General features: G+C 69.9%; 95 protein-coding genes and 7 pseudogenes (2 of these 102 only partly in view). 48 read left to right on the top strand and 54 right to left on the bottom strand.

Annotation, left to right across the window (positions count from 1 at the left end; all coding sequences use genetic code 11):
* Positions 1 to 1889, top strand: partial view of a tyrosine-type recombinase/integrase gene (locus OG247_RS42220; RefSeq protein ID WP_327257260.1) — the 3' portion only. It extends 163 nt beyond the left edge of the window; 1889 of the gene's 2052 nt are visible here — the last part of the coding sequence; the start codon falls outside the window, past its left edge; it ends in the stop codon at positions 1887 to 1889.
* A 41-nt stretch (positions 1890 to 1930) separates the two neighbouring features.
* Here OG247_RS42220 and OG247_RS42215 read toward each other — a convergent pair whose 3' ends face one another.
* Entirely contained in the window at positions 1931 to 3040 is a 1110-nt protein-coding gene (locus OG247_RS42215) for an FAD-dependent monooxygenase (RefSeq protein WP_327257259.1), read from the bottom strand.
* A 167-nt stretch (positions 3041 to 3207) separates the two neighbouring features.
* On the opposite strand from OG247_RS42215, the gene OG247_RS42210 reads away from it, so the two are divergent.
* Positions 3208 to 4215, top strand: coding sequence for a TetR/AcrR family transcriptional regulator C-terminal domain-containing protein (locus OG247_RS42210; RefSeq protein ID WP_327257258.1), 1008 nt, complete (start codon positions 3208 to 3210; stop codon positions 4213 to 4215).
* Here OG247_RS42210 and OG247_RS42205 read toward each other — a convergent pair.
* The 7 genes and pseudogenes from OG247_RS42205 to OG247_RS42175 all read right to left on the bottom strand — a co-directional run bounded on the left by OG247_RS42205 (position 4167) and on the right by OG247_RS42175 (position 11915).
* Positions 4167 to 5141, bottom strand: a complete 975-nt coding sequence (locus OG247_RS42205; RefSeq protein WP_327257257.1) for a DinB/UmuC family translesion DNA polymerase — start codon at positions 5139 to 5141, stop codon at positions 4167 to 4169. The genes OG247_RS42210 and OG247_RS42205 overlap by 49 nt on opposite strands.
* Positions 5138 to 5539 carry a Y-family DNA polymerase gene (locus OG247_RS42200; protein ID WP_327257256.1) on the bottom strand — a complete coding sequence of 134 codons (402 nt, stop codon included), beginning with the start codon at positions 5537 to 5539 and terminating at the stop codon, positions 5138 to 5140. Before OG247_RS42200 ends, OG247_RS42205 begins: the two co-directional genes overlap by 4 nt.
* 12 nt (positions 5540 to 5551) lie before the next feature.
* Positions 5552 to 5917: pseudogene (locus OG247_RS42195) on the bottom strand (DNA polymerase III subunit alpha); the annotation flags it as partial.
* 117 nt (positions 5918 to 6034) lie between these two features.
* On the bottom strand, positions 6035 to 7657 hold the full coding sequence (locus OG247_RS42190) for a penicillin-binding transpeptidase domain-containing protein (RefSeq protein ID WP_327257255.1): 1623 nt from the start codon (positions 7655 to 7657) through the stop codon (positions 6035 to 6037).
* Entirely contained in the window at positions 7642 to 9303 is a 1662-nt protein-coding gene (locus OG247_RS42185; RefSeq protein WP_327257254.1) for a hypothetical protein, read from the bottom strand. The genes OG247_RS42190 and OG247_RS42185 overlap by 16 nt, the downstream gene beginning before the upstream one ends.
* Before the next feature lie 1095 nt (positions 9304 to 10398).
* Positions 10399 to 11055: a hypothetical protein gene (locus tag OG247_RS42180; protein WP_327257253.1), complete on the bottom strand. Its 657-nt coding sequence runs from the start codon at positions 11053 to 11055 to the stop codon at positions 10399 to 10401.
* 629 nt (positions 11056 to 11684) lie between these two features.
* On the bottom strand, positions 11685 to 11915 hold the full coding sequence (locus OG247_RS42175; protein WP_327257252.1) for a hypothetical protein: 231 nt from the start codon (positions 11913 to 11915) through the stop codon (positions 11685 to 11687).
* Positions 11916 to 12477: 562 nt separating this feature from the next.
* Between OG247_RS42175 and OG247_RS42170 the strand changes: the two genes are divergently transcribed.
* Complete coding sequence (locus OG247_RS42170; RefSeq protein ID WP_327257251.1) at positions 12478 to 13215, top strand: SDR family NAD(P)-dependent oxidoreductase; 738 nt, start codon at positions 12478 to 12480, stop codon at positions 13213 to 13215.
* A 29-nt stretch (positions 13216 to 13244) separates the two neighbouring features.
* Positions 13245 to 13682 carry an NUDIX hydrolase gene (locus OG247_RS42165; RefSeq protein ID WP_327257250.1) on the top strand — a complete coding sequence of 146 codons (438 nt, stop codon included), beginning with the start codon at positions 13245 to 13247 and terminating at the stop codon, positions 13680 to 13682.
* 436 nt (positions 13683 to 14118) lie between these two features.
* Here the strand turns inward: OG247_RS42165 and OG247_RS42160 are convergent, their stop codons facing one another.
* From OG247_RS42160 to OG247_RS42135, 5 genes are all read right to left on the bottom strand, one after another.
* Positions 14119 to 14667 carry a hypothetical protein gene (locus OG247_RS42160; RefSeq protein ID WP_327257249.1) on the bottom strand — a complete coding sequence of 183 codons (549 nt, stop codon included), beginning with the start codon at positions 14665 to 14667 and terminating at the stop codon, positions 14119 to 14121.
* Between the two features lie 285 nt (positions 14668 to 14952).
* Complete coding sequence (locus OG247_RS42155) at positions 14953 to 15207, bottom strand: hypothetical protein (protein WP_327257248.1); 255 nt, start codon at positions 15205 to 15207, stop codon at positions 14953 to 14955.
* Positions 15208 to 15221: 14 nt separating this feature from the next.
* Positions 15222 to 15950 carry a hypothetical protein gene (locus OG247_RS42150; protein ID WP_327257247.1) on the bottom strand — a complete coding sequence of 243 codons (729 nt, stop codon included), beginning with the start codon at positions 15948 to 15950 and terminating at the stop codon, positions 15222 to 15224.
* Between the two features lie 588 nt (positions 15951 to 16538).
* Positions 16539 to 17183: a hypothetical protein gene (locus OG247_RS42140; protein WP_327257246.1), complete on the bottom strand. Its 645-nt coding sequence runs from the start codon at positions 17181 to 17183 to the stop codon at positions 16539 to 16541.
* A 283-nt stretch (positions 17184 to 17466) separates the two neighbouring features.
* Complete coding sequence (locus OG247_RS42135; protein ID WP_327257245.1) at positions 17467 to 17685, bottom strand: hypothetical protein; 219 nt, start codon at positions 17683 to 17685, stop codon at positions 17467 to 17469.
* 156 nt (positions 17686 to 17841) lie between these two features.
* Between OG247_RS42135 and OG247_RS42130 the strand changes: the two genes are divergently transcribed.
* Positions 17842 to 18516: a HalD/BesD family halogenase gene (locus OG247_RS42130; protein ID WP_327257244.1), complete on the top strand. Its 675-nt coding sequence runs from the start codon at positions 17842 to 17844 to the stop codon at positions 18514 to 18516.
* 287 nt (positions 18517 to 18803) lie between these two features.
* The gene (locus OG247_RS42125; RefSeq protein ID WP_442813554.1) at positions 18804 to 18986 is read left to right on the top strand and encodes a hypothetical protein; all 183 of its coding nucleotides are present in this window, start codon (positions 18804 to 18806) and stop codon (positions 18984 to 18986) included.
* A gap of 119 nt (positions 18987 to 19105) precedes the next feature.
* Here OG247_RS42125 and OG247_RS42120 read toward each other — a convergent pair whose 3' ends face one another.
* Both OG247_RS42120 and OG247_RS42115 read right to left on the bottom strand, forming a co-directional pair.
* Positions 19106 to 19765, bottom strand: a complete 660-nt coding sequence (locus tag OG247_RS42120; protein WP_327257243.1) for an HAD family hydrolase — start codon at positions 19763 to 19765, stop codon at positions 19106 to 19108.
* Positions 19762 to 21255 carry a prenyltransferase/squalene oxidase repeat-containing protein gene (locus tag OG247_RS42115; protein ID WP_327257242.1) on the bottom strand — a complete coding sequence of 498 codons (1494 nt, stop codon included), beginning with the start codon at positions 21253 to 21255 and terminating at the stop codon, positions 19762 to 19764. The genes OG247_RS42120 and OG247_RS42115 overlap by 4 nt, the downstream gene beginning before the upstream one ends.
* Before the next feature lie 362 nt (positions 21256 to 21617).
* On the opposite strand from OG247_RS42115, the gene OG247_RS42110 reads away from it, so the two are divergent.
* Positions 21618 to 22418: a bestrophin-like domain gene (locus OG247_RS42110; RefSeq protein ID WP_327257241.1), complete on the top strand. Its 801-nt coding sequence runs from the start codon at positions 21618 to 21620 to the stop codon at positions 22416 to 22418.
* A gap of 317 nt (positions 22419 to 22735) precedes the next feature.
* On the opposite strand, the gene OG247_RS42105 is transcribed toward OG247_RS42110, so the two are convergent.
* Positions 22736 to 23491, bottom strand: a complete 756-nt coding sequence (locus tag OG247_RS42105) for a class I SAM-dependent methyltransferase (protein WP_327257240.1) — start codon at positions 23489 to 23491, stop codon at positions 22736 to 22738.
* Between the two features lie 274 nt (positions 23492 to 23765).
* Between OG247_RS42105 and OG247_RS42100 the strand changes: the two genes are divergently transcribed.
* Complete coding sequence (locus tag OG247_RS42100; RefSeq protein WP_327257239.1) at positions 23766 to 24539, top strand: GDSL-type esterase/lipase family protein; 774 nt, start codon at positions 23766 to 23768, stop codon at positions 24537 to 24539.
* Between the two features lie 135 nt (positions 24540 to 24674).
* On the opposite strand, the pseudogene OG247_RS42095 reads toward OG247_RS42100, so the two are convergent.
* Positions 24675 to 25022 (bottom strand): annotated as a pseudogene (locus tag OG247_RS42095) (transposase); the annotation flags it as partial.
* Between OG247_RS42095 and OG247_RS45025 the strand changes: the two are divergent.
* Positions 24964 to 25407, top strand: coding sequence for a bestrophin-like domain (locus OG247_RS45025; RefSeq protein ID WP_442813694.1), 444 nt, complete (start codon positions 24964 to 24966; stop codon positions 25405 to 25407). The pseudogene OG247_RS42095 and the gene OG247_RS45025 sit on opposite strands and share 59 nt — an antisense overlap.
* A 410-nt stretch (positions 25408 to 25817) precedes the next feature.
* Here the strand turns inward: OG247_RS45025 and OG247_RS42085 are convergent, their stop codons facing one another.
* Entirely contained in the window at positions 25818 to 26627 is an 810-nt protein-coding gene (locus tag OG247_RS42085; RefSeq protein ID WP_327257237.1) for a bestrophin-like domain, read from the bottom strand.
* Positions 26628 to 27163: 536 nt separating this feature from the next.
* On the opposite strand from OG247_RS42085, the gene OG247_RS42080 reads away from it, so the two are divergent.
* The 8 genes from OG247_RS42080 (at position 27164) to OG247_RS42045 (ending at position 40109) form a co-directional block, all read left to right on the top strand.
* The gene (locus OG247_RS42080) at positions 27164 to 28336 is read left to right on the top strand and encodes a DegT/DnrJ/EryC1/StrS family aminotransferase (protein WP_327257236.1); all 1173 of its coding nucleotides are present in this window, start codon (positions 27164 to 27166) and stop codon (positions 28334 to 28336) included.
* 32 nt (positions 28337 to 28368) lie between these two features.
* Positions 28369 to 29733 carry a glutamine synthetase family protein gene (locus OG247_RS42075; protein ID WP_327257235.1) on the top strand — a complete coding sequence of 455 codons (1365 nt, stop codon included), beginning with the start codon at positions 28369 to 28371 and terminating at the stop codon, positions 29731 to 29733.
* A gap of 84 nt (positions 29734 to 29817) precedes the next feature.
* Complete coding sequence (locus tag OG247_RS42070) at positions 29818 to 30693, top strand: class II glutamine amidotransferase (RefSeq protein ID WP_327257234.1); 876 nt, start codon at positions 29818 to 29820, stop codon at positions 30691 to 30693.
* 63 nt (positions 30694 to 30756) lie between these two features.
* Complete coding sequence (locus OG247_RS42065) at positions 30757 to 31920, top strand: cytochrome P450 (protein ID WP_327257233.1); 1164 nt, start codon at positions 30757 to 30759, stop codon at positions 31918 to 31920.
* 5 nt (positions 31921 to 31925) lie between these two features.
* On the top strand, positions 31926 to 32126 hold the full coding sequence (locus OG247_RS42060; RefSeq protein ID WP_327257818.1) for a ferredoxin: 201 nt from the start codon (positions 31926 to 31928) through the stop codon (positions 32124 to 32126).
* On the top strand, positions 32123 to 32980 hold the full coding sequence (locus OG247_RS42055; protein ID WP_327257232.1) for a bestrophin-like domain: 858 nt from the start codon (positions 32123 to 32125) through the stop codon (positions 32978 to 32980). The genes OG247_RS42060 and OG247_RS42055 overlap by 4 nt, the downstream gene beginning before the upstream one ends.
* 458 nt (positions 32981 to 33438) lie before the next feature.
* Positions 33439 to 39633, top strand: a complete 6195-nt coding sequence (locus tag OG247_RS42050; RefSeq protein ID WP_327257231.1) for a DNRLRE domain-containing protein — start codon at positions 33439 to 33441, stop codon at positions 39631 to 39633.
* Positions 39630 to 40109 carry a hypothetical protein gene (locus OG247_RS42045; protein ID WP_327257230.1) on the top strand — a complete coding sequence of 160 codons (480 nt, stop codon included), beginning with the start codon at positions 39630 to 39632 and terminating at the stop codon, positions 40107 to 40109. Before OG247_RS42050 ends, OG247_RS42045 begins: the two co-directional genes overlap by 4 nt.
* Before the next feature lie 222 nt (positions 40110 to 40331).
* Here OG247_RS42045 and OG247_RS42040 read toward each other — a convergent pair.
* From OG247_RS42040 to OG247_RS42025, 4 genes and pseudogenes are all read right to left on the bottom strand, one after another.
* Positions 40332 to 40524 (bottom strand): annotated as a pseudogene (locus OG247_RS42040) (transposase); the annotation flags it as partial.
* 97 nt (positions 40525 to 40621) lie between these two features.
* Positions 40622 to 41852 (bottom strand): annotated as a pseudogene (locus OG247_RS42035) (IS30 family transposase).
* Positions 41853 to 41997: 145 nt separating this feature from the next.
* On the bottom strand, positions 41998 to 42435 hold the full coding sequence (locus OG247_RS42030) for a hypothetical protein (protein ID WP_327257229.1): 438 nt from the start codon (positions 42433 to 42435) through the stop codon (positions 41998 to 42000).
* A gap of 47 nt (positions 42436 to 42482) precedes the next feature.
* Positions 42483 to 46382: a polymorphic toxin-type HINT domain-containing protein gene (locus OG247_RS42025; protein WP_327257228.1), complete on the bottom strand. Its 3900-nt coding sequence runs from the start codon at positions 46380 to 46382 to the stop codon at positions 42483 to 42485.
* A 465-nt stretch (positions 46383 to 46847) separates the two neighbouring features.
* Between OG247_RS42025 and OG247_RS42020 the strand changes: the two genes are divergently transcribed.
* The 3 genes from OG247_RS42020 (at position 46848) to OG247_RS42010 (ending at position 50459) form a co-directional block, all read left to right on the top strand.
* On the top strand, positions 46848 to 47363 hold the full coding sequence (locus tag OG247_RS42020; RefSeq protein ID WP_327257227.1) for a hypothetical protein: 516 nt from the start codon (positions 46848 to 46850) through the stop codon (positions 47361 to 47363).
* A 115-nt stretch (positions 47364 to 47478) separates the two neighbouring features.
* Positions 47479 to 48987 (top strand): trypsin-like serine protease, encoded by a 1509-nt coding sequence (locus OG247_RS42015; RefSeq protein ID WP_327257226.1) that lies wholly within the window; start codon positions 47479 to 47481, stop codon positions 48985 to 48987.
* Between the two features lie 1244 nt (positions 48988 to 50231).
* The gene (locus OG247_RS42010; RefSeq protein ID WP_327257225.1) at positions 50232 to 50459 is read left to right on the top strand and encodes a hypothetical protein; all 228 of its coding nucleotides are present in this window, start codon (positions 50232 to 50234) and stop codon (positions 50457 to 50459) included.
* 540 nt (positions 50460 to 50999) lie between these two features.
* On the opposite strand, the gene OG247_RS42005 is transcribed toward OG247_RS42010, so the two are convergent.
* Both OG247_RS42005 and OG247_RS42000 read right to left on the bottom strand, forming a co-directional pair.
* Positions 51000 to 51200, bottom strand: a complete 201-nt coding sequence (locus OG247_RS42005) for a hypothetical protein (protein ID WP_327257224.1) — start codon at positions 51198 to 51200, stop codon at positions 51000 to 51002.
* 40 nt (positions 51201 to 51240) lie between these two features.
* Positions 51241 to 51822 carry a YdeI/OmpD-associated family protein gene (locus OG247_RS42000; protein ID WP_327257223.1) on the bottom strand — a complete coding sequence of 194 codons (582 nt, stop codon included), beginning with the start codon at positions 51820 to 51822 and terminating at the stop codon, positions 51241 to 51243.
* A gap of 663 nt (positions 51823 to 52485) precedes the next feature.
* Here OG247_RS42000 and OG247_RS41995 point away from each other — a divergent pair.
* The 5 genes from OG247_RS41995 to OG247_RS41975 all read left to right on the top strand — a co-directional run bounded on the left by OG247_RS41995 (position 52486) and on the right by OG247_RS41975 (position 59748).
* A complete protein-coding gene (locus OG247_RS41995) occupies positions 52486 to 53970 on the top strand; it encodes an aldehyde dehydrogenase family protein (RefSeq protein ID WP_327257222.1) in 1485 nt (494 codons plus the stop codon).
* A 14-nt stretch (positions 53971 to 53984) separates the two neighbouring features.
* Entirely contained in the window at positions 53985 to 55550 is a 1566-nt protein-coding gene (locus OG247_RS41990; protein ID WP_327257221.1) for a GMC family oxidoreductase, read from the top strand.
* On the top strand, positions 55547 to 56641 hold the full coding sequence (locus tag OG247_RS41985; protein WP_327257220.1) for a quaternary amine ABC transporter ATP-binding protein: 1095 nt from the start codon (positions 55547 to 55549) through the stop codon (positions 56639 to 56641). Before OG247_RS41990 ends, OG247_RS41985 begins: the two co-directional genes overlap by 4 nt.
* A 229-nt stretch (positions 56642 to 56870) precedes the next feature.
* Positions 56871 to 58757 (top strand): ABC transporter permease subunit, encoded by a 1887-nt coding sequence (locus OG247_RS41980; RefSeq protein ID WP_442813693.1) that lies wholly within the window; start codon positions 56871 to 56873, stop codon positions 58755 to 58757.
* 109 nt (positions 58758 to 58866) lie between these two features.
* Complete coding sequence (locus OG247_RS41975) at positions 58867 to 59748, top strand: ABC transporter substrate-binding protein (RefSeq protein WP_327257817.1); 882 nt, start codon at positions 58867 to 58869, stop codon at positions 59746 to 59748.
* A 142-nt stretch (positions 59749 to 59890) separates the two neighbouring features.
* Here OG247_RS41975 and istB read toward each other — a convergent pair whose 3' ends face one another.
* Entirely contained in the window at positions 59891 to 60679 is a 789-nt protein-coding gene (gene istB / locus OG247_RS41970) for an IS21-like element helper ATPase IstB (protein ID WP_327251085.1), read from the bottom strand.
* A complete protein-coding gene (istA, locus tag OG247_RS41965; RefSeq protein ID WP_327251084.1) occupies positions 60679 to 62184 on the bottom strand; it encodes an IS21 family transposase in 1506 nt (501 codons plus the stop codon). Before istA ends, istB begins: the two co-directional genes overlap by 1 nt.
* 337 nt (positions 62185 to 62521) lie before the next feature.
* Here istA and OG247_RS41960 point away from each other — a divergent pair, with 337 nt between their 5' ends.
* The gene (locus tag OG247_RS41960; RefSeq protein WP_327257218.1) at positions 62522 to 62731 is read left to right on the top strand and encodes a hypothetical protein; all 210 of its coding nucleotides are present in this window, start codon (positions 62522 to 62524) and stop codon (positions 62729 to 62731) included.
* Between the two features lie 178 nt (positions 62732 to 62909).
* Here the strand turns inward: OG247_RS41960 and OG247_RS41955 are convergent, their stop codons facing one another.
* Positions 62910 to 63359: a peptidoglycan-binding domain-containing protein gene (locus OG247_RS41955; RefSeq protein WP_327257217.1), complete on the bottom strand. Its 450-nt coding sequence runs from the start codon at positions 63357 to 63359 to the stop codon at positions 62910 to 62912.
* Positions 63360 to 63614: 255 nt separating this feature from the next.
* A pseudogene (locus OG247_RS41950) lies at positions 63615 to 64811 on the bottom strand (RNA-guided endonuclease InsQ/TnpB family protein).
* 82 nt (positions 64812 to 64893) lie between these two features.
* Here OG247_RS41950 and tnpA point away from each other — a divergent pair.
* From tnpA to OG247_RS41925, 5 genes are all read left to right on the top strand, one after another.
* A complete protein-coding gene (tnpA, locus tag OG247_RS41945) occupies positions 64894 to 65322 on the top strand; it encodes an IS200/IS605 family transposase (RefSeq protein ID WP_327257216.1) in 429 nt (142 codons plus the stop codon).
* 97 nt (positions 65323 to 65419) lie between these two features.
* On the top strand, positions 65420 to 66412 hold the full coding sequence (locus tag OG247_RS41940; RefSeq protein ID WP_327257215.1) for a helix-turn-helix domain-containing protein: 993 nt from the start codon (positions 65420 to 65422) through the stop codon (positions 66410 to 66412).
* 623 nt (positions 66413 to 67035) lie between these two features.
* On the top strand, positions 67036 to 68049 hold the full coding sequence (locus OG247_RS41935) for an SPFH domain-containing protein (protein ID WP_327257214.1): 1014 nt from the start codon (positions 67036 to 67038) through the stop codon (positions 68047 to 68049).
* On the top strand, positions 68046 to 68945 hold the full coding sequence (locus OG247_RS41930) for a hypothetical protein (RefSeq protein ID WP_327257213.1): 900 nt from the start codon (positions 68046 to 68048) through the stop codon (positions 68943 to 68945). The genes OG247_RS41935 and OG247_RS41930 overlap by 4 nt, the downstream gene beginning before the upstream one ends.
* A gap of 71 nt (positions 68946 to 69016) precedes the next feature.
* Complete coding sequence (locus OG247_RS41925; RefSeq protein WP_327257212.1) at positions 69017 to 69694, top strand: hypothetical protein; 678 nt, start codon at positions 69017 to 69019, stop codon at positions 69692 to 69694.
* Between the two features lie 259 nt (positions 69695 to 69953).
* Here OG247_RS41925 and OG247_RS41920 read toward each other — a convergent pair whose 3' ends face one another.
* The 3 genes from OG247_RS41920 to OG247_RS41910 all read right to left on the bottom strand — a co-directional run bounded on the left by OG247_RS41920 (position 69954) and on the right by OG247_RS41910 (position 72543).
* Entirely contained in the window at positions 69954 to 70481 is a 528-nt protein-coding gene (locus OG247_RS41920; protein ID WP_327257211.1) for a DUF3515 family protein, read from the bottom strand.
* A gap of 631 nt (positions 70482 to 71112) precedes the next feature.
* The gene (locus OG247_RS41915) at positions 71113 to 71376 is read right to left on the bottom strand and encodes a hypothetical protein (RefSeq protein ID WP_327257210.1); all 264 of its coding nucleotides are present in this window, start codon (positions 71374 to 71376) and stop codon (positions 71113 to 71115) included.
* Positions 71377 to 71466: 90 nt separating this feature from the next.
* On the bottom strand, positions 71467 to 72543 hold the full coding sequence (locus OG247_RS41910; protein ID WP_327257209.1) for a hypothetical protein: 1077 nt from the start codon (positions 72541 to 72543) through the stop codon (positions 71467 to 71469).
* A gap of 102 nt (positions 72544 to 72645) precedes the next feature.
* On the opposite strand from OG247_RS41910, the gene OG247_RS41905 reads away from it, so the two are divergent.
* Positions 72646 to 73230, top strand: a complete 585-nt coding sequence (locus OG247_RS41905) for a hypothetical protein (RefSeq protein WP_327257208.1) — start codon at positions 72646 to 72648, stop codon at positions 73228 to 73230.
* 307 nt (positions 73231 to 73537) lie between these two features.
* Complete coding sequence (locus OG247_RS41900) at positions 73538 to 74044, top strand: hypothetical protein (RefSeq protein WP_327257207.1); 507 nt, start codon at positions 73538 to 73540, stop codon at positions 74042 to 74044.
* Between the two features lie 191 nt (positions 74045 to 74235).
* Here the strand turns inward: OG247_RS41900 and OG247_RS41895 are convergent, their stop codons facing one another.
* The 3 genes from OG247_RS41895 to OG247_RS41885 form a co-directional block, all read right to left on the bottom strand.
* Positions 74236 to 76440 carry an FG-GAP repeat domain-containing protein gene (locus OG247_RS41895; RefSeq protein ID WP_327257206.1) on the bottom strand — a complete coding sequence of 735 codons (2205 nt, stop codon included), beginning with the start codon at positions 76438 to 76440 and terminating at the stop codon, positions 74236 to 74238.
* Between the two features lie 143 nt (positions 76441 to 76583).
* Positions 76584 to 77651 carry a tetratricopeptide repeat protein gene (locus OG247_RS41890; RefSeq protein ID WP_327257205.1) on the bottom strand — a complete coding sequence of 356 codons (1068 nt, stop codon included), beginning with the start codon at positions 77649 to 77651 and terminating at the stop codon, positions 76584 to 76586.
* Positions 77652 to 77914: 263 nt separating this feature from the next.
* Positions 77915 to 78574 (bottom strand): helix-turn-helix transcriptional regulator, encoded by a 660-nt coding sequence (locus OG247_RS41885; RefSeq protein ID WP_327257204.1) that lies wholly within the window; start codon positions 78572 to 78574, stop codon positions 77915 to 77917.
* Between the two features lie 299 nt (positions 78575 to 78873).
* On the opposite strand from OG247_RS41885, the gene OG247_RS41880 reads away from it, so the two are divergent.
* Positions 78874 to 80343, top strand: a complete 1470-nt coding sequence (locus OG247_RS41880) for a phosphatidylinositol-specific phospholipase C domain-containing protein (RefSeq protein ID WP_327257203.1) — start codon at positions 78874 to 78876, stop codon at positions 80341 to 80343.
* 550 nt (positions 80344 to 80893) lie between these two features.
* Here OG247_RS41880 and OG247_RS41870 read toward each other — a convergent pair.
* The 5 genes from OG247_RS41870 to OG247_RS41850 all read right to left on the bottom strand — a co-directional run bounded on the left by OG247_RS41870 (position 80894) and on the right by OG247_RS41850 (position 85322).
* Positions 80894 to 81355: a GNAT family N-acetyltransferase gene (locus tag OG247_RS41870; RefSeq protein ID WP_327257202.1), complete on the bottom strand. Its 462-nt coding sequence runs from the start codon at positions 81353 to 81355 to the stop codon at positions 80894 to 80896.
* Positions 81356 to 81454: 99 nt separating this feature from the next.
* Complete coding sequence (locus tag OG247_RS41865; protein ID WP_327257201.1) at positions 81455 to 81865, bottom strand: RidA family protein; 411 nt, start codon at positions 81863 to 81865, stop codon at positions 81455 to 81457.
* 322 nt (positions 81866 to 82187) lie between these two features.
* Positions 82188 to 82808 (bottom strand): hypothetical protein, encoded by a 621-nt coding sequence (locus OG247_RS41860; RefSeq protein ID WP_327257200.1) that lies wholly within the window; start codon positions 82806 to 82808, stop codon positions 82188 to 82190.
* The gene (locus tag OG247_RS41855; protein ID WP_327257199.1) at positions 82795 to 83367 is read right to left on the bottom strand and encodes a CchlQ; all 573 of its coding nucleotides are present in this window, start codon (positions 83365 to 83367) and stop codon (positions 82795 to 82797) included. The genes OG247_RS41860 and OG247_RS41855 overlap by 14 nt, the downstream gene beginning before the upstream one ends.
* 557 nt (positions 83368 to 83924) lie before the next feature.
* Positions 83925 to 85322 (bottom strand): MFS transporter, encoded by a 1398-nt coding sequence (locus OG247_RS41850; protein WP_327257198.1) that lies wholly within the window; start codon positions 85320 to 85322, stop codon positions 83925 to 83927.
* Between the two features lie 101 nt (positions 85323 to 85423).
* On the opposite strand from OG247_RS41850, the gene OG247_RS41845 reads away from it, so the two are divergent.
* Positions 85424 to 85951: a winged helix-turn-helix transcriptional regulator gene (locus tag OG247_RS41845; protein ID WP_327257197.1), complete on the top strand. Its 528-nt coding sequence runs from the start codon at positions 85424 to 85426 to the stop codon at positions 85949 to 85951.
* Between the two features lie 92 nt (positions 85952 to 86043).
* Here the strand turns inward: OG247_RS41845 and OG247_RS41840 are convergent, their stop codons facing one another.
* Complete coding sequence (locus OG247_RS41840) at positions 86044 to 86628, bottom strand: pentapeptide repeat-containing protein (RefSeq protein WP_327257196.1); 585 nt, start codon at positions 86626 to 86628, stop codon at positions 86044 to 86046.
* A gap of 463 nt (positions 86629 to 87091) precedes the next feature.
* Between OG247_RS41840 and OG247_RS41835 the strand changes: the two genes are divergently transcribed.
* Complete coding sequence (locus OG247_RS41835; RefSeq protein ID WP_327257195.1) at positions 87092 to 87919, top strand: barstar family protein; 828 nt, start codon at positions 87092 to 87094, stop codon at positions 87917 to 87919.
* A gap of 45 nt (positions 87920 to 87964) precedes the next feature.
* The gene (locus tag OG247_RS41830) at positions 87965 to 88777 is read left to right on the top strand and encodes a DUF4253 domain-containing protein (protein WP_327257194.1); all 813 of its coding nucleotides are present in this window, start codon (positions 87965 to 87967) and stop codon (positions 88775 to 88777) included.
* Between the two features lie 132 nt (positions 88778 to 88909).
* Here OG247_RS41830 and OG247_RS41825 read toward each other — a convergent pair whose 3' ends face one another.
* On the bottom strand, positions 88910 to 89860 hold the full coding sequence (locus OG247_RS41825; RefSeq protein WP_327257193.1) for an SDR family NAD(P)-dependent oxidoreductase: 951 nt from the start codon (positions 89858 to 89860) through the stop codon (positions 88910 to 88912).
* A gap of 427 nt (positions 89861 to 90287) precedes the next feature.
* Here OG247_RS41825 and OG247_RS41820 point away from each other — a divergent pair, with 427 nt between their 5' ends.
* The 5 genes and pseudogenes from OG247_RS41820 to OG247_RS41805 all read left to right on the top strand — a co-directional run bounded on the left by OG247_RS41820 (position 90288) and on the right by OG247_RS41805 (position 95098).
* A complete protein-coding gene (locus tag OG247_RS41820; RefSeq protein ID WP_327257192.1) occupies positions 90288 to 90461 on the top strand; it encodes a hypothetical protein in 174 nt (57 codons plus the stop codon).
* Positions 90431 to 90991, top strand: a complete 561-nt coding sequence (locus OG247_RS41815) for a Kelch repeat-containing protein (RefSeq protein ID WP_327257191.1) — start codon at positions 90431 to 90433, stop codon at positions 90989 to 90991. The genes OG247_RS41820 and OG247_RS41815 overlap by 31 nt, the downstream gene beginning before the upstream one ends.
* A 389-nt stretch (positions 90992 to 91380) precedes the next feature.
* Entirely contained in the window at positions 91381 to 92004 is a 624-nt protein-coding gene (locus tag OG247_RS41810) for a nucleoside/nucleotide kinase family protein (RefSeq protein ID WP_327257190.1), read from the top strand.
* Between the two features lie 1055 nt (positions 92005 to 93059).
* Positions 93060 to 93323: pseudogene (locus OG247_RS45020) on the top strand (SDR family NAD(P)-dependent oxidoreductase); the annotation flags it as partial.
* 143 nt (positions 93324 to 93466) lie between these two features.
* Complete coding sequence (locus OG247_RS41805) at positions 93467 to 95098, top strand: phosphodiester glycosidase family protein (protein WP_327257189.1); 1632 nt, start codon at positions 93467 to 93469, stop codon at positions 95096 to 95098.
* Between the two features lie 237 nt (positions 95099 to 95335).
* Here OG247_RS41805 and OG247_RS41800 read toward each other — a convergent pair whose 3' ends face one another.
* The 3 genes and pseudogenes from OG247_RS41800 to OG247_RS41790 all read right to left on the bottom strand — a co-directional run.
* Positions 95336 to 96097: an isocitrate lyase/PEP mutase family protein gene (locus OG247_RS41800; protein WP_327257188.1), complete on the bottom strand. Its 762-nt coding sequence runs from the start codon at positions 96095 to 96097 to the stop codon at positions 95336 to 95338.
* Between the two features lie 10 nt (positions 96098 to 96107).
* Entirely contained in the window at positions 96108 to 96584 is a 477-nt protein-coding gene (locus OG247_RS41795) for an aldo/keto reductase (RefSeq protein ID WP_327257187.1), read from the bottom strand.
* Between the two features lie 7 nt (positions 96585 to 96591).
* A pseudogene (locus tag OG247_RS41790) lies at positions 96592 to 96729 on the bottom strand (aldo/keto reductase); the annotation flags it as partial.
* A 335-nt stretch (positions 96730 to 97064) separates the two neighbouring features.
* Here OG247_RS41790 and OG247_RS41785 point away from each other — a divergent pair.
* From OG247_RS41785 to OG247_RS41775, 3 genes are all read left to right on the top strand, one after another.
* On the top strand, positions 97065 to 99059 hold the full coding sequence (locus OG247_RS41785; protein ID WP_327257186.1) for a discoidin domain-containing protein: 1995 nt from the start codon (positions 97065 to 97067) through the stop codon (positions 99057 to 99059).
* 133 nt (positions 99060 to 99192) lie between these two features.
* Entirely contained in the window at positions 99193 to 99822 is a 630-nt protein-coding gene (locus OG247_RS41780; protein WP_327257185.1) for a class I SAM-dependent methyltransferase, read from the top strand.
* A gap of 243 nt (positions 99823 to 100065) precedes the next feature.
* Positions 100066 to 100824, top strand: coding sequence for a histidine kinase (locus OG247_RS41775; protein ID WP_327257184.1), 759 nt, complete (start codon positions 100066 to 100068; stop codon positions 100822 to 100824).
* Here OG247_RS41775 and OG247_RS41770 read toward each other — a convergent pair.
* Positions 100786 to 102090 carry an MFS transporter gene (locus OG247_RS41770; protein ID WP_327257183.1) on the bottom strand — a complete coding sequence of 435 codons (1305 nt, stop codon included), beginning with the start codon at positions 102088 to 102090 and terminating at the stop codon, positions 100786 to 100788. The genes OG247_RS41775 and OG247_RS41770 overlap by 39 nt on opposite strands.
* A 99-nt stretch (positions 102091 to 102189) precedes the next feature.
* On the opposite strand from OG247_RS41770, the gene OG247_RS41765 reads away from it, so the two are divergent.
* The gene (locus OG247_RS41765) at positions 102190 to 103275 is read left to right on the top strand and encodes a helix-turn-helix domain-containing protein (RefSeq protein WP_327257182.1); all 1086 of its coding nucleotides are present in this window, start codon (positions 102190 to 102192) and stop codon (positions 103273 to 103275) included.
* Positions 103276 to 103344: 69 nt separating this feature from the next.
* On the opposite strand, the gene OG247_RS41760 is transcribed toward OG247_RS41765, so the two are convergent.
* A complete protein-coding gene (locus OG247_RS41760; protein ID WP_327257181.1) occupies positions 103345 to 104463 on the bottom strand; it encodes a fatty acid desaturase family protein in 1119 nt (372 codons plus the stop codon).
* 7 nt (positions 104464 to 104470) lie between these two features.
* Positions 104471 to 105526 carry a ferredoxin reductase gene (locus OG247_RS41755; protein ID WP_327257180.1) on the bottom strand — a complete coding sequence of 352 codons (1056 nt, stop codon included), beginning with the start codon at positions 105524 to 105526 and terminating at the stop codon, positions 104471 to 104473.
* Between the two features lie 87 nt (positions 105527 to 105613).
* Here OG247_RS41755 and OG247_RS41750 point away from each other — a divergent pair, with 87 nt between their 5' ends.
* The gene (locus OG247_RS41750) at positions 105614 to 106753 is read left to right on the top strand and encodes a PucR family transcriptional regulator (RefSeq protein WP_327257179.1); all 1140 of its coding nucleotides are present in this window, start codon (positions 105614 to 105616) and stop codon (positions 106751 to 106753) included.
* A 261-nt stretch (positions 106754 to 107014) separates the two neighbouring features.
* Here OG247_RS41750 and OG247_RS41745 read toward each other — a convergent pair whose 3' ends face one another.
* From OG247_RS41745 to OG247_RS41735, 3 genes are all read right to left on the bottom strand, one after another.
* Positions 107015 to 107332 carry a hypothetical protein gene (locus OG247_RS41745; protein WP_327257178.1) on the bottom strand — a complete coding sequence of 106 codons (318 nt, stop codon included), beginning with the start codon at positions 107330 to 107332 and terminating at the stop codon, positions 107015 to 107017.
* A 210-nt stretch (positions 107333 to 107542) separates the two neighbouring features.
* Positions 107543 to 107719, bottom strand: coding sequence for a hypothetical protein (locus OG247_RS41740; RefSeq protein WP_327257177.1), 177 nt, complete (start codon positions 107717 to 107719; stop codon positions 107543 to 107545).
* Between the two features lie 375 nt (positions 107720 to 108094).
* On the bottom strand, positions 108095 to 109054 hold the full coding sequence (locus tag OG247_RS41735; protein ID WP_327257176.1) for an alpha/beta hydrolase family protein: 960 nt from the start codon (positions 109052 to 109054) through the stop codon (positions 108095 to 108097).
* A gap of 172 nt (positions 109055 to 109226) precedes the next feature.
* On the opposite strand from OG247_RS41735, the gene OG247_RS41730 reads away from it, so the two are divergent.
* Complete coding sequence (locus OG247_RS41730) at positions 109227 to 109823, top strand: TetR/AcrR family transcriptional regulator (RefSeq protein WP_327257816.1); 597 nt, start codon at positions 109227 to 109229, stop codon at positions 109821 to 109823.
* Positions 109824 to 109984: 161 nt separating this feature from the next.
* On the opposite strand, the gene fxsT is transcribed toward OG247_RS41730, so the two are convergent.
* From fxsT to OG247_RS41710, 4 genes are all read right to left on the bottom strand, one after another.
* Positions 109985 to 113119, bottom strand: a complete 3135-nt coding sequence (fxsT, locus tag OG247_RS41725) for an FxSxx-COOH system tetratricopeptide repeat protein (protein ID WP_327257815.1) — start codon at positions 113117 to 113119, stop codon at positions 109985 to 109987.
* A 239-nt stretch (positions 113120 to 113358) separates the two neighbouring features.
* The gene (locus OG247_RS41720; protein ID WP_327257175.1) at positions 113359 to 113838 is read right to left on the bottom strand and encodes a hypothetical protein; all 480 of its coding nucleotides are present in this window, start codon (positions 113836 to 113838) and stop codon (positions 113359 to 113361) included.
* A 385-nt stretch (positions 113839 to 114223) separates the two neighbouring features.
* Positions 114224 to 114505: a hypothetical protein gene (locus OG247_RS41715; protein WP_327257174.1), complete on the bottom strand. Its 282-nt coding sequence runs from the start codon at positions 114503 to 114505 to the stop codon at positions 114224 to 114226.
* A 17-nt stretch (positions 114506 to 114522) separates the two neighbouring features.
* Positions 114523 to 115343, bottom strand: the 3' portion of a protein-coding gene (locus tag OG247_RS41710; RefSeq protein ID WP_327257173.1) for a sensor histidine kinase. 394 nt of this gene lie beyond the right edge of the window; the window shows 821 of its 1215 coding nt (coding positions 395-1215); its start codon lies off the right edge, out of view — the gene reads right to left on this strand; its stop codon occupies positions 114523 to 114525.

Raw genomic sequence — 115343 nt, 5'->3', positions numbered from 1 at the left:
GAGCCTTCACCCGGGACCACGGACGACGGATCGGCGGCCGCGACATCCCCGGCCTCGGCCTCGTCCTCACCGCCCTCACCGCGATGGCCGCCGAGCGCGGCGTCAGCCCGACGTGGCTGTTCCACACCGGAGACGGCGCCCGCCTCGCGCTCGCCTCCCGCCCTCCCACCGACCACCTCGTCGCTCCCGAAACGCTCGCCGACCTCCCGCAGATGCGCCCCACCCTTCACGAAGCCCTGAAGCGAGCCGGGCTCCTGGACCGTGCCAGGCCGCGTCTTGTTCCGGCCTGGTGGTCCAAGGGCCAGGGCAGCTGCCACGACTGCCTGGCCTGGACGAACGAGAACGTCCAGCGGTGCACGGAATGCGAGATGTGGCGTTACCGGCACCCGACCGGCTGCTGCCACCGCTGCGAGCGTGAGCTGCCGCTACACGACGGCTACTGCCGACGCTGTGTGCGCTTCCTCGCCGAGACCGCGTACGACATCGACGGGATTGCCCTGGAAGGCGCCGACCAGCTGTGGTTCGGCGGCCCCTACGCGCCGCGTCAGCGGACAACCGTGAACCGGGCCGGCGAACAGACCGGCCTCTACGGGCACCGCCGCCTACAGAGCAAGCGACGCAGCGTGGTCGGTGGCTCCCGCACGGCTGCCCGCCCGGTCTCCGAGCACCTGGGCCTGCCCGGCCAGCTCATGATGTTTCACCTGCCCAGAGACTGGACCCGCCTCGACGGCCGTCCCCGGCCTCCGCTCACCCCGGCCGCACAACGGCTCGTGGAAGGGTTCTCCACCTACATCCGGGCACGTGGCTGGAGCGTGATCAGCGGCCAGCCGAGCCTGAACGCCCTACGGCTCCTCCTTTCACACCTCGGTGTGGACGCCCCGATCCACGAAGCTGACATCCGCCTCCTCGCCCGCCGCGAGGGCTGCTGTGCTCCAAGAGTGATCAACTACCTCCGCTCGGTTGGCCTCCTGGTCCCCGACGCGAAGTCCGACGCCTTCCTCGCCTCCGCCCGCCGCCACGCCGACGACGTGCCGGCTCCCTTCCGTGACGGGGTCCACCGCTGGATCGACGTTCTGTGCAATACCGGGTCACAGCCCAGCCTGCCCCTGGCACCCTCCACCGTCTGCGGCTACGTGCGCCGCGTCCGTTCCTGCCTACAGTCCTGGCACGAGGCTGGCATCGACGACCTCCGCGCCATCACCCGCGACCACGTCCAGAACGCGCTCGCGGGACTCACCGGCGAGCCAAGGAAGGGCACCGGCGTCGCCATCCACTCGTTCTTCCGCGCACTGAAACGCGAAAAGTTGATCTTCCGGGACCCGGCCCGCAACATCAGCCTCACCACCGCCCGGCCGCTGCCCCGACCCATGCCGGATCAACAGCTCGCCGGAGCCCTGGACCGGCTGCCCCAGGTCCGCAACAAGCTCAGCCTTGCCCTGGCCGCAGTCCACGCCCTGAGCGTCCACGACCAGCGCGGTCTCCTCCTTGACGATCTCCACCGCAGCCGCGGACAGCTGACCGTACGCAGGACCGGGCGCCTCGATCACATCGTCTACCTCGACGAACTCACCCACCAGCTCATCACCGCCTGGCTCGCCGAGCGGCACCGGCGCTGGCCCGCCGGCACCAACCCCCACCTCCTGGTCACCGCACAAACCTGCGACGACGACACCCACCCACGCATCAGCAGCAGCGCCATCAACACACCGCTGCGGCGTATCGGTCTCCAGACCGGCCGTCTGCGCGCCGACCGCATCCTCGACGAGGCCCGGCACACCGAAGACCCCGTCCACCTCATCCGCCTCTTCGGACTCGCTCCCATCACCGCGATGCGCTACCTGAACGCCGCCCACCCCGAACGCTCCCGTCCTCTGCCTATCGCCCCGTAGCGCTGCTCCTGCGTGCTTTGGTGTCCGTTCGGGACAGGACATCAGCTGTCCAGGGAGAGTGCGTTCTTGGCGTGCCCGAGGGATGCCTCGGAGGCGGGTCCGCCGGGATTCTCGGTGGCCAGGGCCTGGTTGAGGGTGCCGAAGGGGCGCATCCGCTGCTCGTAGCGGGCATACGCGGTGCGGTGGTCGCCCATGCCCTGGGCCAGGCAGTCGGCCAGCACGTGGGCGCCCACGAGGGCGAGGCTGGTGCCCTGCCCGGAGAGGGGGGAAGGGCAGTAGCCGGCGTCTCCCAGCAGAGTCACCCGGCCCCGCGACCACTGGTCCATGCGGATCTGGGCCATGGCGTCGCAGTAGAAGTCGGGCGCCTGCCGGGCGGCCTCGGCCAGGCGGGTCCCTTCCCACCGCATCGACGCGAGCTTGTCGACGACGAGTTGCCGGAGGGCGGCGCCGTCGCGGAGGTCGTGGGCTAGAGGGGCGGACTCGAAGCCGAAGGCGATCCTGAGTTCGGTGTTGCCGCGTACAGGCATGATGCCGAAGCCCGCGTCGCCGTCCCGCAGCCACACCTGCCAGTGGTCCAGGGCGAGGAAGTTGTCCGCGCTGAACACCGAGAGGTAGCTGCCCAGGTGATGGGCGTAACGCTCCTCCGGACCGAAGGCCAGGCGCCGTACGGTGGAGTGGAGGCCGTCGGCCCCGACCACGAGGTCGAAGACTCGGGACGGCCCGTGCGCGAAGTCGACGCGTACCCCGGTCTCGTCTTCGTCGAGCGCGGTGATGCTGTCGCCGAAGAGGTACTCGACGCCTGCGCTCGCGTGCTCGTGCACCATCCGGACCAGGTCCTCGCGCAGCACCTCGATGTCTTCGCTGTCGAGCCGGCCGCTGCTGAAGGTCGCCTCGGTGGAGCGGTCGACCTCGTGGCCGTCGGGGTCGAGGATCGACATGCCGCGCATGCGGGTCCGTACCCTGCTCGCCTGCTCCAGCAGGTCCATCCGCTCCACGACTTGGAGCGCGACGCCGCGGATGTCCACGGCCTGGCCGCCGGGGCGTCGGCCCGGAGCGCGTTCGACGACGGTGGGCGCGAAGCCGTGGCGGCGCAGCCAGTAGGCGAGGACGGGCCCGGCGATGCCGCCACCGGAGATGAGTACGGTCTGCATGAGAAGCCCCTCTAGTGGCTTGTACGGTGTACGCGCTCTGAACGTACGTCGTACGCACAGCCCCGCTCAACTGGCCAGATGCAAGGCCTGTACTAGAGCAGGCGCCTTCCACTCGATGTTGCCGCTGCTACCCTCTGCACTAGTACAAGAGAGGAAGGTGGCAGGACGTGACGAAGACCACAGGCCCAGCCAGTGATCCGCCCTATCTGCGCATCGTCGCCGGGATCCGGCAGCGCATCGCGGACGGTGAACTCGCCCCCGGGGACCGAGTTCCCTCGACCCGGCAGATCGCCCGGGAATGGGGCGTCGCACTCGCCACCGCCACCAAGGCCCTGACCACCCTGCGTCTGGAGGGACTCGTCGAGGCCCGGCCCCGGATCGGCACGGTCGTCGCCGGAACCGCCGTCGCCGCGCCGGCCCGCAGGCGCCCGTCACCCGCCCCGGACACCGAGCAGGAGCTGAGCCTCGACCGGATCGTCCGTACCGCCATCGAGATCGCCGACGCCGAAGGGCTCTCGGCGCTCTCCATGCGCGGCGTCGCGGCCCGGCTCGGCGTCGCGGCGATGTCCACCTACCGGTACGTCCCGAGCAAGGAAGACCTCGTCCTGCACATGGCCGACGCCGCGTTCGGCGAGGAGTCCTACGGCGCGGACGCCCCCGAGGGCTGGCGTACCCGCATCGAGCTGGGAGCCCGGACTCTGTGGAGCCTGTACCGGAAGCACCCCTGGCTGGCCCAGCTCGGCTCCCTCACGCGCCCGTTGCTCGTGCCCAATCTGATGGTCCACGGCGAGTGGATGCTGGGCGCCCTCGACGGCCACGGTCTCGACCCCACGACGCTGTTCGACATCCACGTCCTGCTCTACAGCCATGTCCAGGGCCTGGCGGTGCACCTGGAGATGGAAGCGCACGCCGAAGCCGCCACGGGTCAGTCGGAGGACCAGTGGATGGACAGCCGTGCCCCCGCCCTCCGGGACCTGGTGGAATCCGGCCGCTTCCCGACCTTCACCAAGGTGGTCGGAGCCTTCGGGGACGGCTATGACCTGCGTCTCGACGCGCTCTTCGAATTCGGTCTCAAGGCACTTCTCGACGGCTTGACTTCCATCGTCGAAGGTCACAAAGCTGATCCTCAGGCCGCCGTGATGGCGGCCGCCGGGCCGACCGTACCCGGCCCGTAGCGGCGGTTGAGGGCGTCGATGACCGGCTCAGCACGCACACGCGCTTCACGGACGGGATCAAAGGTCAACTGCGTCGGCGCCTGCGCGCCGTCGACGGTCTGGGCCGTCAGGGCGATCCGGCGGATCCGGGCACGCTGCAGCCCGAAACCGTCCAGCACCTCGTACACCACCCGGCGCACGTCATCGGTGTGAGCGGAGGCCATCGGCAGGGTCCGGGTCTTCGCCAGTTCACTCCGGTCGGCCATGCGGACGGTCACGGTGACGGTACGCGCGGCCTGTCCGCGTGAGCGCAGGAGTGCCCCGAGCTCCGTGGTGAGCCGAAGCGCGGTGGCGCGTACCTGCGGCCCGTCGAGGACGTCGCCGGGGAAGTCTGCCCGGAGGCTGACCGACAGCGGCCCCCGCCCGGGGGCGACGGCACGGCGGTCGATTCCCCGCGCCTGCTCCAGCAGAGCCGGCCCGGGCCTGCCGAGAACCCGCGCTGCCGTGACGGCGGGCAGATCCGCGAGCTGCCCGATGGTGTTGACCCCGAGCGTCCGGATTTGCGCCGCCGCGGTGCGCTGGATCCCGTAGAGGTCCTCGATGGGCAGCGGCCTGAGGAACGAGCTGGTCTCGGACGGCATGACCAGCAGCAGCCCCCTCTCCCCGGCACGGGCGGACGCCATGGCCGCCACCGACCACGACGGGCCGACCCCCACCGACATGCCGAGCCCGTACAGCGCGAGAACCTGAAGACGGAGCCGGTTCGCGAGGCCCACGGGGTCCACGGCGAACAGACGAAGAGCGCCGGACATCTGCGCGATCGCGGCCGAAGGCGGCAACGCTTGAGCGACCGGGGTGAACCGGCGGAGGACCTCCATAAGCTCGGGCAGCCCGCGGCCGCCGTCACTACGGAGGAGCCGGATGTGGAAGAACACCGGCTGCTTCATGTCCACCACCCCCTCTGACTGATCGCCCGGCAGAAACTGCCTCCGCCGAACCTGCCGCCCTCCAAGGGCCGCAACGCACATCGAGCGACGGGTTCCCTGGTGGAGCCATCCGGGAATCGTCGAACCCACTGGGTTCGGTTGGGGCCGGTTCCGATCGTGGTGTGGAGTCCCGTGTGCGCGGTGATGCGGAGGCGGACGAGGTGGGCGAGGCCTTCGGTGCTCTGGTCGAAGTAGCGGCGGGCGCCGGTGATGTCGATGACGACGGCATCGGGCGGCAGCGCCTGTACGGCCGGGGTGATGTCGCGCAGCAGGGCGAGGACCTGCTCGTACCGGTCGGTGTCGGCGGGGGTGCGGCCGTGCAGGTGGATGTGGAGGATGCTCCGGGCCGTGGTGGTCATCGCGATCACCTCCGCCGATCCCGGGCTCCGGTGCCCGAGACGCCGCAGATCTGCCGACCTGGTCCCCGCGGGCTGGAGATCAGCGAACGCGTGGGTGCGAGCCCCCGCGGTTCCGTCGAGCAGGGTTCGGCCGGGGCGCGGGCTGGGATTCTGGGCTGGGGTGGGTGCGGGTGTGGTGCGGCCGAGGAGGTCGAGGGCGGCCTGGGGACCGTGGTCACGGCGTGCGAGCGCGACGTCTTCCAGGTTCCAGGCCCTCTCACCGACGACGGTGCGCCTGCTGCCGCGGCGCTCGATAATCCCGCGGACCAGGAGCAGTCCGGACTGGAGGATCGTGCGAGCGCAGGCGTCGTGCGAGTCCTCGAAAAAGGCGACGTCGACCGAAGATCACAATCAACCAACCTGCGCAGTCACACCACGGCGTCGACAGCCTCCCGCCGTATCGTGCGCCTCGGCCCGTCCGGCCGTCTCCGTGCTGTCGGCCGGACCGTCTCCGCCCTACCGTGCGTTCAGCACGGTCGCGACGACGTCGCCCGCCGGCCCGCTGCCGTAGCCGCCGGACTGGACGACCGAGCCGGCGGCCAGGTCGTCCGCGTAGCCGGTGAACCAGCTGTTGGAGTCGCTCTGCCCATCGACCTCGGCCGACCCGGTCTTGGCTCCCTTGTCGCCGCTGACCGCGGACATCGCCTTGGCGGCGGTACCGTCGGTCGCGGCGGCGCCCATCACGCTGCGCAGGGTGGCGGCCATGTTCCCGGGCAGCGGCTGGGCGGTGGTCAACTTGCCCTTGATCATCTCCCTGGGCACGATCACCGGCTGGCGGAACGCACCGTTTTTCACGGTCGCCGAGAGGGAGGCGACGCTGAGGGCGTTCATGGTGACCTTGCCCTGGCCGATGTAGGAGGCGGCCGTCTCGGGGCCCTTCGAGACCGGGATGCGCGCGTCGGTGGAGACGATCCCGATGGACCACACCCCGCCCAGGCCGAAATACTTGCGGGCCGTCTGGCTCAGGGCGGTGTCCTCCACGCCCTTGGCGTTCAGCGGGCCCAGCGCCTTCATGAAGAAGGTGTTGCAGGAGCGGCGGAAGCTGTCCCGGAAGGTGCCGTTCTCGATGAAGAAGTTCTTGTTGTTGTGGAAGGTCGTGCCCGACCAGGTCACCTCCTTCGGACACTCGACCGGGGAGGTCGGTCCGCCGACCAGTCCGTGCTCCAGCATCATCGCCGCGGTCACGACCTTCATCGTGGAGCCGGGGGCCTGCGCCCCCTCCATCGCCACATTGAACCCGCCGACCGGGCTGTTGGCGACCGCGCTGATCTCGCCGGTGCTGGGCCGGACGGCGACCACCGAGGCCCGGTCGTACTTCTTCACCGCCCGCTCGGCGGCCGCCTGTACGTCGGCGTCCAGCGTCGTCTGGACCTTCTTCGTCTTTCCCTTGACCAGGGTGAGCAGCGTCTGGTTCGGCGCGTCGGCGTCGGCAGGCTCGATCCAGGTCTCGACGCCGGGCTCGCCCGCGGCCCCGTCCGCGTACCGGGTGCGCAGGGTGTCCAGCACGGGGGCCAGCGACGGGTACTTCTCGGCGGTCAGCTCCCGGCCCTCGCGGTCCATCGCCTGGATCGAGTCCCTCTTCGCCTTACCGGTCCGCAGGGTCGCGCCCTCGATCAGCTTCGGGTGCAGCACCGCAGGCCGCCAGTCCACCAGCGCCCGCCCACTGCTCTTGCCCCGCACCACGGTCAGCTCCGAGGCGTACGCCAGCTCCTTCTCGTGCCCCTCGAAATTGATGGTCGCCTTCACCGTGTACGGCACCGTGGCGCCGCTCGCCGCGCCCGGCGTGACCACGGCGTTCTCCACGTGCCCGGTCTCCCGGAAGCCGCGCAGCGCCTCCGCGGCCGCCGCAGGGTGGTCGGTCAGCGTCCCCGCCGCGTCCGCGTCCCCGCGGGCCCACGCCGCCAGGAAGTCCCGCGATGTCCGCTCGACCTCCTCGGCCGTAATCTCCCCGGACCCGGACGCGTTCAGCTGCGCGGCGTCCGAGTCCCCGCCCAGCATCTCGTAACCCGCGAACCCCACCCCGCCCGCCACCAGGACGAACACGCCGCCGAGGAAGGCGGTCTTCACTTTGCTGCGCATGGTGCAGTCCCTCCCCTGACGTCCAGGTAGACCGTGTGGCTGGTGGAAGCGAAGTGCTGGGCGTCGGTGTCGATGTGGCGTACGCGCCAGGTCCCGTCGCTCACGGCCTTGAACTTCGCGCCGAACGTTCCGTCGGCCCGGGTGATGGAGCTGCCCATTTCTTTCCAGACCGTCCCAACGGTGGGCTTGAAGTAGTAGCGGACCTTTCGCCCCGGATAGTTGTGGGAATAGCCGCTGGGTCCATAGGCCTTCAGGGTCCCTGCGACGAACATGGTCTCCCCCATGCACACCGGCTTGGGACCCACCCGTACGAGCTCGAAGCGGGTTTGCAGGCGTCCGGGCTGGAGATCGGCGCCGGTGCTCGGGCCGATGTTCTGCGTCCCGGGGTTGTAGATCCGCCAAGGGCTCGAGGGAAACTCCGCAAAGACCTCCACGGTGGTGGTGAAGGTCTTGTTGTAGTCAACGGTCAGAGTTTTCTGAGTGACCCACCGGCCGTCCCCGGCCTTGGCCTGGATCTCGACGGGCGCCTTCTGTGTGGTCACGCCGTCAACGACGATCTTCCCCGAGATGGTCATCTTCCGGTACCGGTCGGTGGAGAGGACCTTCTCCTCGACGACATCGGTGGTGTGGGTGACCTTGACGACGGTCGCGGTGTGCGCGGGAGTCTTAATCAGCCACGGGTCCTGACCGGACACCTTCCAGGACCCGGCGGCGGTGACCCTGGGGCCGACGGCGAACGTACCGTCGGCTCCGGATACCGAACTCGCCGACAGCCCTCCGGGCTTCAGGGGTTCGGCGATCGCGGTTCGGCCTGCCGCCGCCACGGTCCGGCCGTCGTCCGTCACGCGGGTGATGGCGCCTCGGAAGGAGGCCTCGGCCCCGTACCGCACGATCAGTCCCTTCGACGGCCCGCTCAGTGTCAACGCCGCTTGCTGGGGCCGGATCCGCACGGGCTGTGCGGCCGAGGGAGTCTGGACGCCCTCTTCCAGGCGTGCGCTGAGGCTCAGCGAGGACTCCTTGCCCTGCGCGGCGACCAGCGTCGTGAACTTGCCTTCGCTGTCGGAGACCACGTCCGATCGGCCCCACCCGAGCTGGACGCTGACGAGGGCGCCGGCCAGCGGACCGCGTTCTCCGGTCCGCGGGTGCACGGCGGTCACCGATCCGGTGGCGGTCGCGTCGAGGTCGTCGAGGGAGAACTGCTTCTGATCGGAAGCCACGTCGAGCTTCGGATCGAGGGCGTAGGTGAACCGGCCCGCACCCTTGCGGCCGGCAACGCCGCCGCCGTCCGAGGGCACGTACACGTCCAGCTCGTAGTCGCCCATCCCGTCGAGCCGAAGCTCGTCGTGGGCCTCGTACCAGCCGATGTCCGGCTCCTCGGAGCCGACCGTGTCGGATTCGTACCAGAACTTGTCCAGCGTGGCGACGACCACGTCACTGCCCACGGGCCGCACGTCCACCCGCGTCGGCGCGACGTTGTGGTCGCCCACCATCACCCGGAAATGGGTGCCGTTGGACACCTCCACCCAGGCATCCGGCACCGCGCCCGCGACGACAGCCGCCCGCGCGGCCGGCGCGGCGATGGCAGCTTCCGGAGCCACGGCGGTCCCCACGATCCCGAGTGCGACCGCCGCACCGATGACGGTCATCGCCGTTCTGAACCCCTTCACACATCCCCCTGTACAACCTGCTCGACTGCTGCCTGCTGGAACCTTCGGGGACTCTGACCTGCGAGGCATGCCGAAGGTTGTACGCCGGATTCGCAAGAAGGCCGGCATCCACCTCGTCAGAGGAGCAGCAGCCGCCATCGGCGGCACCCTCGTGATCTACGCCAGCACCTGGCTGTCACTCCGCTGACGCAATAGACCGGGGCGATGATCACGGCCGAACCTCGCCCCGGCCGAGCAGGCATGGACCGGCCAACCTCTCTACCGCATCTCGGCATCCCGAGCGGATAGATCAGGATTCCGGGCGTCTGGCTCTCCGGCACGTGAGAGCCCTGCTGCAACGACTGGGTCGGCGGGCGGAGGGTCAGGTTGATCGGGGCGGAGCTGGAGAAGCTGCTGTACACACGGCCGGTACCAGACACCCTTGAGGAGCAGCTCGCTGCGCTGCTCAAGTGGGCGAAGGGTTCCGAGCAGCTGGTGGGTGTACTTCAACCTGGCCCTGGGCGAGGTGGGCGACATGGCGCTAAGCACTCGCGGATCTGAGGCCCCCTAGGATCACGCCCCTGAATTTGACCCTCGCAAGGTCTGGATAGTCGCAATGTTAAGGATCAAGGTCAGCAGGGCGTGTCAAGGGGAGACACGGCGCCCACGCCCGCGTGGGCGGGGCTGGTCAAGGGGGCACAGCCGCGGCCGCCATCGAGCGGGCCCCCGGTCAAGGGGGCCCGGCAAGCCCCCTTGAGGAGCCGGTTGTGACGTTGAGGGGTAGGCGGCCACCCTTGTCCGCGAAACGCAGCAGGTCACGGTCCTTCGTTGATGCCAACCTGGCCAGAGTGTTGATCGATAGTTGGCCTTGAGTTGCTGGGGCGGAATGGTCGAACCCTTCGTTCGGAGCCGTGGAACACGCCCGAACGCCAGCAGAGGGGGATCTTGTGGCAATTGCGATAATCGCCGTGCCGGGCACCCTGGTCGGTGCTCTGACGGCGGGCGCTCTGCAGCACCTCATCACGCTCTCCGCCCGCCGTGACCGTGATCGGCAAGCGCTCACCGACTCCCCTTCGCCGGGGGAAGCCCCCGACGTCACGCGGCCGGCTGCGGGCTCCCGTGAGACAGGCCCGAGCGCCGCAGGGCGCGCAGCATGGCCGGCAGGTCAGCGGGCTCGCCGCCCGTATCGCGGACGAGGGTCTCCAGCAGCTCCGGCGTCAGCTCGTACCGCTCGGCGCGGCGCACCAGCTCCGCGAGGCCCTCCCCGAGGACCGCCCCGCCGTCGAGTTCCCGTAGCAGCTCGTCCTCGTTGACGAAACGGCTCAACCCGCAGTCGAGACCGTCGTCATCGAGGTCCGCCGGGTACGGAGCCCGTGCCCAGGACCCGTTCTCGGACCAGTACACGCACCCCAGCTCGTTCCCCGCGATCAGCTCACGGAGCTCGTCGTGGGGGAGCCAGTGCGGAGACCCGGCCAGCATGTCGACCGGCGGCTCGTGCCACTTGACCCCGCTGGACTCGTCCTCACCGAAGAGCACGAACCGGTCCCCGCCCAGCGGCTTCAGCGTCCACCAGGTGCAGCCGCAGTCGTCGAGGTGCAGCCCACGGTCGTCGATCCAGCAGCCCGTGCGGTGGACCGGCGGCTTCTGCTCCGCCTCGGTCGTCGCCTCCAGCACGGCGACCGCGCTCCACCGGGCCCACAGGACCCCCGGCGCGGGCAGGTCCTGCGGCAGTCCGGGCCGGTGCACTGTCATTCCATCCCCCACGGGTGCGCGATCACGTTCCCGACGCACCCTAACCGTTCCCGGTGGCACCCCTGCCGCGGTGCGATGGCGTCCGCGGGGAACCCGGCGGGCACTCGCGTCGACCTCTGACGAGACGAGTCACCAGCTCAGCGCACATCCCCACAGTGCCCGCCCATCAAAGCCCGACCCCAGACCTCGTTCAAGCAACCGCCAGCCCCACCAGCGAGCCGTGTCACCGCCCAAGAGCCCGCCCACCCCAAAACCCCGACCGCCCAGACGATTAACCCCCCACCCACACATACGCCGAAAGCCACATACAGCCAGCTCGCCGCCCAGGCCTGCACCCCCGCAGACCCAGCCACCCACTCCCGAACCAACCCTCACACCCACACACCCACACAAGAGAGTCCGGACACTCACCAGCCGGAAAACAGGCCCTCAGCAGGCAAAATGCACACCCGCCGCCCGTACACCTTCCCCCCATACCTCCCCGGCCCCTTCCCCCCACCCCTCCCCCGATACTTCCCCCCACCCTTCCCCCCATATTTCCGGCTACAGGACGGTGCCGTGCAGAGCGCGGCAGTCTCCCGTGAAGGCATAGCGGTGAACGGCGAGGCCCATGCCGAGGCCCTCGCCGATCACGTCGCAAGCGGCCCCAGGACGTCGGCGGCGGCGGTGTCGGAGAGGTAGGCCGGGGCGACTTCGAGGAACAGCTCACCCGTCATGAGTGCGTTGGCCGTCAGATCGTCGACAACCCGGCGCAGCTCGGCGGATCCCGGGTCCGCCGGCGAAGGATCCGGCGGTTCCAGTGGAGTTTCGCGGACGGCCCGGTGGACCACGCAGCGCACCGTCGAGGACCTGGGCGCCATCGCGGGTGAGCGCGGCGCGGCGGCCGGTGATCAGTCCCGTGATGTCACCGCTTCGGGCGACGACGCAGATCAGGTCCCGCTGGGAGAGCCCGCAGTCCAGCGCGCCGCCGGCAGCGCCCGGGGCGGTTGTCTCGCGTGCGGGAACCAAGGTGCCGGCGGTGACCGCGGCCTGGATTGCGCCCAGACCGCGGGCGACTTCGAGGAACCGGTGGCCTGCGCGCGGCTGATCCCGAACTCACCCGCCCCGTACGTTTGCCACGAAGGGTGCGAGAGAGCGAGCCAGACGGGGCGGCGTGCGCGCCACCGACCCGGTGGGCGAGCACCCCGACCGTGCGCCGGACGTCGCCCATCGCCTCGCGGAGCCCAACCGGGACCGCGCGGGCCTGCGCGCCGGTCAGCAATGGCACTCTGGTGCGGCGACGTCGTTGTCGGCTTGGTCGTGCTCGCCCCGACGACCACCGTCGACGCGCCGACGTGACCCGACCAGGGCGCACGCAAACACTGACCGACGGCCCAGTGGGGCCCGCGTCCAGAACGGAGGACAGGCGGCGGACGGCCGGGTGTGGCGGGAGTCACCGGCAGGTCCACCGGCATCGGCGCCGAGATCGGACGGGCCCTCGCGGCCGCCGGAGCCACCGTCGCCGTCAACCACCTCGGCCAGGACCCCGACGCCCGCGCCCTCCTCGCCGCCCTCGAGCGCGACGGCAGCCCCGGCATCGCAGTGAACGCCGACCTGACCGACCCCACCGCCGTGCAAACCAGGGCCGACCTCGTCCGCGCCGAGATCGGCCCCGTCGACATCCTCGTCAACAACGCCGGCTCCTACCCCCGCGTCCCCTGGCAGGACACCGACGAAGCCGCCTGGAACTACTCCCTCGACGTGAACCTCACCGCCCACTACCGCACCTGCTACGCCCTGACCCCCGGCATGATCGAACGCCGCTGGGGCCGGATCGTGAACATCGGCAGCGTCAACGCCCGCGCCCGCCGCACCAACCTCGTCGCCTACAGCACGGCCAAGGCAGGCCTCCTGGGCCTGTCCCGTTCCCTTGCTCGCGAACTCGGCCCGCACGGCATCTGCGTGAACACGGTCCTGCCCGCCGCCATCCAGGTCGACGCCGAGACCGTCATACCCGCCCAGCACCGGGCCCGTCCGGAGGACCAGATCAACCGCCAGTGCGTCCCGCGACGCGGACGCCCCGAAGACGTCGCGGCCCTGGTCGCATTCCTCGTCGGCCCCTCCGCGTCGTTCATCACTGGGCAATCCGTCCACGTCGACGGCGGCAGGCTGCTGCACTAAGACGTCAACAAGCAAGGAGACAAAGCGAAATGATCGAACGAGTCCGAGCCGTCCTCGTCACCGCGGACGACACGATGCTGGTCATCCGCCGCACCAAGCCGGACGTCCCCGAGTACTGGGTGCTGCCCGGCGGCGGGGTCGAGGCCAGCGACGAGTCCCGGGAGGCCGCCCTCCACCGCGAGATCCACGAGGAGATCGCAGGGAAGGCCGACATCATCCGCCTCCTCCACACCATGGAGTCCGACAAGGAGCGTCACCTCTTCTACCTCGCCCGCATCGCGACATGGTCCTTCGAAGACCGCACCGGACCCGAGTTCAGCGCCGAGGGACGCGGCGAATACACACTGGAAGAGATCCCGCTGACCGTGGAGGGGCTCGACAGCATCGACCTCAAGCCCGAGGAGATCGTCCACGTCCTGCGGGGCGCCATCGGCGCCGGCGGACTCGGGGCTGGGGTCGTGGTCTAGGACACGCCTACATGCCGCCGGGGCCAACGCTGAAATGCGTTGGCCCCGGCGGTGTCTATGTGGTCAGGCCGCTGCTGCTCAGACGGGTAGCGGTCGTCCGTGCTGTCGGGGTGGGACTGCCGAGTACCTCGTGGCCGTAGGGGGTGTTCAGGCGGGTTGTGAGTTCTTCCAGTGGCTTGGTTCACTTCTAGGGGCAGCGTTTGTCCGCCGGTTTGGGCAGCAGTTGCGGATCTTGATGCCCGTGAATGTTCATGCGAAGTAGCAGCACCCGCGAGGCGTCACTGACTGGCGCGTGGCCGGGTGAGTCCAGCTCCGACCTTGGCCAGCATCTGGCCGAGGAGCTGTTCAGGCATGTTCGCGACCTCTGGCCAATAGCAACCGACCCCACCCGCGGTGCGCGTCCCCGGGCACAGGCGCGCCCTGGGACGCGGTTCGGTCACATGAGGCGGTACTGGCTCCGCGTGGAGAGCTCGCCGTTCTTCATCCTGAACTTCGCCTGGCCGGAGCTGCTGCTCTGAGTGCAGATGTAGGTGTCTTCCTTGTAGCTCTTGATCTCGAACCCGCTGACGAGAACGCACACGCCCTTGCCCGTGACAGCGGTCAGCTGGGCGAGGGTCTGGCGCTTCTTGGTCTTGTCGAACTTGGCTTTGGTCATCTTGCCGTTGGACGTGAGGCCATCCAGGCCCCGGTACGACTTCATCCCGAGCCTGCCGTCGGTGAAGTTGAAGGAGCCCATGCTGTCGGGCTTGTCGCCCTTGCAGTCGTAGGACTTGGAGACGTGCCCGTCCTCGCGGTGGGTAAAGACCAGCTTGCAGGCGCCCTTGCCCGCGGCGGTGTGCAGGGCGGTGATACTGCCGCCGAGCTTGACCTTGGCGTACTCCGCCTTGGTAATGGCCGCGGCCGGGGCGGCCGCGACGGGCTGAATCATGAGCGTGCCCAGCGCGGCGGTCAGGACGGGGACGGCGAGCAGGCGTATGCGGGACATGCGGAATCCTTTGTACAGGCGGACACGGGTGCCGAACCGATGCCGCCACGGGGCCTTCCGGCTTCCGAACGGCAGGCCCCGTAACTCAGCCGTCGGCACAGATCAGGACGATACGCGACCCGCAACAACGACTCCGCTCAGCCGCAGAGCTGGCGAGCGCACCTGCTCGGCGCACCGTTCCCGCATCGCTGGCAGGAGTTGCGGCAGCAACGCGAGCGCACCGCCCAAGCCTGGCGCAAGAAGCACCGCCAAGTGGCGGTTGACCAGGACCGGCCCGCCGAGCCCCTACAGCTCAGCCCGTACTTCGCATACAACGGCACCACTCTCGACCGCTGTCCCCGCTGTCAGCAGCCCGTCGCCCCCGTCACCTGGGACATCATCCAGTTCCGCCACCGAGTAGCGCAGGTTCTCGGTCTCGCAGGCCGGCAGCTGCAGCCCGAACATGTCCAGCACCTCCTGCCGGGAGGCGCCGCACCCGGCCAGCAGGACTCCCGCCATGGCGACGGCCACCGCGGGACGGATCACCGTGCGTATGCGCATCGAGCCACCTTCCACTAGCTACCGGGCAGGCCGGCCGCGAGGTTCTTCTCCGCCAGTGCCTCGATGGCTGCCGAACGGACGGTCTGCAAGGCGGCCGGCGGTTCCACGGTGACCGCCTCGCCGTAGGCGCCGAGCCAGAACTCGACCGGCGTGGGGGCGAACGTCGCTACGTCCACGACGAGCTTGCGCGGGTAGGGCTTCTCGCCGGCGTCGACGTACGCGGTCACCGAATTGCCGTCCTCACCCCGGCGCAAGGGGACGAGGCGCTCGCCGTCCTCGGTGGTCTCGGGCTCACGGGTGGCGCTCTGGCGGGGTTCTGCCAGTTGGTCCGTGGCACTGCGCAGGGCGGTCAGGGCGCACAGGTCTACCATGCTCTTGCGGATCCGGCCATCCTGGCCGAGCTCCAGCCATTTGCCGCGCAGTTCCTTGTCCAGCCGCTCACCGTCCGGGCTGGTTGCCGCCCTCTGGAGGTAGTCGTCGCTCCAGCTCATCCAGGTGCGGCCGCCGCGTTCGACGGCGACGTGGAAGAACCCGCCCTGTGCGTCGACGCGGCAGTTCTTGTCACGGTCGACGGATATCTCGACTCCGCTCCCCATGGCGACCGCGGCCTTGGCCGTGACCCGTACCGACGGTGTGTCCCTGAACAGCTGGATGGACTGGGCCAACAGCTCACCGTCGGTGCCCTGCTTGGTGCTGCCCGAGCTGCTCGCCCCGCCCTCGCACGCAGTCAGCGCCAGTGCCATACCCGCCGCGCCCAATACCGCCAGACGTCTTGCCCCGCTCGTCACCACAACCCCGCCCTTCGCACTAAACATGATCACTGCAACTGTAAAGGTCGGGAACTTCGGGGGCTTCCCGGGCACCAGATACGGCTTCACCATCGCCGGCACCGATGCCTTCAACCCCTCCGCCCTACAGCGCCCCTGGGACCGCCTGCTCCCCTTCCTCGACCGCACCCCGGGCCGACAGATGACGCTTCGGCCCGGACCAGACCCGAAGTGCACGGCTCCCCGCAGCCCGCAGCCCAGCCGCACGGCGCCGACTGCACCCTCCGCGCCCAGAGCGGCTGGTCAGGACTCAGGCGGGGGACCTTCCGGCGGGGTCAACCGGGGGAACGGGCCGTGTCAGAGCAAGCCGGCGCACCCGATGCGGGGTGCATGGGAGGTGTCTTCAAGACGACGGTCGGGGCGCCGACAGCGTAGGTCCCCCGGGCGAAGAGACGCCCGCTGATTCGCTGATTCCCCACCGCTTCGCGTACGGACGATGCAGGTCTCGTCCGGTCGAAAGGCCGGGTGGGAGGTTCGTGCCTTCCGGGACGCTGTCCCCGGCGCTCAGGCTCCGTACCAGCCGAAGGCGCCTGCTTCCTCGGGCCAGTCGAAGGACTGATGCAGTGCCACGAGCGCGGTGATCAGGCGGGGGTCCAGGTCGCCGGTCCAGACCCGGTAGTCCTCGGCCATGCCGCGGAATACGAGCGCGGCCCGGCCCGAGCCGTCGCGCCAGGTCACCCGGCGGGGCGGGCGGAAGCCGCCGTCGTCGGCGGCGAGGAGGGCCATGACGATGCAGATCCACCTGAGCAGCATCCCCGTGGGCCACCACACGGCCCACCACACCGGGCGGCCCGCGAAGCCGCGCAGGGCCGGGCCGGCCGCCGGCTCCAGGGTCCACCTGGTCCGGCAGATCCGGAACGCGGGGCGGCGCCTGTACGTTATCCGCCCCAAGGACGCTCCGGAGTGGTCCAGGACGCGGTAGGCGGTCGGCTGGCCGCTCGTGCGCGAGCCGTACTGCTCGGCGCGTACGAACGCGAGCGGGATCCCGCCGTCCGCCAGGACGGTGAAGGAGCGCGTCTCCGCGTGCTGGTCGTGCTCGGGCCCGTAGGCGTCGCGCCGGAGCCAACCCATCCCGCTCTCCCCGCCGTTCCCGACCTTGCGCATGACGAGCGGCGTCGCGGACCCGCTGTACTCGACGTCGTAAGTCATCGGCCCCCGACTCATGTACTCCCCTTCCGAGCTGTGACGATCAAGCCGTCATGCTCTCATCCGGCCACGCGCGGCCCGGGGCCCGCCCCCTCCCCCAGTCCCCAGTCCGGCTGCTCCCGCGTCAGCTCGTGGTACCGCCGTGGTTCTGCAGGACGCTCACGGCCCTGTCGAAGGCCGAGGCCCTCTTCTTGTCGAACTCCTCCTTGCTGAGAGGGCGATTCGCGGGTTGAGGTCCATTCCCGGGAGAGGCTGGGGCAGGGCGCTGGTCGTGGCGGTCGGTCGACTACTGCTTCCTGGTGAAGCTGCCGGCGTCAACCTTGGTGAGGACATCGAGCTTGACCAAGCGTTTCAGCTTGGCGCCCTCCGCCGCGTTCAGGACTTGTTGCTGTTGACATGGTCGATCCTCGCGGGCCGCCTGGCGGTCGAGGACGTCGCGGTGGATGTACGGGGCGACGGCGGCGAGGAGCGGGCGCTGGAGCTCGTCCGGTTCCAGTGGCTCCACCTCCCACTGGACGGGGCGGGCGGGGTCGAAGCTGTTGCGGGCGGCGAAAGCCTGCCACCTCGGGTCACCGCTCCTCTTGGCCTCCGTGTCCGAAAGGGGAGGTCCAGATGGTCGAGGCCGGGTTTGTCCTGCGGGGGTCTGAGGGATGCATCGGCCGTGATCTCGTTGCCCGCGCCCTCGAGCTGGGAGCATCTGCGCCGGCGGTTCGCCGCCGATGGCTACGTCGCCCTGCCCGGGCTGATCAGCCCCGCCGGGCTCGCCGACCTCTCATGGGAGGCGCGGAGGCTGGAGGCCGACGCGGTGCGGCGCGACTTCCGCATGCCGTGCATGGACGACAGCCCCCGGCACATGACCACCCTCGGCGGAGACCGGATCGCCCGTACATCTCCAGTGATCACGCGCCTCTACGCGGACCAGGACATGTTGCAGCTGCTCTCCTCGCTCCTGGGCGAGGCCGTCGTCGCCGTCCACGACCCCGTCGAACGCCACGTCCTGAACGTCCTGCACCGCCCCGGCGACACCCATGGCGCGCACACCGACGACTACCCGCTCGCCCTGGTCCTCTTCCTCGAGGCCCCGCCACACCACACCGACGGCGGACTCCTGGAATTCCACCCCGGCCGTAGCGACCTCGCGGCCCTCGACGCGCCCGGCGCCCGCCGTATCCATCACCGGCCGGCCGACGGCTACCTCCTGCGGAGCGACCTCACCGCCCACCGCGTCACCCCGCTCCGGCGTCCGGGGCTGCGGCGCACCGTGCTCAACTTCGCGTACACCACGCCCGGCCGCCAAGAGGCGACAACCTCCTCTGCTTCTCTCCTCTACGACTGAGCGCCATCCGGTCAGGGCGGCCCCACCTCAGCAGAGAGCCAGCCGAATGCCCGGAAGATGTCCCGGCAAGGCCGGGCTCGCTGCGGCTTGGACGTGCCTGCGTACGTCTCTCAAGAAGGGCGCCGAGCAGCCGTGTCCAGGGCCCGGGCCGGGTGCGCCTGTGTTCACGCCACGAGACCGCGTGTTGCCGCATCCTTCCAGGGTCTTGATCGTTCCCCAGGCCATGAAGAAGATCATGCTCGCGGTACTGCCCGTGCTCGCCCTGTCCCCTGTCCCTCGCCGCCCCCGTGGCCCACGCCGACAACGACTCCGACTTCGGCGGCGGCCTCAACGCCGCGAACAACTGGAACTTCACCGCCCCCGCCGTCTGCCTCCAGGAAGCCGCCGTCGTGCCCGTCCTTGGCGACTGGGTCGGCGACCACGCCAACAACTGCTCCAACGGCAACGTCATCGACCACTCCGGCCGCTGACAGATCCCCCCTTCAGCACGCCCACCGGGCCCTCCGTCCGCGAGAGCCCCGACCAGAGACGTGTGGTCGGGGCTCCGCCAGCGCTGATGCCAGGCACTGACCGGCACGATGGGCGCGGGTCAGGGGAGGCGGATGGTCCAGCTCGCGCGGCGGACGTCGATCACGGGCATGCCGGCGGTGAGAGCGGCGGCGATTCCTTCGTCGGTGTTCTCGAAGGCGAGGCACCGGCCGGGTGGGAGGTCGAGCTGCGCGGTGGCCTGGAGGTAGGCGTCGGGGGCGGGTTTGAGGCGGGTGACGTGCTCGCGGGCGACGATGACGCCGAAGAGGTCGGCGAGTCCGACGGCGGTGAGGCCGGCGCGGACGACCTGCCCGTCATTGGCCGAGGCCACCGCCACGGGAATGGTCGTGGCCAGGTGTCGGGCGAGGGCCGCCACCCGGGGCACCGGCTGTGCGAGGTGGGTGCGGGTGAGCCAGTGGGACCGGGTCCGGTCGACGAACTCCCGGTCGGTGCAGGGCAGTGACAGGCCCAGGTCGATGCGGAGCCGGTCGCGCAGGGCGGTGAGGTCGGCCAGGGGCGCCTCGCGCAGCCACGGCTCGGGGACGGTCAGTCCGAGAGCGGTGAGGGTCGCGCGGATGGCGTCGATGTTGATCGTGCTGGTGTCGACGAGCGTGCCGTCGAAGTCGAAGACGCACGCTGCCGGCTGATGAGCTGTATGGAAATCGCGCACCTCGGTCGGAGTGGCGTCCTCGTCGGGCGCTGCGGCGGGGAGTGAGGTCACGGGCGGGCTCCGTCACGGTGTGGGGCGGCGGTCAGCGCGTCACGGAGTCCGCGGGCGGCCAGGGCGTGGACCTGAGTGGTGGTGACGGTGAGGAAGGGCCTGGGGCCGTACATGACCGGGCGGTCGGTCCAGCTACCTTCGGGGTTCTGGGAGTCGATGAGGAAGCGCAGCCCGCGCGCGACGGCGGTGTCCTGCGGGCCGAGTCCGCCGGAGGTGAGGGCGGTGAGGGCAAGGCCGGTGGCCGTCGGGCTGGAGTAGGGCTCGCCCGGGATCCGGGACCAGCCGCCGTCGGCCCGCTGGGAGGCCAGGAGCCCCGGCGTGGCGGTGCGGCTGACGGGGTGCGGGGCGAGCGCCGGCCCGATTTCGGCGGCGCCGTAGGCCGGCGGGAGGTACCAGTCCGAGGTCCAGCCTTCGACGGTGGCGTGTGAGGCCAGCCAGCGGCGGGCGGGGGCGAGGTCGACTCCGGGCAGCGCGGCCGCGCGGATGCCGGCGGCCATGTGGGCGACCACGTCGGGGGCCGGGGTGTCGTCGCTGGAATGCCAGGTGGTCCACAGGCCTTCGGGTGTCTGGTGCCTGCGCGCGTAGCGGGCGGCGGCATTGAGGGTTTGGTCCGCCCGGTCGGTTCCGGCCAGTGCGAGCAGGGTGTTGCCGGTGGTGTCGTTGTCGGAGTCGAGCGCAGCCGCGCAGGCCCAGCCGCCGTCCTGCTTCTGCGCCGAGGCGAGGAAGTCCAGAGCGGCGGGGAGGGCGACCGCGCCAAAGCGGGCGTGCCCACGCAGCGCGCGGACCATCAGGCCGGTGTCCCACACGTCACTGACGAGGAACCGCCATGTGCCGTCGGGTTGTTGGGCCGCGAGCAAGCCCTCTCTGCACCGCCTGGTCATGTGGTGGTCCGGGGCCGTCCGGGTCAGGGCGAGGTGCAGCATCCCCGTCACCAGCGGCATCCCGTAGAACGAGCCGTCCGGTGACTGCGCCCGCTCCCACTCCTGAAGGGTGTGGTGGGGCAGCGGCATGCCCAGAGCGACACCCGCGATGGCCTCGAAGGCGAGGAGCATGGCCCGCTGCCACGGTTTGATCCGCCGCCCGCGATCGGGCCCGAGCGCGGCTCTGGCCTGGCGGAGCAATCGGTGCGGATCGGCCCCGGGGGCGCCGACCGCACAGCCCAGGGTGTCGAGGTACAGCGCCCGCCGGGCATGTGGCCCTCCCGGTGAAACCCCCGGGCTGAACGCCGTGAGGTCATGCGTGCGGTGCAGGGCGGCGAGCCACTGGTCGGCGGCGGCCGCGAACGGGTCGTGCTGCTGCGGGCAGGCGCCTTCGAGCCACCGCAGCGCCCTCTCCCGCGCGGGCCGCGCCCGCTCCAGCCCGGCCAGGGAGCCGGCCACGACGGCGTTCTCCAGGATGCGTGGCTCGGAGGGGACAGACCAGGCGCCGTCACCGGCCTGGATCCCGAGGGCGAACTCCACCGCCCTGCCCAGACAACGTCCGGCCTCCACCATCACCGCGGTAGCGGCCGGAGCGGGCCGGGTACCCGGTACCCGGTACCCGCTCGTCGGCCAGCACTCCGGCGGATCTCATGCCCGCTGTGTCACCGTGGTTCGCGAAGATCTTTTTCTGCACCGGGCGATGCTGCCCCCGGGCCCGCCGTACGAAACGACACGTTCCCCGACGGCGTACACGATCCGGTCTCTCCGTACCGCCGTAGCGCCGATGCGGCTGCTCCTGCTGGCGCAAGGGTGTCCCCCGTGCGGGGGCGACGAGACGTTTCCGCTGTTCCGGTCGCCTCACCCGGCCAGCCATGATCGCGACGCCTGCCCGTACCCGGAATCCCCAAGCCGCCCCTCGGAGGCATCCGCCCGTGACCCTCGTCATCGTCGTCGCCGCACTGGCCCTGCTCGCCGGCCTTGCCGCCAACCGCTACCTGCGCCCCCGGCTCCTGACCGAGGACGACGACACCGGCATGGCGGTGAAAGACCTGGTCGGGCCCTTGCTGACGCTGACCGTGCTCCTGCTCGCCTTCGTCCTGGTCACCGCCAACGGCTCCTACGGCAAGGCCGAGACCGCATCCCGCGGTGAGGCCCGCGCGCTCGACCAGCTCGTCGAGTCCGCCGAATACGCACCCGCCGCGCAGCGGACCGAGGTTCAGGCGGACGCCGTCTGCTACGCGCGCGCCGTCCGCGTCCAGGAATGGCCCGCCATGGCCGATGGCAACGGCTCGCCGGCGCCCAGCGTCTGGTCCACCGACTTCCGCCGGGTCTTCCGTGAGCTGGAAGGCAAGCCGGTCTTCGGCATGATGGTGACCGCGGACAACAAACGCTCGGAAGAACGCGAGGAGCGCCTCACCCAGGCCACCGCCAGCATCCCCAGCGCGATCCTCTGGTTCCTGCTCGCCACCCTGGTCATCACCGTCATCGCGCTCGGCATCTGCCTGCCCCGCCGCAACAACCGCGGCCAACTGATCACCCTCGTCGTGATCACCGCGCTGCTGACCACAGCACTGTGCATCATCCGGGACGTCGACCGCCCCTACGGCGGCATCATCGACGTGCAACCGACGGCGATCAGCGAGGCCGAACGGCAGGCAACCCGCGACTTCACCACCAACCACCCAGCCGCCGAACTGCCCTGCGACGACCACGGAAACCGCCGCACCACCTAACACACGAACAAGCCCCCACCCCATGCAACAGCCCCTTCAGCCTTCTGCCGCAGCACCAACCCCGGACTCCTACCGTCAGAGGTCCACAGGGTGCCTGCATGTGAAAGGCATTCCCTGCCGCGCCGGGGCCACCCGAACGGGGAGGGCCGACTCCACCATGAGCGAGCGGGAGCGGCCAGTCCCCCGGGAGACGCCAACGCTGGGCGGCGGCGGGCCACGGGCGGCGCCGGGCCGGCACCGGGCCGGCACCGGGCTCAGCCGGTCTTCTGGTGCGTGTGCGGACGATGCATCGTGGCGAGCCGGCAGGCCCGCTGTCGTTACCGGATGCCGGTGTACCGGCTGGTCGTCACCATGATCCCGCTGGACAGGCCCTCGGCGTCCGGGGAGTGACGGTCATGGAGTTCCAGAAGTTCGAAGCCCGCCGCTCCCAGCAGGCGCCCGGCCTCCTCGGGCGAGAACATCCTGAAGCGGGCGAAGTCCTCCGCCGCAGGCTCCCCCGCCTCGTCGCGCCAAACACGTCGGCGGTGCAGGAGGCGGCTGACGGGATCGACCTCGTAGTCGGCCTCCGCCGTCGCGTGCAGGGCGGCCGTCTCGATGGTGAACCGTGTCGGGAGCGCGACCGGCATCTCGGGCTGGAAGGTGAGCGCCTCCAGGAGCAGCAGTGTTCCCGGACGGGCGTGCCGGGCCAGGGAGTCCAGGGCGGCGGTGACGTCACGGTCGCTGTGGAGGTTGGAGACCGCGTACCCGAAGCTGACGATCGCCTCAAAACAGCGGTCCAGCTGCAGGTGGCGCATGTCCGCCTCGATGAACACGGCGTGAGGAAACTTCCGGGCCGCGTGTTCCAGCATCCGCGGCTGCAGATCCACGCCCACCGCATCCACACCCCGGGCCGTGAAGTAGGCGACGTCCTCACCCGTACCGCAGCCGACATCCAGCAGCGAAGCCGGCATGCCGCCCAGATGGCGGTCGACGGCACGCTCACACAGCAGGACATCCTGGTGGTGACTGCCACCGTAGACCTGGTCGTAGAGCTCCGGATTCCGGTACAGCAGATTCTGTAAACGCTCTTCCACCACACGCCCCCCTCGCGCATCACTCCGGCCGCCACCGGCCACACGCGTCCCCACCCTGCCCAGGATCCGCCACCGGCCACAGGCGCACCCGGCGGCGCACGAATGCACCGGCTGCGCGAAGCCGGCCAGGCGGCCCGAGCTGCCAAAGGGTCCCATGTCCCGTGAGGCTGGGAGAGATTCCTCTTCCGGTGGACAGCCCGTGCCGCCCGGTGACCGCAGGAGTTGTACAGGCGACACACCCTTGTCCAACATCACGCGAAGAGGTGCCACCCCGATGTCCGAACTCTCACCGACAGACGCTCCGAGCTCCGGCCGCGAAATCCCGATCATGATCGTCGGCGACTCCATCAGCCACGGCAGCAGCGGCGACTGGACCTGGCGCTACCGCCTCTGGAAGCACCTGCGCGCCCAGCACGTCGAGCTCGACCTGGTCGGCCCGAAGAACACCCTCGACAACATCCGTACCCAGGAAGTCGGGGACGGGGACCACACCTACGCCGATCCCGAGTTCGACACCGACCACGACGCCCAGTGGGGCCGCCCCTACGTGAGTGAGAAGGAGGAGATCGAGGCCAAGGTCGCCGAACACAAGCCCGACTACCTGCTGGTCCTCCTCGGCATCAACGACCTCGTCTGGTACGACGCCGACCCGCCCAAGTTCGAGACGAACCTGCGCGAGTTCATCACCAACGCCCGCCGCGGCAACGCTCGCCTCGCCGCCGCCTTCGGCACCGTCCTGGAGACCACCCGCGCCGTCCAGGAACCCGAGTTCGCACTGAAGGTGGCCGGGGCCAACGAACGGCTGCGCACCGTGGTCAAGGAACTCTCCACCGAACAGTCCCCGCTGTACATCGCGGAGACGGCCGCCGAGTTCGTTGCCGCCAAGCACACCTGGGACGGCACCCACCCCAACCCCAACGGCGAGATCCGCATCGCCGCTGCCTTCGCCGACGTCATGGCATCCGGCTTCGGCATCGGCACGCCCTACCCGCGGCCCTACCCCGACATCGCCCAGGTGACGGCGGAAGCCAAGGAAACCATCGACTGACACAGAGCGACACCCGGGCAGGGCCTCCGGCCCCGGCCCGGCGCCCCTGGGAACAGGCACGCCCATGGCCGCCAGCCATGCGCGTGCTGGGCGCGGGTCTGTAAAGTTTTGGGTTTAACTGGGTTGGTTTGTAGGTCAGTTGATGAGGCGTCCGTCGAAGGCGATGTCGAAGGCTTGGAGGGATCGCTTCCAGCGGGTGGTCCAGCGTTTGCGGCCGGCTCCGGTCGGGTCGAGGGACATCACTGCGAGGTAGACGCACTTCAGGGCGGCGTGCTCGGAGGGGAAGTGGCCGCGGGCGCGGACCGCCCGGCGGATCCTCGCGTTGACGGACTCGATCGCGTTCGTCGTGCAGACGATCCGGCGGTCGGCGTCGAACCGCAGGAACGGGACGAACTCGGCCCAGGCGTTCTCCCACAACCGCACGATTGCCGGGTACTTCTGGCCCCATTCCTCGCAGAACTCGGTCTCCTTACTGCGGCCTGCACCGGCCCGGTGCCACGTTCACGGCGATGGCCTGGGTCACTCCCACCGCCATGTCCTCCGGCGCCTCACCCAGGCCAGCGCCAGCATTCCCTCCGCGATCCTGTGGTTCCTGCTCGCCACCCTGGCCATCACCGTGGTGGCCCTCGGTATCAGTCTGCCCCGCCGCGACAACCGCGGCCAGCTCATCACGCTCATCGTGATCACCGCACTGCTCACCACGGCCCTATGCATCATCCGGGACGTCGACCGCCCCTTCGGCGGCATCATCAACGTCGAGCCCACAGCGATCACCGAAGCCGAACGCCAGGCCATCCGCGACTTCACCACCAACCACCCCGTCTCAGAGCTGCCCTGCGATGAGCAGGGCAAGCGCAAGACCGCCTGAGCACACCCATGCCCGCCGCGGGCCCGGTCCCGCTGACACGGACGGGCCGGGGTCGCATCTGCGTCGACGGGGTGGGCCTCGGACGCGCCCGCGATCTGCACGACGTCTTGGAGTTCCTGCGCAGGGCCGGACTCGACCCCTACGACGGCACCCCTTTCACGTGGGACGCGGCGGGCTCGGCTGGATCCAGCCGTAGGACGGGCAGGCCAGGTTTGGCCAGCTCGCCCATCCGGAAGCCGTGCTCGGCAAGCAACAGTCCGCGGCCCCATTTCCAAAATTGTGGCCGCTTCGAACGTGCACAGGTCCAGTTGGGCGCCGTGCTCGGTGACAGCGCCACGACCGCGGCCGGTGGCGGGGACGGGCGGAGGCGAGGTCGTCCGGGGCTGGTCGGGGGACCGGTGACCGCGGCGTCACGGTGGGCCGGCCCGGTCCTGTGGCCAGAACGGGGACAAGGACGACTCCTTGAACGGCTCGGGGCTCACGGTGAGATCGCCTACGAAGGGCCGGTCGAGGACCAGGACCAGGAGCAGGCTGAAGCCGATCAGTCCGGCGACGCTCGCCACGAAGAGGAATTGCATCTTCAGGCTTCGCAGGCCGTAGAGGGAGGTCAGCAGGATGATGACCAGCGCGCCGCCGTAGACCAGGACCTGGAGCAGCACCGGCAGCTCGATCGTGGCGATGTTGATCCGTTCCCGCCGCATGGCGGCCGCGTCGTTGAGCCGCGTGACGGCTTGCTCGTAGAAGGCCTGGTCGCGCGCCGTCTTCGGATCGTAGGCCTGCAGTGCGTCGTACATCTCTCCGACCTGTTGGGAGGTGATGTCGAAACTCGGCCGGCCGGCACGCATCTTCGGCCACTGCACCTCGACCACGGCGTGAACGTAGTCGCTCACCGCCCTGTCGATCCGCGCCCGCTCCGCGGGCGGGAAGGACCGGGTGTCGCGGACGACCGGGGAGATGTCGGTGGCTTCCTGCGAGACCACGGCCCGGGTGTGGTCCAGCTGGGTCCACAGGGTGACGACCACGAAAGCGAGGATGATCCCGTAGATCGCGCCGAACATGCCCAGCACGACGCCGACCATCTCGTTGTGCTCGCCCTCGGCCAGGCGGGGAGACCGGCGGCGGGCGAGCGCGCTGCCCGCCACGGCAACGAGCACGATCGCACCGACCATGAGCAGCGCCAGCGCGAACGTGCTCAGGTGGTCGAGCAGCCACAGCGCCACAAGTGGCCTCCTGGAGATGAGTTACCGAACGCTGCCCGATGTGCTGGGTGGCAGCTCCGAACAGGCCGGGCCTGTTCGGAGGAGCGTGGTTCCGCTGATCGGGCAAGCATGGGTCCTGGCCGTGCTTCCCGTTCATCGTGGACGCGGTCCGGTGATCGGGCCACCCAGGGGGCTTCCATCACCCCTGGCCACGTTCTCCGTTCATCGTCGGCACGGCCTGATGGTGGGAGCCGTACGGCTGCTGACGCCCCCTCTCCCGCCCTTCTGCTGTCTGCCAGCGCGGAACGGAGCGCCGAGGCGTCAGGGGGAACCGGTTCACCCGAACGCGCCGCACCCGCGGGTGACCGTGTGTCCGGCCCGGGCCGGACATCGCCCGGGCCGGACATCGCCCAGCACGTTCGGTCGAACGCTCCCGGTTGCGCACGCTTTCAGGCCAGTTGATGCTGGCTGAGGCCGACGAAGAACGTAGCCGCGGCCTGTGTTTGCTCGGGGAACCCGATCTGTTCGCAACGACCCGACGCTATGAGGAGTCACCAATGGCGCTCCTTCAACCCACCCTTGCCGCACCCGCGGTGCCGTCCCGGAGCTGGAGCATCCCGGCCGAGGGCCATGCCCGCCGGGTACGCGCCCTCCGGCGGGAGGTGCATCGAATAGCCGACGAGGTGATCGACGCCGGGACATTCCACTTCGGGCCGCAGACCGCGCGCCTGGAGCAGCGGATCGCCGCGCACTGGGGCGGGGCGGCCGTGGCCACCACCTCCTGCACGCAGGCTTTGACGCTCGCCCTGCGCGTGGCCGGGGTGCGGCCCGGGGACGAAGTCGTGCTGCCTGCCGCCACGTTCGCCGCGACGGCGTTCGCGGTCTGTGAAGCCGGGGCCGTGCCCGTGGTCGTGGATGTGGCCGAACCTTCGCTCACCCTGTGCCCGCAGGCGCTGCGCGCTGCGATCACCCCTCGGACCCGGGCGGTGATCGCCGTCCATCTGCACGGCCACATGGCCGACATGCCCCAAATCCTGGCCGTCGGCCGCGAACACGGCCTGGCCGTGGTGGAGGACTGCGCCCAGGCCGCCGGTGCGGCCCTCGACGGTCGAGCGGCCGGTACCTGGGGCGACTTCGGCTGCTTCTCGTTCTGGGTCGGCAAGTGCGTCGGCGGCCTCGCCGACGGCGGCGCCGTCGTCACGGACTCCGCCGAGCGCGCCACCCGGCTGCGCCGGCTCACCGACATGGGACGCGAAAGGGGTCAGCGGCACGTCCACCGCGACCGGGGCGCCCGGGCCCGGCTCGGGGAGCTCGACGCCGGCTTGATCGCCCTGGAGCTGGAGCGCCAACCGGCGTGGCTGGCACGCCGCTCCGCCATCGCCTCGCACTACTCCGAGGCCTTCGCCGACCTGCCGGTGGCGGCGCCGCAGGTGCTGCCCGGGTACCAACACGCCTACTACAAGTTCGCGGTGGCCTGCCCGGACCCGGTCGGGCTCGGCGAATTTCTGGCGGGTCGTGGCATCGAGACCGAGCAGGTCTACCCCTATCTGCTCCCGGACCAGCCTGCCTTCCAGCACATGGAGTACCGCAGCAGGGTCACCAGCCGGTCGGCGGGCGCCGCTCGCCGACTGTGCCTGCCGGCCTACGCGGAACTCAGCGACGGCGAGGTGGAGAGAGTCGCTCTCGCGGTCCGGGACTTCGCGACTGGAGCGATGGGAAGGAAGGCGTGATGATCATGAACGCGAGGGAAGAAGACGCTGCGGTGACGGAGACTTCCGTGCCGCGGGGCGACAGCAGCAGGGCCCGGCGCGAGGCCGCCCGGCTCACCGCTCAGGACGTCCGTGGTGTCGCGCTGACCTGGGTCGACAACAGCGGCATCACCCGGGTCAAGGCCGTGCCCGCCGGCCGCCTCGGGCAGGCCGCGGAGCAGGGCGTCGGCATGTCCCCCGTTTTCGACGTGTTCCTGCTGGACGACTCGGTCACCACCAGCACGCACATCGGCGGACCTGTCGGAGACCTCCGGCTCTTCCCCGACCTGGACCGGTTGACCGTGCTGGCCGCACAGCCGGGCTGGGCCTGGGCCCCGGCGGACCGGTACGACCAGCAGGGCCTGCCGCACCCCGCCTGCCAGCGCCAGTTCACCCGCCGGATGACGGGCCGGGCCGCAGAGGCGGGCCTGGAACTACTGATGGGGTTCGAGACGGAGTGGGTGGTGCTGCGCGACAGCCAACCGGCCGACCCGGATCCGGCGTACGCGACCCTTGGCCCCGCCTACGGGATGAGCCGGCTGATCGACCTGTCCGAATATCTGGCCGAGCTGCTCGCGGCCTTCTCCGCACAGGATGTGGAGGTGCTGCAGCTGCATCCGGAGTACGCCCCCGGCCAGTTCGAGGTGTCGGTCGCCCCGAGCGACCCGATCGGCGCCGCCGATCTGTCCGTGCTGGTACGCGAGACCATTCGAGGGGTCTCCCTGCGCAACGGACTCACTCCCGTCTTCGCCCCGGTGGTCACGGCCGACGGGGTCGGAAACGGCGGCCATCTCCATCTGAGCCTGTGGGAGAGGGGCCGGAACCTGTGCCAGGGCGGCGATGCCGCCGCCGGGATGACCAGGCAGAGCTCCGCCTTCCTGGCCGGCGTCCTGCGCGAGCTGCCCGCGCTGCTGGCCGTCGGAGCACCGTCGGTGGCCAGCTACCTCCGGCTGCAGCCGGGCCACTGGGCCGGAGCGTTCCAGTGCTGGGGGGTGGAGAACCGGGAGGCGGCGCTGCGCTTCGTCCCGGGTCCGCCGAACGAGCCCCACAGTGCGAACGCCGAGCTCAAGTGCTTCGACCCGGCGGCCAATCCCTATCTTGTGACCGGCGCGGTGATCGCCGCCGGGCTGGCCGGGATCCGCGACCGCCTGGAGCTTCCGGCCCCTGTGTCAGGCGATCCCGCTCTCGGCGGCGGTCAGCCGCGGCTGCCGCAGTCGCTCCAGGAGTCCGTCAAGCACTTCCAGGACTCGGCCGTGCTCCGCGAAGCCATGGGCGACCCGTTGTTCGAGGCGATCGCAGCCGTTCGCCGGGCAGAGGTCGAACTCTTCGAGGGCGCCGGCCCGGACGCCGTCGTGGCTGCCGTCCGCGACCGCTACTGACCGGCCGGCGGCATCCCGGCAACCCCACCGCTCCACCGACCACTCCACCGCTCGCTCCACTGTTCCGTTCAAGGAGGACCTCTCATGTGCAGACTCTTCGCCCTGACCACCGGCGGCCCGCGCGTCCAGGGATCCCACTGGCTGCTCGACTCGCTGTTCAGCTTCAGTGAGCAGAGCCGGAAGCAGCCGGACGGAACCGGCTTCGGCTGGTTCTCGCTCGGTGACGAGCCCGTCCGGGACCGTTCTCCGATCGGCGCCTTCAAGAACGAGGACTTCGCCGAAGCCGCCGGCCAGGTCGTGTCGCACACCATCGTCAGCCATGTCCGTTACGGCACGACCGGCGAGGTGGACGTGCACAACTGCCACCCGTTCGACATCCACGACCGGCTCTTTGCGCACAACGGGTGCATCCGAGGTGTGGACACCATCGACTCCTGGCTGACGGACGTGGACCGTGCACACGTCGAGGGTGCGACCGACTCCGAGACGGCGTTCGCCTTCATCTCCGCGGAGATCCTGCGGGTGGGCGACACCACCGAGGGCATCATCTCGGCGGTGCGGCGGATGGCGGCCGAGATCCCGATCTTCTCGCTCAACTTCGTGCTCGCCGAGCCGCGCCGCCTGTGGGCGCTGCGCTACCCGGCCAACTGCGAGCTCTGGGTGCTCAGCCCCGACGGCGGGGGCTTCGGCAGCCGCCGACGGGGCGCCCGCCCGCTCGACCAGCGCGCGGATGCCAGCTGGGTCGCCGACGGGGATGAGGAGATCCCTGCCTGGGTCGTCGCGAGCGAGCGGCTGGACGCCGACCCCGACTGGCGGCTGCTCGACCCCGGGGAACTGCTGGTCATCGCCGATGGCAAGGCCGTCTCCCAGTACCCCTTCGGCCCGCCCGCCCACCACCTCACCCTGGACGACCTGCGAGGCGTCGAGGTCAGCGCCGACTTCCGCGACGAGGACCTCTGACGGACGCGGCGGCGGCCTCCTGCAGGCCGCCGCCGCCCGCTGACCATCCGGAAGGACCCTTCCATGCCAGAACACCGGACCACCGAGCAGGACTTCGACTTCCACGGTCCCGCGCTGGACACCGTGTTCGACACCTACAGGGACCTGCGCGAACAGTGCCCCGTGGGACGCAGTGACCGGCACGGGGGGTTCTGGTTCCTCACACGGGCCGAGGACATCTCTACCGTCGAGCACGACCCGCAGACCTTCTCCGTCGCACCGTCGATGCTGCTCCCCCCGTTCGGCACCGATGTGCCGCTCATCCCGGTCGACATCGATCCCCCGGACCACGCCGGCTATCGCAAGATCCTCCTGCCCCTGTTCACGCCGAAGGCCGTCGAGCGCCTGGACGAGGACATGCGCCGAAGTGCGCGGCACCTTGCGACGGAGGTTGCCGCCCAGGAGGTGGCGGACGTCTCGCACGAGTTCGCCAGGCCGATGTCGACGATGGTCTTCAGTCGTCTGGCCGGGTTCCCCGAGAAGGACTGGCCCCTGTTCGACCGATGGATCGACGACATCGTCTACGAGCGCTCGGCCGACCCGCAGCGCGCCCGCGCCGCGGGCCGCGAGGTGATGGACTACTTCGACGCATTGCTCGGCTCCCGGGGTGAGGACCCTGGCGGAGACGACCTGATCCATCGCCTTTCGATCGCCGAGATCGACGGCCGCAAGCTGACGCACGACGAGCTGCTCTCCTTCTGCTACCTGCTGTTCCTCGCCGGCCTGGACACGACGGCCTGGGCCATTCGGTCCAGCTTGTGGTTTCTCGCACAGCACCCGAAGGCCCAGGCGCGGTTGCGGGAGCATCCCGATGAGATACCGGCGGCGGCGGAGGAGTTCCTGCGCACGCTGTCTCCCGTACAGGCGATGGCACGCACCTGCGTGCAGGACACCGAAGTGGCCGGCCAGAAGATCAAGGCCGGTGACCGGGTCGTGCTCGTCTTCGGCGCCGGCAACCGCGATCCGAAGGCCTACGGCAACCCCGACGACATCGTCCTGGATCGCCGGGACAACCGGCACCTCGCGTTCGGCGTCGGCCTCCACCGGTGTGCCGCTTCCAACCTCGGGCGGCGGGAACTGGTCGTCGCCCTACAGGAGTTCCTGGCCGTCGTGCCGGACTTCTCCCGCACCGACCCGACCGATCCCTGGCACGGTCTGGGCCCGCTCACCCTGCGGATCGGACGGTGAGTGCGATGTACCGGATCCGGATCGACTCCCATCACTGTCAGGGGCACGCCCGCTGTCTCTCCTTCCTCCCGGAGACCGTCGACTTCGACGACGAGGGCTACGCGCAGGTCCCCGAGGCGAAGAGCCGCCATGCCGAGATGACCGACGCTCTGCGGCAGGCGGTGGCGAACTGCCCCGAGCGGGCCTTCCAGGTGGTGGAGGAATGAACAGAACCACCACCGCCGCCGCGGGGCCGCCCATGTCGACAGCCATCACCATCGCACTGATCGCAGTCGCCCTCGTCTGCGGCCTGCTGGCGAACCATGTCCGGCGCCGTCATCATGCCGTGGAGCCGGGCGGGGACGCCGATGAAGCGTCCGTCAGCGATCTGGTCAGCCCGCTCGAAACGCTGGCCGTGCTGCTGGTCGCGTTCGTGATCGTCGTCGCGGCCGAGTCGTACGGCGAGGCCGGCAACGCCGTGGGCGCGGAGGCGCACCGGGTGGACCAGCTGTACGAGGTGGCGGACTACGCACCCGAACCCCAACGCGAGCGGATGCAGGGAGCCGCGGTCTGCTACTCACGCGCGATCATGACGTACGAGTGGCCGTTGATGGAGACGACGGGGGCCAAGGCCCCCCAAGTGTCCGTCTGGTCCACCGACTTCCGCAGGCACTTCAAGGAACTGGCCCACAAGGACGACAGCAGCTTCGCGCTGCTGGTGGAGGCGGACGACCAGCGCTCCGTGGCCCGCCAGGCCCGACTGTCCGAGGCGAGTCCGGCGATCCCTGCGGTCGTGTACTGGTTCATGGTCCTGTCCCTCGCCGCGACCATCGGCGCCTTCGCCTTCGGGCTGCCACGCAAGCGCGGGCCGGCGCACTTCGTACTGCTGTTGGTGTTGGCGGGGCTGTTCACAGGGTCGCTGCTGCTGATCGAGGACATCGACAGGCCGTTCTCCGGACCGATCAAGATCACCAGTGAGGCGATGGCGGCCACGGCCGAGGACATCGCCGAGGACTTCTCGGACGACCACCCGGGCCGCACCCTGCCCTGCGACGAAACCGGCATCCGAACCCGCAGCTAGAGGCCTTTGAGGGTGCGGGTCGCCTGCTCCGGCCGTGTCTCCATCGACGGCGCAGCACCGGCCGGTCCTGCCGGATCGGCTCGGCCCAAGAGCCGGGCCAGGCCCTTGTCTGAGTCCATGCCGCTACCCATGCCGACGGCCTGCATGTCAGGACCCGCTGCCGGTGGCTGACGTACATACCTGGTCGGCAGCTGCCCGGCTGCCGGGCCGGTCGGCGCGTGGCCTACCGGCTCGGGTGAGGTGGCACATGCGGCCGTTGTCAGTGGTGCCGGCGGCCATCAGCCCCCAACCAGCTGGGGGGCCCAAGGAGGCACACCGAACCCTGCGCACACCGGACCCTCACAGTTTGATCACAGCCTGACCTAATCAACCCGCTCTGTCCGAACCATCACGGTTGGGCGTGCTGACAAGACATTAGGTTCTCCTGGTTCGCTTTATTACCGAGGAGTACTGAACAGATGAGAGAACGGTCGCCTGTCCCCGCAGGCCGACACCTCGCGGCCCCGCCCGCGTGGATACGACGGACCGCGATAGCGGCCTCCGTCATCACCGCCGCGTCGATGCTGAGCGGCCCGGTTGCCGCCGCCGGCCCTGTGAGCGCTCCCCCGGCCGCACCCGCCGCCGCACTGGGTCCCGCGGAGGCCGCGGACGCCGCCTCCGCCTTCCTGATGGCGCGGCTGCAGAACCGGCGGATCGAAATCACCGGCGAGCGCACCGACTCCAGCACCACGTACGCCGAGCCCGGTGGCGTGACCAGCGTGGAGTCCTTCACCGGTCCGGTGCGCGTCAAGGACGCCCGCGGCCGCTGGCAGAAGGTCGACACCACCCTGGTCGACACCGGTGACACCGTCCGCCCGAAGGCCGCCGCCGCCGACATCGCGCTCTCCGACGGCGGTACGGGCGAGCCGCTGGTCAAGGCGGGGCGCGGGAAGCACACGCTCGGCATCGGCTGGCAGGGCAAGCTCCCGCAGCCGGAGCTGAAGGGCTCGACCGCGACGTACAGGAACGCCGTCGAGGGCGGCGGCGACCTGGTCGTCACCGCCCTGAAGGAAGGTTTCTCCCACTCGGTCGTGCTGCACGAGGCTCCCAAGGGTCCGGTGGAGTACCGGATTCCGGTCGAGGCGAGCGGTCTGAAGCTCACCGAAACCACCGACAAGCGGCTGCGCTGGAACGACACGTCCCAGCAGGCCAAGGCCACCGCCCCGGCCCCGGTCATGTGGGACTCCTCCTACGACCGCGCCTCCGGCGACGCCGAGCACATCGCGCCCGTCGAGGTCGAGGTCGAACCGGGCAAGAACGGCAAGGGACAGGTCCTGGTCCTCAAGCCGAGCCGGGAGTTCCTGAACGACCCGAAGCTCACCTATCCCGTGACGATCGATCCCACCGACTCGCTCATGGGCCCGGTCACCGACACCTGGATCCAGTACGACGACTACCTGACCAGCCAGCGCGGTTCGACCGAGCTCAAGTCCGGTACGTACGACGGCGCCGAGAAGGCGCGGTCGTTCCTGCAGTTCAATGTCGACAAGTACAAGGGCAAGCAGATCCTCGACACGGATCTGCGCCTGTACTCGAAGTACTCCTCGACCTGCTCGACGGCCAACTCCGGCAACGAGGTGCGCCGGGTCACCGCCGCCTGGGACCCCTCCGCGATCACCTGGGCCAACCAGCCCGCGACGACCGCCACCGGCGCCGTCGTCACCACCGCCGCCAAGGGGTACAACGCCACCACGTGCCCGGCCGGGCACGTCTCCTGGGACGTCGACGCGATCGTCCAGGCCTGGGCGGACGGCCAGCCGAACTACGGTGTGCGCATCGCCGCCGTGGACGAGAAGGACCCCCTGACCTGGCGCCGCTACCACTCGGCGAACCAGACCGACGGATCACACAACGCCTCCCTCGAGCCGTCGCTGACGGTCAGCTACAACACCAAGCCGGGTGCGGCCGCCCCCGTCTCCCCGCTGTCCGGCACGGCCACGGCCGACACGACGCCGACCCTCACGGGCAAGGCCACCGACGCCGACGGCAACACGGTCCAGCTCTCGTACGAGATCTGGACCGCGAGCGGTACGGCCGCCCTGCAGACCGGGAAGTCCGCCTTCTCCGCCTCGGGCACGGCCGCTCCCTGGACCACCGCCACCCCGCTCGCCCCGGGCAGCTACAAGTGGCGCGCGGCCGTGTACGACGGCTCCACCTGGAACGGCACCTGGTCGGCCTGGCAGAGCTTCACCGTCGACACCGCGAAGCCGGGCGTGACCGCGGTCGCTTCGAGCGCCTTCCCGGCCGGCGCGTGGTCCGGCACCCCTGACGGGAACGGGAACTTCTCGGGCACCTTCACCTTCACCCCGCCCGCCTCGGACGTGAAGGACATCCAGTACCGGCTGGACGGCGGCGCATGGGTCACCTCGGCCACCGCCGGCACCCCGGTCAGCGCCGTGCTCGGCTTCCGGGCCGGCGCGCACGCCGTCACCGCCCACACCCGCGACGCGGCCGGCAACGTGTCCGGCGACACGGTGTACTCCTTCAACGCCGGCAAGGGAGCGGCCATCACCGCCCCGTCCGACGGCGAGCGTCCGGCCCGCCGTGCCGGTCTGATGGCCCAGGGCGACACCTCGTACACCGGCGTCCGCTACCAGTACCGCCGCGGCGAGACCGACGCGTGGAAGGACGTGCCCGTCGCCGACGTGCGGGTCAACTCCACGGGCGTCGCGCCGGGCTCCTGGCCGGTGTCCGTCAGCGGCGGCAAGCCCGCGCCTCTGACCTGGGACATCACCAAGACGCTCGCCGAGGACGGACCCGTCGACGTACGGGCCGTGTTCAGCGCCGGCTCGGCCACCGAGGCCTCCCCCGGCGTCTCCGTGACCGTCGACCGCGCCGCCGGTGCCTCCCCGGAGCTCCCCGTGGGGCCGGGCTCCGTCAACAGCCTCACCGGTGACTTCACGCTGGACGCCACCGATGCGTCCGGCGCGGGCACCTCGGTGACCCGTACCGCCTACTCCCGGGGTGACCACCCCGAGGACGACGGCCAGGTGAAGATCTTCGGCCCCGAGTGGGTGTCCGGGATCTACGCCGAGATCACCCAATCCTCCTACACCGGTCTGCGCAAGACGTCGCCGACCTCGGTCGAGGTCGTCCTCGCCGAGGGGGCCGTCGGCTTCACCGCCACCTCCGGCGGCGGCTGGAAGCCCGAGGAGGGCTCGGAGCACCTGACCCTCACCGGTTCGCTCACCGGCTCCTTCACCCTCAAGGACGACGAGGGCGTCGTCACCTCCTTCGCCAAGGTCGACCCGGCGGCGGAGAGCTGGCAGGTCACTTCGACGGCCCTGCCCACCGACAACTCCACGACCCGTGTGGTGTCGGAGAAGGTCACCGTCGACGGCAAGGTCCTGGCCCGACCGAAGTACCTGATCGCGCCCAGCACCGCCGCCACGGCCGCGTCCTGCGAGGCGAACCCCGCCACCGCGGGCTGCGAGCGGCTGGAGCTCGTCTACGCGACGGTCACCACGGCCACCGGCTACAGCGTGGCCGCCGACTTCGGAGACTTCGCCGGCCAGGTCCGGGAGATCAAGCACTGGTCCACCGCCCCCGGTGCGACCGCGGCCACGGCGCGCTCCGTGTCCGTGTACCGCTACGACAAGGACGGCCGGCTGCGCCAGCAGTGGGACCCGAACCTGTCGCAGGCCACGCAGGTGCAGTACTCGTACGACTCGGCCAACCGGGTGTACTGGATGATGCCGGGCACCGAGCTGCCGTGGACCTTCACCTACGGCAAGGCCGGTGACGCCGCCACCGCGGGCGAGGGCATGCTGCTGAAGGCCTCGCGCCCCTCCCTCAAGCAAGGGTCGAAGTCGGAGACCAGCGGCGGTTCGATCGCCACCTCGATGGTGTACGACGTCCCGCTGACCGGCACCAAGGCGCCTTACAAGCTGGGCCCGGCGGACGTGGCGGTGTGGGGCCAGAGCGACGCCCCGACCGACGCGACCGCCGTCTTCCCGCCGGACGCCGTTCCCGCCGGACACGACGGCGAGGCGCTGACCGCGGCCGACTACAAGCGCGCGACGGTCAGCTACGTCAATGCATCCGGCCGCGAGGTCAACACCGCGGCCCCCGGCGGCCGCATCTCCACCACCGGCTACAACGCCGACGGCGCCATCGTGTACGCCCTCTCCTCCGCCAACCGCGATCTGGCTCTGGCCACCGGCGGTGCGGGCCTGGAGCAGCTGGCCCCCCTGGGCATCGAAGGCGCGAGCGCGGCGGAGCGTGCCGCGCTCCTGGCGGAGACGGCCGAGTACAGCGCGGACGGTCTGCGCGAGCTGCACTCCTACGGGCCGCTGCACGTCGTGGAACTCCAGCAGGGCGCGGCCGACCTCCCCGCAGGCACCGAGGTTCCGGCGCGGCTGCACTCCGCGAGCCTGTACGACGAGGGCCGGCCGTCCGATGCCGCGGTCAGCGGCCGGGCCACCACGGTCACGGTCGGCGCCACGGTGCCGGGACGCTCCGGTGACCTCGACACGCGCGTCACGAAGTACACGTACGACTGGGCCAAGGGGCTGACCCTGACCACGGCCGAGGACCCCGCCGGCCTGAACCTCGTCACCAGCACCGCCTACGACGCGCAGGGCCGGGTCACCTCGACCGTCCTGCCCAAGGGCGGGGCCGCCGGCACCCGGGTCACCACGTACTACACCGCGGGTGGCACGGGCTCGTGCGCGGGCCGTCCCGAGTGGGCCGACCTGGTCTGCTCGGTGGGCCCGGCCGACGCGTCCTCGGGCATCACGTCGGTGTACGAGTACGACGCGTTCGGCCAGGTGTCCAGGACCACGGAGAAGGCGGGCTCCACGACCCGCACCACCGCGGTCACCCGTGACAACGTCGGCCGCGTCACGCGCACGGCCGTCACCGGCGGCCTCGGCACCGCGGTTCCCGAGACGGTCCGCACGTTCGACCCGGTCAGCGGCAAGCCGGCCACCGTCGCCGCGGGCGGCAAGACGGCCGTCTACTCCTACGACGATCTCGGCCGGCTCGTGAGCTACGACGACGGTGCGGGCAACGTCACCACGACCGAGTTCGACACGCTCGGCCGGGCGGTCAAGGTGTCCGACTCCGCGCCCTCGACCGTGACCTACGCGTACGACACGGACAAGGAGCCGCGCGGGCTGCCCACATCGATGACGGACTCGGCCGCCGGTACCTTCGGGGCCTCGTACGACGCCTCGGGCGAGGTGTCCGGGGAGACGCTTCCGGGCGGATACACGCTGGCCACCGTCAAGGACGAGACGGGCTTCACCACCTCCCGCGTCTACACCCGTGACGTGGACGGCGCCGCCGTCCTCACCGATGTCGCCGTCCCCACGGTGCACGGTCAGGCGAGCTCCGCCGCCCGCGTCGCCGGCGCGGGCAACGGCCAGCGGTTCGGCTACGACCGTACGGGCCGCCTCACCGACGTCGAGGAGTCCGGGGCGTACGGGCAGCAGCACCGCACGTACACCTTCGACGCCAACGCCAACCGCACCAAGCTCGTCTCCACGCGGGACGAGGGCGCCGGCCCGGTCCAGAGCACGACGGACTACACGTACGACGCGGCGGACCGGATGACCGGTGCGGGCATCACGTACGACGCGTTCGGCCGCACGCTCACCAAGCCCGGCAGCACGTTCGGCTACTACGCGAACGACCTGGTCCGCTCGCAGACGGCCGGTGACCACCGCCAGACCTGGGAGCTGGACGCCCAGGGCCGGCTCGCGTCGTGGACGGCCGACACGCTCGACGCGCAGGGCGCGGTGCTGACCTCGGTGCGCTCGGTGAACCACTACCGGGACGCGTCGGACAGCCCGTCGTGGACGGTGGAGGACACCGCCGCGAACCTGCGGACCCGAAATGTCTCCTCGCTGTCGGGCGAGCTGGCCGCCGTCACCGGAACCGCCGGATCCGCCGGATCCGCCGGATCCGCCGGGGACACAGTGCTGCAGTTCACCGACCTGCACGGCGACGCCGGTGTCGCCATGCCGCTGGATCCGCAGAAGCCCCTCTCGGTGGCGGACACCGACGAGTTCGGCAACGTCCGCGCCGGTACCGCGACCGCGCGCTACAACTGGCTGGCCGCCTATCAGCGCGGCTCCGACACGCCGGCCGGTGTCATCCTGATGGGCGTACGCCAGTACGACCCCTCGACCGGGCGGTTCCTGTCCGTCGACCCCGTGTACGGCGGCAACGCCAACGCGTACGAGTACTGCACGGCCGACAGCGTCAACTGCACCGACCTGAGCGGTGAGTACGGTGCCAACCGATGGGGCTGCGGCGCCTTCGTGGACCGTCCGCACAAGTCGCACACGAACAACAACCGGGTCAACGTGCACGCGGACCTGAAGTGCAAGAAGAAGGTTCCCAGCTTCTCGATCCGGGCGACGCTCTACCGGTCCCGCTGGTACGGATGGGAGAAGATCGGAACCACCGGTTACGAGTCCGGCAACAACAAGTACAAGGCGCGTGCCGTGGCCAACTGGGGTCCGAAGGGCGCCTGCCACTACTACGTGGGCGTGGGTGAATTCATGATCGCCAGTGGTCCCCACGGTTCGGGCACCAAGATCCGCTCGACCGTGCGCAACTACGACACCCGCTACCTCGAGGGCCGCACGGAGATGTGCGTCGGATGACCCGCCCCCAGGTCGTGTGCGTGCTCGACTGGCACGGTGAGCCGCCCTACGGTCTCACCGCGGTCGGGTTCGCGCCGGACCAACTCGCGGAGGCGGAGGCCCTGGCATCCGCCGCTCTGGGCGGTCTCGTCCAACCGGCATCGTGGGAAGGGGCGGATCCCGGACTGCGCAGACGCGTGGTGCGGGCCTGCCGGCCCATTCCCACCGAAGGCCTGTGGCACGTGTCGGACGATCGTCCCGGCACGACGGAGGACCGGGCGCGGCGCGCAGGCCTGCGGCAGCTGGCGGACGAGTGGCCCCATGCCCGGCCGTTGGCCGGGCACGAGGCCGGGCCGGGGCTGACCGCCCTGGTGCGGCTCACGGCTCTGGTGTGCCGGATGCCGCCGGAGATCCTGCTGGACGCCGAAGAGGACCTCCTCGACGTCTACGACACCTACAGCGTCGGCGCTCTGGCCGACGACCCAGAGGAACCGTAGACCCGCGGCCTCACCTTCCGCGGATGCTCACGCACGACCCGCTGCCCCCGGTCGAGAGAACTCGGCCGGGGGCAGCGTCATTGGGTACCGCGCGGTGACGGCGGCCGTGTGGGGTCATCCCCGCGTGCGCGGGGATGACCCCGAATCGAAGAACGCGGGGAGGTGCGCATGAGAGGGCGCTTCATCTCGTCGTTTCGCCCCCTTCTGCGTACTTGATGTGGGTCACGCCCCTCGCCATGTTTGCGTCGATTCATGGGTGATGCGGCGAGCCATGAGGGCGATCATCGCGATGTAGATCATGGCGGTAGAGCGGGTGGGGGAGGGCTTCGTAGTCACGGGCCAGTCGGCGGTGGTGCATGAGCCAGCCCAGGGTGCGCTCGACCACCCACCTGCGGGGCAGGACGGTGAAGCCCTTGAGAACTTCCTGCCGTCCTGACCGCCCCTACAGCAGGCAGGACCCGCCCGGAGGCAAGGCGGTTTCTAGGGGTCGTCGCAACACGTGGTCGTGTTGATCAGGCCGCGATGGGTTTATGCAGGCGCTCGGCTGGGGTTTCCCAGCCGAGCGTTTTGCGTGGGCGCCCGTTGAGCTGGGCGGCGACGGCGTCGCGGTGTTCACGGCTGTGGACCGAGAGGTCGGTGCCCTTGGGGAAGTACTGCCGCAGCAGGCCGTTGGTGTTTTCGTTCGAGCCGCGCCGCCAGGGACTGGCCGGGGCGCAGAAGTAGACCGGGACGTCGGTCGCGACGGTGAAGGAGGCGCGCTCTGCCATCTCGCTGCCCTGGTCCCAGGTCAGCGAGCGGACCAGGTGGCCGGGCAGGGTCTTGACCGTGGTGACCAGTGCGTCGCGGACATCCTCGGCGCTACGGCCGTCGGGCAGGTGCAGGAGCATCACGTAGCGGGTGGCTCGTTCGACGAGAGTGCCGATCGCCGAGGCACCGTCCTTGCCGATGATCAGGTCGCCCTCCCAGTGACCGGGCACCGCCCGGTCCGCCGCCTCGGCGGGCCGATCGCTGATCATGACCATGGGGTCCTTGAAGCGCGGCTGACGGCAGTTGGCCTGTCGGCTGGGCCTTGCGGCGGGCGCGTCCCGAGCGCAGGGCGAGGGCCACCTCGCGGCGCAGTTCACCACGGCCCTGGATGTAAAGAGCCTGGTAGACGGTCTCGTGGACCACATGCATCTCCGCCTGGCCGGGGAAGGTCATCCGCAGAGCCTGACAGATCTGTTCCGGGCTCCATCGCTGGTCCAGGCCAGCCTGGATGGAATCCCGCAGACGGGGGTTCTGGCTGATCCTCCCCGGCTTGGGGCGTGGACGGCGGCTGTCCGCGCGGGCCTGGGCGGCGTAGGGCCGGTAGTGCCACTGTCCGCGGGTCCCGTCCGTGCGGTTGCGGCGTATCTCCCGGCTGACCGTGGACGGGCTGCGGCCCAGCTCGGCGGCGATCGCCCGGACCGTGGCCCTCTCCCGCAGCCGGTCGGCTATGTAGATCCGGTCCGCCTCGCGCAGGTACCGCGAACGCGAAGAGACGGAAGGCGGCACCGCCGGGCGAACCGGTGGTGCCGCCTTGTTCCCGCCGGACGGCTTGCGCCCGTTGCGCCAGCGCCTGCCGGTCTTCGGGTTGATCCCGACGAGCCGGCACGCATCCTCGTTGCCCAAGCCCTGCTGCATGAGCAGGAAGTATGCGGCCCGCTCCGCAGCAAGCTTCTTCGGCCCCTGAGGGCTCCGCACCTTCCGGATCTGGAAGTCCATCGCATCCCCTGAGCTGGGGTGTTGCGACGACCACTACAACCCAAGCAGGTGACGGGGTGGGACTTAAGGAAGACCCACCCCGTCTCATCACTCCAAACGGAGTGGCGGTGCTGCTGCGTATCGAAGCCTGCAGCAGTCCTTCCAACTACCTTGACGGTACCTTCGCGACGGTAAGTGCACCAGAGAACGAGACCTCAAGCAAGATCTTCCCCTTCACGGAGTAGACCCAGAACTCGGGGCTAACCTCCATAATTTCGGAAGTGCACGCGAGGGAAAGCTCTGCACCAATCCTCAGGCTCGGCATGACAAGGTTACCCCACATAAAGATGAGATCCTCTTGACTTGACATGAAGAGGCGAATGGCCTCATCCACTGCAGAGACGTTCGCCTCGGCGGAGCGAGCAAGAATATCACCCTCCATGCCGGCCCAGTGGACGGACCCATCAGATTCACGAGGGAAGCGTCCTAGGGATTCCTGCTCGCATTTCTGATGGGAGTGGAAATCTAGCAACTCGACCCCGGTCCGGCCCACCCATGCCAGGCGCGGGCCATCACCGTTATCAACCTTGGCAATCTTTACCATTGACCTCGGAAGAAGATCGGGACGCGTGCCATAAAACCCTTGAAGGCTCATTGGATACTATCCAGAAGCTTCATGAAATCCGCCTCAGATCCATTCCATGTAACGGCCCACTTTCGCCGAGTTTCTCCCTTGCCGACTTCCACGTTAATATGGGGCCCCTTCTCCGGATCCCAATCCATCCGGAATCTCTTGAACTCTCCGTTTACACGAGTCGTGAACCCTACAACTTTGCCATAGGTGCTCGTCGCAGCTTCCATGCGGCTGACGTACGGCATTCTGGTCGACTGATCGATCTCACCGAGCAGCTCCAGAGCCTTGTTGCGAGCCGGTTCATAGGTGACGTGGTCGTCCACGATGATTTCGCACGGCGTCGAGTTGTGAACGAGAACCGGCGTCTTGCCAGCGAACACATAGTACGTGTGGAAGTCGTCGACAGTCAGGTCGTAAGCAGTTTGCAGACCGGTCCAGTAGCTGGTTCTCTCGACCTCGACGGGACCGTCGCTGCGTGTCTGCAGGAAGTCACCGGCTCGAAGATCTCTCGCCTCAATCCACCGATGACTACCCTCCTCCCAGTACGGGTGCCCGTCAGTGGAGGTGATGGCCGATCCGTTGGCGAGAGTGACGTCGGTGAAGTTCCGATCATCGGGGGTTCGGATGGTGCGGCTGACGGCACGCGGTCCGGCGTCACCGGTGACAGGATCGGCAGCCATCACGAGATCGCTGGCCTTGATCTGCTCAATAGGCTTACTGGCCCCACCCGCCATGAGAACCCTGGTACCACCTGGGAAACTGTGCGGACCCGAAGAGGCCAGACAGTCAACCGCACGCCGTCCCTGGCGCGCGCCCTGGACGCCTTCGATAACATCGTCGACCTTGGTGAGGAGTTTAAGTCTGCCGACCGGCAGGAAGCTGGCTGCTGCCATGACGCAGTTCAGGCCGGTGGGGTTCTCGATGCATTCCTTTACATCGTTTACCCCGGCGAGCTCCCACACGATCGCGCGCATTGTGGGGTCAATGGGGGGCATTTGGATCATGGAGTTGCCCGGGTCCTGGGCACACGCCATGATCGGCGCCATCGTTTCACGGGTCGGGTGGGGAGTGCAGATCCTCTTGGGCTTGGCCTGCTGTTGCTTCTTTCGCGCTTCTTCGGCCTGGCGGCGGGCTTCGGCTTCTTCCTTCTCCCGCAGAACCAGGACGGCCTTCCAGGCTGTCCTGGCCTCGCCTTCGGCGGCTTCCTTACTCTTGCCTGCTGCGAGAGCCGAGTCTCGCGCGGCGTTGGCGGAAGTGGTGGCATCGCGTGCGGACTGGCGGGCGTAGGAAGCTGAGAAGGCTGCGTCCGCGGCGGAGTCCTCGGCTGCTGCGGCGTCCTGTTCAGCGCGGTTGGCTGCGTTGCGTGCGGTAGTGGCGGATTTCGCCGCGTTCGCCGCGGAAACGCCGGCGGCGTCGGCGGCCGTCTTCGCGTCCTTCGCGTACTTGTCGGCGTCGGCGGCGGAGTCCTTCGCGTCCTGCGCGTACTTGTCGGCATCGGCCGAGGCCTGCTGGGCCCTGGCGGCTGCCTCGGCCGCGCGCCACCTGTTCTCCATGGCCTTGGCGGCGATCTGCTGGCCCTCGGCGAGGAGTCGTTCGATGAGGTTGACGTGGTTTGTGGCGAGGTCGTCCTTGCGCTGGGCCATGTACTGGCCTGTGGTGACGAACTCGTGGAGCAGGTCCGGGGATCCGGCCAGGGCGATCTTGGCGGCGGCGTTGACTTCGGGGCCGCCGGTGTTGGTCAGGGTGGCGGCGAAGACCTTCTCATCGGTGACGCGCTCGCCGTACTGGGTAACGTTCAGGAAGGTGGCCAGGGCCTTGGGAGTCCCGTCGGCCAGGGCCTTCTTCGCGGCTTCCTTCACCCCGGGTCCGCCCGTGCTGGTGAAGCGGGCGACATCCACCTTCATGTCATCCAGGCCGGCCGTGTACTGGCCGGTGAAGTAGAAGGTCTCGATCTGCGCGGGGGTGCCCTTGAGCGCCGCGATCGCTGCGGTACGAACCGCCGCGTAGGGGCTCTGGGTTCTCAACTGAACGACACGCTCACGTATATCGTAGTGGACAGCTTCCTTCCAGCGGGTCCGCAGGTAGTCCAGGACGTCCTGGTCGGTGCCGGCCAAGGCGCGGGCGGCGGCTTCCTTGTGCCAGGGGCCGAGGAGTTTCATGGCCTGCATGGCGAGCTGGCGGCCCTTTACGGCAGTCGCCTTCACGTCCACGTCCGGCCGTGCGGCCTCCTGCGCCAGCGTGGTGGCGGTGGTGTTGAGAGCGAGAGCGTCTACCTGGCTGGACGCCGATGCAGAGATCTGGCCGTTGCCCGCGTCCTTGATGGAGCGGGCGCGTTCGATGGCGGCGTCGGTGCGGGTCTTCAGGTCCTCGGCTTCGCCTTCGCGGGCGATCGCGAAGGTCTCCTTCGCCTTCGCCACCGCTGCAGCCGCCGCCTCCGCGGCCAGCTTGGCGGCGTCAGCGTTCTTCTTCGCCTGCGCCGCGTAGGTAGCGGCGTTGCCTGCCTGCGTCGCGGCTTCCTCCGCATATCCGGCTGCCTTGACGGCGTGCTCCGCTGCCTTGTTCGCGGCATCCCGGGCCCCGTAAGCGGCGGTCGCGGCGCGCTGCGCGAGCGCAGCGGAGCGATCAGCGGCCGCGTCTGCGGCGTTCGCGTGGCGACGCGCCTCAGCCGCGGCCTGGCGTGCCTCGGCTGAGTGGCCGCCGGCCGCGTCCGAGTACCCGTTCGCCTCATCCGCCGCGTCGGCGGCGGCCCGAGCGTTGGTCGCGGCGCCCTTCGCCGCGGTCGAAGCCAGACCGGCTGCGGCCGAGGCCTTGCCCGCCTCATTGGCGGCCTTCGCCGACTCCGTGGCCGCCTGTGCTGCGGCGCGGGCTTCGGCGGCCGACTGGCGTGCCTTGTCCGCGTCAGCCGCATTGCCAGCGGCCGCGATCGCGGCGGTATAGGCGTTGTTCGCCGCCCGCGCGGCGGCAGCAGCGGCCGACGCCGTCTGCGTCGCCGCCAGCGCGGCACGACGCGCCGCCCGGTTTGCCGCGTTCGCCGATCCGATCGCCTCCTGCGCCGCCGAAGCCGCTGCACGCGCCGCATCCGCCGCCTGCTTCGCCTTCACCGCCGCCAGCTGCGAATCGTTCTTCGCGGCCTGGGTCTCCGCCGCCGCCTTCTTCGCGAGCTCCTTGGCCTTCTCCGACGCCTCGACAGCCTTCTTCGAAGACTCCTCAGCAAGCTTGGTGGCGTCCTGGGCCTGCTTGCCAGCCTCCCGCGCCTGCTCCGTCAGCTCCGAGATCGTCGCGTACTCCTGATCCCGGTTCCGGGCGACGAACTGCCCGACCTCCAGAAACTCGACGATGTCGTCGGGGGTTCCCCTGAGCGCGACCTTCGCGGCCGCCTTCACGTTCGGGCCACCCGTACTCGTCAACCGGGCGACGTCGACCCGGTTGTCATCCTTGCGAACCACGTACTGGCCCACCGCGAGGAACTTCTCGCGATCGGCAATGGTGCCGAGCAGGGCGACCTTGCCCTCATCACGAACCCCAGGCCCTCCCATGCCGACCATCCGGGCGATGTCGACCTTGCGGTCCTCATCAAGCGAGTAGATGAGGCCGTAGTCGAGAAACTCTTCCAGCTCGGCAGGGGATCCCCAAGCGGCCTTGATGGCCTCACGAACCCCGGGGCCGCTGGTCGACATCAGCCGGGCCGCATCGACCCGGTTGTCGTCGTTCGCGATGCCCGGTGCCTCGTCCAAGAACTTGCGGATCGCGTCATCGCCACCCAGCAGCGCCTGCTCCGCTGCCTCCCTGATACCCGCCCCACCGGTCTCCCAGTAGCCGACGATCTGGCGGCGCAGGTTCGCCGGATCCGGCTGGGTCTCGGCCGCCAGCGCTGTGGGCGCACCCAACAGCCCCGACAGAAGACCGGTGGCCAGCAATGCGTGCAATGTGCGTCTGCGTACTCCCGAGCCGAATGGCCAGGAGGATACGTGCCGTTTCACGGCAACCCCTCAAGAATAGAAAAAGTTGAGCCCCGGGAAAGAATTCGGCCAGGAGCCAGGAACGCCCGATCGGCTACTCCACTGCCGATGATGGCCGAACGTGATCACCCCGGAACCGCATGATCGTACAACCACTCAACCGAAGCCCTTCAGCAGGACCTTGCCAACGTTCACTGACGCACGCTAGCGCTTCACCAATCAACCGATAGGACCCTTTTGCGGCACTCTTTAAGGTCGATATTCGACGTTTCATCCAGATATCCACGGAGTCATGGAAAATTAACAAGTGAGATGTTGATCACGATCCACCGCTTGAAGTGAAAGATCGTCGGTGTGATTAGATCTGCTGGATTCTGACGTGATCCTTATGTCTCGTCCCCCTGCTTTATCGAGAGGGCCATAATGGCTATATCCCGTGCGCGCAAGGCCCTGTTCGTGGGCCTCGCTTCGGTACTCACGGCATCCACCGCGGCCATCGGCGTGGCTTACGCCGTACCCGGAACCGTCACCACTGCCGCAGCCGCAGCCGTAGTCGCTGCCGATGAAATGCCCTATGCCATCGAGGACTTCGGCTATCCGAATGCCGCGACGATCGAGGCCGAGCGGGGCATCGTCCTCAAGCGCGGTGACGGCAACATCGTCCTCGTCGCCTGTGGCGGCACCGTGGACATCACCGTCAACACCCGGTCCGGGGAGAAGGACTACTGCTTCGACGTCAAGGCGAAGCCCGGTTACCTCACCCTGTCGGTCCCGAAGGCCTGGGGCATCTGGACCGGCGACGCCCCGGTGAAGAGCACCATCGAGGCCGACGGCGTCAAGACCGTCATCAACGCCCCCGCCAACGACTTCACCAGCTTCGGCGAAGCCACCGCCGAAGGCACGCCTTCCGCTCTCATCGAGCTCCGCGTCGCCGGCTGAGCCCGGTCATCAGGCCAACTGCGGCGTGACAGCCACAGGGCCTGCCGCCTCCACCCTCTCGAAGTAGAGCCTTAGGAAAACCATGTCCCACATGTCTCATACCCGGTCACGTCCGATGCGACTGGCCACTCTGGCCACTGCCGGCATCACTGCCTCCCTGCTCCTGGCCGGAACCGCCACCGCGATCGTCGGGGCACCCTCAGCCGCCGGAGAGCACGCCTACATAGCCCGGGTCACCATCGGCCCCGAGGCCACCGCGAAGGCCTGCACCGCCACGCTGGTCGACCAGAACTGGGTCCTGACCGCCTCCAGCTGTTTCGCCGACACTCCCGGCGCGGCCCTCACGGACGGCAAGCCGAAGCGGACCTCCATCGTCACCTTCGGCAACGGCCAGACCGCGACGATCACCGATCTGAAGGCCCGCTCGACCCGCGACCTGGTCATGGCCCGGCTGGACAAGCCCGTCACGACCATCACCCCGGCCGATGTCTCAGCCACCGCCCCCGCCGTGGGCAGCGAACTGGTCGCCGCCGGGCTGGGTCGGAGCAAGACCCTGTGGGGGCTGGCGGCCACCAAGCCCAGGAAGGCCACGTTCAAGGTGAACTCGGTGGCCTACCCCACAATCGAAGTCGTCGGCAAGAGCGCAAGCGACAACATCTGCAAGGGCGACACCGGAGCACCCCTCCTCAACTCCGCCGGTGATGTCGTCGGTGTGGCCAGCCGGTCCTGGCAGGGTGGCTGCGGCGGTGAGACGGAAACCCGCACCGACGCGATCGCCGCCCGCGCCTACGACGTCGCCAGCTGGGTCCAGCAGGTCCGCCTGGCCACCATCCTTCCCGATGCCACCCAGGTCATGACGACCGCCGACTTCAACAAGGACGGCCGCTCGGACATCGCGGTGGTCACCAAGGACGGCAACCTCCACGCCGCCTACGGCCGCACCGACGGCACCTTCCAGTACGGCCGGCCCCTGTGGGGGCTCGACGGCAGCTGGAAGGCGATCGCCGAGATCATCGGTGGCGACTTCAACGGCGACGGCAACATGGACATCGCCGCCGTCTTCGGCACCGGCAGCCTCCACCTCTACGCGGGCAAGGCTGATGGCACCCTGGCCTCCGGCCAGCAGATGTGGCCCGACAACACCAACTGGGCCGGCATGCTCCACCTGGCCCGCTTCAAGGCCGACAGCTCCGGCCGCGACGGACTCCTCGCCGTGTGGAACACCGGCGCCCTGTACGTCTACAACACCGGCACCAACGGCCTGCTGAACCAGCAGAGCCGCCAGCTGTGGCCCGACAACTCGTGGAAGACCATGAAGCATGTGGTCACCGGTGACGCCAACGGCGACACCCGCGATGACGTCATCGCCGTAAACCTTGGCGGCTCCCTCATGCGCTACGACGGCAACGCCCAGGGCGGCCTCAACGGCGGCGTCAACATCTGGCCCGACAACAGCTGGGCCACCGACGGCGCCAAAATTTACGCCGGCGACGTCGACGGCGACAAGAAGCTCGACCTCCTCAGCCAGTGGACCACCGAGCTCCACTTCTACAAGGGCGACGGCAAGGGCGTCTTCGCCGCAGGCGACAAGATCTGGCCCATGAACCTGCCCGTGAACCCCTGATCAACCCGCCACACAGCGGTTCCGGGCAGCCACCCGCTGCCCGGAACCGCCCGCACGGCAGGATTCCGTGCACCACCCAGGATTCCCCGAACGCCAGCCACACGCCCCCACGCACACCACGCCCCTGGAGGGCCGGTGGCGCCACTGCTGACCGGGGACGCGGGCACCGAGGCGTGTTGCGTGGGAGGGGCGTTCCGGCGACGTGTCGTAGCCGTTGGGGTCTCGAAAGTGGCCCGGCGACGACCGGCTTGTTTCCCGCCGAGGTGCACTCAGCGGTGCGGGCGATCTAACAGCCGCCACCCGCGAAGCTGGTAGCAGGCCGCCGGACTCACAATCTGAGGAATCCCCGACTCTGGACAAGGCCCCGCCCGTGCCCCCGCGAGCGTTCAAACGGCGAGACCGATGCTCTTGGACAGGGGCGCGTATAGTCACCAAAAACCGCTTCCCGGACTATCCCGGTCCCACCCCGGCTGCGCACGACCGGCGCACGTCGATCACGGCATCACCGGGCCTCCACAAGCGGGTCGACAAGAATCACCACACAGAAGATGGCCGGGGTCACGTGAAGACTCATCAGCGTGTCCTCCTACGAGCATCCCTCAAGCGATTGTCGGAACTGCGCGCGATCACAGCCTGGCAGGCCGCAAGACACCACATCCGCGGCTGCACCGACGCAGACTGCCTCCCGGAACACAACGAGCGATCTGCCCTGTGGTGGTGTCGCCACCTTCACCTCGACACGCGGCCATCCCCCCGACCCAGCGGGCCCGTCGCCGAGCAGCGATGGCACTCGCGCAAGCTGCTGCCCGACGCCACCGGGACTCCTGCCAGGTGCGCTACTGCAGTCTGATTCACCGCGAATCCGAGACGATGTGGTGGTACCGCCAATTCATCAACTCGAAGACGCAGGATTCCCGGCAGACCGGTGCATCTTGAGCCGTACCCCGTCTCGCCCCTGATCTTTCGCCCCGGTGTATCCGTCTCCATCAGGCGTCGCCACCACCACTGCGCCTTCACCGCAGCAGTCAAGCCCCTGCCCGGATCGGCCCGGCCGCTGCCCTACGACGCCGCCCAGAGCATCGCCCACCTCGCCGGCCGCCCCGTCCCTCCCCCCAACCGCACGGGCAGGACTTCATGAGCGACTCCAAGGTCGCCACCATCAGCGGGCTCACCGCCACAACCGTCCACTCCGACGTTGCCGCCGGACGACCGGGCGTGCTGCGCGCCCCGATGGCGCCAACGGCGTGACCCAGCAGCCGGGTGAGGCCATCGACGTGAGCACGATGCAGCGCGAGTTCGTGCCTTCGGCCGACGTGGACCTACAGCGCAACCCCGGGTCCGGTGTAGCCCAGTTCTGTGGTGACGCCGCGGGTGAGCGTGTGGAGGAGGTCGTGACGTTGGCCTACCTTCTCGGCCCCGGACAACTCCATCCGCGCCGTGTAGTAAGGGTCGTGCGGATCGGTGAGGAATAGCAGCGCATCCGGTCGCTCGAACGGCACGAGGCGGCCGACCGGGATGCGTGAAGGCGCGCCAGGGCCATCCACTTTCCCCCCGGCTCGCTCTGCCCGAGGACGGCCGGGCTGTCCTGCTCGTTTCGTCTCATGACTCCGGTGTACGGCCAGCACGAGGGCGTCGGTCGGCTCCGGGCCGTCGCGTTCCAGACGGTGATGCCATGACCTCGGGAGCCATCCCGCCCTGCGGACCGGACGCTGGGCAAGCCCTTCGTGCGGTGGGGCTTGCCCACCGGGACCCATGACCGGTCGGCAGGCCGGGCGTGACGATCCGTCTCCCGCGCTCGGTCAAACGGCACGTCAGCGCCGTGACCGAACCGTACAACTCCCCGCCCGAACGGTGACCGGTCATCGGGCCCCATTATCGGTCAGCCACGGCCTCACCGGGAGGCCCGGGCCGGCCGTGACCGACGCCGCCCCTGCGGCGAGCCCCGGCCGGGGTGGGCAAGCCCAGGTTCGGGGCGGCTTGCCCAGGCTCCCCTTGGGCTTGCTCAGCGCCGATCAGCGGCCGACCGCTTCGGAGTAGCGGGCGCGGCGCTGGCCCGGGTCGTCGACGCCGATCTCGTACCAGGGCTCGCCGCGCTGGAGCCGGGGCAAGGTGTTCACCCACACCGCCATGGTGATGCCTTCGACGGCGGCGGTGAGCGTCTGTCGGCGGTTGTCGAGGAGGTGGGGCTGCTGTATGGGACGACGACCGTCCACTCGATAACGATCTAGGTGTATTGACCCCCAGTACCGTTGATCATGATGGCCGCTCGGACCTCGCCATCGTCGCCACCATCCGCTCCAGGCGGGCCAGCCGGGTCTTCTCGGTGCGGGCGGTGACCAGGCTGAGATACAGGGCGAACTGGTCGGACTTGCCGAGCGTCTCGTAGAACGCCCGCGCCGCCGGGTTCGCGTCGAGTGCCTCGACGAGATCCGGCGGTGCGGTGGCGTTCTTCTGCGAGGCGTATGCCCTCGCCCAGCGACCGTCCGCCCGCGCCGCCTCGACCTCGGCGAGGCCGCGGGGGCGCATCCGTCCCTCCGCGATCAGGGCCTCGGCCTTGTCGACGTTCACCTGCGACCAGGGCGAGCGGGGGCGGCGGGGTGTCGTGCGCTGCAGGAAGTACGTGTCGTCGAAGCCGCGCCGCAGACCGTCGATCCAGCCGAAGCAGAGCACCGTGTCGACCATCTCTTCCCAGGTGAGCGACGGGATGCCGGTATGCTTCTTGGCGATCTTCACCCAGAGCGCGGTCCGCTCCCCGTGATGCTCGTCGAGCCATGCCTCCAGCTCGGCCGGGCTCGCGGGGACAAGAATCTCGACGCCGTCCTCGTGTTTCTGCATAAACCGCAGGCTAGAGGCCATATAGGACAGATTCTGACCTACTTTGGACCCGCAGCCCCCCGACGCCAACAGGCAGACGCGATCAACAGCGTCTCCGGGCGCGACACCATGACGCGCCGGGAGATCAGGCGGTACGAGACCGGCCAGTGGGGCCTGGACTACAGGAACTCCCGCTACGGCAGCCCGGTCGGCGTCTGGAACTTCTGGCAGACCCACCACTGGCCCTGAGCCACCAGCGGCAGCACGCGCGCGAAAACGCTCGGCCGGGGCTTCCCAGCCGGGCGTCTTCCGTCGATCCCACCCAAAACGGCCGCTCCGGCACCGAACCCCGTCGCGCACCGAGTCTTCCTCGGCACCGACGCCTCCTGGAAAACGGTCCCGGCCCCTGCGCTGGCGGGCCGCCTCGTTGACGCGGCCCACCGCGTCTTGACCACGGCGCCGTCGGCGCAACCCGCGTTCCCCGGTCGCGGCCGAACGCGCCGCCCACCCTCCGAGGGCATTCGATATGCCCCTATCTATCCGATACCTCCTCGGAGTGACGGGGGGTGACTCCCGTCACTTCCAGTGACGGATAGGACATAGCTTCCAGGGACCGGGGCAAGCGGGAACAAGCAACACCACTGCGGGTAAGCCGCGGTGCCGAAATCGGAGGTACACCGAGTCGTGTCCGAGCAGACGACCATCCACATCGCAGGGACCTGGCGTTCCGCGGTATCAGGAGCCACCCGAGAGGTCCTCGACCCGGCGGACGCCACGGTCCTCGCCGTCGTCGCCGAGGGCGGCATCGCGGACACCGACGCGGCCGTCAGTGCCGCCCGGGCGGCCTTCGACGGCGGGGAGTGGCCCCAGACCCCCGTCCTGGAGCGGGCCGCACTGCTGCGCCGCACCGCCGACCTGCTCCACCGCGACCGCGAACGCCTCGGGCTGCTGGAGTGCCGCGACGCGGGCAAGACCCTGGAAGAGGGCCGCGTGGACGTGGACTGCGTCGCAGACGCTTTCCGCTACTTCGCCGACCTCGTCGCCGGCGAGAGCGCGGGCCGCGTGGTCGACGCCGGCAACCCCGACGTCCACAGCGTCGTCGTCCACGAGCCCGTCGGGGTCTGCGCCCTGATCACCCCGTGGAACTACCCGCTCCTCCAGGCTTCCTGGAAGATCGCCCCTGCCCTCGCCGCGGGCAACACCTTCGTGCTCAAGCCCAGCGAGATCACCCCGCTGTCCACGGTGGCCCTCATCGGCCTGCTGGCGGAGGCCGGACTGCCGGCCGGCGTCGCGAACCTGGTCACCGGACCCGGCGACCCCGTCGGCGCGCGCCTCGCCGCCCACCCCGACGTCGACCTCGTCTCCTTCACCGGCGGTCTCACGAGCGGTACGAAGGTGATGCGCGCGGCCGCCGACTCCGTCAAGAAGGTCGCCCTCGAACTCGGCGGCAAGAACCCCAACGTCGTCTTCGCCGACGCCTGCGCCAGCGAGGAAGGCTTCGACACCGCCGTCGACCAGGCCCTCAACGCCGCCTTCATGCACAGCGGCCAGGTCTGCTCCGCCGGCTCCCGGCTCATCGTCGAGGAGAGCGTCGCCGAGCGCTTCGTCGCCGAACTCGCCCGCCGGGCCGACCGGATCCGCCTCGGCCGCGGCACCGACCCGGCCGTGGAGTGCGGACCGCTGGTGTCCGCCGCCCAGCGCGAACGCACCGAGGAGTACGTGGCCTCCGCCCTCGCCGAGGGAGCCGTCCTCCGCTCCGGCGGCGAACGCCCCGACGGGCCCGGCTACTTCTACCGGCCCACCGTGCTCGACCGCTGCCACCGCGGGATGCGCGTCGTACGGGAGGAGGTCTTCGGGCCGGTCCTGACCGTCGAGACCTTCCGTACCGAGACCGAAGCCGTCGCGCTCGCCAACGACACCGAATACGGCCTCGCCGGCGCGGTGTGGACCTCCGACCCGGGCCGCGGCCGCCGCGTGGCCGGCCGGCTGCGCCACGGCACCGTCTGGATCAACGACTTCCACCCCTACCTCCCGCAGGCGGAGTGGGGCGGCTTCGGCAAGTCCGGCATCGGGCGCGAACTGGGCCCGTCGGGCCTGGCCGAGTACCGCGAGACCAAGCACGTGTACCAGAACCTCGCCCCGCGCCCCGTGCGCTGGTTCGCCGGCTGAAGGAGGAGCAGAGCATGACCACCCCCACGCACAGCCCCACCCACATCCCCACGGAGCAGGAGTACGACTACGTCGTCGTCGGCGGCGGCACCGCCGGCTCGGTGATCGCCTCCCGCCTGACCGAGGACCCGGATGTCACCGTCGCCGTCATCGAGGGCGGCCCCAGTGACGTCGACCGCCCCGAGGTGCTCACCCTGCGCCGCTGGATGGGCCTGCTCGGCGGCGAGCTCGACTACGACTACCCCACCACCGAGCAGCCCCGCGGCAACTCGCACATCCGCCACAGCCGCGCCCGCGTCCTCGGCGGCTGCTCCTCGCACAACACCCTGATCGCCTTCAAGCCGCTCCCGTCGGACTGGGACGAGTGGGCGCAGTCGGGAGCCGAAGGCTGGCACGCGGCCGCCATGGACCCGTACTTCGACAGGCTCCTCAACAACATCGTCCCGGTGGCCGACGAGGACCGCAACGCCATCGCGCGCGACTTCGTCGACTCCGCGCAGACCGCCCTGGGCGTCCCGCGCGTCGAGGGCTTCAACCGAAAGCCCTTCCACGAGGGCGCCGGCTTCTTCGACCTTGCCTACCACCCCGAGGACAACAAGCGCTCCTCCGCGTCGGTGGCCTACCTCCACCCCGTCATGGACGAACGCCCCAACCTCCGGATCCTCCTGGAGACCTGGGCCCACCGCCTGGAACTCGACGGCACCCGTGCGCGCGGAGTCCACGTACGCGCCTCGGACGGCACGGAATCCCTGGTCACCGCCCGCCGCGAGGTGCTGGTGTGCGCCGGCGCCGTGGACACCCCGCGGCTGCTGCTGCACTCGGGCATCGGCCCGCGCGCGGACCTGGAAGCCCTCGGCATCCCGCCGGTGCACGACCTGCCCGGGGTCGGGGAGAACCTGCTCGACCACCCCGAGTCGGTGATCGTCTGGGAAACCGACGGCCCGATACCGGAGAACTCCGCGATGGACAGCGACGCGGGGCTGTTCGTCCGGCGCGATCCCGACTCCGTGGGGCCCGACCTGATGTTCCACTTCTATCAGGTCCCCTTCACCGACAACCCTGAGCGCATCGGCTACGAACGCCCCGCCCACGGCGTGTCGATGACCCCCAACATCCCCAAGCCGCGCAGCCGCGGCCGCCTCTACCTGACAAGTGCGGACCCCGAGGTGAAACCAGCCCTGGACTTCCGCTACTTCACGGACGAGGACGACTACGACGGCCGGACCCTGGTGGACGGCATCAAGCTCGCGCGGCAGATCGCCGCGACCCAGCCCCTGGCCGGCTGGCTCAAGCGAGAGGTGTGCCCCGGCCCGGAGATCACCGGCGACGAGGAGCTGAGCGCCTACGCCCGCTCCGTCGCGCACACCGTCTACCACCCGGCCGGCACCTGCCGGATGGGCGCCGTCGACGACCCCGGGGCCGTCGTGGGCCCGGACCTGAAGATCCGCGGGCTCGAAGGCATCCGCATCGCGGACGCCTCCGTCTTCCCGACGATGCCCGCGGTCAACCCGATGATCGGAGTGCTCATGGTCGGCGAAAAGGCAGCCGAACTGCTGTCCCGGGAAGGTGGTACCCGATGAGCACCACCACCCCCGCCGCGCCCGTCACCGGCCCCGCCGAGTCCCCCGTCTTCTCCGTGGACGGCCTCTGGAAGGTCTTCGGGCCCGACAAGGCCGCCGCGAAGGTCCCCGGCTCCGCCGACGCCGACCTGTCCGCCACCGAACTGCGCGAGCGCACCGGCTGCACCGCGGCCGTCCGCGACGTCACCTTCGACGTCCGCAAGGGCGAGGTCTTCGTCGTGATGGGCCTGTCCGGCTCCGGCAAGTCCACCCTCGTACGCTGCCTCACCCGGCTCATCGAGCCCACCGCCGGAAGTCTGTCCATCGACGGCGAGGACGTCCTCGCCATGGACACCACCCAGCTGCGCGCCCTGCGCCGCCACCGCACGGCCATGGTCTTCCAGCACTTCGGCCTGCTCCCGCACCGCACCGTCCTCGACAACGTGGCGTACGGACTGGAGATCCAGGGCGTCGGACGCGGTGACCGCCGGCACAAGGCCGGCGAACTCGTCGCCAAGGTCGGCCTCGAAGGACTGGAGGACCGGCGCCCCGGCCAGCTCTCGGGCGGCCAGCAGCAGCGTGTCGGTCTCGCCCGCGCCCTCGCCGCCGACCCCGAAGTGCTCCTGTTCGACGAGCCGTTCAGCGCACTCGACCCCCTCATCCGCCGCGAGATGCAGGAGGAGGTCGCCCGGCTCCACCACGAAGAGGGCCGCACCATGGTCTTCATCACCCACGACCTCGCCGAGGCCCTGCGCCTGGGCGACCGGATCGCGCTGATGCGCGACGGCCGCATCGTGCAGCTCGGCACGCCCGAGGAGATCGTCGGCTCGCCCGCCGACGAGTACGTACGGGACTTCGTCCGCGACGTCCCCCGCGAACAGGTGCTCACCGTCCGCACCGCGATGCGCCCCGCCACTGCCGACGAGGCCGAACAGGGACCCGCGCTCCACCCCGCGACCACCGTGGTCGAGGCCATCCAGGCCGTAGCCCGCAGCGGTGGCCCGGCCCGCGTCGTCGACCGCGGCCGCTGCCTGGGCGTCGTGGACGACGCCGGGCTGCTCGCCGTCGTGGCCGGGCTCCCGGCCGCCACCGGACGGGGAGTGGCGGCATGACCTGCCCGGCCCGTCCCACGGCCCCCGTCCCCGATGCCCGGAGGTGGTGCGCATGACCGCGACCCCGACCCACACCCCGCCCGACACCCGCACCGCCGCCCCTTCGGAAGCCCCGCAGTCCTCCGAACGGCCCGCCGGCCCGCGTCCCTCCGCCGCCGAGTCCGCTCCGCAGGACCACCCCCACGGACCCCTGGCCGCCCTCGCCGCGCGCCGCGGGGTCCTCCTCCCGATGGGCCTCGCCGTCGCCCTGCTGATCCCGCTCGCCGTGGCCTTCCCGGGCGCCGGCAGCTGGCCCGCGGCCCTGGCGGTCGACCTGTCCGGCCCGCTCGGCCGCACCGGTGACTGGATCATCGACCACCGCGACAGCCACCCGCTGTTCCTCTATTTCTTCGGCCACGTCAGCAACGCCGTCGTGGTGTCCGTCCGCGCCGTGTACGTGCTCCTGCTCGCCGCCGGCTGGACCGGGGTCACCTCCCTGGCCGCCCTGGTCGCTTGGCGCCTCGCCGGCATCCGGCTCGCCCTGACCTGCGCCGGCGCTTTCGCCGCCTGCGGACTGCTCGGCATGTGGGTGCCGACCATGCAGACCCTCGCGCTGATGGTCGTCGCCGTCGCCGCCTCCGTCGTACTCGGCGCCCTGCTGGGCCTCGCCGCGGGGCTCTCCCCGCGCGCCGACCGCGTCCTGCGCCCCGTACTCGACACCATGCAGATCCTGCCCGCCTTCGCGTACCTGCTGCCGATGGTGCTGGTCTTCGGCATCGGCGTGCCCGCCGCCGTCCTCGCCACCGTGGTCTACGCCGCCCCGCCCATGGCCCGGCTCACCGCCCTCGGCCTGCGCGACGCCGACCCGGGCGTCCTGGAAGCCGCGGCCTCGCTCGGCGCCACCGGGCGCCAACGCCTGCTGACCGCCCGGCTCCCGCTCGCGCGCCTGCAGCTCCTGCTCGGCGTCAACCAGGCCATCATGACGGGCCTGTCCATGGCCGTCATCGCCTCCGTGATCGGCGCGGGCGGCCTCGGCGACCGCGTCTACCAGGCCCTCGCCTCCGTGGACGTCGGCGCCGCCCTGGCCGCCGGCATCCCGATCGTGCTGCTCGCCGTGGTGCTGGACCGCACCGCCGACGCCGCGGGCCGCCGGATCGGCGCCGCTCCCGTGCGCGCCCACGAACAGCACCTGGTCCGCCGGGTGTTCTCCGGCTGGTACGGCCGCCTGCTCACCCTCCTCGCGGCGGTTGCCGCCGCCGTCGCCGGCCGCATCGCCGGCAGCTCCCTGTGGCCTGAGTCCTGGACCGTGTCCCTGGCCGATCCGGTGAACTCGGCCGTTGCCTGGATGACCGACCACCTCTACTCCGGCGTACCCGTGGTCGGCGGCACCGCCGACTGGGCCGCGCGCTTCACAGGCTGGATCCTCGACCCCCTGCGCAGCGGGCTCCAGGCCGCTCCCTGGTGGCTGCTCCTGCTGGCGGCCTGCGCGCTCGCCCTGCTCGCGGGCACGTGGCGCACCGCGCTCACGGCGGTACTCGCCCTGGGCGCCGTCGGCGTGCTCGGCGTGTGGGAAGCCTCCCTGGACACGCTCGCCCAGGTCCTGGCCGCCGTGGCGGTCACGCTCGTACTGGGCTTCGCGATCGCCGTGGGAGCCGCCCGCAGCGCCCGCGCCGAACGACTGCTGCGGCCCGTCCTCGACGTGTGCCAGACCCTGCCGCAGTTCGTCTACCTCATCCCCGTGGTCGCGCTGTTCGGCGTCGGTCGCGCACCGGCCGCCGCGGCCGCCGTGGTCTACGCGCTCCCGGCCGTCGTTCGGATCACCGTCCAGGGCCTGCGCGAGGTGGACGCGACCGTCGTGGAATCCGCCCACTCGCTCGGAGCCACCCGCTCACAGCTACTGCGGCAGGTCCAACTGCCCCTGGCCCGGCCCGCGTTGCTTCTGGCCGTCAATCAGGCCGTGGTACTGGTCCTCGCCGTCGTCATCATCGGCGGCCTGGTCGGCGGCGGCGCGCTCGGCTACGACGTCGTCCTCGGCCTCGCGCAGGGCGACCTGGCCACCGGCCTGGTGGCCGGCGCCGCGATCGTCTGCCTCGGCCTGCTCCTCGACCGCCTCACCCAGCCCGTCAAGGAGGCCTGACATGCGCGACGCACACCACCGGGGCCTCGGCCTCGACCGCCGGCGCGCCGCGGCCGTACTCGCCGCCGCGACCGGACTCGCCGTCCTCACCGGCTGCGGGGCCGCCGACATGACCCGCCAGTCCTCCCCGTACGCCGCCGCACAGGGAACGAAGACCGTCACCCTCTCCGTCCAGTCGTGGGTCGGCGCCCAGGCGAACACCGCCGTCGCCTCCTACCTCCTCGAACACGAGCTGGGCTACCGGGTGGACACCGTCCAGGTCGACGAGGTCCCCGCCTGGGACGCCCTCAGCCAGGGCCGCGTCGACGCGATCCTGGAGGACTGGGGCCATCCCGAGCAGGAGAAGCGGTACGTCGAGGGCAAGAAGACCATCACCCCCGGCGGGGATCTGGGAGTGACGGGCCACATCGGCTGGTTCGTCCCCACTTATTTCGCCGAGGCCCATCCCGACGTCACCGACTGGAAGAACCTCGACAAGTACGCCGACCAGCTGCGCACCCCCGAGAGCCGCGGGAAAGGCCAGCTGATGGACGGCTCCCCGTCCTACATCACGAACGACAAGGCACTGGTGAAGAACCTGGGCCTGGACTTCGAAGTGGTCTTCGCCGGCTCCGAGGCGGCCCAGATCACCCAGATCAAGCAGTTCGCCAAGGAGCACAAGCCCTTCCTGACGTACTGGTACGAGCCGCAGTGGCTCTTCGAGCGTGTCCCGATGACCGAGGTGAAGCTCCCCGAGTACACCGAGGGCTGCGCGGACGATCCGCAGAAGGTGGCCTGCGCCTACCCGAACACACCGCTGCAGAAGTACCTGAACACGCGCTTCGCGGAGTCGGGCGGAAAGGCGGCCGACTTCCTGAAGCAGTTCCATTGGACCAAGGCGCAGCAGAACGAGGTGTCCCTGATGATCGCCGAGGAGAAGCTGTCACCGCAGCAGGCGGCGAAGAAGTGGGTGGAGCGCAACGAGAACGTGTGGAGGCCCTGGGTGGAGTGACCGACCCGCGCCGACCGGCCGGTGGTGAGGATTGTCAATGGCCTTTGAGTGCTCCCCGCTGGCGGCCAGATAGTCAACGCGCTGGCGGCCGATAAGCCCTCCCCAACGGCGGCCAGATATCTCCCCGCTGTTGGTGGGTGGGTCAGCGCAAGGGGATCACCCCCTGGCCAGAGGTTGCTTGGTTGAGGCGGAAGGAATCACCCTGGGTGACCACGACGTGGGCGTGGTGCAGGAGCCGGTCGACGGTCGCGGTGGCGAGGGTCTTGGTCATGATCTCGTCGAAGCCGGACGGGTGGAGGTTGCTCGAGACGGCCAGTGCTCGTCGTTCGTAGGCGGCGTCGACCAGGCGGTAGAAACCCTCGGCGGCGTCTGGGCTGACGGGTAGCAGGCCGATGTCGTCGACGATGATCAGGTCAGTGCGGATGAGTCGGGCCATGGCTCTGGCCAGGGAATCGTCCGCGCGGTGGCGTCGGACGAGGGCTCCGAGGTCTTCGATGGTGAACCAGGCGACTGTCATGCCGGCCTCGATCGCGGCCTGGCCGAGGGCCTCGGTGAAGTGCGACTTTCCGGTGCCCGAGGGCCCGCAGATGCAGAGGTTCTCCTTGCGGGTCACCCACTCGAGCATCTTCAGCGAGTCCTGGGTCGGCCGCGGGATCGAGGACGCGGTCTCGTCCCAGTCGCCGAAGGTCTTCCCCGCCGGGAACCCGGCCCGTTTCCGCCGGGTCCTCAGGTTGGCGGCGTCCCGGCCTGCGGCTTCTTCGGCCAGCAGGACGCGGACGACCTCGGCGGGGTCCCAGCGTTGGGCCTTGGCGGTGGGGATCAGGTCGGTCAACGCCCGCCGCATGTGCGGGAGTTTGAGGCGTTTGGTGAGTTCGATGGCCTCGGCCAGCGGGTTGCCGTGGGTGCCGGTCACGCGGATCGGGGTGGCCATCAGAGGTCGTCTCCTTCGTCGGCGATGCCGAACTTGGACCAGGCGGAAGTACCCGGCTGCAGGCTGTGCTCCTCCGAGGCCCTCGTGGGCTCGATGGTCTCCAGGCCGGCTTGGTAGGTGAGGATGCGGATCAGGTCGTTCTCCGCGAACCGCCCGGCGACCGCCGCTGACCCGAGCGCCCGGTCGACCTCGGCGGCCGAGTGCAGTTTGGCCAGGGCGACGGCTTCGGCCATCTTCGGCTTGACCCGCCTGGCGCCAGCGGCACCGGCCTCGACCAGCCACGATGCGGCCCCGGGACCGATCGCGAGGAAGGCCGCTTCCTCAGCGGAATTCGCCCGCGGAGTGCGGTCGGCCTCCTTGTTTTCCCGCGGCGGGTAGTGTTCCGCGACGATCACGGGGTTGCCCGGGGTGGACCGCGGATGCCGGGCGACCTCGGCCGGGCCGGCCTCGCCGACGGCGGTGACGATCAGCTCGTCGCCGTGGAAACGGGCCCAGACCCGCGTGTCGATCAACTCGTGCGGGACCGAGTAACGGACCCCTTCGACGGAGATCGTGGCATCCCAGCAGACCCGGCGGGTGGTGCCGAACGCGACGGTGAACGGCTCCTTCGGCAGTGGATGCAGCCGGGCCTGTTCCTCAGCGAGCATGTCGGCCGGCTTGCGACGGGTCTCGCGGTGGACCCGGTTGTTGACCTCGTCACTGAAGAGCCGGCAGGCCGCCTCGAGCTGGCCGAAGGTCTGGTACTGCTCGAGGAGATTGGCGTCGGTGGGCACCAGGTCGGCCTTCGCGATCCGGACCGTGGCCTCTGATCCGCCCTTCGACTCAGGATCGGCCGGCAGACAGGTGCGGATCGTCATGCCGTAGTGCCGCCCAACCTCGACGATCTCCGGGTTGCGGACCGCGATGTTCGCGACGTGCGTCGTGGTGACCGTCTTCTCGTTGTCGGTCAGCGCATACGTCGGGACCCCGCCGATCCGCCGCAGCGTCGTATCCATGCAGGCCACGATCGTCGGCAGCGTCTTGTCGAACACCGGGATCACGACGCGGAAGCGGGACCAGGCCACCCACGCGCACCACAGCGAAGTACGACGTCCGCCGATTCTGGGGCCCTCGCCCCAGTCCCATTGCATCCACAGTCCAGGCTCGGCGATCCAGGGCCGGTAGACCCGGCGCTGCCCGGCCCGCAAAGCGGCTTTGACCTCGGAGACCGCGCGGCGAGTGGTGCGTTCCCCGCCGGTGAAGCCCATCGCGGCGATCCGACGGTGGACGATGTCCGCGCGTATCTTGCCGCGGGACTGCACCACCAGTTCCTCGATTTTCGCCAGGTACTCGTCGATCGGCCGGGCCCGGTGTTGCCGGGCCACCGGGCCTTCACCTGCCTCACGCATCCGTACATACCGGGCCACCGTGTGGTGGTCGCACCCGGCCAGCTCGGCCGCAGCGCGGTAACTCCCCGTGAGGTCGTATGCCTCAAGGATTTCCATGATCTCCCTGCTGTTCTTCACACCAGCCAGCCTCGCCGACCGGTTATCCGTCCAGGTCCGGGGAGGTATCTGGCCATACGTGGGGAAGATCGTGGCCATGAGTGGGCCGATAAATGGCCGCCTACGGGGAGTATCTACTGGCCGCTATCAGAGGATCCGCGGAGCCGCCTGGCGAGGCTGTGAACAGGCACGCCCATGGCAGCTCGGGTTGCAGCCGGGTAAGCGGCCGGTGTGGAAGGGGGATTCGGGGCCGCTCACTCGGCCGGGTGGCGGGTTTCACCGCATCCGTGACAAGTGCGGGGTCGTCGACCTCAGGAAGGGGATCCCGACGGGACCGCAGGCGTGGCGGGGACGTGGGATGGACGGCGAGACGTGGGCGTCGGACGAGTTCGGGGCGTCGCATCAGGGCCGGGTGGGTGTCCTCCTGAGCGGCGGGAGTACACCGAAGCCGGTGTACTCCGACGGTGTCTCCGGCCCGGGGTGCGAGGTCGCGCACTGGAGTGTCCACGACGGCGGCACCTGGCCGCAGCGCCCGCTTGCGGCCGTGCTGCGGGTCGAGTGCGTGTGAGGCTGGGCCGGTGAATCCCACCACCCATCCGGGTGGCCTCGTGTGAGGGTCTCGCCTCACAGCGGACGCGGCGCCCTCCCGTGCGGGTGGAATCAGCTGACGTACTGCACTCGAGCGGGTGGCATGCGTCTTCGGCCGGGCAGTGGACCGCCCGGCCGAAGACAGTGCGGCTGCCGGTTCAGCAACCGGTGCTGTTGAAGCTCCAGAAAGCCGCCCTGGTGGCCGGACCGGCCTCACCGTCGACCGCGAGGCCGTAGCCGAAGTTGTTCAGGTAGCGCTGCAGCGCCTTGATGGTCCGCGAGCCGACGTTGCCGTCGGCGGTTCCGGCGTCGTGGCCCCTGGAGTTGAGGAAGCGCTGCGCCGCCTTCCAGCTGCCGGTGCCGAGCTCGCCGTCGATGGCGCCGGGGCTGAAGCCGCGGTCGCGCAGCCAGCACTGCCAGTTCTTCGCCCGGGCCGTGTTGAGGCCGAGGTTGTTCACCGCCAGGACGGAGACGTCCTGTGCGGTCGCCGTACGCTCAGCGGCGGGGCGTGCGGCGGCGAAGCCGGCACTCGCACCCGCCAGGCTTCCGCCGGCCAGGCCGATCACTGCCGCTGAGCTGACGAGAGCCCTCGCTAGAGCACGGTTCATCGTTCCCTCTTTCCCGATCGGTGGGCAGGGTCCGACGCGACGCCTCAGATGCCGGTCGCGTCGGACCAAGAGTTGCGGGCAACGGGCGGCCCGGCTTGTACGAATGCGACCTGCCACCCCAGATGTGCATTCCCGGCCAAATTCCAGGCCACGGACGGGAGAAGGCGATTTCTGTGGTCTAGGGTCGCTGCCGTTGTCCGCGGCGACCGACGGGGGAACGTTTACTCCTCCCGCCATAAATGACAAGGCTCCCTGCTACGCCGGGTTGGCGTAGCAGCGGACCAGCCCGGCCCGGTTCAAAACGTTGATCGCCCCGACCGTGTCCGCGTGCGCGGTGTGGCCGCAGGAGATGCAGTGGAACTTGTCCTGGGTGGTGCGGTTCTTCGCCGAGACGTGCCCGCAGGCGGGGCATGTGCGGGAGGTGTTGCGGGGGTCCACGGCGACAATCCTCCGGCCGGCGCTTTCAGCCTTGCTGGTCAGGATCGCGAGGAACACCCCCCAGCCCGCATCGTGGATCGACCTGTTCAGCCCGGCCTTGGCGGCGGCGCCGTTGGGCAGGAAGCCGCCCGGGATTTCGGGGTCGGGCTTCGGCTTCGGTGCCCGCCCCAATGTTGCGGATCGAGAGCTTCTCGTGGGCTATCGCGTCGTGGACGGCGACGAGCTGGAGTGCAGCCTTGTGCGCGTGGTCGAGACGCTGGCGCCGCACCGCACCTTGCCGTGCAGGACAGCGACCTTCGCCACGGCGGCGTGATGCTCCTTCGTCCGCTTGTCCCGACGGACGCGGGGAAAGGCGGCCACCGTCCGCTGGGCCTTGGCCAGAGCCTCCTCGTTGCGGGCGCCGTGGCGGGGGTACGGGACGAACTCACCGTTGGAGTCGGCGAGGAAGTTGGCGATCCCGACGTCTATGCCGACGACGCTGCCCGTCTTCGGGAGGAGTTCCTGCCTGTGCTGCTCAGCCGTGAGCACCACGTACCAGCGCTTGCCTTCTCGCTTGACCGAGACGGTCTTGATCTTGCCGATGACCTCGCGGTGGGCGTGGACCTTGACGTGGCCAATGCCCTGGAAGCGGACTCGGGTCGCATGACCGGGGAGGGAATTCCAGCGGCAGCCGTCGCCGTCCTTGGGGAAGTCCACGGTGTCGAACCAGTTCACCCCACGAAAGCGCGGGTAACCCGCGGTGTCGCCGGACTTGATCCGGCGGAAGAACGCGGCGAACGCCTTGTCGAGTCGACGAAGCGTGGCCTGCTGCGAGCTGAACGACCAGCGGCCCTCACGTTCCGGATCGAACGCCCGGATGTCCTTGAGCTGCGCGGACTGCGTGCCGTACTTGACCGAGGTCTTGGGGACATGCCGGTAGGCGTCGCGCCGTTCCTGCAGGGCCCCGTTGTAAAGGCCTCGGTGGTCACGGACCATCTCGCTCAGTGCGGCCTGCTGTCGAGAGGTGGAGCGCATGAGGAACTTGTACGCGCGGATCTGCGTGGTCGTGCGACCCACCCCCTCAGGTCGGTTTTCGTGATCGTACGACACTCGGTGCATGTCACCACGCTGGGTACCAGACCCCGGCATCCGCAGGGGAAACCACGTCATCCGCAACCTCCACGTTCACTTGGTCTTCGTCACCAAGTATCGGCGGGGCATCTTCGACGACGCCATGTTGAAGCGCTGCGAGGAGATCATGCGGGACGTCTGCGTGAGCTTCGAGGCGGAGCTGAAGGAGTTCAACGGCGAAGGCGACCACGTCCACCTCCTGGTCCACTATCCGCCCAAGGTCTCGATCTCGAAGCTGGTCAACAGCTTGAAAGGCGTCAGTTCCCGGTACCTGCGGGCCGAGTACACGGGCCCCATCAACTTGATTGAGATGGGCTCCGTTTTCTGGGCGCCGTCCTACTTCGCCGGCTCCTGCGGCGGGGCGCCACTGGCGATCGTGAAGGAATACATCGAGAACCAGAAGCGACCGACCTGACCGTCACCCCCGGGGCAGAGCTACGGCGCTTCGCGCCTCCGGGCCAAGGATCCATTCCCTCCCGGCCTAAAGTCCGGGATTCCCTGGAAGAGGAAAGATGGATGACTTACGCGCGCGTCCGGCCGCACCCGATCTGTGCGACCGAGTCCTCGGCTACCGCCCGTTCCGCTTCGATGAACGGGCGCAGGCGGGGCCGCCCCGCGAGGCGGGGGCAGTGGCGCGGAACCGGCATCTCATCGTTCCCGACGGCGTCGTGAAGGTGACGCTGGGCACCGGCGCTCCTGTGTCCGTACGAGACGCTTGCGCCCCGGGCCGTTCCCTGACCGGGCTCTCGCTGGCGGCAGGGGTGCGGACCACGTCCGTGATCGGTGAACGCACCGGCCCCGCCGAAGGCGTGAGCGTCCTGCTCACCCCGCTCGGCGCCTACCGGCTGTTCGGTGTGCCCATGTCCGAGTGGTCCGATTGGCCGGTGGCGCCCGAGGACCTGAACCGCGAGCCCTGGACCGGCCTGCCGGACCGCCTCGCCGAGGTTCCGGATGTGGACGGGCGCTGCGCCCTCCTGGACCGCGTTCTGCGTGATGCACTCGCCTCCGGCCCGGCCGCCAGCCCGGAGGTGGCCTGGGCCTGGCAGCGTATAAAGGGCACGGCCGGCCGGATCCGCATCGAGGTGCTCGCAGCCCGGACCGGCTGGAGCAGACGCCACCTGGAGCGCCGCTTCCGCTGCGAGATCGGGGTGAGCCCGAAGGCTGTGGCGCAGGTGATGAGGCTGCAGGAGGCGCTGCGGCTGAAAGGTTCCGGCGCAGACTGGGCCGGTGCCGCGATGCACGCCGGGTACCACGACCAGCCCCACTTCGACCGGGTGTTCAAGTCGATGACGGGTTGCACACCGACCGCGTTCATCGCCCACCGCACTGCGGCATCTGTGCGCGATGTGCTGGACTTCGTGCCGGGGGTGGTGACGAGCGCGATCCTGTCCGTACCGCCGACGGGTGCCGCTCCCGCACCCCTGAGCTCACGGTCTGCCGCATGCGGTCAAGGGGCCTGGCAGCCGCAGCGCGGGCACGCGATCGGCGTCCGGAGCCTGCCGTAGCCGAACGCAGCCCCGAACGCTCCTGTCTCACATGGCAACAGATGCACCCCGAACCCCTCCGACATCTCTGCCGCTGCGCCGGCAGCGGGGTGCCTGAAACGGGTGGAGTCCCGGCCGAGGGTGAACCGGCCGGGGAGCGGTCCGCCGAGGGTGGGGAGCCGGCGCCGATGCGGCCTCGGCGTGGGGCTGCCGCGCGCCGCCTGTTCTGTGGCGCGGCGACGTTGTACGTGCCTGCGGCCCTGGGCGTGGTGAGGGTCGCGGCGGCGCTTGGGCACCGAAGTGGGCGGACGTGGCGAACGGCGTGGCCGAGGCCGCCCGGCTCGTCTGGAGCAGGGGGCCGTCCATGGCTGATGTGCCTAGCGGCCTACAGCGAGGGGGCTTTCTGCATCCCGGTGGCCGTGGGCCGCCGACCAGCGGACGGCGGCGTGCTTCCCTCTGCGAGCAGGGCCGGCGCGGACGCACGGACCATGACGCCGCTCGGGGCAGCCCGTCCGGCAGGCCGAGGGTCCGTTCGAGCGGCTTGCGTTGCTGCCGGGGTAGCGCCACAGCACCCCCTTTTCGTCCCCTTGACGATATGGAAAGATCTCGTTATCGTCGCATTGACGAAATGAAGGGGGTTCGCCATGGCCGACATCACCCGGCGCTTCGGCTGGCGTCATCTGCGCTCCGCGCCCACCACCCACATCCGCCACCACAAGCGCGGCCAACTCGTCCACGACGGGCTGGGGCTCAGTTTCTGGTACCGGTCACTCTCAGCGGCGCTGTCCGAAGTCCCGGTCGACGACCGGGAGCTGGCCATGGCGTTCCACGCCCGTACGTCCGACTTTCAGGACGTCGCCGTGCAGGCCACCGTCACCTACCGGATCAGCGACCCGGCCGAAGCCGCGGCCCGGCTCGACTTCTCCGTCGACCCGGACACCGGGAGCTGGCGCGGAGCCCCCTTGGAGCAGATCGCCACTCTCCTCACCGAAACCGCGCAGCAGCACACCCTGGACGTACTGGCCCGCACTCCGCTGGCCGTCGCTCTGGTGGACGGCGTCGCCTCCGTGCGGGGAAGCGTCACCGCCGGTCTCGCCGCCGAGCCCAGACTCCCGGCCACCGGCATCGACGTGGTGGCCGTACGGGTCGTGGCGATCCGCCCCGAGGCCGAGGTGGAGCGTGCCCTGCGCACCCCGGCCCGCGAGCAGATCCAGCAGGAGGCGGACCGGGCCACCTATGAACGGCGGGCTGTCGCCGTCGAGCGTGAGCGTGCCATCGCCGAGAACGAGCTGGCAAGTCAGATCGAACTGGCCAGGCGCGAAGAGCAGCTGATCGACCAGCGCGGCACCAACGCCCGCCGCGAGGCCGAGGAGAAGGCGGCGGCGGACGGCATCCGGACCGAGACCGAGGCGTCCCGCAAGGTCTGCCTGGCCCGCGCGGACGCCGAGGCGGCGCGCGAGACGGGCGCGGCGCGCGCCGAGGTTCAAGCAGCCTGGCTGCGCGTGCACGACGAAGCAGACCCGGGCACGCTGCACGCCCTGGCGGCGACCCGGCTGGCGGAGAACCTGCCGCGGATCGAGAGCATCACCCTCTCTCCGGACGTCCTCACCGGGCTCCTCGCCAGGCTCGGACGCCCGGAAGGCGGCGCGGGCGCGTGAGCCTGGCCCCAAGGGCGGTGCTCGTGCACCGCAGAACCGAGTACGAGGAACTGCTCGCCCGGCACGGGACGCACGGGCAGGCCGCGTTCTTCCTTTCCAGCCGGGGCCGGTCGATCGACGAGGTGGTCCGCCGCCACGAACGCACGCGGCAGGCGCTGCGGGAGGTGGCGGCGGCGGTGCCTCTCACCTGGCGCAGCTCCCGGGTGGAGCGGGCGGACCTGGACCGCTTCCTGTTCGCCCCGGAGGACGTGGTGGTCGTGGTCGGCCAGGACGGCCTGGTCGCCAATACCGCGAAGTATCTGCGCGGACAGCCGGTAGTGGGCATCGACACCGACCCGGGGCGAAACCCGGGAGTCCTGGTCCGTCACCGCTGCACCGACGCGACTGCGCTGCTGCGTGCGGCAATCGCTGCCGGAGGCCGGGCAGAGGAGCTGACCATGGTCGAGGCCGTCGCCGACGACACCCAGCGCCTTCTCGCGCTGAACGAGATCTACCTTGGCTCGCACGGTCACCAGACGGCCCGCTACCGCCTGGGTTCCGACGGTGACAACGGCCCGGGTGAGGCCCAGGCATCCTCCGGGGTGCTGGTGGGGACAGGCACGGGCGCCACCGGCTGGCTGCGTTCCCTGTGGCTGGAGCGCGGCAGCTCCGCAGGTCTGCCCGCACCCTGCGAGCGGCGGCTCCTGTGGTTCGTGCGGGAGGCCTGGCCCTCCCCCGCGACCGGTACGACGAGGGTTGCCGGGGAGCTGGGGCGGGGTCAGGGGTTGCAGTTGACCGTGGAGTCGGACCGGATCGTGGTATTCGGCGACGGGATGGAGAGCGATGCGCTGGAGCTGACCTGGGGCCAGAGCGTACGGTTGGGCATCGCTGAAACATCGCTGCACCTGGTGACGTGAACGCCTTGCCCTACGACCGGCTGTCGACACCGCAGACCCCACCGCCCGTGCCGTGCGCCACGAGGTGGGAGGTGCTGGAAGACGCCGGCCCGCCGATCCAGCCGGTGCCGGCGACAAACGACCGGGACACCGCCCTGGTCTGGTACGAGGCTCTCCAGAGCAAGGCAGCTCGCTTCCCGACCCGGCATCGCTCCAGGATGCGGACGGCACAAGGCAGCCGCAGCCTGGTACCTATGAGCTGGCCTGCGATTTCAGCCTTCGCGGCGTCCGTCACTGCCCTAGTGGCTCTCCTTGGCGCGCTGACCGCGCTGCACCGCACGCGTCGGCAGCGACAACGCGAGTTTGAAGACGTCTGTGTCAAGCGCTACTGGGAGCTGCTGGACCGCCTGTCGTTGCCGACCCTTCGCGGACTGGCATCCGGCCGACGGATCAGCGACAGCGACCGACACACCGTCCGGCTGTACTTCCGGCTCAGCGAAGACGAGGCCGACCTCCGGGAGCAGGGCTGGGTGTCCAATGCGACCTGGCAGGAGTGGCGGGGATCAATCCGTTCTCAGCTGCACCGGCGGCCATACGAGCGACTGTGGACGGAGGCCCTGGAGGATGCTCGAGACGGCCGTGACTACGAGTTCCGGCATCTGCACAACCTGGGCGGACTGAATGGCGATCGGTATGACCCTTGGCCCCCTTGGTACCGGCGGTGGCTGTGGCGCTCTCACTGGACGCCTCAATACCGAGGCTTCCGTTAGACAACCCTTCCTGCGGCGTGATCGCTCCTCGGACTTCGTTCTGGACCCGAACGGGCATTGCCCCAACTACGCCGTTGATGCCCGGTGCGCCCGGCCAGTCGGTCTCGGCGAGGGACCGGGCCTCGACGCAGGCTTCGGCCCGGGGAGGGCGATCGTCTTCACGACGCACCGGCCGCCGGTGAACTCGCTGATGATTACGCGCGGGGAAAGGAGCGAAGTCTGTGCTGTTTGGATACGTCGGCACACACCGGTGCGTAGGTCAGGTCTCGTTCAGGCCGATGCACTTGGACTGCTGAGGGATGTCCCGCACGGCCTTGTCGATGACAACCAAGGCGTCCCCGGCGGGCAGATCATCCTCGCTGAAGGCCATCTCCACTGAGGGGATACGCCCGTAGGTAGTGAGCACCCGAGGCCCTCCGCTCTTGGCTCGCTCTTCGTCAAGGACCCAATCCGCGCCATTGACGTTCATGCAGGTGTTGATTGTGGGTGCGAGAGGTTCGACGCCGCAGCGCAGCACAATGGTGCCACCACCCCAGCTCGCAGCACCTGCCCCCTTCACCGAGTCGCGCTCCTCCCCCAGCAGCTCATCAGGGAGCTGTGCCAGCACTTGGGTGCAATGCGGACCACCAGCGAAGGGCCCCGGCTCTACGGATCGTGCGCCGGTCAGAGCGAAGGCCCCAACGGCCGCAAGCCCAAGCACCCCGAAACTGGTCAGGAGCGTCCTCGTCCTTCTATCCACTTCACTCTCCACACTGACCGGCCACACTCGGAACGACAACCTGATCATCGATTCCTTGCCAGCCTGCGCTGCCGATGAGCTTGCGCGTACCGAGACCGCCGGTTCCGGTGCCCGGGGTACAGCCAGAGCTTGCCCGTGGGCGCCTCACGGGCGACTACGGCGCGGAAGGCGAGGCTTCTTGAAGAATCTCGAGGTTTCGTCAATGTGGGTGTCGCGAGTCCCGACCTTGACGAACCCCTGATCAGGGGGGCGGTCGGAGGGCTGGCAAGCCACCGGCCAGAACCAACTCGCGACCTATCCAACATGATCTCCGCGACCAGGTCCGGCTGGACGAGGGTGGTGTCGAGGACGTCGCGTGTGCCCCAGGCCGAGGAGAACTTCGCACCGGCCCTTGGATAGCCAGGGCGCCCTGGAGTGAGGTGTTCGGCAAGCTCGCGCTCTCGCGTACGGGCACAGCGACACTCCGCCCGTACGCGAGAGCGCGGACCCATTCCATCATCGGGGTGCCGGGCCCGAGGGTCGGCCTGGTCGTGCTGCCCCAGGGCGCTCTGGGCACCGGTCCTGACCCGCGTACCCAAGTCGGCGCGGACTGATCACGACCCTAGCCTGGCCGGCAATCCCCTGATGCCCGAAGGGCGGAAGGGGACTTCGACCGCCGGCTCCAGGCGACGCCCGGTCGTCATCGCTCTGGCGTCCGCACCGCCTGCAACACGGACCGGGTCAGGCCGTGGTGGTTGATTGTCGCCGTGATCTGCCCGGCATCGAGCTCGCCCTCCGCGTACAGCTGTCGGGCGAGGCCTTCGACGGCCCCGGCAGCCGCCGGGTCGGCCAGTACCGCGACTGCGTCCGTCTTCGCCTGGGAGATGTCGATGAGCCAGCCCTCTGTGCCGCGCTGCTGGATCTGTTGCAGCAGCGCAATCCGGAGTACCCCGCGTTCGTCCACAGAGTCTCCCTGCCGCAGGATCTGCAGACATCGGCACCCGGCACCCGAGGGCCTCATCTCTGCGTGGGAACGGGTGCGCCCGTCGGCCGGCTACCGCTCGGTGTCGGGGTTGGCGACGTCGAAGAGGACCATGGCGAGCTCGTGCGTCACCTTCTCCACAGCCAGGACCTGCTTACGGACCGGTATGGGAAGGTGCGCACGCTCCCACACCGCCACCGACTGCTCTGCTGGTCGAGCCGCCCACAGCCTTTCGAGGTCGACTGCCGACTTCACCAGTGAGTGCACCGCCTTGTGCGCGACGGCGCTGACCGCCTTGCCCAGCGGGTCCGCGGCCTCTCCCTCCGGGCCGAGCATCGCGAACTCGGGGAGCTCGGTGAGGGTGCGGACGGTGGAGGTGATGTGGGGCATCCTCAGCACCCGCTGCACCCACACGGGACCGGGCACCTCGTCGGGCAGATTCGGATAGTCGGGGGTGGCGACCAGCGTACGGTGCAGGATCCCGGCGAACGCCCTGTGCCGGCGGGTGGGCCTCCAGATCCCTTCGCGCAGAACTGTCTCGAGCCGGTCGATCCGGGCGCGGGCGTAGTCCACAGCGCCCGCCCATTCCGGCTCAAGATCCGCGATCCCCGCGGCCCGCACCGCGCGGGCCCGGTCCCCGATCGTGAACAGAGCCGGCTCCGTCCCGTCACCGGTGTCCTCCAGCTCCCCCTCTTCGTATATCTGCGCCATGACGTGGTCGTTGAGAACTTGGCGGGCCCGGCGCCGGCGCTTCGCGTCCCCCACCAGCTCCAGCCAGCCCGCCTCTGTGCGCTCCCGCCCTTCGCCGGTCTCCAGCGGTCCATGGTGCAGGCGTCCGCTGTCCGCGCCGTCGACCCAGCCGACCAAGCCCGGCAGCTCGACGTCGTCGACCAGGACATCCGCCTCACGGGCCGCACGGCACGCCCCGAGGGCCAGCAGCGCGACGACGGGCATCCACTGCGAGGTGAACTGCGCGCCGTCGGGCGCGTCCGGCCGGCCCGGACGCGGGCCACTCGGGCCGGGTTCAGCCCGGTTGTCGTAGCCGGCGTGCCACGCCACCAGCGCCCCGCAGGTCGCCACAGCCTGCCGCCAAGCGCTCATCCCGTACGCGGACCGGTTGCGCTGCTCCCAGTCCTGCCCGTCAGCCACGACCCACCCCTCCCAAGGCCGGCTCGCTGCCGGCCCCCTGGGAGGCTAACCGCCCCGATGCAGGCTCCGGAGCCTGACCGGGGTGACGGACGCGTACGGTCGGTGGCACGCAGTGCGGTCCTGGCCAAGCAGAGGCCGCGAGAGGGGCCGTGCCCCGGTCCGTCGAACGGCCGGTACGCAGTTGCGTTCGCCGCCGACCTGTACGCCGTGGCGTGGCAGCAGCCGGCCGGAGCTCCGCCGAGCGAGACCCGCGAGCAGCGGGCCCAGCTGAAAGACCTCAAGGAGATCCTGGGCTCCCGCCGGTGGCAGGAGGAAGAGCGCCGCCCGGCCCCCGCAGTTCCCCTGAAGTCCGTGACGTCACAGCCCCGGACAGTCGCCGCCGCGCCCCGGGTGCGGCCGGACGTCCCCCGGGCCTCCGAGCGCGTCATCCGGTCTTCGCGCAGGAAGACCTCTCCGTCTACGGCACCCCGGCGTTCCTCCGCCCCATCCAAGGCCCCCGTCCCGGCATCGGCGCCGACACCGATTCCGGCCCCGGACCTGTCGCCGGTCGCGGCGTCGGTCGTGAGGGCCCGCCCGCTGCGCCGGGAAGAGCTGGCGCTCCTGGATTCTGGAAAGTTGTGGGAGATCGCGACCGAGTTGCGGCCGCTGCTGGAGCAGACCGCCCGGGCCGCCTCCACCACAACCTAGCCTCAGATCCACAAGCGTCTGCCGGCCCTTCCCCGCCTTCACGCCGACGGCCCGTGCGTCCTCCTGTGGCTGGTCGACGAAGACGGCCGCAGAGGTGAACCCTCTCCTGTCCGCGCTCGTCACGGTCGGAGACCGCCAGATGCACCCCCGCTTCCCGGCCGTAGCCGAACACTTGGTGGCTCTGTAGACGACAAGCTCGCCTGCAAGGCCAGACGCCCGAACCCCGCCACCACTCCCCCAACTACCATCGCTCAATGTGCGGGTGCCCGGGTACTCCCCGCCGCTGCCGGCCAGTACGCTCGCGCCCGTGAACGATCTTCGGGTGGGAGCGTCCGTAGTTGCGGGCGGACTGGTCATCGGCGCACTCACAGTCATGGGTGGATGGTGGGCCCTCACTGGCGGGATCTACGGCTGCACCGCCGCGGACGCGGCACTGCAGGACCCGATGGCTGACCAGGTCCGGACGCTCGGTACCCCGCAAGGAGCACAGGCCGGCGATGAGTCTTACTCAGGCTGTGACGACGACGACCGCTTCGCGTACGTCGGCCGGGAGTACGCCGAGCCCGCCCGCCGAGCAGACGTCGTCGCCTACTACCAGGCGGCCGCCACCCGCAACGGATGGCAGCCAGCACCGCCCGAGCCGAACCAGCCCGCCTCGCGCGACGACCCGGACCGCGAACGGATCGGACTCTGCTTCACCAAGCAGATCGACGGCGCAGCCTCCCATCTCGCCGTCTCCTGGGCATTCGAGGGGGAGCAGGGCTACACGGTGGAGGCACGGGCGAGCCAGAGCGGCAGGTCCTGGTGTCCGTGAGCCCCGCCCCGTACGACGGCGATGGACCGCTGCCCTCCTCGACCTCGCCGACTGGCTGGGCCGTTACGTCCCCTACAGCCCGAGCGTGTACGCCGGTGAACCCGAAGGCGGCCACCCGTACAGCACCGACTACTCCTGGAAGGGGAGGGCCGGTTGTCTCGGCGGCCTCCCCTTCGCGCGTGCAGGGAGGGTCAGAACACGAGGTCGGATGTGTTCTCGTCGACCTGCTTCAGGAACATGGTCTCGCCGGTCCGGAACGGGGCCTTCCAGGAGCCGGTGCTCTTGTACAACTTCGGCGTCTGGGACGTCACGCCGAGACCCATGAGGTCCGGGCGCCCGTCGCCGTCCGCGTCACCAGCGGCGATCAGCGGACGGAACGCGTTCCAGCCGCCGCCGATCTTCGTGCGGGGCGCCAACGTGCCGTCACCCTTGCCCAGGTAGAGCCAGAGGACACCATCCTTGTCGCGGGCAACGAGATCACCCGCGGTGCCGCCCGCCGTGTTGCCGACGGCCGTGACGTCGTTGTAGATCCCCCAGCTGGTACCGATCTTCTTGCGGGGAAGGAACGGCTTCGTGGCGCTGCCGGTGCCGGTGTAGAGCCAGAGCCCGCCGGACTTGTCGACGGCGAGCGCGTCCGCGCGGCCGTCGTTGGTCAGGTCGCTGCCAGACGTGATCTTGTCGTAGATCTGCCAGCCGCCGCCGACCTGGACCCGGGTGGCGAAGTCGCCGGTGCCCTTGCCCTGGTACAGCCAGAGCACGCCGGACTTGTCGCGGGCCAGGAGGTCGCCGACCGGCGTGCCGCCCAGGTTGCCGGCGGCCTCGATCCGGTCGTAGATGCCCCAGCCCGAACCCACGAGGGTCCTGGCCCCGGCCTCGTGGATGCCGCGCTGCATGTCGATCGGGCGGTAGAAGAGATCGGTGCGCCACAGGCGGCCGGCGGAGTCGCGGCTGAGCAGGTCGGGGCTGCCGTTGTCGTTGAAATCGTGCGGCTGGACCTTGCGGACGACCTTGAACGTGCCGTGGGCCGTGATGGCCGGGCCGATGCCGTTGGCCGGCTCGCCGGTCATCTCCCACGTGAACTCGCCGTTGGGGACGTCCTCGTCCCAGTTGTTGTCGACCCAGGCAAACACGGGCGTAGTGGTCGTGGTGGTGCCGGGTCGCACGGTCAGCGTGTGGGTCTTCCCGGTTCGCACATGGCGGACGGTCATCTTCGGGTTGCTCACCTCACGGGACAGCGTCCACTCGAAGGTGAACCCGTTGACCTGGTCGAGGTCAAGGACCGCCGGGGGCACGGCGGAGGCCGTGGCGGCGACCTCGGTGGGCTCGCCGGTCGCCGCAACCAGCTCGGCCTTCAGGGTGTCGCCGCCGGACGCGATCCGGTACATGCCCTCGCCCCGGCCGACAAGGCCGCCGCGCGCGTACAGGCTGCCGTCGGGGGCCGACGTGAGCTCGTAGGCGTGGTCGAGCACCTTGACCATCGCCTTGGTCGTGAGGTTGTAGGCCGTAATGGCGTGGTGGACGCTGGGCTGGGCAAGGCCCATGCCGCCCTTCTGCCCGTACACGACCCAGTCGCCGACCAAGCCGACCTGGAGAAGACCGGACGACGGCGCCGGGGGCACCGGGGCCTCCTGCACGGCTCCGGTGGTGCGGTCCGCAACGAAGACCCGGGGGCCCTGATCCGTCGGTGCGGCGGTGGACCAGGCGGTGTGGGTCGCGGAGACCGCCTGCACGCCGGGCACGTGGGCACCGGGGGTGAAGACGCCGGTGGCCAGGTCGAGCAGACCCCACTTGGCCAGCGAGTTCTGCGTGAAGGTGACCTTGGCGTGAGCGTGCGTAGCGGGCGTGACCATGACGGAGGCCGCGTCGGCGGGAAGCCCGGTGACCGTCACGGTGGGGGCCTCGCGGACGTGCTTGCGCAGCACAGTGCCCGCCTCGGTCACCACGGTCGTGAAGACGGCGTCACCCGCCGCCCCAGCCCAACTCGCGTCACCCGGCAGGGAACCGACGGCGACGACAAAGTCACGGTTCGTCGCCAGGTTCCGCTGCGTGATCATGTACCCGCCCTTGAAGACCTGGAAGTCGGTCGTCGGCGTCGACCGCAGGTACACGGTGCCGCCGTACCCCTGAGCGATGCCGCCCGTATAGCGCCGGAAGGCCGTGACGCCGGTCGGGGAAGTCGTCAGAAAGCCGGTCACACCGGCCCCGACGAGCTCGCTGCTCTTGGGGTACGCGATCGGGTCCGCGGTCGTCGTCGCGTCCGCCGCGCGTGCCCCGCCCGCGAACGGAGCGGCGTACGCGGGGGCGGTCAGCGTGGTCGCACCGAGCGTGACGGCAAGAACAGTGGTGACGGCGGCGGCGAGCCACCCTCGCTTCGAACGGGCCAGAGGCACGGACATTCCTCCCGGAAACATCAGGCGCACCATGCACCTCACCGGCTGAGACCCACGAGCGGCCAAATGGTTGCACGGAAGTCGACCGAGAGTCTGTCCACAAGGCGTTCTCCATACCCGCTCCATACCCCCATGGAACAAAACACTCTTCAAGCGGTGCTGGCGGCGGATTCCAGGGTGCTGAGCTCGGCGGCGGCTTCGAGCTGCCGGGGGTGGTTCAGCCGGACCAGAGCTTCGTGGGCGGCCTTCAGGGTTTCCCGGGCCTCCTCGTGCCGGCCGAGGTGACGCAGGACGACGCCCAGCTCGAGCCGGGCGGTCTCGCTCCAGAAGGACATCGGGTTCGCCGCACGAAGGGTCAGCACCTCACGCAGCGGGGCTTCCGCCTCGCTCCACCGGCCGAGCGCGGCCAGGTCGTTGCCGACGTTCTGGCTGACCAGGGCCAGGTAGGAATTGCTCACTGCGGTCGGCCGCCCCGGGATGCCCGCCCGGCAGAGCGTCTCGCTGCGGCGGTGGATGGCCAGTGCTTCCTCGGGCCGGCCGTCCAGGCGCAGGACCTGGCCCAGCGCGTTGAGGGCGGTGAGTTCGGCCAGCCTGCTCTCGCCACAGGACAGCCCGGCGAACTGGGCGACCGACAACCTCAGACGGGTGACGGCCTCCCCGATCCGGCCGAGCCGTTGGAGCGCCCCCGCGCCGTACCCCAGAGCCCAGCCCACCTGGAGCTCGTCGCCCGCCTCCCGGGCCGCCTCCAGAGCGGTGTCCGCGGCAGCCAGCGCTCCGACGTAGTCGAAGACGCACATGTTGCGGGCCCAGGCGAGGTAGTTCAGCTGCACGGCCACCTCACGGGTGCTGCCCAGCGCCCGGGCGGAGTCGGCGGCCCGCCGGAACACCTCGGCCCACAGCTCCCAGTCCATGGTGGCGTCGGAGAACCAGTGCATCGCCTCCGCCGCGTCGACGACCTGCCGGTGACGGCCGGTCGACTGGGCGTGGCGCAGGGCCCCGAGCCACTGGGCCCGTTCCTCCTCCAGCCAGGCCCGGGCCCGGTCGCGGCCGACCGGCGCGGTGGCCGGGTCGGGGTCGCCTTCCGCGTCACCCTGGTCGGCGGCCGACCCGTACTCGGCCTCGAAGTGCAGGGCGGCGGCGGTGGCCCGGCGCAGCGTCCAGCGGGCAGCCCGGTCCTCGGCGGCTGCGATCTCTTCGGGCCCGTCTTCCTCGGCCAACTGCTCGGCGGCGAACAGGCGCAGGAGGTCGTGGTAGCGGTAGCGGTCAGCGGTGGGGTGGGACTGCAGGAGGCCGGCGTCGACCAGGTCCTCGGCATGCCGGGCGGCCCTGCGGGTGGGCAGGTCGGTCAGCAGGGCGGCGGTCTGGGGGCTGAAGTCAGGGCCGTCGGCCAGGCAGGAGCGCCGAAAGACGGTCCGTGCCTGCGGGCTCAGTTGCCGGTAGGAGAGGGCGAAGGCGGCCCGGACCTCGAGTGACCCGGCCTTCAGGGTGTCGAGGCGACCGGGGTGGGTTGCAGGTCCATGCCGTGTAGGTCGAGGTGGAACTGCCCGTCGGGAAAGTGGGGTGCCAGGGTGTGGGCGGCGTGCACGGCGAAGGCGGTCTTGCCCAGGCCGGGCTGCCCGCAGACCACCGCCACCGGCGGACGGTCGGGGTCGCACTCCTCGGCCAGGGCCGCCAGCCGCGCCAGGGCGGGCCCGCGTGCGGTGAAGTCGCGCAGGTCGCGCGGGAGCGCGAGGGTGTGGCGGAAGGAGGGGTCCGGGGCGGGGTCCGGGGCGGTGGCGCCCGCCGGGCCCGCGCCTTCGGAAGGCCCGACAGCCGGCTTCCCATCGGCCTCCCCCGCCGGGCCGGTGTCCGCGTACGAGCCGGCTGCCGGCTCACCCCCGGCCCGACGCGCGCGGGGCCGTCCCCGGCGGGCGGCCCGTTCCAGTTCCTCGGTGCCGGTCGCGTCCAGCCCCAGCGCCGCGGCCAGGGCCGCCACGGTGCGCCGCTGCGGCCCCCGGGACCGGCCGCGCTCCATGTTCGACAGGGCCCGCACGCTCACCCCCGCGGCGTGCGCCAGCTCCTCCTGGCTCTGATCGGCGTCCATGCGCAGGCGGAGCAGGTGCTCGCCGAACCCGCCGGTGGCCGGTGTGTCCGTCCCCATGCCCGCTTGTCCCCCGGTGCTGCGCGGACCGGCCGGTCCGCCGGTCCTTTCGTCCGGCAAAAGTATGCCGGACCGTACTTCTGCCGGTGGAACTGCCTGGTCCGGATCGGTCGGCCGCGGTTGGCTGGGGCGACCCGGGAAGGAGCCCGACCAGCCCCCGCCCGGGGCCGGTCCGTCGCCGCTCCGCCCGCGCTCGCGCGTGCGGCTGCACGCCGGACGCGGGGGACTTCCGTACGCCCGGTCGCCGCCGTACCGTGCCCGCGGACGCCTGCGGCCGCTTCTACCAGGGGAAATTCACAATGAGAACCAGTGGTACCGCGCCCCGTCCGGGCGCCGACCGCCGTGCTCGCCTGCTGCGCCTGCTCGCCCTGCCGGTGCTCGCGCTCCTCGTCCTGGCCTCGGTGCTGACGGCCCCCACGGGGGCGGTGGCGGCGAGCAGCAAGTACGGGAACGCGCGCTACCACCAGTGGTCGTTCGTGACCTCGCACAACGCCTACGCCAACACCGACATGCACTGGCCGGTTCCGCCGAACCAGTCGCAGAGCATCAAGGAGCAGCTCGAGGGCGGGGTGCGCGGACTGATGCTCGACACGTACGACCCCAAGGGCACCGGTCCCGTCGAGCTGTGCCACGGCGGAACGGCCCTGTGCTACGAGCAGTTCAACTCCGCGCTGCTGACCGTCGTGAACTTCCTGCAGAAGAACCCGCAGGAGGTGGTGACGATCTTCCTGGAGAACTACGCGAGCCGCGAGACGCTGAGCAAGACCATCACGGACCTGCTGGACGCCAAGGGCGCCGGCAAGATGCTCTTCGACCAGAACGACTGGGGCATCTTCAGCAGCAACTGGCCGCGGCTGAAGGACATGGTCTCCGCCAACCAGCGCCTGGTGATCTTCCAGGACAGCTGGGGCGACGTGGCCGCCGGCTCCGGCACCCTGATGAACACCTGGTCGCACACCGTGGAGAACCGGTACAGCTACGGCAAGGGGCAGCCGTTCGGCTGCGAGTCGCGGAACGACAATCCGCTCAGCACGAACCCGATGCCGGGGACGACAGGCCTCACCCCGCTGTTCACCATGAACCAGTTCAGCTCGGACAACCTCGACCCGAAGGCCTACGCCAAGATCGACAACGGCGCCCAGCTCAAGAGCCGGATCGAGAAGTCGTGCCGGCCCGCCGCGGGCGGCCGCAACCCGAACTTCGTCGCGGTGGACCACTACCAGCTCTCCGACAACTCGGGCCTCACCCCCGTGTCGGTGGTCGACGGGCTCAACCGCGACAACTACGTCTTCGAGCCCGACCCGGCGGTGTGGACCGTCAACGACGCCAAGCAGTACGTCAGCACCTACGGCACCAACCGCTGCATGGTGCGCGGCGAAGAGTTCCCCGACGGCTCCGGCGGCCTGGTCACGCAGCGGGCCTGCGCGAACCCGGCGCCGAGCAGCCACCAGTGGACGGCCACCAAGCCGAACTACGACGGCAAGGGCCACTACTGGATCAAGGCGGGCAACGGCTCCTGCCTGACCGTTCCGTACAACAACGGGACCCCGCCCGGCGACGGCACGCAGCTCTTCTGGTGGCCCTGCGAGACCAAGTGGTTCTCCGGCAGCCAGCTGTGGAACGTCATGCCGACCAACACCGACAGCAACGGCCAGTCACACGGCTACTACTTCATCAACCAGTGGACCGGCAAGTGCCTGACCCTGGACCCCGGCACGTCGACGGCCAAGGCAGGCAAGGTCACCCAGGCCGCCTGCCCCAAGCGCTGACGACGGACCGACGCACGACCGGACGGCCCGGTCCGACACCGCACAGGGGCGGTGCCGGACGGGGCCGTTTCCCGTGTCCGCCAGTGCTGTGACCGGAAAGGTTCGCCGGTTCCGCTGAGGGGGCACTTGCGTACTCTGCTGGGACAGGAGGGTCTTGGGTGATGGAGGAACAGTGACAGCACAGGATCCACCGGTGGCACGTCTACGGGTTCAGAACAACGGTGCCGAGCTTCCGTGAAGGGTCAGGACGCCGCCCAGGACGCGTAGGTCATCATCGCCCGCCGGGACCGAACCGAACTCGTGCTGCCCCGCCGGACGATGTGCGGGAGTTTCCGGCCCTCCTGCCCGGTGAGCCGGCGAAGCCGGACCGGTTGCGCCATCCCGCCTCCCCACTGGTCCGGGAAAGCATTTCCAAACGGCACCACAAGTAACCCGACGAACCTTCCCGGTCACAGCACTGGCGGTACTCGACCGTCAGCGCAGCCGGGACGCGACCAGATTCCTACCGGACTGCCCGTACTCCTAAGCCGAATGGCTGTGCCCAGTACGTCTAGAACTGGCGCGAGGGTGCCGAGCCGGTCAGCGACTTGAGCAGGTGCACGTCCGCGTGGCCTCCAGGGATGCCCGGGATCCGACCGGTCTCGACATAGCCGTGGCGCTGGTAGAAACCGGGGGCCTGGAACGTGAAAGTGGAGACGGCGACGCGATCGCAACCGCGTCGCTGTGCCTCCGTCTCTGCTGCCCGCAGGATCGTGCTGCCCCAGCCGTCCTTGCGGCTGTCGTCGCGAACCCACAGCAGCTCGATGCCGCACAGAGTGCCCCAGGTCCATGCGGTTAGCCCGGCGACCAGTTCACCCGCTTCATCGGTGACCTTGGCCGAGAACGTACCGCGGTCAGACACGCCGGTGGCGGCCGTGTTGAAGGCGATGAGTTCCTCGGTCAGTCGGTCGTCGAGCTCGATGTCGCGCTCGTCAATGGTCAGTGTCGGGCCGGAGCTGTGGTGAATCGTCACGGCGCGGAGTATGTCAGTCGACCCGGCTCCGCGACACGTGATTGCCCACTTCCTTGATCCACTTTCACAACACGCCCTAGTTCGACACACCGTTCGAAGTCAGTCAGGCAGCGCTACGGTGAGGTCCACCTCGACGAGCTGTCCCGCAAAGCCCAGCTGGGTGACGCCCAAGAGCGTGCTGGCGGTGGTGAATGCCGGACCCAGGGCAGACTCGGTGAGCCCACGCCATGCGGCTCCGAGAATGTCCCTCTCATTGCTTCGCACGTAGATCACTGACCTCACCACATGTTCAGGCTGGGCACTCACCGCTGCCAGGGCAGTGATCGCGTTCGCGACGACCTGGTCGACCTGCGTCTCGAGGGAACCGGAACCGACGAGGTCACCATTCGGATCAAGCGGGCACTGACCCGCCAGATAGGCGGTACGGCCTGCCTCCACCACGGTGATGTGGTGGTAGCCGGGCGTCTCATGCAGCTGCTCGGGGTTGATGCGGGTGATCTTCTCGGTCATGTCAGCGAGTCTGACCAGCTTGGTTCCAGCACGCACCGCATTTTCCCCACCGGCAAGCACTCCGCAGCGACATGAGGTCAAAGAACGAGCGTACGAACGCGCGTGGTACCGACTGCCGCGCACTTTCCGGCTCCTGACGTCCCAGCCGTGGGTAGGAGAACCAGCCCGGCCGGCTCCGCGCATCACGACGGCGCGCAGCCAGCCTTCCCCGGCCTGTTCCAGCACCCCGTGGGCCCTGCCGGCGTGATCACCGGCCGGACCGGGCGCCGGCCATTCGGCCTCGGCAGCCTGGAATCTCCAGCGGGTCTCCGCCGCTGGAGAGTTACTTCCCGTCGGTGATGTAGTAGTCGTCCTTGAGATATTCGAGCACGTAGCTGCCGAGGTCTTCCTCGGAGAAGGTGGCGGAGGACCTGACCGCTTCGAGCGGCATTTCGATCGAGTCGAGCGTGCGCACCTGAACACGCTGCGGATCGACCGTCGCGGTTTGCAGGGCCTTCTTCTGCTCGGGTGAAATCATCTGGAACACGATCGCGTACGTCGTCGTACACGGACCGAACCCCTGATCCTCTGCCTTCTTCGCTCCTGGCCCTGCCACCTCGCAGACCGTCCCGATGTCCTCACGACCGAGGCCGTGAAGGTACTGCTCGTACCGCTGGATCGCGCGCTCCTTCGTTCTGGGTGCGGGCAGGTCAGCGGTCACAACGGCCGAAGGCTGCCCGGTTGCGGCGGAGGCCGACGGCGTGCCCGAGGGTACGTTCGCAGGTGTGGACGCGGACGGCAGCGACGGCTTCGCGCCGGCGTCCTCCTTTGCTTCGTCCGGACCACACCCGCACGTCAGCAGCGCCACGCATGCCGATACCGCTGCCACGCTCACCATCGCCCGCGACGTCATCAGATTCCCCTCCACCAGCCGACTGCCCATCAAGAACTCACGCACGATCATGCCGAACGGTTCCCGCCCCCGACCCGGACGCCGTGACCGCCGGGCGTCCCCCGCACTGCGCGCAGCGCTCGCGGCCATCCCACACGGACCAGCCGAAGTCGGCCGGGGCGAGGGCATGGCCCTCGAGCTCGTTGCGGACGGCCTGACGGTAGGCCCAGACGGCTTCCAGGTAGGGGTGGTAGATGTCGTGGAAGGCAGGGGTCGAGATGCTGGCGCCCGCGGCGACCGTCCGCCGCAGGGCACGCAGACATTCGAACATCCTCTGGCCCGCAGCCGCGATCCGGGCGCTGGCATCGAGGAAAAGGCGCTCGCGCACCTCGTAGATGCGGGCGTCCGTCAGCGCCAGCCGGCTTGCTTCCTCCAGGCCAGTCGCCTCGGCTCCGTGCTGGGCGAGGCGGCGCAGTTCGGTATGGGCCGCGCCCGCTGCCGCAATGAACTCCGTGTACACGTCCCGGCGGCGCGCCTGAAGACCGCGGCGGTGTTCCTGGCGGGTGCGCAAGCGGTCGGCCAGCACCGTCCCCGCCATCGCAATCAGACCGCCGCCCAGTGTGGCGACCAACGTCCCCCACTCCATACCGTGCCCCCAGCCGGTTGTTCGGAACGGCGCTCCCCCGTCCCACCCCTCCCCCAGATCATGCCCGACGGCCGGGGCCGACAGCGCACGCCGCCTGGTGACGGGTACGGAGCCCGGCCGGTTACCTTCTTCACCCGACCAGCCGCCATGACATTCGCGGCGGCTTTTCCCCGGACTCATGCGCCGTCCGAATCGGACAGCACCATCATCTGCGTCATGACCGGCACCGAACCAGACCTGGCCGAGGGCCGGGCGTCACGCCGGACCGAGAGCGCGCGAGGCCAGGATCGAAGCGCGCAGGCACCGAACGCACGACAGCCGGAGTAGGACCCGGCTCGGCCGCCGGGGAGCGCTACGCGCCGGCCGGCTTTCGCCGACTCATCGCGGAACGGGCCCAGCGCGCACGGGACAGCGCGGACCTTGCTACTGGCCGGCTGCCTCGCGCTGAACGCCGTGGTGAGACAGCCGTCGACTCCCTCACAGCGCATCCGCCGGCAGCCCGATCCCGAACGGAACCGTCCATCGAGGACGGGACCCGGTTCTCAGGTGGTGCCGGCCTTCGCGGCCTCTGCGACGTCGGCCACCTTGGGGTCGGCCCGTCGCGGCTTGCGGACGAGCGGGACCGTCGCGCACGCGGCGAGCAGCGACGCCGCGGCGATCGCGTACCAGCCGTGCTGGAACGCGACCACAGCTTGTCCGGGGGGCGGGGTGCCGAGGACACCGACCAGGATCGCGACGCCGAGGACCGCGCCGACCTGGCGGCCCATCGAGGTGATGGCCGAGCCGGTGGCGAAGCGCTCTGGCGGCAGGGCGGCCGCCGACACCCCGGTCAGGACCGGGAGCGTCATGCCGACACCGAGGCCGGTCAGCATCATGCCGGGCAGGAGCGAAGCCGCGTAGGCCGAACCGGTGTCGAGCGTCGCGGCCCACCACAGGATGCCGGCCGCGAACAGGACCGTTCCCGCCAGCGCGATGCGGCCCGCACCGAATCTGGCGACGGCGGGCCCGATCAGCAACGCGACCGGCGGCACCAGCAAGGGGCCCGGCGCGATGGCCAAACCGGTGCGCAGAGCCGAGTAGCCCCACACGCCCTGGCACCACAGCACCGCGCCGAGGAGCATTCCGGCGAACGCGATGGTGAACAGCGTCAGGGAAGCCGCGGCGGATGCGAATGCCGGAACCCGGAGCAGTGGCAGCTCGACGATCGGCGCGGGGTGGCGGGCAGATCGTAGGACGAACCAGACGCCGAGCAGCACCGCGGCGGCCAGGCCGCCGAGGGTGCCGGCGCTCGTCCAGCCCCAGTCGGGAGCCTTGACCAGGCCGAGTGCGAGCGTTGCGATCGATCCGGTGAGCAGGGCGGCGCCGAACAGGTCGGGCAGCGGACTTTTCTGCGCCCCGGCGCGTCCGGGTGACGGCAGCACCTTGACACCGAGCGCGAACGCCGCGATCCCCACGGGCACGTTGACGATGAACACCCAGCGCCACCCGGCTTCGACCAGCAGCCCGCCGGCCACCGGCCCGAGTCCGGCGGCGATCCCGCCGATGGACGCCCAGGCCCGCACCGCCCCGGCGCGCTTCTCAGGGGGCGTCGTGTCGAGCAGCAGCGCGAGCGACGTCGGCATCAGCAGCGCGGCGCCGGCGGCCTGCACGAGCCGTGCCACGACCAGCGTCCCGATGTTGGGAGCGAGCGCGCAGCCGACCGACGCGAGGGTGAACACCGCCAATCCGGTCAGGAAGACCGGCTTGTGGCCGGAGCGGTCGGCGACGCGGCCGGCGACCACGAGGAGCGCCGCGAAGACGATCGCGTAGCCGTTGAGGACCCAGGAGAGCGAGCCGAGGCCGCTGCCTCCGAACGAACTGCCGACCGCCGGAAGGGCCACGTTGACGATGAAGAGGTCGAGGTTCGACATGAAGACCGCGGCCACGACCGTCGCGAACACGGCTCGGGACGCTCTTGGTGAGTTTGAAATTCCAACTATCATGGGCCGGAGGCTAGCCGTGCAAGTTTGAAAACACAACGGACTCGGGAGAGGATGGGGACGTGACCTCGAACGCAAAGCAGGGCGAGAACGCGGTTCCGCACCCCGAAGTGCCCGGTCGGCCGTGCTCCGTGGCCGCCGCGCTGCAACTCGTCGGCGAACGCTGGGCCCTCCTGGCGATCCGCGAGATCTTCTACGGCAACCAGCGCTTCGACCAGATCGTCCGCAACACCGGCGCCCCCCGCGACCGCCTCGCCGCCAGACTGCGCGCACTGGAAGAGGCGGGCGTGGTCGAGCGCCGCGCCTACAGCGAGCGCCCCTTGCGCTTCGAATACCACCTCACGCAGGCCGGCCGCGATCTCGCACCGGTGATGCGCGCACTGCTGGCCTGGGGCGACCGCTGGGCGGTGGACACTCCGCCAGTCGCCTTCCTCCATCGCGGCGGGCCCGGCTCCGAACATGACGCCGAGCACGACCTCGATCTGACGTCGACATGCCGGACCTGCGGTGAGGAGGTCGGACCGGGAAGTCTCACGATCGACGTGCGCGCGCCTGGATGGGATCAGGCCGGACCGCTCGAAGGCTCCTGAACTCAGCAGCGATATGGCGTCTTCCCCGGGGCACCGCGCGCGAGCACTGAACCGGGCAGCCCGTTACCCGCGGTGCCCCAGTCGTTCTACGGTCATCCGGCCGGGGAGGTGCAGACGGGGTGGTTGCGGCAGCTGAGGTCGGCGTCGGCGAGGTTGGCGCCGTCGAGGTTCGCCTCGGTGAGGTCGGCGTCATGGAGATTGGCGCGCATGAGGTTGGCGCTCGCGAGGACAGCGTGACGGAGGCCGGCGTTGCTGAGGTTGGCGCCGGTGAGGTCGGCACTCAGGGCGTTGGCGTTGCTGAGGTTGGCACCAATGAGGATGGCACCCCCTAGTTTTGCGCCGGTGAGGTTGGCTTCGGTCAGGTTCGCGTCAGTGAGGTTCGCGCCGGTGAGGGTGGCATCAGTGAGGTCGGCGCCGGCGAGGTTGGCCTCAAGGAGGTTCGCTTCGGCGAGGTCAGCACCGGTGAGGTCGGGCTTGATGCCAGGGTTGTCCGTACGCCACTGGTTCCATTCCGACAGGCTCCTTTTGAGCAGGGCGACTTGTTCGGCATCGGCTCGCTGGGAAGCGGCGGCCACTTTGAGAGTGGGGGCGGCGTAGGCGTCGGGGGCGGTCAGGGCGCAGCCGGAGAGGATGAGCGCGGCGATCAGGGTACGGGAGATGGTGATGCTCGTTCGCATCCTGAGTCCTTTCGACCGGGTGAGGCTCCCGCGGGATGACGCGAGCCACCCCAGGCCTGCCCCCCGCACAGGCCTTTCTCACGCTTGAGGGACCTGAGGCACTCTTCTGGTCGCGGCCAGGTCTTGCGGCCCCGCCACCCCTCGTCAACGCGAGTCCCAACCATCACCCAGGTGGCCCCCCTCCCGGACCCGGGAACTGCCACCTGCCGCAGCCCGACTTCCATGCGGGCGCGGCCTGCTTGCGCCCCGGATGCGGAATCGCGTGATACATCTCCGTTGCCGTAGGCCGATCCGCAACGAGATCGCAGACGGCGACCGCAGACGCTCCCAAACGAGCAAGCCCGCTCCCCTCGCGTCTGCACTCTTCCGCTGAAAGACCACTCCTGCCCGCCCCGTAGGCTCACCCCATGCGGCCAAGGACAGCCCGCAGAACACCGCCAAACACTGGCAGGACTGCACGGACGTGTACGACTTCCTGGAGCAGATCCGGCTGAGGCCCGGCATGTGGCTGCCGGGGGGTTCACTACGTCATCTGGAGGCTGTCCTCACCGGCTACCGCGTCGCGCTAGGCGTGCACGCGATCGACGAACCCTTCGATTTCTGGCCCGAAGAGCGATTCACGCAATGGCTTCACGAGCGTGGCGGAACGTCCAGCTCCCTCGGCTGGGCCGCCGAGATCGAACGCACCACACCTCCGGACTCCACTCCGATCGAGGAGTTCTTCCGGCTGCTGGACGAGTACCGGCACCATGCCGACTCGACGACGACGCCGAGCACCTCGAAGACCGGATTCCCCGGCATCGAGTACATGGGCAACACGTTCGTCACCCTCTTCTGGCGCCAGCGGCTCCTCAACCAGGCTGTGCAGCGCCTCGAAGACCGGGACTTCCGCGTCGTCCGGCTGGCAGCGGGCCAATGGAGCACGGAACAGGACATGCACGGTGCGGTCGCAGCCGCCCTGCAGTTCCCCGATTACTACGGCCACAACCTTGACGCGCTCAACGACTGCCTCGGCGATGTTGCCTGCTACGGCGGCTACGGCGACTCAGCGGAGGGCGCGGGACTGGTCCTCGCCTTCACCGACTACGACCGATTCGCAACTGCCTGCCCCCGGGCCGCGCAAGTCGTACTCGACATCATCGCCGACCGGGCCCATCGTGCGGCCGTACTTCAGCGCCGGCTGATCTGCCTGGTGCACAGCAACGACCCCGACATTCGATTCGAGCCGGTCGGCGCCATGCCCGTCGTGTGGAACAGCGATGAATGGCTGGACTCCAACCGCCGAGGTTAAGCGGGCGAGCGCGAGCATGTCAGAGCTCACGGTTAGCATCCGCCCGTGAACCCTGAGCTGCTATCGACCATCGCTGTCCCCCTCCCGCCCGGACGGTTGATCACGTCCGATGAAGGTGACGGAGGCGCTCAGGCCCTGTGGCTGAGCGACGGCTCCGTATCCGCAGAGTTGTGGACGCGGATCCGCGACGAGCATCCCCGCTCAGGCGTCTGGCCCCTGCTTCTCGACTCGGGGGACCCCGAAGACAGCGACTTCCGTCCCTGGGGCACCGGCGAGCTCTTTCCCGAGCAGATGTCATCACCCGACGACCACGACCCGGCCGAGCTGCTCGCAAAGTGGTGGGCGACGTACACCGCGATCGATGATGACGACGACATGCTGTCGCCCGACAAGCGGCTGGCCGTCACGGCCCCCTTCGGGCAGACCTGGCCCGGCCTCGCACCCCACCGTGAAGACGCGACGGACTCCGGCCGGCTGGCCGCGGAGTACGCAGAACACTTCGTCCTGGGTCGGCCACGGTCACGTCTGGGCCTGGTCGCCGCGCCTTCCGGCGCCGACGCCCTCGCCCTCGTCGGCTGGGACGGACCTGCCAACTGGGACAACGACACCGCCACGTTCTCCGCGGTGATGGGCGACTGGGAACAACGCTTCGGTGCATGCGTCGTCGCCGTTGGATCCGACACACTCCACCTGAGCATCGCCACGCCCCCGGCGAGCAGGGAAGACGCCCTGCTCGTCGCGGCCGAACACTTCGCCTTCTGTCCCGACAACATCTGGCAGGGCCCCCGCCCCCAGACCCTTGACGCGTATGCCGAACGACTCATCGACACGCACTGCTGGGAATTCTGGTGGGACTGATCCTGGCCCGTCGGGAAGCGATCACCCGATAGCTGGGGAGCGATCTTCGAGCCCGCGGCCTGACTCAGGTCAGCGGTACTCGTGAACAGCCCGCTCTGGGCACGCCAGTTGTCCACGGGCTGCTCGCCTGGCCTATCCGCGCAGGTTGGCGGGGTCGACGTTGACCAGGTTGCGGCTGGCGTCCCACAGCCGCGCCGCGACAGCGGTGTCGGCGAGATGACTCCATACCGCTTCTTGTCTAGGTGTGCCGCGCAGACCGAAGAGGCGTGGTCCCCACAGCTGTCCTCCGCGCGTGGCCGGGTCGAGCACCGCTCGGACCGCCGGCCATGCGCCGGCGTCCTTGCCTTGGACGAGTAGAGCGGCGGGTGCCGTGCGCAGCCGTGCGCCGACGCTTCGCACATGGACCGGTGGTCGTGACGGGGTGAGGGAGTCCAGCGCGCCGCCGGGGTGGACTACCACGCTCTCCGCCGAGCTGCCGAGGGTGCGCAGGCGGCGGCCAAGTTCGAGCCCGAAGTACATCTGTGCCAGCTTGGATCGTCCGTAGGCGCGTTTGGCCCGGTACTCCCGCCGGGACTGGAGGTCTTCCAGGTTCAGCCGTTCGGATTTCGCTGCGAAACTGCCGACGGTCACGACACGTGCCGCAGGCGCGGCCGAAAGCAGCGGCATCAGTCGGCCGGTCAGGGCGAAGTGTCCGAGGTGGTTCGTACCGAACATGAGTTCATGACCGTCTCCTGTCTCGCGACGCGGCGGGTCGTCGCACGCGACGCCTGCGTTGTGGACCACCGCATCGAGGGCATTCACCTCCAGGGATTCCACCACTGTGCTGAGAGACGACAGGTCTGCGAGGTCCAGCGGTATGGCGCGTACCTCCGCGCCGGGCACACGCGAGCGGATGGAGGTCAAGGCGGCTTGGGCTCTCTCCGGGTTCCGGCTGCCCAGCACGACGGTGGCTCCGGTCGCGGAAAGCTGCTCTGCGATGAAGTACCCAATGCCCGCGTTGGCGCCGGTGACCAGGAAGACGCTGCCGTCGGCACGCGGCAGCCGGTGAACATTCCAGGGCGGGGTGTAGGACGTTGGCGACATGACGGGAGGCTCCCTTGATCCGGCAGGACGAGACGATCGTGGCCGCTCCAAGGGGAGCGGCTTGTCATCCACGGTTCCAGCGAGAACCGACACATCGCCTATGGACCGCCGACCGCCACGGCCGGGATACCGACACTCCGCCGACATGCCGCATCTTGCTCCATGTGCGGTGTCCGGCCAGGGACAACGGTGGGTGACTCACCGGTAGGCAGCGGGGTCCTGCGGCGCGCCGTGGGACACCCCCTGAGAACCCGCTCCCGCACGAGGAAAAGAGTGCCGCTCATGCGCACGCCACCCCCCCGCCCGCTCCCGGAACAAGTGGCGGGGGCGGCTCGCCCTGGCCACCGCGCTGGCCGCAGTCGCGGTCCTCGCCGGGATGCTCCCCGCAGCCGCCAGCAACGGCACGATCTGGACCACGCTGCCGAGCATGCCCACCGCACGAAGTGGCCTCGGATCAGCCGTGGCACCCTGTCCGCCCGGCCAGAGCGGCACCTGCGTCTACAGCATGGGCAGCTCCAACGGCAGTGACCTGGCCACAGCGGAGTCGTACAACCGGCTCACCAACGCCTGGTGGGCGGCTACGACAACAGCGGCTTCCTGAACTCGGCGGAGGTCTACAACCCCGCAAACAACTCCTGGAGCACGGCGGCGGCCATGCCCACACCCAGAGATTCCCTGGGCGCCGCCGCAGCGGCATATCCGCCGGGGCAGTCGGGAACCTGCGTGTACGCCGTCGGCGGCCTCGGCAGCGCCAACTACAGCAGCACGGTGGAGTCGTACAACCCGGCCACGAATGCCTGGAGCCCGGTGGCGTCGCTGCCCGGAGCCCGGGCCGACATCGGCACGGCGGCCACCACCTGCCCACCCGGGCAGAACGGCATCTGCCTCTACACCGTGGGCGGCTTCAACCAAAACGGCGAGCTTGGCACCGTCCAGTCGTACAACCCCGCCTCGAACCTCTGGACGGACCTGCCCCCGTTGCCGACCCCCCGCTATGGCCCCGCGGCAGCCGCCATGCCGTGTCCCGTGGGCGTGGCCGGCAACTGTGTCTACACCTCCGGCGGCCGCTCGGGCGGGGGCCTCACTGGCGCGCTGGAGGCACTCGACCCTCCCCAACCGTCGAGGCACTGAACCGGCCTCCACGAAGCTCCTGCCTCCCCGTGGGCACAGCGAGCGCGACCCCCGGCACTGAGCCGATCAAGGCGGGATCCGGCCGGTGGACCCCAGGAACAGCGTGCCCACGGTGTCCGCGAACGCAGTCCTGGCAGGCCGGCCGGTGGAGCTCGCCCGGGTCCTCCGTCGCCCCTCGGCCCGGGCGGGCCGCCACCACGCGCGGTGGCGCGGGTCAGCGGTAGGGGCTCCAACGGCCGAAGCGGGCCGACAGCTTGTGTGCCGCGTCCTCAGTTAGCCCGAGGTGCGCGGCGGCCTGTCTGGCGTCCGAGTCAGCTCGGCCACCGTCACCCCGCGTCGTCCGGCAGGCCCGACGGCTCCCTTGGCCAGCACTCGGGCAGGATGTCCGGGTGCAGACATCGGAGCTGATCGCGCGGGCGGCCGGACTGGCCGACCAGGGCGCCCGCCGGATCCTGGGCATCGCCGGGCCTCCCGGTGCGGGGAAGTCGACCGTGGCGGCGCTGATCGCGGACGCTCTCGGGCCGGAGCGTGCCGTGGTGGTGCCCATGGACGGGTTCCACCTCGCGCAGGGCGAGCTGGACAGGCTCGGGCGGGCAGAGCGCAAGGGCGCCCCGGACACGTTCGACAGTGCCGGATACCTGTGCCTGCTCCGCAGGCTGCGGGCACCGGGCGAACGCACCGTCTACGCACCGGCCTTCGACCGCTCCCTCGAGGAACCGATCGCGGGCAGCATCCCCGTCGCCCCGGGCGTGCCCCTGGTGATCACCGAGGGGAACTACCTCCTCGACGACGCGCCGGAATGGGCACCCGTACGGTCGCTCCTGGACCAGGCCTGGTACTTGGCACCGGACGAGAGCCTGCGCGTGCGGCGCCTCATCGACCGGCACGTCCGCCACGGCAAGGACCCGGAGTCGGCCCGCGCTTGGGTCGCCGGCTCGGACGAACCCAACGCCCTCCTCGTCGCACGCGGCCGCCACCGCGCCGACCTCATCATCGGCGCCGGCGCCGGCTGACGATCGTGGCGCGGCGCTCTGGCACGGGACGTCGCGCGGACCCCCGGCCTCATGATCAGCCGGGCCCCGATGGCCCGGCCGGCGCTCGCCGCCGGCGCGCGCCTGCAGGCGAAGCCGCCCCACGCGGAGCGAGGCCGGGCGAGGAGGCCCGGCCCGGGACGGAATCCGGTCTGCCGGGCCGGTCTCGTTCCCACTGATGCCATTGATACACATATGCGCATCGCCTGATACATACCTGCCGATCACGGTGCATACCTTCGAGGGGTCGCCGCGGTACCCACGGATCCGAGCGGCCGTCCCAGCCTGAGATCCGTGCCCCGAAGGGCCTCCTTGTCGATCCGCATGCTCCCCCGCTCCCTGCGCCGCAGCGTCCTCCGCATGACAGCCGTCGCCGCGGTCACCCTGGGGGCCGCCTGCGGCAGCCCTCAGCCCGAGGTCGTCGGCTCGGCCCAGGTGTCCACGCAGGACGCGGGTGGCCGGTGCGAGAGCACGAACGGGACGGGCACACCCCTGCAGCTGGGCCCGCCGAGCAACGCGAGACCGCGATCCGCTACGCGACCGCGTTCTTCGACACATACCTGAAATAGCAGTCTTCTTCGCACCCGTCGGGTCCGGCCGCGTGGCCACACATCCGGCAGCGGCCCGGGGAGTTCGTCAAGGCTGCTCTGTGCATGCCGCTTCGGCCGCCAGACCTGTTCGGGATGCCGACATTCCCACCGCAAGAGATCACATGCACCGTTTCTCCGTGCGGGTGTCCTCACAGAACTCACCCCTGACGAAATACGCGCCGAAATCGAGCCGGTCCAGCAGGACATAGAGAAGGCGACGGGCCGTGCACCCACCTCGGCCTGGTCCAGATCCTGTGGAGCGTCAGCGAACTCCGCGACTGCGGGTACACCTTCGTGACCGTCTCCCAACTCCTCTCGCCCGCCCACGCCGAACCCGGCAAGGTGTACCGCCTGACCGCGCTCCTCCCCTAGGGCCCGAGCGTCAGGGTGGGGCGGGGCTGGTCAGCCTTGGCTGCTCCGATCTTCGTGGTCCCGTACCTGGTCCGGATGACTGAGCGCGCCGACAAGGAGCTCGGGGCGCACCCGATCGTTCTCGACATGTGTGACAACACCTCGATTCAGGCAGCCGCCGCCCCCATCTCCCGCGAGCACGGCCCACTCGACGTCCTGATCAACAACGCCGGCATCCCCGGGGCCGGCAAGTCCCCCGGAGAGTGCACCGGCGAAGACATCACCGCGGTACTCGACACCAACACGGATGGCCAGGCACTGTTCTCGCCAGCAGCGGGGCCACCGTGTCGAAGTCGCAGGTCAGGGGCCGTTTCCGAGATACCCGAGAAGGCCCCTGCCTCGTTCGCGGGGAATTCACGCGCGCACCAAGCTGTGTTGCGCCACCCGCCACATGTCGCTCCTGCACTGGACGGACGCACCACCTCACCTTCAGGGAGAGCCGTATGCGTCAGCCATCGCACCTCGCCGTGTCGTCCGTTGCCTTCCTCGCCCTCTGCGCGCTCGCCGCTCTCGGTGCGGCACCGGAAACCGGAGCGGTCGGACGGCCGACCGCGGCCCCGCGCCCGGTGGAAGGGGTCGCTCCCGAACCCAGCACGCTCCCGCTCCCCGAGTCGAAGCAGTCCACCGTGATCGCCCCCGGGGTGACCCAGACCTCGATCGTCCTCGGCCGGACGGACGCCGACGACGTCTGGACCGTCCACGTGAACCAGCCCTTGACCGCCGACCTCCCCTACAGCCAGGCCACCGCGGCCCTCGGCCCCAAGGAGCGCGCCGACCGGGTGGCCGCGGCCCTGCGGGCCAAGGGGCTCCAACCCCGGGTGGAGCGGGTCCTCATCCCCGCCTTCGCCGACCGCCCGGCCGGCACCCTGGGGTGGACCGTGCGGATCGGCCGGTACGCCGACCAGCGCGCGGCGACGGCGGCGCTCGCCCAGGTCCGGGCGGCCGGGTTCGCCGGGGACACCCGGTACACGGCGCAGGACGGTACGGACGCCGGCGCCCTCCAGCGGGTGTTCGTCCTGCAGGTGGACTTCAAGCGGTTCACCGGCCGCCTGGCCAGTGACTTCGGGCCGAGCATCGACGTCCCCGAGAAGCTGCCCGACCTGGCGGCCGCCGCCGGGGCGCTCGCGGGCATAAATGCCCAGTGGTTCGGGGCCGGCGCGCCGCTCGGCCTGTACGTCAAGGACGGCCGGCTGCTGGGCGCGGCAACTCAGGGCCGCGGGGGCTTCAGGATCACGAACGGCGGGCGGCAACTGGACGTCGACACGTACACCACGCGGATCACGGTCAGGGCGGGCGGCTCCACGAGGGAGATCGACGGCGTCAACCGGATCCCCGGCGAGATCTGGAACTGCGGAGGCGTCGGCGGAGACCAGCCCACCCAGCGCCCGCAGCACGACTTCAAGTGCACCGACGAGAGCGAGCTCGTCCGCTTCACCCCCGAGTGGAGCACCCCGCCGACCGGAGCGGGCGCCGAGGTGGTCCTGGACCGCGATGACCGGGTGACGGCGGTGCACCACACGCGCGGGGCCAAGCCGCCGGCGGGTGGCTCAACCCTCCAGGCGATCGGCGAGAGCGCCGAATGGCTGGTCTCACACGCGCGCCCGGGAGCCCGGCTGGGAATCACCCAGCGCGTCCTGGACGGCGCCGGACACGACGTCCCGCTCACTCCGGACACCACGATCCTCCAGATCGGCCCGACGCTGGTCCGGGACGGGCGGATCGCGGTGAATGCCCTCGCCGACGGCATCATCCGCGAGGGGGACGACCAGACCTTCACCTACAACTGGGTGGTCCGCGGCAACCCGCGCTCCATGATCGGCGTCGACGGTCAGGGCCGGCTGCTGCTGGTCGTCGTGGACGGGCGCCGGGCCGGGTGGAGCGAGGGCCTGGGCGTGGCCGCTGCCGCGAAATTGATGAAGTCCCTGGGCGCCCGGGAGGCGTTGAACCTCGACGGCGGTGGATCGAGCGTGATGGTCACCGCCGGGTCGGGCATCGTCAACCGCCCCTCGGACGCAACGGGTCCCAGGTCACTCGGCAACGTCCTACTGCTGCACCGGACTGCGACCGGCCACTGACGACCGGGCGAGCGCTGCTGCCCCGCGGGGGGTCACGTCGCTGCCGATGCCGTTGGTGTGGCCCCGTCGTTCGTCGCCCCGTCCTCGGAGAACGGCACCACGCACCGCATCCCGGCCGGACCGGTCTCGCTGTAGGGGATCTCCGACTGACCTTCGGCCGGCCCTCAGCCGCCCTCCCGCTCCGGTGATCCGGACCGTACGGGCCGGATCACCGGAGCTCGTTCAGTTCAGTTCAGTTCAGGGTGTCCACGGCCCGAGCATGTCCTTCATCGCATCCGTCATCGCGATTTGCAGCAGCGGACCATAAGTGATCCGCCTGACACCCAGGCGGCGAAAGCGCTCAAGGTCGTGCTGGACGGGGTGGGCCGTGGAGTTCACGGGAATGGCGACGGCACCGGTCACCGCCTCGAGCAGCTCGTCGTCGTCCTGAATGCGTACCGGGTAGACACTGTCGGCACCGGCGTGCTCCAGCGCCCGCAGCCGCTCGATCGCCTCGTGGAGGACGGCTCCGGCGTCCTGCGCATGCGCGAAGACGTCGGTGCGCCCGTTGACCCAGACCGGGATCCCGGCGTCGTCAGCAGCCGTCCGCAGGCCTGCGACGTAGCGGGCGTGCTCCTGTGTGCTGCGTAGACGTCCGCCGTCCGAATGGACGGTGTCCTCGATGTTGAGGCCGACGCCGCCGACCTCGATGAGTCCGGCGATGAGATCCGCGGGCTCCTGCCCGTACCCTGCCTCCAGGTCCACTGACACGGGGACGTCGACGGCCGCGATGATGGGCCGGACGGCGGTGAGCACCTCCTCGAAGGTCTGCCCCTCATGGTCCTCCGCTCCTCGGGAGCCGGCGAGCGGATGACTGCCGACCGTCAGCGCGGGGAATCCGGCGTCGGCTGCCGTCCTCGCGGACCAGACGTCCCAGACGGTCGGCAGCACGAGCGGCGTGTACTCGGCGTGCAGGTGCTTGAGGCGTCGAGCACGCTCGACTGTGGTGCGAAGGTCCATGCCGAGAACGCTACTCCCGCACCGCCAGGAACAGCATGACTGCGGATCCGTGGGCCTGCGGAGCGCCGGTGTCAGACGTTGGCGTAGCCGGGGATGGGATGCCTGCCTTGATGCGTTCCAGTTCGGCGGAGTCGGATACGCCTTGGAAGTCGTAGCGGGGGGGGGTGCACGGGGCTTCGAGGCGGTGGGCTTCCCCGTCGGTCAGGTCCAGGTCGAGTGAGGCCACGGCCTCGTTGATCTGCTCGATGGTCCGTCCGCCGACCAGGGGCGCGGCCACGATGGGGTTGCGGCGCAGCCAGGCCAGGGAGACCTGGGCGCGGGAGATCCCGCGGGTCTGCGCGATGGCCCCGACTTCGTCGATGATCAGGCGGTCGCTGTCGGCACTGGCCTTGTAGAGGAGGTCGGCGTAGCCGCCGTCGGTGGCCGCGCGGTCGCCGGCGCAGGCTGTGGTCGATCTCGGTCGTGATCGCCTTACGGGACAGGCCACCCCCGTTGGGGCTGCCCGGGCGCATGTCGTGGCGGACCTTGGTGGTGATGACAACGTCGTCGCGATTCGCGTAGTCCTTCAGGGCCCGGCCGAGGATCTCCTCGCTCGACCCGTAGGACCAGACCGGGTGGCCACGGTCCGGCACTGCGAAGTTGGTTCACCACCCTGACGGGGTACGCGCGCATCAAGCACGGCCTCGGCGAAGCGCTGCACTCCGCGGCCGCCCAGGAAGTTATCAGCGCCTCCTGGCCCCCGTCACCGCCGCCGTCCAGCGCCTCCTCGACGCAGGCGAACAGGCCGGCGAGGTACGCCCCGGCGTCGCTGCTTTGCGTTACTCGTTTTGGTTTTTGCGAATAAATGGCTCTCTATTGCATCCCTGCACTCGGCTCCATACGCTCTCCCGCGTCAGCGCTGCCGACGCCCCCGCGCGCCGAACCACCCCGCGGCAGCGGATGCGACGAACAGTCGGAGGAGATCCAGATGGGTGTCACGCGTCGTACGGTTCTGCAGGCCGCTACAGCCGCCGGAGCCACCGGAGTTGTCGGACTCGCCGGAGTAGTCGGAGCCTCCCGGACCGCGCTCGCCGACGGCGCACGCGCGGCGAGTGCGCCCGGCGATGTCGTCGGCAAGGTCACCGTGGGGTACCAGGGCTGGTTCGCGTGCGCCGGCGACGGCGCCCCGATCAACGGCTGGTGGCACTGGGCCCAGAACTGGAGCCAGACACCGTCCACGTCGAACAGGGCCATCGTGGCGTGGCCCGATGTCCGCGACTATCCGACCACGTACCGCACCGGTTTCGGGAACCTGGGCAACGGACAGCCCGCTTCGCTGTTCTCCTCCTACGATCAGTCGACCGTCGACGTGCACTTCCGCTGGATGAAGGAGTACGGCATCGACACGGCCGCACTCCAGCGCTTCAACCCCACCGGCGGCGAGGGGCCGACCCGCGACGCGATGGCGGGGAAGGTGCGCAGCGCGGCCGAGTCCCAGGGCGTCAAGTTCTACGTGATGTACGACGTTTCCGACTGGACGTCCATGCAGACGGACATCAAGGCCGACTGGGTGAACAAGATGCGGGCCCACACCGGCTCGCCCGCGTACGCCCGGCAGAACGGCAAGCCCGCCGTGTGTCTCTGGGGCTTCGGCTTCAACGACAACCAGCGCCCCTTCGCCCCGGACGCCTGCCTGGATGTCCTCAATTGGTTCAAGCAGCAGGGTTGTTACGTGATCGGCGGAGTACCGACCTGGTGGCGGACGGGAGACCGGGACTCGCGTCCCGGCTTCTCCGGGGTCTACCACGCCTTCGACATGCTCTCGCCGTGGATGGTCGGCCGGATCGGCAACGCCGGGGACGCCGACAACTTCTACAACGTCGCGACCGTGCCCGACCTCGCCGAATGCACCGCACACGGAATCGACTACCAGCCGTGCGTCCTGCCCGGAGGGGTGACCGAGCGGCAGCGCGCCCACGGCGACTTCATGTGGCGGCAGTTCTACAACATGGGCCGGGCCGGGGTCCCGAGTGCGTACATCTCCATGTTCGACGAGTACAACGAGGGCAACCAGATCGCCAAGACCGCCGAGTCCCAGCTGTGGGTGCCGACCGGATCGGGCCTCGCGGCCCTCGACGAGGACGGGACCGCCTGCTCGTCCGACTACTACCTGCGGCTGACGGGCGACGGCGCCCGGATGCTGAAGGGGCAGATCCCCCTCACCCCCGTCCGCCCGACCCCGCCGGTCGTCGGCGGGGACACGGCTGCCCCGACGCCCCCCGGCAACCTGCACGCGACGGCCGTGACCGACACCACCGTCACGCTGGCCTGGACGGCCTCCACCGACGACATCGGCGTGACGGGCTACCGGATCCGCCGGATCACCGGCGCCGGCGCCACCCCGATCGGAACGGCCCCGGGGAGCTCCACCACGTTCACGGTGACCGGGCTCACCGCCTCGACGTCCTACGCCTTCGACGTGCAGGCTCTCGATGCGGCAGGCTCCATCTCCCAGCCGTCCGGGCAGGTGACCCCGACCACCGCCGCCAGCGGCTCCCCCTCCGTCGACCTGGCCCTGAACCGGCCGACCGCCGAGAGCAGCCACACCCAGGTGTACGGATCGGGCTACGCCGTGGACGGTCAGGCGAACACGTACTGGGAGAGCGCCAACAACGCTTTCCCCCAATGGCTCCAGGTAGACCTGGGCAACTCCGTGGGAGTCCGCCGCATCGTCCTCACCCTCCCTCCGGCCACCGCGTGGGCCACCCGTACGCAGACCGTCGCCGTCCAGGGCAGCGCCGACGGCACTACTTTCAGTCACCTGCTCGGCGCCTCGGCCCACACTTTCGACCCGTCCACCGGGAACACCACCACCCTGGCCCTGCCCGCCGCCACCACGGCCCGTCACCTGCGGCTCGTCTTCACCTCCAATACGGGCTGGCCCGCCGGTCAAGTCGCCGAGTTCCGGGTGTACGGCGCCTGATCACCGGACGGTCCGCACCCGGGGGAAGGCGGAGCCGGGTCCGGCTGACCGGCCGGCAGGCCCAAAAGGGGAGAGCTGGGGTGCCGGGTCGAGGCGGCCGGTAGCGTGGCAACAGCCGACACGAGGAGGGGACATGACCCGACGCAAGAGCGCGGCCGAGGTGTTCGACGCGCTTGGGGAGCGGTACGAGGACCTGTTCGGGTCCGTGCCCGCGCAGTTGGAGGCCCTGCAATGGCTCGTGGAGCGGCTGCCATCCGGAGCTCAGGTGCTGGACGTGGGCAGCGGCACCGGCAGGCCCACGGCGGAGGTGCTCGTCCGTGCCGGGCACACCGTGACCGGGATCGACGTGTCGGCGGCCATGGTCGAGACGGCCCGTGCCCGGCTCCCAGGGGCGCGTTTCGAGCAGGCCGACGTACGCACGTACGTGCCCCGGGCGGCCGGCTTCGACGCCGTGTGCTCCTTCTTCCCCCTTCTGGTCATGGACCAGTCCGACATCGCTGCCGCCCTGGACCGGATGGCGTCCTGGATCGCGCCGGGCGGTTACCTCGTGCTGGCCACGGTCCCGGGAGACATCCGGGGGCTGGACATCGAGTGGATGGGCCATCCGGTGACCGTCAGCAGCCTGTCCGCGGACCAGCACCTGCGGCAGCTGAGGGCAGCCGGCCTCGAAGTGCTCCACCACCACACGTCGTCCTTCGTACCCGCGGATCCCCTCGCGGGGCCCGAGGAGCACTTCTTCTGCTTTGCGACACGACCCGCCTGACCCGGCGCAGGTCCCCCACCCGAATACGCCGGGCGTGGCTGACGGCCACCACCGCGGTCGCGCTGACCCTGACCGGCCTCTCGGCCCCGGTCCACGCGGAGGAGAACTCCTCCTCCGCCGCCCGAATCGTGGCACCAGGACCGCCGGACAACGGTGCCCGATGCAGCGCCCGTTGGGACCCGGGCACGGACCAGTCCCGGCGGCAAGGCCGACCCTGCGGACTTCGCCCTGCAGGCCGGCGCGATGAACAGGACCACCACCGACCGAGCCGACCGAGCCGAGGCGCGGACGGCCGTGCTGAGCGAACGCGGCCGGATCGCCCGGGACGTGCACGACGTACTGGCGCACTCACTGGCCGGGATCAACATGCAGCTGGAACTGACCGACGCGTTGATCGACACCGGTGACCTGGAGAAGGTCCGGGAAGCCAATGCCAAAGCCCACGCCCTGGTCAAAGAGAGCCTGAAGCAGGCGCAGTGGACCGTACACGCGCTGATCGAGACGACCCGCCGGCTGTGCGAGCAGTACCCCCGGGTGGCGGTGGTCGTGCTCACCACCTTCGCCGACGACGACTCGATCCTGGGCGCACTGGGCGCGGGATCCCGCGGGTACCTGACGAAGAAAGCGGGACGCGAGGACATCACCCGCGCCATCCGGGCGGCCGCCGCCGGTCAGTCCGTACTCGACCGCGAAGTACAGGACCGGCTGCTCGCCACCGTCAGGAACACGGCCACGACCACGACCGCGCATGCCCCCGTGTCGGGATCCGCCCTGCCCGAGGACCTCACGCGCCGCGAACACGAGGTCCTCGCGCGAAGGCCCGGCGCCCGCGGACAGAGTGCGGTGCCGGCGGTGCCGGCCTTTCAGCCGGTTTCCAGGGCCTTCTTGAGGCTGCGCAGCGTCGTGGCGATGTTCCTGCGCCTGTTGGTCGCCGCGATCGCGCTGCTCTCGCACTCGGCCGCGCTACGGCAGTTGAACGGTGGGCGCCTTCCCGGCCTCTGACGAGCACCGCCCTTCGGGGGCCGGGCAACCGCCGAGCCGTGGTCCTTGGCCCTTCTCGGTGGCGACGGCCGAGGCGGCGAGGAGCGTCGCAGCGGCGAGGCTGCCCCAGAGGGCGGACGGGCCGCGGGATGCGAGAGAGGTGATGACCGCGGGCGAGACGGCCAGGCCGAACCCCGTGGAGAGCTGGAAGCGAGCGAGGGAGCGGCCCAGGACAGGGGCGGGGGCGAGGGCGGTGACGAGGGCGGTGGCGCTGCCGGCGTAGAGGATCTCGCCGATGGTGCAGACCACGGACACCGCGGCGACAGCCGCGGCACCCCAGCCGTGTCCCAGTGAGGTGGCCGCGAGGAAACCGAGGTAGGACGCGGCGAGTACCACGCCCGCGAGAGCCAGCGAGGTCCGCCGGGAGAACCGGGACATCAGGACGGTGACCGGCACCTGCAGGGCGACCACCAGCACCGTGTTGGCCACGAAGATGGCCGCCGACCACACGGGGGACGCGTGCAACTGAGTCAACAGGACCAGAGGGAGCGCGATTTCGGGGACGTTGAGGCAGAAGACGTAGACCACGTTGGCGGCAAGCAGCCCGCGCATCCGTGGTGCGGGCCCGTCGTTCCCGACCCCGGCCCCGTCCCCGACCCCGTCCTTGGCCGGGGCATCGGCCGGGCGCGCGTGCAGGTGGACCGACCATGCCAACACCGCCGCCGTGAGGTAGGCGACCCCGGTGACCGCCGCCAGCGCCTGCAAGGCGGTGGTGCCGCCCGCCAGGCACGCGGTGGCGAGGAGCGCGCCCACGCCCAGGCCGGCGTTGCGCAGAGCACGCCCTGCCGCGAGGGCGACGTCGCGTTCCCGGCCGTGGGCGATCGTGGCCACGAGGGCCGCGTGGGCGGCCGGCCACGCCTGGTTGCCGATGCCGAGGAAGAGCGCCGCCGTCGCGAACAGCCAGACGTGACCCGCCGGGGTGGCCAGCAACAGCGCCACGCCCAGCACCCGTACCAGCATCGACGCCGCGACGACCGTGCTGCGTGCGCCCCGGTCCAGCCATCGGCCCACCCCGGGCATGCACACCAGACCCAGGACGACGCCGGCCGTCATGGCGATACCGGTGGCCGGCGCGGACAGCTCCAGCACGGTCACCCCGTAGAGCAGCAGGAAGGGACGCAGCAGGCCGGTGCCGAGCGCGTCCACGGCCAGGGCGACGGCATAGCGGGGACCTCCGGAGGCACGGACGAGGGCGCGGGGCCGAATCTTGGTGGTGGTGGTTGCCATGGCGTCAACGGTGCGTCCGGGCGCCGGGCGGGGTGCGACGGTTGACGCACACCGTCAACCGTCGCTGTCGTCCGCCAACTGGTCGGTGATGATGAGGAGGTGACATTGAGGATCGACATCAGCGGACTGCCGTCCGAGCGGCTGCGGTTCGCCGCCTCCCCGCTGGCCGAGCTGACCGCGATGCTGCACGTGCTGGCCGAACCCGGGCATCACCCGCAGCTCGCCGGCTGGGCTGGGGACGTCTGGTCCGGTCTGCGGCCGGAGCTGGCCGAGCGGTTGCGGGAGGCGGAGTTCCTCTGGCGGTCCTCACGGGCCGACTTCCTGGTCCCCGCCCGGCCCCGGGCAACCCTCGCCGAGGAGCTGGACGGCGTGGACCGCATCGACGACGAAACGTACGTGACCGCTGCGCTCGTCACCACGTGCGGCAGCAACCGGGTCCACTTCGCCGCGCCGTCGCCGCTCGCCGACGCGACGGCGCGCGAGCGGGTACTGGACCTGGCCCAGGCCCGCGGCGCGCTCCAAGAGGCCTTCGCGGAACGGCTGCTCGCGGACCCGGCCGCCGTACGGGCACGGGTGCGGGACACCCTCGAACAGTGCGCCGAGGCCTTCTTCGACGCAGCCTGGACGGGCGTCGCCGTGCGACTCGCAACCGACCTGCGCCTGAAGAACGACCTGCTCAAGCGCCAGGGCATCGGGGCGGCACTCGCATCGGTCTCCGGCGCGGTCACCCTGGCACCCGACGGCGACTGCGTCATCGTGGACAAGCTGCAGGACAACGCGACCGCCGCCCACGGCACCGGGCTCACCTTCATCCCCAGTGTCTTCGGCCGCCCGCACCTGGTGGCGGTCCACGCGCCCGGATGGCAGCCGGTGGTGCAGTACCCGGTGGCGGAGCCGGGTCCATCAGAGCCCGTATCTCTGGCAACGGTCACGCTGCGACTGGACGCACTCGCCCATCCGGTACGGCTGCGGCTGCTGCGCACCCTGGCCCGCGGCCCGCACACCAACGGTGAACTGGCCCACGCCTGGGAACTCTCACCCCCGGAGGTCTCCCGCCACCTCGCCGTCCTGCGCCGCGCGGGCCTGCTCACGGCCCGCCGACAGGGCCGTTACGTCCGTTACACCCTCAACCTGCCCGACCTGACGGCCCTGGGCTCCGACCTGCTGGCGGCCGTACTGCGCTGAGCGCTCAAGCCCTACCCTGCCCCGGCGGTGCCGCCGGTAGGCCCGAGAGATCTGAACCAATACCGAGAATCAGGCGGCGACGACCTCCTGCCCGCGGTCCGGCGTTTTGACCTTGGGCTCCTTGTTCGGCAGCGAGAGCCGGAAGACCTTGTGCCAGGCGGAGAACACCTGCTTGGGCAGCGGGCCGGTGACGTACTCCAGCTCGTACTTTTCGAACAGCGCGCGCACCTTCACCGCGACCTCGGCGTACCGGTTGCTCGGCAGGTCCGGGAACAGGTGGTGCTCGATCTGGTGCGACAGGTTGCCGGTCATGAAGTGCATGGCCTTGCTGCCGCTGATGTTCGCCGAGCCCATCATCTGGCGCAGGTACCACTGGCCGCGCGTCTCGCCCTTGATCGACCGGCGCTCGAAGACCTGCACACCCTCGGGGAAGTGCCCGCACATGATCACCGAGTGGGTCCAGATGTTGCGGACCAGGTTCGCGGTGAACGTAGCGGCGAGCGTGGGGAGGAAGGACGGGCCCGACAGCAGCGGGTGGATCACGTAGTCCTTGAGCACCTGCTTGCGGATCTTGCGGCCCACGGCCTTGGCCCGCGCGCGGAACTCCGGGCTCTTGCGGCGGCGCTTGTGCAGGTTCTTGCCGAGCTCCAGGTCGTACGCGGCGATGCCGTACTCGAAGAAACAGGCGTTGAGGAAGTTCCACAGCGGCTGGCCGAGGTGGAAGGGGTGCCATTTCTGGTCCTCGTCGACGCGCATGATGCCGTAGCCGAGGTCGTTGTCCTTGCCGATCACGTTGGTGTACGTGTGGTGCAGTTCGTTGTGCGAGTGCTTCCACTGCTCGGACGGCGAGACGTGATCCCACTCCCAGGTGGTGGAGTGGATCTTCGGGTCCCGCATCCAGTCCCACTGGCCGTGCAGGATGTTGTGGCCGATCTCCATGTTGTCCATGATCTTCGCCACGGAGAGCCCGGCGGTGCCGAGCAGCCACGCCGGCGGGAAGATCGAGAACAGCAGCACGCCCCTGCTGACCAGCTCGAGCTTGCGCTGCGCCGAGATGACCTTGCGGATGTAGGCGGCGTCCTTCTCGCCGCGGCCGGCGATCACCTCGTCGCGGATCGCGTCCAGCTCGCGGCCCAGCTCCTCGATCTGCTCCGCGGTCAGGTGGGCGGTGGGGTCGATGGCGGTCAAGGTGCTCCTACCGTTCGATGTCGCAGGGGCCCGCCGCGGCGGACACGCAGGTCTGGATGAGGACGCCCGGCTCGGCCTCGGTGATCTCGCCGGTGCGCAGGTCGCGGACAGCACCCGACTTGAGCGGTGTGACGCAGCCGAAGCAGATGCCCATGCGGCACCCGGAGGGCATGAGCACGCCGGCCTCTTCGCCGATGTCCAGCAACGGCGTGGCGCCGTCCGCGTGGACGGTCTTGCCGGTGGCGCTGAACGTGACCTCGCCGCCGTCGCCGGTGACGACGATGCCGGGTCGGAAGCGTTCGGTGTGCAGGCGCTCTTGGACGCCGTGCTCGGTCCAGTGCTCTTCGGCGGCGTCGAGCAGGCCCGCGGGTCCGCAAGCCCAGGTCTCGCGCTCGGCCCAGTCGGGCACGAGTTCGGCGAGATGGGCGATGTCGAGCATGCCGTCTGTGTCGGTGTGCAGCTCGGTGAGACGCAGCTTCTTGTCCGCGACCAGGTCGTGCAGCTCGTTGCGGAAGATCACGTCTTGCGGCTGTGGCGCGGAGTGGACCATGACGACGTCGTCGAACTCGACGTCGCGCAGCATGCCCATCACAGGCGTGATGCCGCTGCCCGCCGTCAGGTAGAGCACTTTGGCGGGGTTGGCCTGCGGCAGCACGAAGTCACCGGTCGGCTGGTCGAGCTGGATCAGCGTGCCCGGTTTCGCCTTGCGGACCAGGTGGTTGCTGACCTTGCCGTCCGGGATCGCCTTCACGGTGATCGTGACGCGGCCGTCCTGGCGGTTTGTCGGCGAGGTGACCGAGTAGGCACGCCACAGGCGCACCCCGTCGACGTCGACCCCGATCCGCACGTACTGACCGGCCGTGTGGCCGCGCCAGCCCCGTCCCGGCCTGATCACGATGGTCGCGGCGTCACCCGTCTCGGGGTGCACGGCCTCGATGCGTCCACGCAGGTCGGCGCCCGCACGGAGCGGGCTGATCAGGTCGAGGTAGTCCGACGGCAGCAGCGGCGTCGTGACCATCTCCAGCAGTTTCCACGCCCTACTGCGGAGGGCTGCACTCGTCATGACTCCAGCTTGATGCGCCTCAGGACGTAAAGTCCTGTCCGCAGGACGTAAATCTGGTCGGCTGAATTGTTCGCAAGGAACAAAAATATGAGCCATGCAATCCGGAGGGCCACCGAGCTGGCCCTGGATGAGACGACGGTCACAGCACTTCGGGCCGCACTGAAGACCACCGCCGACGAGGTCGTCCAGGCGATCATCGACGAGGTCCCGTCCTACGCCAACGCCCTTTCGGGCCGCATGGGCGGCACCATCCGCCGAGCCGTCCGCACCGCTCTGGGGCACTACCTGGACCTCGCGAGCGGAAACGCCACGGGCGGCGACGGCGACGACGCGGCTTACGAGCTGGGCCGCGGCGAAGTGCGCGACGGCCGTTCGATGGACGCCCTGCTCAGCGCCTACCGCGTCGGCGCCCGTGTGGCCTGGCGATGCCTGGCAGCGGGTGCCGTACCCGCCGGTCTGCCCGCCGCCGAGGTCGCCAAGTTCGCCGAGCTGACCTTCGCCTACATCGACGAGCTCTCGGCCGCGAGCGCCGCGGGCCACGCCGATGAACTGGCCGCCCGGGGCAGGGCCCACGAGCGCCACCTGGAACACCTGGCCCGCGACCTCCTCGCCGGCGCGAGCACGGACGTGCTGCTGGCCTCTGTTCAACGGGCCGGGTGGCAGCCGCCGGTTTCGCTGACCGCGATCCTGCTGCCCGCCGCCCAGGCCTGGCCTGCCTACCGCGCGCTCGACCCGAGCACTCTCGTCCTCGACGATCTGCCGGATGCCACCGGTGTGCTGCTCGTCCCCGATGCCGACCGCTCACATCTCTTGCGGCAGCTGACCGACCGCACCGCCGTGGTCGGCCCGGCCCGGCCATGGACTCGTGCGTCCGCCTCGTACGCACGAGCGGTACGCGCGCGCTCCCTCTCCTCTGATATTCGCGACACCGAGGACCACCTGCCCGAGCTGGTGCTGAGCGCCGACGTGGAGGCGTTCGCAGACCTGCGTGCCCGAGCCCTCGCACCGTTGCGGACCTTGCCTGTCGCGACCGCACGGCGGCTGGAGGAGACGTTGCGGGCGTGGCTGCTGCACCAGGGCAGGCGGGACGAGGTGGCGGCGGCGTTGTTCGTCCATCCCCAGACAGTCCGGTACCGGATGTCGCAGCTGCGGGAGTTGTTTCCGGATCTCGCATCGCCACACCGGGTCCTTGAACTGACGCTGGCGGTCGGTCTTCGGGTCAGCTGACGCGTACTTCGACCGTCCACGACGGCGTCCACGACCGCGTCCACGAGCGGTCCAGGATTCGCGCCTCGTTCTCGCCATCAGCTGGCTCATGCAGCCCGGGGCAGCTTTCATGTCGTCGTGGAGGGCGCTGTCCTGGCACGAACGGACCCGCGGGCGCGCGGCGGGCTGCAGCTGGGTGGCTGGCGGGCAGCCAGGCCGAGTCACCAGCGGCGGGTGCGCGCCGCTCGCGCCGGGGATTGGGTGAGCGGGTCCGTTGGGGTTCTAGCCTGTGATGACACCGGGCGGGGGCGGAGGAAGCGGTGGCGTAGTCGGGAAGGCCGGTGTTCCCCCACCGGGCGAGCCCGCCCCTTGCCCGCCCGTGGTGCTTCCGCAGAACGCGTCCGCGACCGCGGTCAGCGCGGGGGCGACACCGGGCGGCATCTCGTTGACGGTGCCCGACGCCGGGAAACCGAACGAGAGCATCAACTGCTTCAGGGCCACCACCATGGGTGCGGGAAGCCTGTCCAGCGCGGCGATGATCTGCTCACCCGCGGAAATGCCGTCCGAGGAGACATTCCCCGTCTGCGTGTCGTCGGCCATCGTCTTTGCCCTCCAAGGGGGTACGTGGGTCGTTCCACCGCTTCTGCTCACCGGAAGAAGATCCATGCGGAAACGCAGCCGGATCGGCCTTGGGCGCGTTACCCAAGTCGGCCCAGCCCGCGGCCAAGCGGCTGATGCGCCGGGCCCGCGGGTACGGCTGGGAGCCGGCGGCGTGATCCGGCCGAAGGCGCAGCCGCTTCGTCACGCCGGTCACCGGCCGGACGCCGAGGCGAGGATCCGGTCGGCAGCCAAGTGCGGACATCCGCGGACGTGCCAGGTCACCGACAGCACACCACCGGCAGCGAACAGCGTCCTCGCCTCGCCGTCCCGGTCCGTGGCCTTGCAGTACGGGCAGACAACAACCCGCGGACGGGCAGCCTCGTGCACGGCCCTCACCCCTATCCCGACGGCACAACCGGTCCGCCAGCTCAGGCCAGAACTATCAAACCCGCAAGCGGTCCGCCCGCTTACTGGCGGGTATGCGCCGAAATTTGTTCACCACTTCAGGGGGATGGCCCCCGCCCCGCCGCTGACCCCTTGCTCTTCATCGGCTCAGAGCGGGCGCGAAACGCGGCCTCGGCTGCCTTCGGGTCGTTCCCCGCGCAGGTCCGGCAGATCCCGCCGCCCTGCTGGACGATTGCGGCCGATGACCCTGGGTGCCGAGGGACTTCACGCTGTGGCAGCCGACTGCCCTGACACCGTCGTCGAGTACCAGCCCGCTGAGTGACCCCATCGCCCCCTCAGGCTGGCGCGGCGGGGGGCTTACTTGGATTCGACTCGTCCTGCCGGGTCGCGTCCGGTCGTCAGTGCCTCGGAGGCGGTCTGCCACGTGGGTGCGCCGGGGTGGAGCTGGGTGTGGAGGTAGGCCGCGGTGAGCCGGGCGAGGGCGGCGACTCGCTCGGGGTTTTCGTCGGTTGTCTCGGCGGCGTCGTATCCGGCGATCCCGCCGAGTCCGTGTTCTGCGTCGAACAGGGTGAGCAGGATTTTGGGGCCGGGGGCGAGGGTGTAGGGGTCGGCGTGCCAGTTTGGCCCCATGTCGGTGAAGTGCCGGGAGTCGTCCTTGTCGCCGGCCACGACCAGGGCGGGTGCGGTCATGGTGGAGAAGTCGACAGCCCCGATGATCGGCCACAGCTTGGCCATGGGTCCATTGAGGACGTCGCCGCCCCTGCCGGGCGCGGCAAGCAGTACGCCCGCCTTGATCCGGGGCTCGGCGAGGTGCACCACGTTCCCGGTGTCGGGGTCGGTGAGTCCCGCGCCCAGCAGGAGGGCGGCGGTGAAACCTCCGAGCGAGTGTCCGGCGAGGGCGACCTTGGTGTGGTCGATCCGTCCGGCGAGGTGCGGCACGGCGTTCTCGATCACGTCGAGCCGGTCGAGGATGTGGGTCATGTCCTCGGCGCGGGAGCGCCAGAAGTCGGGTGCTCCGGGGGCATCGGCGACCAGGTGGGTCAGTGTGCTGGAGGTGAGGTGGGTGGGCTGGACGACGACGAATCCGTGTGCCGCCCAGAAGTTGGCGAGCGGCGCGTAGCCGTTGAGTGAGGAGAGGTTGTTCGAGGGGCCGTGGCCGTGGGAGAGGAGGATGACGGGGAGGCTGGTTCCGGTCGCGGGTGCGGACACGCGCACCTGGAGATCCACGGGACGTCCGGCCACGGACAGGACTACGGGGCTGAAGGACAGGACCGGGGCGGGCGCGCCCAAGGCGTCGGCGGTGCTGGATGTGCTCACGGTGTGGGTTCCCTTTCGGTGGCGCCTGCCGCCCGCCGGTCTCCTGCAGCCAGCGGGCGGACAAGGCGGTCAGGGGGTTCCCGTTTCGGCTAAGCTGAAACGGAACGCTGCTCCATTTAGTATTCGGAGCGCCGCTCCGTTTTGTCAATCAGTATCGAAGGAGGAGAACGTGATGGCCGCCGAGGGTCCTGCAGGAGATGCGCCGTCCCGAAGCAAGCGCGCCGACGCTCAGCGCAACCGGGAGACGGTGCTCACTGCCGCAGCCGAGGTGTTCGTCACCTCCGGCGTCGACGCGCCGATCCGCCGAATCGCGGCCCAGGCGGGCGTCGGGATGGCCACGATCTACCGCCACTTCCCGACCCGGGCGGACCTCGTCACCGCCGTGTACCAGCACCAGATCGAGGCATGCGCCGAAGCCGGCCCGAACCTGCTGGCCAGCGCCGACTCCCCGCTCGACGCACTGCGCCAATGGATCGACCTCTTCGTCGACTTCCTCGTCACCAAGCACGGCCTCGCCGACGCCCTGCAGTCCGACAGCGACCGCTTCGCCGCGCTGCACGCCTACTTCCTCGACCGCCTGCTGCCCGTCTGCGCCCAACTGCTCGACGCCGCGGTCGAGGCCGGCGACATCAGGCCCGGCACACAGCCCTACGAGCTGATGCGCGGCATCGGCAACCTCTGCATCGGGCGCGACAACGACCCCCGCTACGACCCCCGACGGCTGATCGCCCTCCTCCTCCAGGGACTCCAGCGACCGCAGGCGTCATGATGTCGACGAGCAACATCGCGTCCCGGACACTGCCACGCGATCTGAACGAAACGGCCTGGTCAACTTGACGCCTGACTTCGTGAGGTGTCTCCGGTGAATCCGGCCACCCGGCCGAGTGAGTTGGGATGGCGCCACCTCATCAGGCACCGGCACGAGAACCGTCAGCGACCTGGTGTCCTTGCCCTGTGTCTCCAGTAGGCGAGGCTCTTGCGTGTGCTGATGACCTGTGGATGGTCGGGGCCCAGCACACGCAGCCGGGCAGCGAGCAGCTCGGCGTAGGCCTCGGCGGCCCTGACGGCCTCGCCCGCCTTGCCCAGCCAGTGAGCAAGATTGTTCCGGGTGCCGATGGTTTGTAAGTGGTTGGCGCCGAGGAGTCGCATCTGGTCAGCGAGAAGAACCTCGTACGCCTCCGCGGCTCCAGCCGCGTCACCCGCCTGTCCTCGCCACTGGGCGAGGTCGCCCCGGGCCGAGAGGGTGCCGGCGTGGTCGGGGCCGAGAGTTCGCAATTGGTCGGCGAGAAGATCCGCGTACACCTCCGCGGCCCCGGCCGCGTTCCTGGCCTTGCCCAGCCAGTAGGCGAGGCTCTTGCGTGTGCTCTGGATCTGCGGATGCTCTGCGCCGAGCACGCGGAGACGGTCGGTCAGAAGCGAGGCGAACGCTTCGGCCGCACCACCAGCGTTCCCTGACTTGCCCGACCACTGCGCGAGATCCTCCCTTGCCCTCAGGGTGTCCGGATGGTCAGGACCCAGCGAGCGCGACCTGTCGGCAAGGAGTTCCGCGTACACCTTTGCGGCGCCGAGCGCGTCTCCCGCTTTGCCCAGCCAGTAGGCGAGGCTCTTGCGTGTGCTCGGGATCTGTGGATGCTCTGCGCCGAGTACGCGGAGACGGTCGACCAAGAGCTGGGAGTACGCCTCGGCGGCTCCCGCGGTGTTGCCCATCTTGCCCAGCCAGTACGCCTGATTGCTGCGAGTGGCGAGGGTGTGCAGATGGTCGGGGCCGAGGACGCGCAGCTGATCCGTGACGAGCTGGGAGTACGCTTCTGCGGCTCCGGCGGCGTCTCCCGCCTTCCCCCTCCACTGAGCGAGGGCGACCCGGGTCCACAGGGTGTGCGGATGGTCGGAGCCGAGGACGCGGAGCTGGTCGGTCAGGAGCTGAGCGTACGCTTCCATCGCTCCGGCGGCGTCCCCCGCCTTGCCCCTCCACTGAGCCAGACCGACCCGGGCCGAGAGGGTGTCTGGGTGATCGGGGCCGTGCACGCGGAGCTGGTCGGCGAGCAGTGCGCCGAAGGCCGCCACAGCCCCGGCCTCGTCACCGGCCGTACCTCGCCAGTGGGCGAGCCGTGCCCGGGTGGACAAGGTGTCAGCATGATCGAGACCGAGCACCCGCGACCGGTCGGCGAGGAGCGTGCTGAAGCCCTCTACGGCCTCGGCCTCGCCCCCCGCCTTTCCCAGCCAGTCCGCCAGCCTTGCGCGCGTCGACAGGACATGGGGGTGATCGGGGTCCAGCAAACGCAACTGATCGCTGTGGAGTTGCGAGTACGCTTCCGCGGCTCCGGCGGCGTCTCCCGCCTTGCCCCTCCACTGAGCGAGGGCGTTTCGGGCGGACAATGCCTCGGGGTGATCGGGGCCGTGCACACGGAGCTGGTCGGCGAGCAGTTCACCGAAGGCCGCCACAGCCCCGGCCTCGTCACCGGCCGTACCTCGCCAGTGGGCGAGCCGCGCCCGGGCGGACAACGTGTCGGCATGATCGGGACCGAGCACCCGCGACCGGTCGGCGAGGACCTCGGCGTACGCGTCCGCGGCTCCTGCCACGTTCCCCGTCATCCCCTGCCAGTGGGCCAGGCTGGCACGGGTCTTCAAGGTCTGGGGGTGGTCGGGGCCGAGGATTTCGATACGCAGATGGTCCGCGAGGAGGTCCGCGTACGCGTGGGCGGCCCCAGCCTCGTCCCGCGCCCTTCCCTGCCAGTGGGCCACTCGGTCTCGGGCGGACAGCGTGTCCAGATGGTCGGCGCCGAGCACGGTCGCCGCCCGGTCGGCAAGGAGCCCGAAATGATCGCGAGCCGCGTCGAAGCGAGCCGATTCTCCCAGGCTCTGCCCGGCACGAAACAGGACCGAGTGCACATCAGGGGCGTAGAGGGACGCTTCACTGTGGCGTCTCAGCGCCTCCGTATTCGTCTGCAACGCGCGTGCCAACACGGTGTCGCGTTCCACGTCGGGCCAGGCGGACATCAGCCCGTCGGCAGCTATGCCGGCGAGCCTGCCCTTCATGGAGGCGTCCAGCGGATCACGGACGGCTCGCTGCACGAGCTGATGAATGCGGACGGCCTGGTGAGGCGTGTCAGGGGTGTGGTCCAGAAGGTTGAGTTGGTGCAGGTTCCACAGCGCGTCGATGACGTCGTCAATCTGAGTGCCGAGCCGGTTCACGTCCTGATCGGCCGCGGACACCTTGCTGTCGCCGTGGAGGCTGGAGCCATGGGCGTTCGTCACCACGGGCGGGCTGGTCAAGACCGTACGCGGGATGCCGTTCGGGTCCAGCATGGCGGCAAGTTCCAGCATGGGACGGGCAAGACCTGCGGGTTCGAGTTCGTCGGCGAGAGCGATGGACAGGGACCACGCGGCGGCGACCGTCATCCGCTGGTTGTCGGGAAGGCCGCTGATGTCAGGCAGGAGCGTGGTCAGGGTCCGCCGGTGGTCGGCTACCCGGCGCCGGTAGGCGGCACAGTCCAGATTCCGGTTGATCATGTAGGGGACGGCCTGAGCCAGTGCAAGGGGAAGGTTTCCGAAGTCGGTCGCGAGGCCGACGAGTTGACCGACGCTCTCGTCCCTTCCGTACGTGGCCAAGCGGGCGGTGAGGTACGAGAGGGATTCCTCGGGGGTAAAGAGACCGATGTCGACGCGGCTTCGGCCACTGTCGATGAAGGCGGCGTCACGGTTCCGCGTGGTGACCAGTGTTCGCCCGAGAGGATGGGCCGGGGGCCAGAGTCCGGCCACGTCCGAGGGCCGGGGCACATCGTCCAGGACAATGAGCCATCGTTTGCCGTGATCCGCGCTGAGCCAGTTCTGGAAGACCGCAGCAGCCTGCCCCGGCTCGCCCGGGTCGGCTCCGAGGATCTCCGTCCCCGCTTGCGCATAGCTGGAGGCCACCGCCGCAGGACTGTCGGCAGTGATCCAGACGAGGAGGTCGAGTTCCCCACTGTCCCAGGCGCGGCGGGCGTGATGGGCCGCGAGCTGTGTCTTGCCCACGCCCCCCATGCCGGACAGGACTTGACACGAGGTTCCGGGCTCGGACCCCGCCACAGGACCAAACAGCACCTCGGCGGAGCTCCGGCGCTGGAAGCAGTCGGCCTGCCGGGGCAGGACCCCAACCTGGTGCGGCCAGGACACAGGTCTCCTGGGCGGCGCGTGATAGTTGACGCTGTTGATCCAGCCTGCGGCGATTCCGTAGTCGCCCGCTTCGATGATGATGTCGCGCGCCCCTGTGTCCCTGGGCCTGCCCTCGGGGAACTGTGAGCGTGGGCTCGTATCAGCCGGTCCGGTCAGCCCTGGGACGAATCCGGCTTGTGAGGGGTGCCTATATGCGCACCACCGTTGATGATTCCCGCAGCGATACCGCCTTGGCCTCCGCTGATCCGCACGTCCCTGCCTGCGGCCAAGCCACCGGTCGCGGCCGACGCGGAACTCGCCGGCGTGGAGTACTCGGCGAGCAGGGCCTGCAGTTGGTCCACGGCTTCCTGCTGCTCAGGCTCGTCCAGGCCCTCCAGCAACGTCTCGAAGCGAGCCTGCCAGGTTCCTTCCTGCCGGTCCCGGATACGTGCCGCTTCCCCCTCCGGCGCCTCACCAAGCGCCGCTGCGGTGCGGTCCAGACGCTCCAGTTCAGCGCGTTCCCGCTGGGTATCACCGCGGCCGAGGATTCGGGCGATCCTCTGCCGGAACGACGTCCACGCATCCGTGCTCGCCGCCTGGACCACAGCCGAACCGCTCGCTGCGGCTATCGCCACAAGTGCTTCTGTCAGCATCCCCATACCCATCCATAACTGCGCGGACCAGTACGGAGAACGTAGCGCGATAGTCGCCACCAAGCCGTACTTTCCCCGGAATTGGGCCCGCCAGCTCGGGGTGGGCGAAAGGCCTCCACGCCCGCCCCGGCACCAGCAGGGCATCAACTTCAACGACGAACGCTTCCACGTCCCCGAAGCCCCCGGCCTCGACGTCGTCCTGAGGGCCTGTCCACGACCGGCGACGACACCCACACCATGGCCCTCGCCAACCCCGTCTTCGACGGGCTCTACGAGTACTACCAGCGCGCCGCCACCCTGGGCCGCGAACCAACCGTCCGGCAGATCGCCCATGAGGGAGCCGCCATCGCGCGGAGGACCCAGGATCTGCCGACAGGGGATCGCCTCAGTCCATGCACGACGTGTCGCCACCGCACCCTGGGGGAACGGTCTTCACGGCGAGCGCGGTCGTGGCGCGCCCTCGGGCGGCTGCCCGGCGCTGGAGAGCTCCGAAGGACAGGTGGCTGGCCTCGGTATCCCAGACGACGACCTCGCCGTCGCGGGTGTCGGGCAGCTGGGCGGCGGCCGCAACCAGATCGGGGAACCGGTCCTGGGCCAGGAAGCCGCGCCTGCTCGCAAGCAGCAGCCGGCCCCCGGGGGCTGCGGGGTCGAAGAGCTGGGTGAGCAACGGATCGAGGGGCCGGTCTAGTCCCGGCCCCCCGGCGCTTCAGGGGGCAGGAGGTGCCGGGGAAGGGTGAGGGTCACGTGGAATCCGCCGTCGGGCGTCGGCTCCGCGGTGAGGTGCCCGCCGAGGAGATCGGCTCGTTCGCGCAGCCCAATCAGTCCGTAGCCGGCGCCAGGCAGCGGGACATCGCGGGAGTCCGGTGGGCGGTGGTTCTTGACGGTCAGGATCAGGCCGGACGCAGCGACGTCGATCCGTACGGCCGCAGCGGCCCCCGGTGCGTGTTTACGGGCATTGGTGAGGGCTTCCTGGACCGAGCGGTACAGGGCGCACTGCACCGCGTCCGGCATGGCGGCGACATTCCGGCCGATGTGAAGGGTGGCGACGACCCCGCTGTCCGCGACCAGGCGGGGTACGTCCGCGAGTCCGGGCTGGGGTGCGAGCGGCGCCTGCGCGTGCGGGTCACCGGCCCGCAGGACAAGGACGATCGAGCGGAGTTCCTCCAGGCAGGAAACGGCGAGGGTGCGCAGCGTACGGGCCGCCGTCCGAACGTCCGGGTCTGAGGTGGTGACTTCCAGGGCGCCGGCTTGGACGGCGATCAGCCCGGCCTTGTGCGAGACGATGTCGTGCATCTCACGGCTGATGCGGGTGCGTTCGCGGTGGACCGCGTCGGCCTGGAGGCTCCGTCTTTCCTGCCGGTGCAGCGTGTCGAGTTCGGTGACCTGGTCGATGAGGTTCCGGCGAGTGCGGTGCAGGAGACCGATCGCCGTCGGGGCCCCGCCGATGAGCAGGGCGTCCAGCACGTGCCGCAAGGGTTCCTCTGCCGTCAGCAGGCTGTCCCAGG

Source organism: Streptomyces sp. NBC_01244 (assembly GCF_035987325.1).
GTDB lineage: Bacteria > Actinomycetota > Actinomycetes > Streptomycetales > Streptomycetaceae > Streptomyces.
Note: the sequence above shows the minus strand (reverse complement) of the source record. Positions and strands in the feature narration are given on the sequence as shown.

Coding starts and splice junctions, on each gene's coding strand:
- OG247_RS42060 (WP_327257818.1), top strand. CDS start 31,926: ATGTACCGGATCCGGATCGACTCCCATCACTGTCAGGGGCACGCCCGC.
- OG247_RS41775 (WP_327257184.1), top strand. CDS start 100,066: ATGAACAGGACCACCACCGACCGAGCCGACCGAGCCGAGGCGCGGACG.
- OG247_RS41935 (WP_327257214.1), top strand. CDS start 67,036: ATGGCCGACATCACCCGGCGCTTCGGCTGGCGTCATCTGCGCTCCGCG.
- OG247_RS42200 (WP_327257256.1), bottom strand. CDS start 5,539: ATGACCACCACGGCCCGGAGCATCCTCCACATCCACCTGCACGGCCGC.
- OG247_RS41785 (WP_327257186.1), top strand. CDS start 97,065: ATGGGTGTCACGCGTCGTACGGTTCTGCAGGCCGCTACAGCCGCCGGA.
- OG247_RS42055 (WP_327257232.1), top strand. CDS start 32,123: ATGAACAGAACCACCACCGCCGCCGCGGGGCCGCCCATGTCGACAGCC.
- OG247_RS42165 (WP_327257250.1), top strand. CDS start 13,245: ATGATCGAACGAGTCCGAGCCGTCCTCGTCACCGCGGACGACACGATG.
- OG247_RS41955 (WP_327257217.1), bottom strand. CDS start 63,359: ATGAACCGTGCTCTAGCGAGGGCTCTCGTCAGCTCAGCGGCAGTGATC.
- OG247_RS41730 (WP_327257816.1), top strand. CDS start 109,227: ATGGCCGCCGAGGGTCCTGCAGGAGATGCGCCGTCCCGAAGCAAGCGC.
- OG247_RS41960 (WP_327257218.1), top strand. CDS start 62,522: ATGGACGGCGAGACGTGGGCGTCGGACGAGTTCGGGGCGTCGCATCAG.
- OG247_RS42020 (WP_327257227.1), top strand. CDS start 46,848: ATGGCTATATCCCGTGCGCGCAAGGCCCTGTTCGTGGGCCTCGCTTCG.
- tnpA (WP_327257216.1), top strand. CDS start 64,894: ATGTCACCACGCTGGGTACCAGACCCCGGCATCCGCAGGGGAAACCAC.
- OG247_RS41920 (WP_327257211.1), bottom strand. CDS start 70,481: ATGATCAGGTTGTCGTTCCGAGTGTGGCCGGTCAGTGTGGAGAGTGAA.
- OG247_RS41745 (WP_327257178.1), bottom strand. CDS start 107,332: ATGGCCGACGACACGCAGACGGGGAATGTCTCCTCGGACGGCATTTCC.
- OG247_RS42070 (WP_327257234.1), top strand. CDS start 29,818: ATGTGCAGACTCTTCGCCCTGACCACCGGCGGCCCGCGCGTCCAGGGA.
- OG247_RS42100 (WP_327257239.1), top strand. CDS start 23,766: ATGTCCGAACTCTCACCGACAGACGCTCCGAGCTCCGGCCGCGAAATC.
- OG247_RS42205 (WP_327257257.1), bottom strand. CDS start 5,141: ATGAAGCAGCCGGTGTTCTTCCACATCCGGCTCCTCCGTAGTGACGGC.
- OG247_RS42045 (WP_327257230.1), top strand. CDS start 39,630: ATGACCCGCCCCCAGGTCGTGTGCGTGCTCGACTGGCACGGTGAGCCG.
- OG247_RS42185 (WP_327257254.1), bottom strand. CDS start 9,303: ATGACCGTCATCGGTGCGGCGGTCGCACTCGGGATCGTGGGGACCGCC.
- OG247_RS41825 (WP_327257193.1), bottom strand. CDS start 89,860: ATGTCGCCAACGTCCTACACCCCGCCCTGGAATGTTCACCGGCTGCCG.
- OG247_RS41720 (WP_327257175.1), bottom strand. CDS start 113,838: ATGCTGACAGAAGCACTTGTGGCGATAGCCGCAGCGAGCGGTTCGGCT.
- OG247_RS41840 (WP_327257196.1), bottom strand. CDS start 86,628: ATGCGAACGAGCATCACCATCTCCCGTACCCTGATCGCCGCGCTCATC.
- OG247_RS41980 (WP_442813693.1), top strand. CDS start 56,871: ATGGGCCTCGCCGTCGCCCTGCTGATCCCGCTCGCCGTGGCCTTCCCG.
- OG247_RS41885 (WP_327257204.1), bottom strand. CDS start 78,574: ATGGGGACGGACACACCGGCCACCGGCGGGTTCGGCGAGCACCTGCTC.
- OG247_RS41990 (WP_327257221.1), top strand. CDS start 53,985: ATGACCACCCCCACGCACAGCCCCACCCACATCCCCACGGAGCAGGAG.
- OG247_RS42190 (WP_327257255.1), bottom strand. CDS start 7,657: ATGCGCAGCAAAGTGAAGACCGCCTTCCTCGGCGGCGTGTTCGTCCTG.
- OG247_RS41800 (WP_327257188.1), bottom strand. CDS start 96,097: ATGGACCTTCGCACCACAGTCGAGCGTGCTCGACGCCTCAAGCACCTG.
- OG247_RS42080 (WP_327257236.1), top strand. CDS start 27,164: ATGGCGCTCCTTCAACCCACCCTTGCCGCACCCGCGGTGCCGTCCCGG.
- OG247_RS42180 (WP_327257253.1), bottom strand. CDS start 11,055: ATGACAGTGCACCGGCCCGGACTGCCGCAGGACCTGCCCGCGCCGGGG.
- OG247_RS42050 (WP_327257231.1), top strand. CDS start 33,439: ATGAGAGAACGGTCGCCTGTCCCCGCAGGCCGACACCTCGCGGCCCCG.
- OG247_RS42015 (WP_327257226.1), top strand. CDS start 47,479: ATGCGACTGGCCACTCTGGCCACTGCCGGCATCACTGCCTCCCTGCTC.
- OG247_RS41820 (WP_327257192.1), top strand. CDS start 90,288: ATGCCCACCGCACGAAGTGGCCTCGGATCAGCCGTGGCACCCTGTCCG.
- OG247_RS42175 (WP_327257252.1), bottom strand. CDS start 11,915: ATGGCGCCCAGGTCCTCGACGGTGCGCTGCGTGGTCCACCGGGCCGTC.
- OG247_RS41895 (WP_327257206.1), bottom strand. CDS start 76,440: ATGTCCGTGCCTCTGGCCCGTTCGAAGCGAGGGTGGCTCGCCGCCGCC.
- OG247_RS41860 (WP_327257200.1), bottom strand. CDS start 82,808: ATGATCGTGCGTGAGTTCTTGATGGGCAGTCGGCTGGTGGAGGGGAAT.
- OG247_RS42030 (WP_327257229.1), bottom strand. CDS start 42,435: ATGGTAAAGATTGCCAAGGTTGATAACGGTGATGGCCCGCGCCTGGCA.
- OG247_RS41880 (WP_327257203.1), top strand. CDS start 78,874: ATGAGAACCAGTGGTACCGCGCCCCGTCCGGGCGCCGACCGCCGTGCT.
- OG247_RS41770 (WP_327257183.1), bottom strand. CDS start 102,090: ATGGCAACCACCACCACCAAGATTCGGCCCCGCGCCCTCGTCCGTGCC.
- OG247_RS41985 (WP_327257220.1), top strand. CDS start 55,547: ATGAGCACCACCACCCCCGCCGCGCCCGTCACCGGCCCCGCCGAGTCC.
- OG247_RS41805 (WP_327257189.1), top strand. CDS start 93,467: ATGCGTCAGCCATCGCACCTCGCCGTGTCGTCCGTTGCCTTCCTCGCC.
- OG247_RS41755 (WP_327257180.1), bottom strand. CDS start 105,526: ATGACGAGTGCAGCCCTCCGCAGTAGGGCGTGGAAACTGCTGGAGATG.
- OG247_RS41865 (WP_327257201.1), bottom strand. CDS start 81,865: ATGACCGAGAAGATCACCCGCATCAACCCCGAGCAGCTGCATGAGACG.
- OG247_RS42140 (WP_327257246.1), bottom strand. CDS start 17,183: ATGACTTACGACGTCGAGTACAGCGGGTCCGCGACGCCGCTCGTCATG.
- OG247_RS41780 (WP_327257185.1), top strand. CDS start 99,193: ATGACCCGACGCAAGAGCGCGGCCGAGGTGTTCGACGCGCTTGGGGAG.
- OG247_RS42160 (WP_327257249.1), bottom strand. CDS start 14,667: ATGTCCCGCATACGCCTGCTCGCCGTCCCCGTCCTGACCGCCGCGCTG.
- OG247_RS42150 (WP_327257247.1), bottom strand. CDS start 15,950: ATGGCACTGGCGCTGACTGCGTGCGAGGGCGGGGCGAGCAGCTCGGGC.
- OG247_RS41975 (WP_327257817.1), top strand. CDS start 58,867: ATGACCCGCCAGTCCTCCCCGTACGCCGCCGCACAGGGAACGAAGACC.
- OG247_RS41940 (WP_327257215.1), top strand. CDS start 65,420: ATGGATGACTTACGCGCGCGTCCGGCCGCACCCGATCTGTGCGACCGA.
- OG247_RS42000 (WP_327257223.1), bottom strand. CDS start 51,822: ATGCAGAAACACGAGGACGGCGTCGAGATTCTTGTCCCCGCGAGCCCG.
- istB (WP_327251085.1), bottom strand. CDS start 60,679: ATGGCCACCCCGATCCGCGTGACCGGCACCCACGGCAACCCGCTGGCC.
- OG247_RS42065 (WP_327257233.1), top strand. CDS start 30,757: ATGCCAGAACACCGGACCACCGAGCAGGACTTCGACTTCCACGGTCCC.
- OG247_RS42155 (WP_327257248.1), bottom strand. CDS start 15,207: ATGCGCATACGCACGGTGATCCGTCCCGCGGTGGCCGTCGCCATGGCG.
- OG247_RS42215 (WP_327257259.1), bottom strand. CDS start 3,040: ATGCAGACCGTACTCATCTCCGGTGGCGGCATCGCCGGGCCCGTCCTC.
- OG247_RS41750 (WP_327257179.1), top strand. CDS start 105,614: ATGAGCCATGCAATCCGGAGGGCCACCGAGCTGGCCCTGGATGAGACG.